Source organism: Idiomarina baltica OS145, from assembly GCF_000152885.1.
Lineage (GTDB): Bacteria > Pseudomonadota > Gammaproteobacteria > Enterobacterales > Alteromonadaceae > Idiomarina > Idiomarina baltica.
On record NZ_CH672406.1, the window covers coordinates 195,142 to 285,456 of the forward strand.

At 47.5% G+C, this 90,315-nt stretch carries 90 protein-coding genes, 1 tRNA gene and 1 pseudogene; 38 read left to right on the forward strand and 54 right to left on the reverse strand.

From position 1 onward, the window contains the following. The coding region (locus tag OS145_RS08510) for a nucleoid-associated protein (protein WP_006955961.1) at nucleotides 1–865 on the reverse strand (865 nt) is incomplete at its 3' end. Between the two features lie 70 nt (nucleotides 866–935). On the opposite strand from OS145_RS08510, the gene OS145_RS08515 reads away from it, so the two are divergent. The 3 genes from OS145_RS08515 (at nucleotide 936) to OS145_RS08525 (ending at nucleotide 3,499) form a co-directional block, all read left to right on the forward strand. Then, nucleotides 936–2,567 carry a DUF3413 domain-containing protein gene (locus OS145_RS08515; protein WP_006955962.1) on the forward strand — a complete coding sequence of 544 codons (1,632 nt, stop codon included), beginning with the start codon at nucleotides 936–938 and terminating at the stop codon, nucleotides 2,565–2,567. A gap of 82 nt (nucleotides 2,568–2,649) precedes the next feature. Beyond that, nucleotides 2,650–2,726, forward strand: a tRNA-Pro gene (locus OS145_RS08520). A gap of 296 nt (nucleotides 2,727–3,022) precedes the next feature. After that, a complete protein-coding gene (locus OS145_RS08525) occupies nucleotides 3,023–3,499 on the forward strand; it encodes a cation efflux transmembrane domain-containing protein (protein ID WP_006955963.1) in 477 nt (158 codons plus the stop codon). Nucleotides 3,500–3,511: 12 nt separating this feature from the next. Here OS145_RS08525 and OS145_RS08530 read toward each other — a convergent pair whose 3' ends face one another. From OS145_RS08530 to ctlX, 3 genes are all read right to left on the reverse strand, one after another. Further along, nucleotides 3,512–3,823, reverse strand: coding sequence for a hypothetical protein (locus tag OS145_RS08530; RefSeq protein WP_006955964.1), 312 nt, complete (start codon nucleotides 3,821–3,823; stop codon nucleotides 3,512–3,514). Nucleotides 3,824–3,945: 122 nt separating this feature from the next. Continuing rightward, entirely contained in the window at nucleotides 3,946–5,589 is a 1,644-nt protein-coding gene (locus OS145_RS08535) for a diacylglycerol kinase family protein (protein ID WP_006955965.1), read from the reverse strand. Nucleotides 5,590–5,596: 7 nt separating this feature from the next. Beyond that, complete coding sequence (gene ctlX, locus OS145_RS08540) at nucleotides 5,597–6,508, reverse strand: citrulline utilization hydrolase CtlX (RefSeq protein WP_040487967.1); 912 nt, start codon at nucleotides 6,506–6,508, stop codon at nucleotides 5,597–5,599. Nucleotides 6,509–6,676: 168 nt separating this feature from the next. On the opposite strand from ctlX, the gene OS145_RS08545 reads away from it, so the two are divergent. Next, entirely contained in the window at nucleotides 6,677–8,059 is a 1,383-nt protein-coding gene (locus OS145_RS08545) for an MBL fold/beta-CASP domain-containing RNA metallo-hydrolase (RefSeq protein ID WP_006955967.1), read from the forward strand. Here the strand turns inward: OS145_RS08545 and OS145_RS08550 are convergent. Genes OS145_RS08550 through OS145_RS08570 form a run of 5 tightly spaced genes read right to left on the reverse strand, consistent with a single transcriptional unit; the run spans nucleotide 8,016 to nucleotide 12,659 of the window. Next, nucleotides 8,016–9,005 carry a Fic family protein gene (locus OS145_RS08550; RefSeq protein WP_040487969.1) on the reverse strand — a complete coding sequence of 330 codons (990 nt, stop codon included), beginning with the start codon at nucleotides 9,003–9,005 and terminating at the stop codon, nucleotides 8,016–8,018. The genes OS145_RS08545 and OS145_RS08550 overlap by 44 nt on opposite strands. Nucleotides 9,006–9,020: 15 nt before the next feature. After that, nucleotides 9,021–11,090 (reverse strand): sensor domain-containing diguanylate cyclase, encoded by a 2,070-nt coding sequence (locus OS145_RS08555; protein ID WP_006955969.1) that lies wholly within the window; start codon nucleotides 11,088–11,090, stop codon nucleotides 9,021–9,023. A 15-nt stretch (nucleotides 11,091–11,105) separates the two neighbouring features. Next, nucleotides 11,106–11,705 (reverse strand): biliverdin-producing heme oxygenase, encoded by a 600-nt coding sequence (locus OS145_RS08560; protein WP_006955970.1) that lies wholly within the window; start codon nucleotides 11,703–11,705, stop codon nucleotides 11,106–11,108. A gap of 25 nt (nucleotides 11,706–11,730) precedes the next feature. Continuing rightward, complete coding sequence (locus OS145_RS08565; RefSeq protein WP_006955971.1) at nucleotides 11,731–12,162, reverse strand: HIT domain-containing protein; 432 nt, start codon at nucleotides 12,160–12,162, stop codon at nucleotides 11,731–11,733. Next, nucleotides 12,159–12,659, reverse strand: a complete 501-nt coding sequence (locus tag OS145_RS08570) for a YqiA/YcfP family alpha/beta fold hydrolase (protein ID WP_006955972.1) — start codon at nucleotides 12,657–12,659, stop codon at nucleotides 12,159–12,161. Before OS145_RS08570 ends, OS145_RS08565 begins: the two co-directional genes overlap by 4 nt. A gap of 93 nt (nucleotides 12,660–12,752) precedes the next feature. Between OS145_RS08570 and OS145_RS08575 the strand changes: the two genes are divergently transcribed. The 4 genes from OS145_RS08575 to OS145_RS08590 all read left to right on the forward strand — a co-directional run bounded on the left by OS145_RS08575 (nucleotide 12,753) and on the right by OS145_RS08590 (nucleotide 16,141). Then, the gene (locus OS145_RS08575) at nucleotides 12,753–13,613 is read left to right on the forward strand and encodes a hypothetical protein (RefSeq protein ID WP_006955973.1); all 861 of its coding nucleotides are present in this window, start codon (nucleotides 12,753–12,755) and stop codon (nucleotides 13,611–13,613) included. A gap of 18 nt (nucleotides 13,614–13,631) precedes the next feature. Then, complete coding sequence (locus OS145_RS08580) at nucleotides 13,632–15,251, forward strand: acyl-CoA dehydrogenase family protein (RefSeq protein ID WP_006955974.1); 1,620 nt, start codon at nucleotides 13,632–13,634, stop codon at nucleotides 15,249–15,251. Continuing rightward, nucleotides 15,244–15,666, forward strand: a complete 423-nt coding sequence (locus OS145_RS13035) for a DUF3293 domain-containing protein (RefSeq protein ID WP_006955975.1) — start codon at nucleotides 15,244–15,246, stop codon at nucleotides 15,664–15,666. Before OS145_RS08580 ends, OS145_RS13035 begins: the two co-directional genes overlap by 8 nt. 184 nt (nucleotides 15,667–15,850) lie before the next feature. After that, nucleotides 15,851–16,141 (forward strand): hypothetical protein, encoded by a 291-nt coding sequence (locus tag OS145_RS08590; RefSeq protein ID WP_006955976.1) that lies wholly within the window; start codon nucleotides 15,851–15,853, stop codon nucleotides 16,139–16,141. On the opposite strand, the gene OS145_RS08595 is transcribed toward OS145_RS08590, so the two are convergent. From OS145_RS08595 to asnA, 4 genes are all read right to left on the reverse strand, one after another. After that, nucleotides 16,138–16,473, reverse strand: coding sequence for a glutathione S-transferase N-terminal domain-containing protein (locus OS145_RS08595; protein ID WP_242603668.1), 336 nt, complete (start codon nucleotides 16,471–16,473; stop codon nucleotides 16,138–16,140). The two genes, OS145_RS08590 and OS145_RS08595, sit on opposite strands and share 4 nt — an antisense overlap. Nucleotides 16,474–16,622: 149 nt before the next feature. Next, nucleotides 16,623–17,384, reverse strand: a complete 762-nt coding sequence (locus OS145_RS08600) for a CLCA_X family protein (RefSeq protein ID WP_006955978.1) — start codon at nucleotides 17,382–17,384, stop codon at nucleotides 16,623–16,625. A gap of 22 nt (nucleotides 17,385–17,406) precedes the next feature. Then, nucleotides 17,407–17,658 (reverse strand): TIGR03643 family protein, encoded by a 252-nt coding sequence (locus OS145_RS08605; protein ID WP_006955979.1) that lies wholly within the window; start codon nucleotides 17,656–17,658, stop codon nucleotides 17,407–17,409. A 37-nt stretch (nucleotides 17,659–17,695) separates the two neighbouring features. Further along, the gene (gene asnA, locus OS145_RS08610) at nucleotides 17,696–18,676 is read right to left on the reverse strand and encodes an aspartate--ammonia ligase (protein WP_006955980.1); all 981 of its coding nucleotides are present in this window, start codon (nucleotides 18,674–18,676) and stop codon (nucleotides 17,696–17,698) included. Between the two features lie 164 nt (nucleotides 18,677–18,840). Between asnA and asnC the strand changes: the two genes are divergently transcribed. The 6 genes from asnC to OS145_RS08640 all read left to right on the forward strand — a co-directional run bounded on the left by asnC (nucleotide 18,841) and on the right by OS145_RS08640 (nucleotide 25,446). Then, entirely contained in the window at nucleotides 18,841–19,299 is a 459-nt protein-coding gene (gene asnC, locus OS145_RS08615) for a transcriptional regulator AsnC (RefSeq protein WP_006955981.1), read from the forward strand. Nucleotides 19,300–19,403: 104 nt separating this feature from the next. Beyond that, nucleotides 19,404–22,028: a M14 family metallopeptidase gene (locus OS145_RS08620; protein WP_006955982.1), complete on the forward strand. Its 2,625-nt coding sequence runs from the start codon at nucleotides 19,404–19,406 to the stop codon at nucleotides 22,026–22,028. A 133-nt stretch (nucleotides 22,029–22,161) separates the two neighbouring features. Then, nucleotides 22,162–22,332, forward strand: coding sequence for a DUF1328 family protein (locus OS145_RS13210; protein ID WP_006955983.1), 171 nt, complete (start codon nucleotides 22,162–22,164; stop codon nucleotides 22,330–22,332). Nucleotides 22,333–22,436: 104 nt separating this feature from the next. After that, entirely contained in the window at nucleotides 22,437–24,101 is a 1,665-nt protein-coding gene (locus OS145_RS08630; protein ID WP_040488027.1) for a carbon starvation CstA family protein, read from the forward strand. 33 nt (nucleotides 24,102–24,134) lie between these two features. Then, on the forward strand, nucleotides 24,135–24,407 hold the full coding sequence (locus OS145_RS08635) for a cory-CC-star protein (protein ID WP_040488029.1): 273 nt from the start codon (nucleotides 24,135–24,137) through the stop codon (nucleotides 24,405–24,407). 22 nt (nucleotides 24,408–24,429) lie between these two features. Continuing rightward, nucleotides 24,430–25,446 carry an ArsA family ATPase gene (locus OS145_RS08640; protein WP_006955986.1) on the forward strand — a complete coding sequence of 339 codons (1,017 nt, stop codon included), beginning with the start codon at nucleotides 24,430–24,432 and terminating at the stop codon, nucleotides 25,444–25,446. Here OS145_RS08640 and OS145_RS13330 read toward each other — a convergent pair. Next, the gene (locus tag OS145_RS13330) at nucleotides 25,338–26,144 is read right to left on the reverse strand and encodes a hypothetical protein (RefSeq protein ID WP_131382163.1); all 807 of its coding nucleotides are present in this window, start codon (nucleotides 26,142–26,144) and stop codon (nucleotides 25,338–25,340) included. The two genes, OS145_RS08640 and OS145_RS13330, sit on opposite strands and share 109 nt — an antisense overlap. 85 nt (nucleotides 26,145–26,229) lie before the next feature. On the opposite strand from OS145_RS13330, the gene OS145_RS08645 reads away from it, so the two are divergent. From OS145_RS08645 to OS145_RS08655, 3 genes are all read left to right on the forward strand, one after another. Continuing rightward, complete coding sequence (locus tag OS145_RS08645; protein ID WP_006955988.1) at nucleotides 26,230–27,240, forward strand: zinc-binding alcohol dehydrogenase family protein; 1,011 nt, start codon at nucleotides 26,230–26,232, stop codon at nucleotides 27,238–27,240. A gap of 71 nt (nucleotides 27,241–27,311) precedes the next feature. Further along, nucleotides 27,312–28,472: an efflux RND transporter periplasmic adaptor subunit gene (locus OS145_RS08650; protein WP_006955989.1), complete on the forward strand. Its 1,161-nt coding sequence runs from the start codon at nucleotides 27,312–27,314 to the stop codon at nucleotides 28,470–28,472. A 12-nt stretch (nucleotides 28,473–28,484) separates the two neighbouring features. Next, complete coding sequence (locus OS145_RS08655; RefSeq protein ID WP_006955990.1) at nucleotides 28,485–31,586, forward strand: efflux RND transporter permease subunit; 3,102 nt, start codon at nucleotides 28,485–28,487, stop codon at nucleotides 31,584–31,586. A 61-nt stretch (nucleotides 31,587–31,647) separates the two neighbouring features. On the opposite strand, the gene OS145_RS08660 is transcribed toward OS145_RS08655, so the two are convergent. The 4 genes from OS145_RS08660 to OS145_RS08675 form a co-directional block, all read right to left on the reverse strand. Continuing rightward, on the reverse strand, nucleotides 31,648–31,992 hold the full coding sequence (locus OS145_RS08660; protein ID WP_006955991.1) for a DUF2371 domain-containing protein: 345 nt from the start codon (nucleotides 31,990–31,992) through the stop codon (nucleotides 31,648–31,650). 66 nt (nucleotides 31,993–32,058) lie between these two features. Further along, a complete protein-coding gene (locus tag OS145_RS08665) occupies nucleotides 32,059–33,750 on the reverse strand; it encodes a M28 family metallopeptidase (protein WP_006955992.1) in 1,692 nt (563 codons plus the stop codon). A gap of 14 nt (nucleotides 33,751–33,764) precedes the next feature. After that, nucleotides 33,765–34,271 carry a DUF192 domain-containing protein gene (locus OS145_RS08670; RefSeq protein ID WP_006955993.1) on the reverse strand — a complete coding sequence of 169 codons (507 nt, stop codon included), beginning with the start codon at nucleotides 34,269–34,271 and terminating at the stop codon, nucleotides 33,765–33,767. A 63-nt stretch (nucleotides 34,272–34,334) separates the two neighbouring features. Then, nucleotides 34,335–35,732: a protein adenylyltransferase SelO family protein gene (locus tag OS145_RS08675; RefSeq protein ID WP_006955994.1), complete on the reverse strand. Its 1,398-nt coding sequence runs from the start codon at nucleotides 35,730–35,732 to the stop codon at nucleotides 34,335–34,337. A gap of 103 nt (nucleotides 35,733–35,835) precedes the next feature. On the opposite strand from OS145_RS08675, the gene OS145_RS08680 reads away from it, so the two are divergent. Next, complete coding sequence (locus tag OS145_RS08680) at nucleotides 35,836–36,729, forward strand: gluconeogenesis factor YvcK family protein (protein ID WP_006955995.1); 894 nt, start codon at nucleotides 35,836–35,838, stop codon at nucleotides 36,727–36,729. Here the strand turns inward: OS145_RS08680 and dcd are convergent. Further along, a complete protein-coding gene (dcd, locus tag OS145_RS08685) occupies nucleotides 36,726–37,313 on the reverse strand; it encodes a dCTP deaminase (protein ID WP_006955996.1) in 588 nt (195 codons plus the stop codon). The two genes, OS145_RS08680 and dcd, sit on opposite strands and share 4 nt — an antisense overlap. A 16-nt stretch (nucleotides 37,314–37,329) precedes the next feature. Beyond that, nucleotides 37,330–38,355 carry an Mrp/NBP35 family ATP-binding protein gene (locus OS145_RS08690; protein WP_006955997.1) on the reverse strand — a complete coding sequence of 342 codons (1,026 nt, stop codon included), beginning with the start codon at nucleotides 38,353–38,355 and terminating at the stop codon, nucleotides 37,330–37,332. Nucleotides 38,356–38,444: 89 nt separating this feature from the next. Here OS145_RS08690 and metG point away from each other — a divergent pair, with 89 nt between their 5' ends. After that, a complete protein-coding gene (metG, locus tag OS145_RS08695) occupies nucleotides 38,445–40,487 on the forward strand; it encodes a methionine--tRNA ligase (RefSeq protein ID WP_006955999.1) in 2,043 nt (680 codons plus the stop codon). Nucleotides 40,488–40,496: 9 nt separating this feature from the next. On the opposite strand, the gene OS145_RS08700 is transcribed toward metG, so the two are convergent. Then, on the reverse strand, nucleotides 40,497–40,781 hold the full coding sequence (locus OS145_RS08700; RefSeq protein ID WP_006956001.1) for a PilZ domain-containing protein: 285 nt from the start codon (nucleotides 40,779–40,781) through the stop codon (nucleotides 40,497–40,499). Between the two features lie 93 nt (nucleotides 40,782–40,874). Between OS145_RS08700 and hspQ the strand changes: the two genes are divergently transcribed. After that, nucleotides 40,875–41,198 (forward strand): heat shock protein HspQ, encoded by a 324-nt coding sequence (hspQ, locus tag OS145_RS08705; protein WP_006956002.1) that lies wholly within the window; start codon nucleotides 40,875–40,877, stop codon nucleotides 41,196–41,198. A 65-nt stretch (nucleotides 41,199–41,263) separates the two neighbouring features. Continuing rightward, nucleotides 41,264–41,632 (forward strand): histidine triad nucleotide-binding protein, encoded by a 369-nt coding sequence (locus OS145_RS08710; RefSeq protein WP_006956003.1) that lies wholly within the window; start codon nucleotides 41,264–41,266, stop codon nucleotides 41,630–41,632. 1 nt (nucleotide 41,633) lies between these two features. Here OS145_RS08710 and OS145_RS08715 read toward each other — a convergent pair whose 3' ends face one another. After that, nucleotides 41,634–42,116, reverse strand: a complete 483-nt coding sequence (locus tag OS145_RS08715) for a hypothetical protein (protein WP_131382165.1) — start codon at nucleotides 42,114–42,116, stop codon at nucleotides 41,634–41,636. 3 nt (nucleotides 42,117–42,119) lie between these two features. After that, a complete protein-coding gene (gene ggt / locus OS145_RS08720) occupies nucleotides 42,120–43,919 on the reverse strand; it encodes a gamma-glutamyltransferase (protein ID WP_006956005.1) in 1,800 nt (599 codons plus the stop codon). Between the two features lie 70 nt (nucleotides 43,920–43,989). On the opposite strand from ggt, the gene rrtA reads away from it, so the two are divergent. After that, complete coding sequence (gene rrtA / locus OS145_RS08725) at nucleotides 43,990–44,574, forward strand: rhombosortase (RefSeq protein ID WP_006956006.1); 585 nt, start codon at nucleotides 43,990–43,992, stop codon at nucleotides 44,572–44,574. Here rrtA and OS145_RS08730 read toward each other — a convergent pair. The 14 genes from OS145_RS08730 to pspA all read right to left on the reverse strand — a co-directional run bounded on the left by OS145_RS08730 (nucleotide 44,571) and on the right by pspA (nucleotide 59,129). Continuing rightward, nucleotides 44,571–47,066 carry a S9 family peptidase gene (locus OS145_RS08730; RefSeq protein ID WP_006956007.1) on the reverse strand — a complete coding sequence of 832 codons (2,496 nt, stop codon included), beginning with the start codon at nucleotides 47,064–47,066 and terminating at the stop codon, nucleotides 44,571–44,573. The genes rrtA and OS145_RS08730 overlap by 4 nt on opposite strands. Before the next feature lie 11 nt (nucleotides 47,067–47,077). Further along, the gene (maiA, locus tag OS145_RS08735) at nucleotides 47,078–47,716 is read right to left on the reverse strand and encodes a maleylacetoacetate isomerase (RefSeq protein ID WP_040488041.1); all 639 of its coding nucleotides are present in this window, start codon (nucleotides 47,714–47,716) and stop codon (nucleotides 47,078–47,080) included. A 2-nt stretch (nucleotides 47,717–47,718) separates the two neighbouring features. Further along, nucleotides 47,719–48,741: a fumarylacetoacetate hydrolase family protein gene (locus tag OS145_RS08740; protein ID WP_006956009.1), complete on the reverse strand. Its 1,023-nt coding sequence runs from the start codon at nucleotides 48,739–48,741 to the stop codon at nucleotides 47,719–47,721. 6 nt (nucleotides 48,742–48,747) lie between these two features. Further along, nucleotides 48,748–49,878, reverse strand: a complete 1,131-nt coding sequence (locus tag OS145_RS08745; protein WP_006956010.1) for a homogentisate 1,2-dioxygenase — start codon at nucleotides 49,876–49,878, stop codon at nucleotides 48,748–48,750. Beyond that, the gene (hppD, locus tag OS145_RS08750) at nucleotides 49,871–50,944 is read right to left on the reverse strand and encodes a 4-hydroxyphenylpyruvate dioxygenase (protein WP_006956011.1); all 1,074 of its coding nucleotides are present in this window, start codon (nucleotides 50,942–50,944) and stop codon (nucleotides 49,871–49,873) included. The genes OS145_RS08745 and hppD overlap by 8 nt, the downstream gene beginning before the upstream one ends. Before the next feature lie 252 nt (nucleotides 50,945–51,196). Continuing rightward, complete coding sequence (gene tyrR / locus OS145_RS08755) at nucleotides 51,197–52,756, reverse strand: transcriptional regulator TyrR (protein WP_006956012.1); 1,560 nt, start codon at nucleotides 52,754–52,756, stop codon at nucleotides 51,197–51,199. A gap of 128 nt (nucleotides 52,757–52,884) precedes the next feature. After that, nucleotides 52,885–53,223: a 4a-hydroxytetrahydrobiopterin dehydratase gene (locus tag OS145_RS08760; RefSeq protein ID WP_006956013.1), complete on the reverse strand. Its 339-nt coding sequence runs from the start codon at nucleotides 53,221–53,223 to the stop codon at nucleotides 52,885–52,887. 20 nt (nucleotides 53,224–53,243) lie between these two features. Next, nucleotides 53,244–54,038 carry a phenylalanine 4-monooxygenase gene (gene phhA, locus OS145_RS08765; protein WP_006956014.1) on the reverse strand — a complete coding sequence of 265 codons (795 nt, stop codon included), beginning with the start codon at nucleotides 54,036–54,038 and terminating at the stop codon, nucleotides 53,244–53,246. A gap of 60 nt (nucleotides 54,039–54,098) precedes the next feature. Beyond that, entirely contained in the window at nucleotides 54,099–55,322 is a 1,224-nt protein-coding gene (megL, locus tag OS145_RS08770; RefSeq protein WP_006956015.1) for a methionine gamma-lyase, read from the reverse strand. A 157-nt stretch (nucleotides 55,323–55,479) separates the two neighbouring features. Then, complete coding sequence (locus OS145_RS08775) at nucleotides 55,480–56,457, reverse strand: TIGR01620 family protein (protein ID WP_006956016.1); 978 nt, start codon at nucleotides 56,455–56,457, stop codon at nucleotides 55,480–55,482. Next, the gene (locus OS145_RS08780) at nucleotides 56,454–57,818 is read right to left on the reverse strand and encodes a YcjX family protein (RefSeq protein WP_006956017.1); all 1,365 of its coding nucleotides are present in this window, start codon (nucleotides 57,816–57,818) and stop codon (nucleotides 56,454–56,456) included. The genes OS145_RS08775 and OS145_RS08780 overlap by 4 nt, the downstream gene beginning before the upstream one ends. Next, the gene (gene pspC, locus OS145_RS08785; protein WP_006956018.1) at nucleotides 57,815–58,198 is read right to left on the reverse strand and encodes an envelope stress response membrane protein PspC; all 384 of its coding nucleotides are present in this window, start codon (nucleotides 58,196–58,198) and stop codon (nucleotides 57,815–57,817) included. Before pspC ends, OS145_RS08780 begins: the two co-directional genes overlap by 4 nt. After that, nucleotides 58,195–58,428 (reverse strand): envelope stress response membrane protein PspB, encoded by a 234-nt coding sequence (gene pspB, locus OS145_RS08790; RefSeq protein ID WP_006956019.1) that lies wholly within the window; start codon nucleotides 58,426–58,428, stop codon nucleotides 58,195–58,197. Before pspB ends, pspC begins: the two co-directional genes overlap by 4 nt. A gap of 23 nt (nucleotides 58,429–58,451) precedes the next feature. Beyond that, nucleotides 58,452–59,129 carry a phage shock protein PspA gene (pspA, locus tag OS145_RS08795; protein WP_006956020.1) on the reverse strand — a complete coding sequence of 226 codons (678 nt, stop codon included), beginning with the start codon at nucleotides 59,127–59,129 and terminating at the stop codon, nucleotides 58,452–58,454. A gap of 204 nt (nucleotides 59,130–59,333) precedes the next feature. Here pspA and pspF point away from each other — a divergent pair, with 204 nt between their 5' ends. From pspF to putP, 7 genes are read left to right on the forward strand one after another with little or no spacing between them, the layout of a single operon-like run. Further along, the gene (pspF, locus tag OS145_RS08800) at nucleotides 59,334–60,416 is read left to right on the forward strand and encodes a phage shock protein operon transcriptional activator (RefSeq protein WP_006956021.1); all 1,083 of its coding nucleotides are present in this window, start codon (nucleotides 59,334–59,336) and stop codon (nucleotides 60,414–60,416) included. Nucleotides 60,417–60,420: 4 nt separating this feature from the next. Continuing rightward, a complete protein-coding gene (locus OS145_RS08805; RefSeq protein WP_006956022.1) occupies nucleotides 60,421–62,043 on the forward strand; it encodes an ABC transporter substrate-binding protein in 1,623 nt (540 codons plus the stop codon). Further along, nucleotides 62,040–63,068 (forward strand): ABC transporter permease, encoded by a 1,029-nt coding sequence (locus OS145_RS08810; RefSeq protein ID WP_006956023.1) that lies wholly within the window; start codon nucleotides 62,040–62,042, stop codon nucleotides 63,066–63,068. The genes OS145_RS08805 and OS145_RS08810 overlap by 4 nt, the downstream gene beginning before the upstream one ends. After that, complete coding sequence (locus tag OS145_RS08815; RefSeq protein WP_006956024.1) at nucleotides 63,055–63,948, forward strand: ABC transporter permease subunit; 894 nt, start codon at nucleotides 63,055–63,057, stop codon at nucleotides 63,946–63,948. The genes OS145_RS08810 and OS145_RS08815 overlap by 14 nt, the downstream gene beginning before the upstream one ends. Before the next feature lies 1 nt (nucleotide 63,949). Further along, nucleotides 63,950–64,942: an oligopeptide/dipeptide ABC transporter ATP-binding protein gene (locus OS145_RS08820; RefSeq protein ID WP_006956025.1), complete on the forward strand. Its 993-nt coding sequence runs from the start codon at nucleotides 63,950–63,952 to the stop codon at nucleotides 64,940–64,942. Then, a complete protein-coding gene (locus OS145_RS08825; protein WP_006956026.1) occupies nucleotides 64,939–65,751 on the forward strand; it encodes an ATP-binding cassette domain-containing protein in 813 nt (270 codons plus the stop codon). The genes OS145_RS08820 and OS145_RS08825 overlap by 4 nt, the downstream gene beginning before the upstream one ends. A 17-nt stretch (nucleotides 65,752–65,768) precedes the next feature. Beyond that, nucleotides 65,769–67,292, forward strand: coding sequence for a sodium/proline symporter PutP (gene putP / locus OS145_RS08830; protein ID WP_006956027.1), 1,524 nt, complete (start codon nucleotides 65,769–65,771; stop codon nucleotides 67,290–67,292). An 81-nt stretch (nucleotides 67,293–67,373) separates the two neighbouring features. On the opposite strand, the gene rssA is transcribed toward putP, so the two are convergent. Then, on the reverse strand, nucleotides 67,374–68,348 hold the full coding sequence (gene rssA / locus OS145_RS08835; RefSeq protein ID WP_006956028.1) for a patatin-like phospholipase RssA: 975 nt from the start codon (nucleotides 68,346–68,348) through the stop codon (nucleotides 67,374–67,376). 87 nt (nucleotides 68,349–68,435) lie between these two features. Here rssA and OS145_RS08840 point away from each other — a divergent pair, with 87 nt between their 5' ends. Continuing rightward, nucleotides 68,436–69,650 carry an EAL and HDOD domain-containing protein gene (locus OS145_RS08840; protein ID WP_006956029.1) on the forward strand — a complete coding sequence of 405 codons (1,215 nt, stop codon included), beginning with the start codon at nucleotides 68,436–68,438 and terminating at the stop codon, nucleotides 69,648–69,650. A gap of 13 nt (nucleotides 69,651–69,663) precedes the next feature. Beyond that, nucleotides 69,664–70,983, forward strand: a complete 1,320-nt coding sequence (locus OS145_RS08845; RefSeq protein WP_006956030.1) for an anti-phage deoxyguanosine triphosphatase — start codon at nucleotides 69,664–69,666, stop codon at nucleotides 70,981–70,983. A gap of 67 nt (nucleotides 70,984–71,050) precedes the next feature. Here the strand turns inward: OS145_RS08845 and recA are convergent, their stop codons facing one another. Both recA and OS145_RS08855 read right to left on the reverse strand, forming a co-directional pair. Continuing rightward, entirely contained in the window at nucleotides 71,051–72,133 is a 1,083-nt protein-coding gene (gene recA, locus OS145_RS08850) for a recombinase RecA (RefSeq protein WP_006956031.1), read from the reverse strand. A 63-nt stretch (nucleotides 72,134–72,196) separates the two neighbouring features. After that, nucleotides 72,197–72,700, reverse strand: coding sequence for a CinA family protein (locus tag OS145_RS08855; protein WP_006956032.1), 504 nt, complete (start codon nucleotides 72,698–72,700; stop codon nucleotides 72,197–72,199). A gap of 35 nt (nucleotides 72,701–72,735) precedes the next feature. Here OS145_RS08855 and mutS point away from each other — a divergent pair, with 35 nt between their 5' ends. Next, nucleotides 72,736–75,297: a DNA mismatch repair protein MutS gene (gene mutS / locus OS145_RS08860; protein WP_006956033.1), complete on the forward strand. Its 2,562-nt coding sequence runs from the start codon at nucleotides 72,736–72,738 to the stop codon at nucleotides 75,295–75,297. Here the strand turns inward: mutS and rpoS are convergent. The 9 genes from rpoS to ftsB form a co-directional block, all read right to left on the reverse strand. Then, complete coding sequence (rpoS, locus tag OS145_RS08865) at nucleotides 75,294–76,295, reverse strand: RNA polymerase sigma factor RpoS (RefSeq protein WP_006956034.1); 1,002 nt, start codon at nucleotides 76,293–76,295, stop codon at nucleotides 75,294–75,296. The two genes, mutS and rpoS, sit on opposite strands and share 4 nt — an antisense overlap. 70 nt (nucleotides 76,296–76,365) lie before the next feature. Then, nucleotides 76,366–77,259 carry a peptidoglycan DD-metalloendopeptidase family protein gene (locus tag OS145_RS08870; RefSeq protein ID WP_006956035.1) on the reverse strand — a complete coding sequence of 298 codons (894 nt, stop codon included), beginning with the start codon at nucleotides 77,257–77,259 and terminating at the stop codon, nucleotides 76,366–76,368. A gap of 13 nt (nucleotides 77,260–77,272) precedes the next feature. Next, nucleotides 77,273–77,860 carry a YqaA family protein gene (locus OS145_RS08875; RefSeq protein WP_006956036.1) on the reverse strand — a complete coding sequence of 196 codons (588 nt, stop codon included), beginning with the start codon at nucleotides 77,858–77,860 and terminating at the stop codon, nucleotides 77,273–77,275. Next, nucleotides 77,857–78,495, reverse strand: a complete 639-nt coding sequence (locus tag OS145_RS08880) for a protein-L-isoaspartate(D-aspartate) O-methyltransferase (protein ID WP_006956037.1) — start codon at nucleotides 78,493–78,495, stop codon at nucleotides 77,857–77,859. Before OS145_RS08880 ends, OS145_RS08875 begins: the two co-directional genes overlap by 4 nt. Then, on the reverse strand, nucleotides 78,485–79,246 hold the full coding sequence (gene surE, locus OS145_RS08885; protein WP_006956038.1) for a 5'/3'-nucleotidase SurE: 762 nt from the start codon (nucleotides 79,244–79,246) through the stop codon (nucleotides 78,485–78,487). The genes OS145_RS08880 and surE overlap by 11 nt, the downstream gene beginning before the upstream one ends. Beyond that, nucleotides 79,224–80,285, reverse strand: coding sequence for a tRNA pseudouridine(13) synthase TruD (gene truD, locus OS145_RS08890; protein WP_006956039.1), 1,062 nt, complete (start codon nucleotides 80,283–80,285; stop codon nucleotides 79,224–79,226). Before truD ends, surE begins: the two co-directional genes overlap by 23 nt. After that, nucleotides 80,282–80,767 carry a 2-C-methyl-D-erythritol 2,4-cyclodiphosphate synthase gene (gene ispF, locus OS145_RS08895; protein WP_040488049.1) on the reverse strand — a complete coding sequence of 162 codons (486 nt, stop codon included), beginning with the start codon at nucleotides 80,765–80,767 and terminating at the stop codon, nucleotides 80,282–80,284. The genes truD and ispF overlap by 4 nt, the downstream gene beginning before the upstream one ends. Beyond that, complete coding sequence (ispD, locus tag OS145_RS08900; RefSeq protein ID WP_006956041.1) at nucleotides 80,767–81,471, reverse strand: 2-C-methyl-D-erythritol 4-phosphate cytidylyltransferase; 705 nt, start codon at nucleotides 81,469–81,471, stop codon at nucleotides 80,767–80,769. The genes ispF and ispD overlap by 1 nt, the downstream gene beginning before the upstream one ends. A gap of 1 nt (nucleotide 81,472) precedes the next feature. Then, nucleotides 81,473–81,760, reverse strand: coding sequence for a cell division protein FtsB (ftsB, locus tag OS145_RS08905; RefSeq protein ID WP_006956042.1), 288 nt, complete (start codon nucleotides 81,758–81,760; stop codon nucleotides 81,473–81,475). A 76-nt stretch (nucleotides 81,761–81,836) separates the two neighbouring features. Here ftsB and OS145_RS08910 point away from each other — a divergent pair, with 76 nt between their 5' ends. From OS145_RS08910 to OS145_RS08920, 3 genes are read left to right on the forward strand one after another with little or no spacing between them, the layout of a single operon-like run. Next, nucleotides 81,837–82,565: a sulfite exporter TauE/SafE family protein gene (locus OS145_RS08910; RefSeq protein ID WP_006956043.1), complete on the forward strand. Its 729-nt coding sequence runs from the start codon at nucleotides 81,837–81,839 to the stop codon at nucleotides 82,563–82,565. A 6-nt stretch (nucleotides 82,566–82,571) separates the two neighbouring features. Beyond that, on the forward strand, nucleotides 82,572–82,859 hold the full coding sequence (locus OS145_RS08915) for a hypothetical protein (protein ID WP_006956044.1): 288 nt from the start codon (nucleotides 82,572–82,574) through the stop codon (nucleotides 82,857–82,859). A gap of 58 nt (nucleotides 82,860–82,917) precedes the next feature. Beyond that, nucleotides 82,918–83,913 carry a branched-chain amino acid aminotransferase gene (locus tag OS145_RS08920; RefSeq protein WP_006956046.1) on the forward strand — a complete coding sequence of 332 codons (996 nt, stop codon included), beginning with the start codon at nucleotides 82,918–82,920 and terminating at the stop codon, nucleotides 83,911–83,913. On the opposite strand, the gene OS145_RS08925 is transcribed toward OS145_RS08920, so the two are convergent. Beyond that, on the reverse strand, nucleotides 83,910–84,446 hold the full coding sequence (locus OS145_RS08925) for a GNAT family N-acetyltransferase (RefSeq protein WP_006956048.1): 537 nt from the start codon (nucleotides 84,444–84,446) through the stop codon (nucleotides 83,910–83,912). The genes OS145_RS08920 and OS145_RS08925 overlap by 4 nt on opposite strands. A gap of 99 nt (nucleotides 84,447–84,545) precedes the next feature. Here OS145_RS08925 and OS145_RS08930 point away from each other — a divergent pair, with 99 nt between their 5' ends. After that, nucleotides 84,546–84,821, forward strand: coding sequence for an autorepressor SdpR family transcription factor (locus OS145_RS08930; RefSeq protein ID WP_006956050.1), 276 nt, complete (start codon nucleotides 84,546–84,548; stop codon nucleotides 84,819–84,821). Next, the gene (locus OS145_RS08935) at nucleotides 84,818–85,480 is read left to right on the forward strand and encodes an SdpI family protein (protein WP_006956052.1); all 663 of its coding nucleotides are present in this window, start codon (nucleotides 84,818–84,820) and stop codon (nucleotides 85,478–85,480) included. The genes OS145_RS08930 and OS145_RS08935 overlap by 4 nt, the downstream gene beginning before the upstream one ends. On the opposite strand, the gene OS145_RS08940 is transcribed toward OS145_RS08935, so the two are convergent. Together OS145_RS08940 and OS145_RS08945 are read right to left on the reverse strand one after the other, a co-directional pair. Continuing rightward, nucleotides 85,477–86,808, reverse strand: a complete 1,332-nt coding sequence (locus OS145_RS08940; RefSeq protein ID WP_006956055.1) for a sensor domain-containing diguanylate cyclase — start codon at nucleotides 86,806–86,808, stop codon at nucleotides 85,477–85,479. The two genes, OS145_RS08935 and OS145_RS08940, sit on opposite strands and share 4 nt — an antisense overlap. Before the next feature lie 67 nt (nucleotides 86,809–86,875). Continuing rightward, nucleotides 86,876–87,532, reverse strand: a complete 657-nt coding sequence (locus OS145_RS08945) for a Fe2+-dependent dioxygenase (RefSeq protein WP_006956057.1) — start codon at nucleotides 87,530–87,532, stop codon at nucleotides 86,876–86,878. An 83-nt stretch (nucleotides 87,533–87,615) separates the two neighbouring features. Between OS145_RS08945 and OS145_RS08950 the strand changes: the two genes are divergently transcribed. Further along, on the forward strand, nucleotides 87,616–88,425 hold the full coding sequence (locus OS145_RS08950) for a 4-helix bundle domain-containing protein (RefSeq protein WP_242603666.1): 810 nt from the start codon (nucleotides 87,616–87,618) through the stop codon (nucleotides 88,423–88,425). Here the strand turns inward: OS145_RS08950 and OS145_RS08955 are convergent. Further along, entirely contained in the window at nucleotides 88,422–89,096 is a 675-nt protein-coding gene (locus OS145_RS08955; RefSeq protein ID WP_006956060.1) for a hypothetical protein, read from the reverse strand. The genes OS145_RS08950 and OS145_RS08955 overlap by 4 nt on opposite strands. After that, nucleotides 89,050–90,315, reverse strand: a pseudogene (gene eno, locus OS145_RS08960) (phosphopyruvate hydratase); the annotation flags it as partial. The gene OS145_RS08955 and the pseudogene eno, both read right to left, overlap by 47 nt.

A 90,315-nucleotide genomic window follows, 5' to 3' on the forward strand; every position in this document is an offset into this window, starting at 1 on the left:
GATCCGTAGGAAAGGACTCATCCAGTGCAGGTTTATCCTCTTGTGAGAGCGCTTGCGTAAACTCTTCAAAGCTACGTTCGGTCGGCTGTGCTTGAGAGAAATGCTCTGACAAGTCTTTGACCTTGACGTCTTCACCCTGCTTCCATTGTTGGTCGCAATATTCATAAGCCACCGCATTAAGCGATTGACGTTGCTCCGGTGGCAGTTCTGCTTGCTTACCAAACTCTGTTACTGCATCCACCAAACGTTTAGTTTGCGACTTAGCATCGAGCCGTTCAGTACAGCCCAAGAAATCCAAGAAGAAGTCAGATACCTTGCGTCCAGCGCGACCCTTAATAAAAGAAATATAACGTTGGCTCTCGGGATCGGTTTGCCATTCAGTCAGATCAATCCGCGCTGCCAGTTGTACCTTACTAATGTCTAATTGTGATGACCGGTCAACAGCTAAGTTAGGGTTAATCGTCACGCCTACTTTTACTGGTAAAAACGCCACTAACAGATAATCAGTGCTCAAATGTTGATATCGCGTCACCAATAAAAAGCCCGCTTCAAGCATTTGATAGTTCTGCAGTTGCTCTAACAAGAGCTTAGCCGCCTGCTGGCTCAACTCAACAAATTCTAGCTCTTGTGCTTGCCACTGTTTAAGTAGTACCGGGAAGTCACTGACTTCTTCCGCCTCGTCCGCCTCCGTCAAAAAGCTAGCGTAGCCTTTAGCAGGTTTACTGGTATAAACCGTGGTCAGTTCCTCGAGTAACTCGTGCAGTTGCTCATCATCAGATAAAGGTTCTGGCGCGAGACGCAAACCAATTTGGTCATCATGGCTGTAAAACTGGTGAATAATGCTATTTTCAATGGCCAGTTGCATAACTAGGACTATCCTTGCAAAATCGCTGTGTTAGACTATTTGGCAGATTGTAGCACGGGATAGACACAGAATGGGAAAGAACCAACGTCGCGATAAAATTGCACGACTGATTAGTTGGGGTCATTGGTTTACCTTCGCCAACATTATTTTGTGTCTTCTTATCGGCATTATCTATATTGATTCAACGCCGTCACCGACCACGTTCATCAGTACCGTTTATCTCATTGTGAACTGGATTGGGCACTTTGCATTTCTGCCGTTCGTGTTCTTTATCATACTGATATTTCCGTTCTGCTTGCTTATTCCCTACTCCAAGGTATTACGCAGTATTGCGGCGCTCATTAGCTCCCTTGGCATCGTCGCACTTATCTTTGATGCACTGTTTTTCCGTCACTACGGCTATCATCTAAACGCCTATTCACTTGCACAAATGGCGAAAGATGCCGAGGCCGCATTTACCGGCGCAAGTTTTGTCATCATTTTAATGATCATGTTGGGCTTTCTTATTCTATTAGGCTTTGAACTGCTGCTCGCTAACTACACGTGGAAGCACCTTTCTGAACTCCAACATCGTCGCCTTGGCGCACCGGCCACCACGGTATTTGTATTGTGCTTTTTTGCTAGCCACAGTATTCACGTTTGGGCGGATGCCGAGCTCTATGACCCGATAACACAGCAAGATGATACATTCCCGCTCTCGTACCCGACGACAGCGAAAACGCTGATGTCGAAGCATGGCTTTATCGAAGTGGAAAATTATCAGGCGCAGCAACAAAAGCTGATGTCGGCAGAAAATATTCGCTTACGCTACCCGCACAATACGTTGCTGTGCTCAAAAACGTCGCAAACCCAGGGCATCACACTGGTTGTGTTTGATCGTTTGAATGCCGAACAAACACAACGTGTCGGTGAAGTAGCCAACGACAACGGCCTGACTCAAGTGGATATTCAGTTACTGGCACACCCGAGTCGTGAAGGCGGGTTGTTCCAACTGCTTTATGGTCTCCCCGACTTTTATCAAGAGACCATCGAGAATCAAAACATATCACCAGCTTACCTAAAACCATTAGCGGACTTTGGCATCGATGTGAGTTGGCATACATCGCCTAATTGGCCAAAAGAACTCGGGCTTACTCAGTTTAAAACCGACTGGAACGCAGAGCCGTTGAGTAGTTTTTATCCACGCAACGAGAATCAGGTCAACGTTGTGCTGCTGAGCCATGAGGATATCAACCGCTTACCCGCAATACTTGGAAGCTTAGGCCAACAACGTGTATTGCTCTCAAGCCTCGCACCCAGTAACACTGAGGGTCTGCTCGGACAGCAACAGTTTAAACCTGAAAATATGCGTGTCACCCTGTGGGAAAAAGATTTCGAACTACCACAACAAAGTATCGGCGGATTAATGGATCTCATGCCAACCGCCCTATCTCGTGTTATGTCATGTGCTGGTGGCACTCAGAGCTTCAGCAATGGTGAAGACCTGATGAATGGCGGGGAGCGCTGGCCTCTCGTAGAAACCTACAGTCCGTATATCGTTATTTATGACCAAGAATTGATTACCGTGCTCGATAACAACGGCCAGTATAATATCTATCGTCGCGATGACTTCAGCCGCCTCGACGGCGCCGAACCGACGGTTCCCGTGTTAATTGATGCACTCAAAGATCTCAAACGCTTCAGCGGCCGCGCTAGAGACTGATTAAAATAACAGCGAACAGACGCACTAAGTGCATTTGTGCCTTGCACTTAGCTCATAAATCAGTAACATAGCTGTCCTCGGTCGGCGTGTAGCGCAGCCTGGTAGCGCACTGTCATGGGGTGTCAGGGGTCGGAGGTTCAAATCCTCTCACGCCGACCAATTCTTCTCTTTTCCCTGCTTAATTACTCTATCAATTCCACATCAGGTAATTCAGAGCGAAACCACGCTGCTGCAACCTACTTTTTTTGATAAAATGCCGGCAAAATTTTTGCTAATGGATGTTCAAATGTCTTCATGCTGCGGTGGCGGAGTCTCTAATACACAAGCGCAAATGGATAGCGCACAGAAACGCTTACTATGGACCGTATTGGTGCTCAATGGTGTGATTTTCTCCGCTCACTCCCCGCGCGGGAGAAACCGCCGAGTCCAGCGGCTTAATTGCTGACTCATTGGATATGCTTGCCGATACGCTGGTTTATGCAGTGAGTTTGTATGCGGTGGGTAAGGCAATTAAATACAAAGCGAATGCGGCTATTTTTAATGGCATATTACAAACAGCTCTCGCGTTGTTGGTGCTCGGCGATGTCGCACAGCGGTTGATTTGGGGCAGCGAACCCAATGCCAACATGATGCTATGGATAGCCGGCTTAGCATTACTGGTGAACGTTATTTGTTTTGCCCTGCTGTACAGCTCACGTAATGGCGATATCAACATTCGCGCCAGTTGGATTTGCTCGCGTAACGATATGCTCATGAATGCAGGTGTCATTCTTTCTGCATGGATGGTAAGCGTCATTAATAAAGCGTGGCCAGACTTGTTGATAGCAACAATCATCGCGATCATTGTGCTACGTTCGGCGCTGAGGATTATCAAAGACGCTCATGCCGTCAAAGCGGGCGAAAAAACCGATATTTCGACGTGTTGTGGTTAATAGCCTACGTTGTTAATACTTAGAGGCATCCTGCACGGCTTGTGGCAATAATGGCAGAGCATAGGTGCGATAAGCTCGGATGTTAAGCCATTTCGCCAAACCAAGATAACTAATAATAATGACTGCGCTTATCACCGAGTGGTGCCAACTTGGTAAAATTAAAAGTGCCGCCACAACGGACAGCAAGGCGCACTGACGCAATAGGAAGTTGCCCCTGCGATACAGTTTGGCGCGAAACTTAGCCACGGTAATGGCGCGGTGTGCGGTGCGGGGATTTACACCGTCTAATTCGGGTTGCTTATACCAGCCTACGAAATCAATCATAACTCACTTAATATTGATTAATTTGTACACAGTATACCACAACTGACGCGCTCAGCTCTATTCGTATGATTTATGACCGTTATATCATAAGGCCTTTAGGCTCGATTGCCGCGTTCGATTATCTAGTAATCAATACGATCAGGCACCAAGATCTGCAGTGCATGCTTTTCAACCTTGATATCTAACTCATCCGCTGAGTAAGGTTCTCCATCGACGACATAGTCTAAGCGCTCACCATCACAGCGTGCTAGGTGAATACGCTTTATTCGTGTGTGATGGGTATTCATCCCCACTTGGTCTTCGGTAATGCTGGCGTACAATAGCTCGATTAGGCTTTTTACCGGTGAACTCTCACCCTGCTCTGAATCGAGCCACGTTACATCCAGTTTGCCATCGTCGATCACGGGCTCCCCATCCCCCTGCGCCAACAAGGTTGTCATTGGTGCCGCATTGGCAACAATTAAACTCGCTGTTTCCCACGTTTCGGTTTCACCGTCATCAATGGTTACATGCAACTGCAGTTGCTTATCTTCACTCAGTGCGCGCCATAAACCTTGAATATATGCTAACTGACCCAGCTTGTCTTTGGCGCTGCGATCTGCCTGCTCAATCATTTGCTGTTCGAAGCCTACGCCTGCACATAAAAGCATCAATTGCTCATTGACCCAGCCACAGTCGATTTGCCGACAGCGGCCCTCGATAATCGTTTCGCAAGCGACATCCACTGGGCTCAATTTACTACTGAGTCCCCACAGCACCTGGCTCAAGGAGTTTGCTGTGCCCATGGGTACGATCGCCATCTTACAGTCATCGCCGATGAGCGCACGTGCCACTTCAGTCAACGTACCATCACCGCCACACGCAATGACCAACTCAGCGCCCTGCTCAAGCGCCTCACGGGCACATTCGGTGCCGTTTTTATCTTCTTTCGTCTCAATGACTGTTAACTCGAAATACGGTGTGAGCGTATCCTTTAGCGGCTGCGCATATTCACTCCATTTACCGCCGCCGGATACCGGGTTCGCGACAATATACGCGCGCTTAATCATCAACTCTTGGTGTTCATCGATAAACTGTTGCAGTGCCTTCTTCTGTTGATGATTTAATCGCGCAACTTTACGCGCGCCTTGAATTTTCTTCATCACGTCATCGATGTTTTTCGTATTGCTGTGCGCCAGTAAGTAGGCGGCCGCCATAAACACCGAACGTCCACGCCCCAAGGCGCAATGAATTAATACATTGTGGCCTTGCCGTTGTTGCTCGTGGATCCACTGCAAGGCTTGATGAATTTGTTCGTGAGACGGCGCCAAATGGTCAAGGACCGGAACGTTTAAATAATTAACCTCGGCGCGTTCAGCCGACCAGTCAAGCGCATCAAATTCAGCTGTGACATCGAGTACCGCATTAATCGGCACGTCTTTAATGGCCTTCAGGTCGCCGCTGAATAAGCGTCTTCCTACATAGATTCCATCCGCGACCTTTTGAAACACGGGTAAATCATCTTGCCGACGTGCGATGGCGTTATAAACGCGTACGCCAATCAGGAACGGGATTAATGACCAACGTATGTACCAAGGAATACGTCCGTTCGCTTTCTTACGAAACAAGCGGGCGGTATTCAACCAATAAGCAGAGGCGATTAGCGCTAAGGCGATACAGGTCCAGCCGAAGGCAATTTTTAATGGCCAGGTGGGGAGTATATAGGTCAGTAATAGCGCGACGAGCGCGCCACATAAATAATAATAAGGTATCGCCTTTGAGCCCATAAGTATCCTATCTTGGTTGCCATTGTAGTTGCGCTATCATGCAGCGCGCGGAGCCTCCGCCCTGCTCTATCGTTGGCAGGTTGCATATTAGCATACGCGCTTTTTGCTCAATTTGATCCCTTTGTTGCCGGGTTAATGCCTTTGCCGCCGTTTGTGATAACACTAATATAGGACCCTCTCGCCCCATGAGCTCCAATGCATTACCAGCAAACGACTCTATTTGTGAGCCCGTGAGTTCAATCACACATCGATCGCCATACGCTAGGCGCTGTGCCAAGTCATTACGATAAGCCGGTGCGACCAGTTCCGGCGCATACATGGCGATATGCTCACCCACATTCATGAGCACATTGGTGTGGTAAATAGGTACGCCCTCGCGGTCATGCGCGTCAATCACCACAGGATTACAATCGATGTGCTTACTTAGCTCTGCTAACACGACATCGCTCATTCGCTGCGAACGCACCGCGTAAACATCCTGACTCAGAGGATCAAACACCAGCGCGCCGGTTCCTTCAAGACTTAACCCTTGCGACTCAAAGCCGGCCAGATCAACGGTACGGGTGATCACGTAGTCCTGTTCTAAGCTTTCAATAATGTCGACACGTCGCTCTAACCGGCGGTTAGCGCAGTGCATGGGGTACAAAACGAGTGTGCCATCTGCATGACTGGTAAACCAATTGTTGGGAAACACCGAGTCCGGTGTGTCGGTCGTGGTATCGTCAAAAACCTCAACACGAACCCCTTGCTGATTCAGCTGCGCCACCATGGCATCGAACTCTTCACGTGCATAGCGACTCACCGCGGCTTCGACACGCGCATCATCGAGCTGCTGAAAACGATTATCTGCCGCGGTTTGCTCATTACTGCGAAAATGATGTGGGCGCACCATGGCCACTCGACTGCATAATTGACTCACTACGTTAACTTCCTTTTCATCAAAAACAGCAAGCCGCTATTCTACGGGTGTTGGTTAAGTTTGCGCAATGCGAGTAACTCAGGCTTACACACGATGTCGGCTATATCTCCGTGTCAGTCACTTAAACTAAGCTACACTATGCAAAAAAAGTAAATAAGGCGAAACACTGTGAGTGAACTATCCATCGAGTGGCCAATCCATTTAACACATTTAGGTGGTACTTGGCAGGTAACAGGCTCCTGCCACCTATGGCATTTAAACGCTCAACAAACGGTGATGATCGACTGCGGTGCGTTTCAGGGTATCACGCAAGAGGATGACTTAACGCCGTATGTCGATGTCGATAGTTTGGCGGCTGTGTTTATTACTCATGCACACCTCGATCATGTCGGCCGGTTACCGCAGTTGCTCGCGCTGGGTTATCGTGGCCCGATTTACTGTACGGCCGCCACACTTGCATTAATGCAATTGGTACTGGGCGACTCTCTGCAACTCGCGGGCATCCGCGACGAAAGCGCTCTCACGGCATTTAACACATTGCTCGCGCGCCATGTGGTTCTTTGTGAATATGGTCAAACGGTGGATGTACTACCCTCACTTAGCGTCACGTTCGAGGAGGCAGGCCACATACTGGGGTCATCTTATCTCTGTTTTGATATTAAGTCGTTGCATAAACGTGTTGTGTTTTCCGGCGACTTAGGCTGCCGTAACTCACCGCTAATCAACGACCCAACACCGCTTAAACGCGCTGACTTACTTGTTTTAGAGAGTACTTACGGGGATCGCTCGCATGGTGACCGCAGTCAACGAACGCAACAACTCGAATCGATTATAAAACGTGCTGTTGTCGATGGCGGCGCCATCTTAATTCCTGCATTTAGCATTGGCCGCACGCAAGAGCTGCTCTATGAGTTTGAACAAATTTGGCACCAACACGCGTGTTCAAAGGACACCGATTTTCCCGAGATTGTTATCGATTCGCCAATGGCGAACAAAGTGACTGACATCTACCAACATCATGAAGCGCTATGGGATGCAACCAGCCGGTCTCGCCAAGCTCATGGACGACATCCGTTAGACTTTAGCCACGCGCATCCAGTGGATGAGCATAGCTTGCATCTCGCTTTGGTTAATCGTCTCAAATCAACGGCTGAGCCGGTCATTGTCATTGCAGGCTCAGGGATGTGTACCGGAGGACGCATTATTAACTATCTTGATGCGCTGATAGAAGATCCTCGCACGGATTTATTGTTTGTGGGTTACCAAGCGCAAGGGACGCTGGGTGAGCAGATTCAACGAGCGGCTACGGGTGATGTAGTGACGATTAACCAGCAAAAAAGAAAAGTAAATGCTCAGGTATATTCGCTAACCGGCTACTCCGCCCATGCTGATCAAGACGAATTACTCGCTTTTATTGGCAATGCTGAATTTCCCGTCCAAGCCGTTCGCTTGGTACACGGTTCTGCGCCAGCACAACATACCTTGGCTGAAAAAATACGTCAGCAGTTTAGCATTCCGGTAACGACAACTGTTGCGACGGAGAAACCATAACGCGCCAATAACCGCCTCGTGGACTGCCCACGCGTTCGAGCTTACCCTGTTGCTTGAGTCGGGCAAACTGCTTCTCGACGGCTCTCGAACTCAAGCCCAACAGTTCGGCAATACGTTGCGCGCTAATACCCCGTTCTTTATTTACTAAAAACAGTACTTTGCGGGCTGTCGGCCATTTTTCCGAACCTTTTACCGAACACACATCCGAAAACTTATCCGAACTTTTTTGCGTGTCAGGCACCTTTTGTTCACTGCAGATAGCCAGCTTTTGCGCGAGTTCATTCAAACTCGTTCGGAGTACTCCGGTTAGCCACAGGATAAACGCCTCAGAGCGCTCATTGCGCTCAACCTGTCGCGCTTCTGCCAGTTCGTCGATTGATGCTAGCCAACTTTGCTCAATATTGAGCCATTGAAAAAGTGGGTGCCAAGAACGCATCAATAAGGTGAGCCAGAATCGTGTGATGCACCCATTCGCTTCGGCAAACGGTTGCCAACTTTCAAAGACATTAAAAAACAGTGCAGCACGATACAGGGGATGACAATGATCGGCGTTGAGTTCAGTAAATAATTCGCTGAGTGTTCGTGCGATACCCGTAGCGGGTGGTGAAGCATAAATATTACGGCCGTGATGATAAATAGCGACTGAAGTACCGCGGTACTGACCTGCGCGCATGCTCAAGTTTAGCATTAATTGTCGGTGCGCCTTTTTTAATGCCTGTTCGTTTAGCGGGTCCCAGTCCTCGATATGGTCATAAAGCGCGGAGATATTAATGCGGTGGGCATTTAGATTTTCGCATTCAATACTGGCTGCCTGCTTTTCATTCAGCCACGTTTGAGCCGTTACACTATTGACCTCAACCGATTCAAATTGAGCGATAATCCCCCCTGCCTGTTCAGCAAGGTTTAACAGCTCGGAACGGGTCGACCACTCAAGTTGAGGCCACATGTTTTTGTCCTTTTATTATTTGCCTGGCGAGACCTCCACACTGTTTCGTCCAGACTCTTTGACTTGGTATAACGCGTTATCGGCCCGCTTTACCAAACTATTACGGTCTTCACTGGGTAATAATTCTGCTACGCCAAAGCTTGCCGTGACTTGACCAACTTTGTCAAATTGTAGATTTGATAATCGCCTTCTTAAACGCTCCGCCAGTTGATTCGCACTCTCAAGATCAGTTTCTGGGGCTATGATTAAAAACTCTTCTCCCCCCCAACGACCAAAAACATCACTGCTGCGAAGCCATTGATGAATCGCTTCACTTATCAGCTTAAGCACTTTGTCACCCACATCGTGACCGTAGTCATCATTAACACGCTTAAAATGATCGATGTCGAGTAAAATGACGGCCAAGTCTCGCCCATGACGTTTACATCGCTTCACTTCCTCTTCCAGTGTCTGTTCCATGTGATAGCGGTTCCAGACTTGCGTCAGGGCATCGGTATGGACCAAGTGCTCCAACCGTTGATTCGCTTCGGTGAGCTCCTGATTTAACTGTTCAATTTGATAAGCGGACGCACCAATAGCGAGGTCTTCTGCCAGCGTTTTGGCCGCTTCAATTTGGATCTCTGTCCAGATTGGTGCATATCCATCAACATCCTGTTGCCATTGCTCAAACGAGTGACGAGGCGACAACACTTGGCGACCTTTGTATTCTCGTACCTCTCCTTTTTCAAGCTTACCCGCCCACCGAAAAACTTCAGTCTCCTGCACTCTAAAGAACACTAACCAGCCCTGATTTCGCTTATCTATCGGCATCGACACTGCTAACACGCCACAATATGGCAACTCTGGAATTGCCTGCCGTATCTCAGACAGCCGACAGTCTCGTTCGCTAAATACGCCTGTCACGCTATGATTTTCATTAAGCCAGTCACGTACCTTGTGTAAGGTCGATACATCAATATGCTCGCCGATAACACGCTGTGTTTGAGCACTGATCAAGGCGACAGCTACCGCTTCAAACAGTTTTAGCCAGAAATGACCTTGGTCTTCGAGCAGTTGCTGCGGCGACTTAATTTCTCGTTTTCGGTCGAGTAGCGCTTTTCGGCTCTCTTCAACACGATCGAAAAACCGATCGGCTTCAAATTGTTTTTGTAGCATTAAACGTTGTTCGGCAAGCTTGACCAAAGAGTGGATATTAAGCCGTGTCGAATAAGATAACGGTTGCGCCGATACGCCGTGACACGAAACTAAACCCCACAGCTGATTCTGGTCAAAAATAGCCACTGACATCGAGCGCTGTAGGCCCATGTTTTTCATATATTCTGTATGAATGGGTGACTTACCTCGGATCGTACCAAGCGACAGGTCAAGTGCCATGGAGCCCAGCTCTTCGGCATACACAATCACCGCATCCTCAGTATCCACATCGGCGATATAACGGATTGGGTTAACGTGATACAACGCTCGAACCTGGCTTGGAATGTCACTGGCTGGAAAGCTGAGCCCTATATATTGCTCGATATCTTCGCGTGTTGTGTGCTCGCTGATTACGCGACCGTTCCAACTATCGTCGAACTGATAAACCAACACGCGCTCATAACCACTCAACTCACTAATTGAGCGACATAACTTTTGCAGCGTTTGCTCAGTACTATTTGTGTTCGAAATATCAAGTAACGCCCGATCAAAATAGCAGGAACGCTTTAACCCAGGATCGGTCACGTCGATCTCAGTTTCTACGACTAACCAAGCTTGGCTATAATAAATACGGGAAAAAAACGACTGTTCACCCGCTTCCCACGCAAATATTTCGTAGTCTGACCCTTGCTTTAACTTTTCGTCTGCGGCTTTGAATGATGTTAGAAAGTCACTTGGCATGCACTCTGCCAAGAACGACCCCATTAAGGCGTCACACGGACAACCTAACACGGCATCGCTATTGTCACTGACAGCAATAATCTGACCGCCGCGTTTAATATCAACTGCCAGTAACATCCCATTTTCCTGCACACATTGCGGTGCCTGCACCGGCTCTTTGGCACAGTTCTTCATCGCCTCTTCATAGGAAATCGAAGTATTATCAGCCACTCATACCACCCTAAATTAACCCACTGCTACTGTGCTATCTCGCTGCTCTATGCGTTGTGCAATCGAATTCAACGACGCGAAGGCGTTCACAGCGGCTGAAGTCATTTCGTTGAGCTGCTCATTGGTAAACGAAAAATGCTCGAACATCTCAATAAATCGTTGCCAGCTGCGATACCTGTAAAAATTAAAATAATTTAATGCATTGCCCTCAAGATTTAAAACCTTGTTAAGGCGTTGACTGAGCATTCGACCGCCTTGTGTGCTCCCTTCAATAACATAGGCATAACCAAGCGCCTGATAAATGGAGTCGGCATTAACATGATGGATATTATGTGGTGGCGTAAACCCTCCAAGTGCATGAATATCTGCTAAAATCTGACCACTGCGCGGCTGATAGTAGTATTCAAAAAGCCGTTGATTGTCCTTGGGTAACCAAGTCTGTAAGCACATCTCATACCCCTCTAGCCATGAGTAAAGACCGTTAAGCGCTTGCAGGTAGTCTTCGTTAGACACGTGCGCTCCCATCAGCGGCTTCATTAACCCTGACTGCTCTGCCTCGCGATGTGCTTTTTCGGTCATCTGCTTGAGATGTAAACGTGCTGAATGTTTTTTCATGCCCTATCAAACGTTGTTTGCAAGGTTATCGATCAGCCTCAACTGAAATAAATTTAGAGCAAGCACTTAATTCTTTTTGGATTGCTTCGATATCTCGGATTGAATACTGACGCTCCATTTTTTGTCCCCATATCGGCGCTGGCCAAAACGGGTCATCCGAATAACGAACAACATGATGGACATGCAGTTGGCTGACAACATTGCCAATAGCAGCAATATTTAACTTACACTGCGGATAACACTGCAACAACCATTCACTCAAGGCTTGGCTTTCTTTCCAAAGGTTAAACTGCTCGCTTTCCGACAACTGCGTTATTTCACTGATTTCATTAACTTCAGGCACTAACAAAAACCAAGTGCAGTCGGCGGCTTTCATTAAACGGAGTTGTGACAGCGGACCCCGCGCCAGCAAAATAGAGTCGTTAGCTAATCGGGGATCGAGTACAAAGTCAGTCATGTCATGCTCTCCAAAAACAACTCAAAGTCACGTACGACAACATCAAGTCGATTAACGAGTCGATGATCGTCGTCAATTAAGTGCAGTTCAGCGGCAATGCGCTGACAGAACTTAACACTATGTTGCCAATCGACAATATCATCTCGCCAACCGTGAACCACACTGACAGAACCGTTCGGACGTAATGTATCGAAGTCGACTTTGCCTCCCATATACAGTGCCGGTGCCATTAAAAAGCAACCCGTTGCTTTAGCATGCTCGCTATTAGCCAGCGCAACGTATCCCCCCATACTGGAACCGACTAAGATAACTCGATCTCCTTGATAATCATCTAAGTAACGAGCCAATCGATCCGCACGATCATCGGGGTCCATTTGATCTTGGTAATCGATACTATCCACAGCAAAGCTTCGACTTTTTGCAACCTTCGCAAGGGCCTCTATTTTATGCCCCCAAGGACCACTTTCTTTGCCGTGATTGAAAACGATCTTTGTCATTTTCGCTCCTATAACTTACATTTTAAAATATATTGATTTTTTGTTACCAAAAACCGACGATAGATATGACTGTAACACGTAGAGAACCCATTTATGATAGGTACTATGCTAAAAGCATCTTTATTTATACTTCTGTTGTGTGCATCGACATGGGCTATTGCTGATCAACACGATGATATTATCTGGGGCATTAATGTGTCTCCCCCTTTTCATATTTGGCAAGGTGAATACGAAAAAGCGGGTTTTTGCGATACCTTAGTGGATACCTTTGAACGCGAACTGCCGGCGCTGTCTCAAAGCAAGCGTAAATTGCCCTCGCGCCGCATCACCATGTTAATGCGAAAAAACCAACACTTGTGCTTTCCGTGCTTAATTAAAGGCAGTGATTACAACAAAGACTTTATTTTCTCAGATGCGACACATGTATACCCGCCACACGGCGTCATCACGACAGCTTCAAACGCTCAACGGTTTATTAAAGCATTCGGTGAGCCATTATCGTTTACTGCCCTAGCGCAGAGCGACTATCGTTTCGCTCAGCCGATTGAGCGACGTTATGGTGAACTACAACCTATCATCGAGGACTACTTAATACCGTCTGAGCACTTCCAAGAAGTATCTGGCGAAGGTGCTCACATGAACTTGATGGCGATGGTTGCCGCAGGGCGAATTGATTACACGCTTGATTACAAGATGCTGATGACCTACTTCCAACGTACTGAGGATCAAACGAACCCAGATTTTGAACGGCTCGTGTTTATTCCTATCAAAGAAAACAGAGACGCAGTCATAATTGGCGCTGTCGGCTGCAGTAATAATCAATGGGGGCAGCATGCGATTAGCAACATGAACCGTGTGATTGAGCAGGTCCGAAGTGACTCTGACTTCCGCCAATCTCTGGATCTTTGGCTAGGTGCTGATCGACCACGTCCGGAATTTAATAATCGAAATTAACATCGAGCAATGAATACTATGGCATTGAATCAACCACCTTACCTCATCAACTATAATGTCTATCAAAGTGATCGCTTTTTACAGCAGTGCGCTCAATATTTTGCTGAATCCAATGAACAAGATGAACGGGTTAAGCTAGGCTCATTGCTCGGTAGCGCGCAACATATTGAGCGTTGTTATGCTGCCAACCATTATCCGCCTGAATTATTTACCCATGACCGTTACGGTGAACGCATTAATCATATTGCTTACCACGCCAGTTATCATGAGCTGATGCAAATTGCGGCAGAGCAGCAGTTACACAACGGTGTCTGGCGCTCAGTGTCACCCTACTCCCATGTAGAACGAACGATTCGTTATTATTTAAATAGCCAGCTCGAGGCGGGTCATGGATGCCCGATTACCATGACGTTTGCTGCAATTCCTGTAATCCAGCAAAGCCCATTATATCCACAGTTACAAGAACAGCTTTTGCAACCGCTTTACGATGGACGCGACATTCCATTTTATGAAAAGTCAGCTTTGACTGTGGGTATGGGAATGACTGAAAAGCAAGGTGGTTCGGACGTGCGTAGCAATACGACCCACGCGACACCGCAGGGAGCCACCGGTGAAGGTGAAGTCTACTTATTGAACGGCCACAAGTGGTTTTTATCGGCACCCATGAGCGACTTGTTTTTAATGCTCGCACAAACTAAGCACGGGCTCGGCTGTTTTTCTGTGCCTCGCTGGCGTGAGGACGGCACACGCAATGGCATTCATATTCAACAGCTCAAACAAAAAATGGGCAATCAATCGAACGCTTCGTGTGAGGTTGAATTAAATGATGTTGAAGGCCGTTTACTGGGTTCCGAAGGTAAAGGTGTGCGTACCATTATTGATATGGTTGCAATGACACGGTTCGACTGCATGATTGGTTCGTCTGCCTTGTTACGGCAATCCCTTGTGCAAGCGTTGCATCATTGTCACTATCGAAGCGCATTTGGCGCACGGCTCATCGAGCAGCCATTAATGATTAATCTTCTATGTGATATGGCGATGGAAAGTGAATGTGCGCTACTTTGGACACTGACGGTGGCACAGTGGCTCGATAGCAGCGACATCGAAGCCAAGCGCTTAGCACGCTTGCTCGTTCCTGTCGGGAAATATTGGATATGTAAACGAGCACCTCAGGTAACCTACGAGGCAATGGAGGTCATTGGCGGTATGGGCGTAATGGAAAATACCCCCATGCCGAGACTTTACCGAGAGGCCCCGATAAATGCGATTTGGGAAGGCTCCGGTAACATTCAATGTTTAGACGTACTGCGCGCCTGCGAAAAAGATCCCGAGTTACTGTCGACCTGGTTTAGTTTTATTGCGCGTAGCTGCGGTCAATACAGTCGCTATGACGCAGTAGTTGAGCGGTTACAGCAAGAACTTGAAAAGTACCCGCCATCGCCGTTTAATGCACGTCGTCTAGTTGATGAAATTGCACTGTTGACGCAGGCGGCGCTCGCTATCCAACATATGCAACCAGAACGCAGTCGTCTGATTTGTGAGAACCTGTTGAACCGATCAGGACGTAATTTAGGCACATTGGTGGGTGACTTTGATACAGCACACCAGTGGGTTAAGGACAGTTTCACCATTGGTTAACAGAAGCTCGCTGAACGCCGTCTATGATGAGGCCCTTTATCGACTCGATATCATGGGACGCCGTTATACGCTCTCGACCCTATCAAAGCAGGCGTTTGTTGAGCGTATATTAGACATGACGCGCTGTCATTCACTGACGATCATTACGGTTGATCATCCAGGCAGTCAACGCTGTGATCGCGCCACATTTAGTCGACGACATGATCAACTGACGCAACAGTTACATCATCTTGGCGTTCGCTTTTTCCACAGTTCCGCACTCGCCCCTCAATGCGACTGGCCCGTAGAACACGGCGTTGCGATTGCAGATTTACCGCTCGCTTCGGCCTATCCGCTTAATCAGCGATTTCATCAAAATGCTTTTGTGCATATTAATAAAGAACAAGGTGTGGCGCTGCATTGGACCAATCCCTAAAAAATATTCAATCCTAAATACGATCTTGCTCGTAGTAATTGTTAATAAAAATTTTACTCAAAACAGGATACCCACTATTCCAATTTGGTATAGCGTATCTAACGAATGTCACAAGTGACTTCGGATGAGTCGAACTATAATTTTGATATACGTAATCGAAAAGCGGCGTTCTGCTGGAGGCCTTATGAAATCATCAGACTGGAATACTATGAGTGCGGCGCACAACACACGCATTCGAGGCCGTAAACTATGGGCTGCGGGCATTTACAGTGCTGTCAGTATTGCACTCATTAGTGCCATTATTGTTGTCGCTGATTGGCTTAACACCCTATTCAGCGAATCACAGACATTCCTGAGTCAACACCCGAAACTCTACACTGTCAGTCTTATCGTGATGTTGACCGCAGGAACGATGCTAGTCGTCGAGCGTAGTCTAGCTAAAAAGCAACGTTACAACGAGTGGCGAGACGATTAAGCGTGTTCAAAACGCGCTCGCAAATAGTGGATAATATCATCGGATTCGTACATCCACTGTGCGTTACCACTCTCTTGGGTAATGCGTAAGCATGGCACTTTGACTCGTCCACCCTGCTCGCTAAGCTCGGCGCGATGAGTTTCATTGTGCTGTGCATCGCGTAATTCAATGGGTAAGTTTAACCGCGCTATCTCCTTCCGAACCTTAATACAGAATGGGCACGTTTTAAATTGATACAAACTTAACTGCTTACACTCTTGTTCGACACGCGCTTGAGCATCTGTGCTGCGCTCAATGCCTTTCGGCGTTGTTAGTTTTTCCATAATCAACATAAAAGGTGTGAGGATTAAACGCACCAATCTAAAAAAATAACGAATTAAAATACGCACCGTACTGCCTCGCTTTTGATAGCATCTCAATGGGCCGCTCAGGTTAGCATAATTTGCTTATCGTCGATAGCGATGGGATTGTGTTCAAGTGACTATTTTAGCGCCTGCCCCAGTGACTGAAAATAGTCTAACCAACACTCAGCGACAGCATTGGCCTCATCTTGTTTTGGATAAAGTCCGAGCTCAGCGGTTTTACTTTTTAACGTACCGGCCACGAGAAAATGGTTTTTCAATGTCTGCTGTTGAACAACCCGTTCAAAACACCGTGCCGCGACCTCTTCCGGCATCGAAAAGTAGTAACTTCCTTCAGCCTTATCAAAAGCCATGCAGCGTTTCATTAGAGCACTTGCTGACTGTCCATCTGATGATAGGAACAATCGCTGAAACCCCAACACAAGCCGTTCATTTAGAGTGTGCGGGCGCACGGGCTCATTCAGCAGCCAAGCTTTGCTTGCGAACCGGCCTGGTTGCGTGGCTGAGCTGAATAGATGTGAGGCAATATAGTGATCAAAGGCGTGAAACCACTCGTGCGCTAAACTGCCACCTCCTGCATTTTTCGCTAGCGCCAATAGCCGCCGTGACGGGATATAATGGGCGCTGGCACCGAGCCGACCACCAATTCCATAATTGATCGACAAACTACCGCGTAGTGATATCACTGACTCAGTGACGCCCAAGATTACCTGTAAGTCACATAAAGCATCGAAAAATAAATTGGCTGCCACCTGCTGCTCATGCGCGGTGACCCAACGGCCGATACGTACCGAGTTAAATCCAAACAGTTTAACGATGTCTGCAAAGCTGACATCCGCGCCACCGCGATGAGGTGGACCATTTCTAAAATATTCGCGCATGCTCGCTATTCTATCACGGTCATCACTGCTTGTACTGAGTGGGACAATAGCCTCGGCCGTAATCAAAACCTCGAATTTTACGGTGCTTGGTCGCTCGACCCGATACCCGCGCACGCCAGTTGTTAAACGCGGTTCTTTTAAGCTGTTTGCGCATTAACTTAATCACTTGGTCTTCACTCAGACCGTAGGTCTCGTTGATCGCCTCAAACGGCGTGCGATCTTCCCACGCCATTTCAATAATGCGTGAAATATCAGCTTCATTAAGTGCCTTCATCCTAATGCTCCACTTGAATCCAGCACTCACATACGTATTAAAGTGCTTCTTGGATGCCGGGTTGCCATACACCGCATTGCACTTGTGCAATATGGTCCGCTTGTAAAAGTAGCATCACCACTCGAGACTGTCCGATGCCACCGCCGATGGTCAATGGCAGTTCACCCGCAGCTAAACGTTGATGCCAAGCCAGTTTTAAACGATCTGTCTGTTCGGTCAGTTCGAGTTGCTTTTTAAGCGCCGCTGCATCAACACGTATGCCCATTGAGCTAAGCTCAATCGCTTTTTGTAGCTTAGGGCTCCATACCAACAAATCACCGTTCAAGCCTGTACCGAAGTGTTCAGTTTGCGTGCTCCAATCATCATAATCAGGCGCGCGTTCATCATGCTTTTTACCATCGCTAAGTGGTGCGCCAATACCGTAAACAAACACAGCACCGTGCGCTTCAGTAATTTTGTTTTCTCGTTGCTTAGCTGTTAGCTCGGGGTATTCCGCGCGCAGCGTCTCACTACTAATAAAGGTCAATTGCCGCGGCAGGATAGACAGCCCCCCGTAAATTGCTCGCAATTTACCCTCTGTTGCCGTAAGCGCTGCATAGATAAGTTGTACCTGCTGTTTAAGGTACTGAATGCTGCGCTGCTCTTCAGCAATCACTTTTTCCCAGTCCCATTGGTCAACAAATACTGAATGCGTTTCATCGAGCGTTTCTTCATCCGGTCTTAGCGCCGACATAGTTACTACAATACCTTGACCCACCGGTGCTTGATAATCAGCGAGTAGCTGACGTTTCCACTTAGCGAGCGAGTGTACCACTTGATATTGTTTGTCTGGCAGTGCCGAAACCTTGACCTCAACGGGGCGTTCGATACCCGATAGATCGTCTTGTAACCCCGTTCCCTGCTCTGTCAGTAATGGTCCTTCACATTTAACTAACTGCATCTGCCGACATAGCCGAGAGAGAAACTCGCGTTTTATGAAGTCAATTTTTTGTTGTTTTGCCAAATACCCTTCCCACATAAAGTACTCCTGAATCGATTAATTGCGTGATGACTGTAGAAACAGAAAACCATGGAAGAGAGCAAAAACTCAATAGTATTTATTCATTTATGCTAAACTAAAAAATAATTTCTACTTAAATGAAGATATATTTAAATTAAATCCAATAAATAAGCCTGATTAACATGAAAAATTATAAATTAGATAATCTCGATAAATTTATCCTAGAAACATTACTCAATGATGCGCGGGTGTCGTATGCAACCATGGCGACAACTCAAAAAGTAAGTACCGCGACCGTTCATGTCCGCGTTGAGAAAATGCGTAAGCTGGGCATAATCAAAGGCACGCGGCTCGCCATTGATCCCAAAAAATTGGGGTACGACGTCTGTTGCTTCATTGGAATAACACTAACAACAGCTGGCGATTATCCGTTAGCAATCGAGAAACTTGCTCATGTCGACGCTATCACCGAAGCGCATTACACGACGGGTCACTACAATATCTTTGCAAAGCTGATGACGCGCTCAATTGAGGATTTACAAGATATTCTGATCAATCGAATTCAGGTCATCAAAGAGGTACAAGCAACCGACACCTGGATTTCGTTGCAACAACCGATAGCGAGGCAAGTTAAGCCGTGATTTACGATGTTAATGGCATCTTTTATACGGTTAAACGAAAGCCGTGCCGCAAAAGTAGGATTTCTGTTAGTCTAGTTGTATTAAAACAACTAGGAGTATAACAAATGCTGAAAAACGCGCTAAGGACTTGCTTGGCGGGCGTCGCATTACTCAGTTCTACCGTGAGTGTGGCGCAAGCCGACCCCGTTAAATTGGATTACTACCTTCCTCAAGATGTGCAGTATGATCCTGCGGTTCCGACCCCTGAAGAAGCCCTCGGCTATCAAGTCGGTGAATGGCATGTGCGCCATGATCAAATCGTACAATATATGTATCAGTTGGCAGAGTCATCTGATCGCATCACGATTGAAGAAACTGGACGTACTCATGAACAGCGTCCCTTGTTGCTATTAACCATCACATCGCCCGACAATCAAAAAAACATCGATGCGGTGCGCGAACAGCATTTGGCGGCCGCAGATCCTAATCGTGATGCGGACGACAATACGCCGTTAGTTCTGTATATGGGTTACAGCATTCACGGTGATGAATCGAGTGGCTCAAATGCGGCCCTGCTGTTTGCTTATTACCTGGCTGCGGCTCAAAACCCGGCGCTCGATAAAGCATTACAAGACACCGTTGTACTGCTTGATCCATCACTTAACCCTGACGGACTGGCACGTTTTGCACAGTGGGCAAACCAACACCGCAGCAAAAACCTCGTTGCCGATCCGCAGTCTCGTGAACACGTCCAACCGTTTGTCCGTGGTCGTGTAAACCACTATTGGTTCGATCTCAATCGCGACTGGTTATTGCTACAACACCCAGAGTCACAGGCTCGTATCGCCAACTTCCAGAAATGGAAACCCAACGTTCTAACTGACTTTCACGAAATGGGCACGAACAGCACGTTTTTCTTTCAACCCGGTATCCCTTCGCGCAAGAACCCGTTAACACCGGATGAAAACGTGCGTCTTACTGAAATTTTGGCGGCGGCCCATGCCGACTCGTTAGATAACCTGGGCAACCTCTATTACACGGAAGAGTCGTTTGACGACTTTTACTACGGCAAAGGATCGACTTATCCCGATATTCAAGGCGCTGTGGGCGTGTTATTCGAACAAGCATCGAGCCGCGGCCACCTGCAAGACTCAGTTAATGGTGAAGTCAGCTTCCCGTTTACCATTCGCAACCAGTTCATCACATCGCTGAGCACGCTCTATGGCGCTCATGCGAATAAAAAACGTTTTATTGACTTCCAAGAACGTGTTTATGACGACGCTATGGAAGCGGGTGACGATGCGAATTTTGATGGCTACCTGATTGGTGCGAATGATGTAAACCGTCTTAGCGGACTCGTTGAGTTGCTTAAACAACATGGTATCGACGGTTATCGTGTAGAACGTGATGTTGAAACTAACAACAAGCGGTTTAAAGCAGGCTTGAGTTACTTCATCCCTGCCGAGCAAGCGCAGTACGGTCTGATTCATGCCATCTTCAGCACGCGAAAAGATTTCCCAGACAATACGTTTTATGACGTATCTGGCTGGACTTTGCCAATGGCATTTAACACGCAGTTCACGACTTACCGTGGCCGTATCAGCCTTGATGATACGGCGTGGAATGCACCACAGCGTGATGCCGTATCTATCAACGCCAACGCGTACGCATTAGCGTTTGATTGGTATGATTACAAGGCCCCTGCGATGCTGCAAGCATTGTTAGAACAAGGTGTCCACGCACGTCAGAGTTTTAAACCTTTGCACCTACCGACACTAAATGGTAAGACGGCTAACTTATCCGCTGGTTCGGTGGTTGTAACGCGCGCTTACCAAAATCAAGACTGGTCGAATGTAGTCGCGGCGGTTAAAAATATCGCTGAGCAACAAAATGTTACCGTTTACTCGGTAAAAACCGGTCTCACGCCCAAAGGTATCGATTTAGGTAGTCGCAATATTCAGCCGGTAAAAGAACCCAGCGTAATGATGCTGACGGGCGATGGTGTGAACCTTTATGAAGCGGGTGAAGCATGGTATTACCTCGATCGCCACGTAGGTCTTCCACTATCGATGGTCGATACCGACCGTATCAGTCGCGTTGACTTAAACCGCTACAGCCACATCATTTTGGTGGATGGTAGCTATTACACGCTTTCTGACGGCGAAATAGCGCGGTTAACTGATTGGGTGCGTCGAGGCGGTGTATTAATTGGCCAACAAGGTGGCGCTGAATGGATGAGTCGCCATGGCTTACTCTACACTCAGTTTGTTGAAGACAAAACGTTTAGTGATGCGTTTTCAACCGCAGGCCTGACTTATAAAGACCGCGATAGTTACTATGCACAACGCCGTATCGCAGGCGCTATTTTCCAAATGGACATTGATCCGCAAAACCCATTAATGTTTGGCTTCCCTCATCGCAGCATGCCCGTGTTTAAAGACGAGTTGAATGCGATGGAGGCTCCACAAAGCCCCTTTGTCAGTGTCGCTCAATACAGTGACCAGCCGCTACTCAGTGGTTATGCAGACAAGCGCAACCAAGCGGTGTTAGCCGGTAAAACTAACATTGCCGCACACCGCTTAGGTGAAGGCCGTGTCATTGGGTTTGCCGACAACGTTAATTTCCGTGCGTTTTTCTGGGGCACGGCAAAGCTATTGAGTAACGCGATTTATTTAGCACCGGCTATTGAAGCCTATGCGGATCCTATCAAGGATAAAGCAGCCGCCGACGAGGCAGCCGCTGCACATTAATCAGTCAGCTTTTATAGCGTTACCGATGAGCCGTCATATGAAAAATATGACGGCTTTTTTTCTAAAATTTTGATCCAACCGTTCAATTTACGACTAACGTAATAGTGAACCTTTAAAAAAATAAGGAGACATTATGTTACGTTGGGTTCTGATTTTTCTGGTCATTGCCGTCGTGGCAGCGGTGTTTGGATTTGGTGGTATTGCCGGTGCGGCCGCTGAAATCGCGAAGATTATCTTTTACATCTTCATTATTCTTTTCGCTATTTCTATTATCATGGGACTGCTTGGAAAACGACGTCGATAACTGATATGACGTCTATTAGACGTTAGTCGCATGCCTGTTGGGGTTGAATTTGCGCTACAATGGGTAGCGAATCTCAAAATCAACCACAACAAGAGGCTTCATCCATGAATGCAATATTCGTGATGCTATTGGGTCTAGCTGCGATGTTCTTGGGCTACGTATTTTATTCAAAATTCGTCGCTGAGAAGATCTACAAGCTAGACCCAAATTTCAAAACACCCGCTCATGAATTTGAAGACGGTGTGGACTTTGTCCCAACTAATAAGTATGTACTTTGGGGTCACCACTTTACTTCCGTAGCCGGCGCAGCACCGATTATTGGTCCTGCTATCGCGGTGATTTGGGGCTGGGTGCCTGCATTCCTGTGGGTCATCTTTGGCACCATCTTCTTTGCCGGTGTTCACGACGCAGGTGCGATTTGGGCAAGTAACCGAAATAAAGCCAAATCAATGGGTAGCTTAACAGGTGACGTGGTCAGCAAGCGCGCACAGACGCTGTTCATGATCGTTATCTTCCTTGTGCTGCTCATGGTCAACGCGGTATTTGCCACGGCTATCTCTGGCCTCTTGGTGAAATTTCCAAGCTCTGTTATTCCTGTTTGGGGCGCAATTTTCGTTGCGTTAATCATCGGTCAGATTATTTTCCGTAAATGGATGGGGCTCGGTACTGTCTCAATCTTAGGCGTTGTTGCACTCTATTTACTGATTTGGGCGGGTCCTTCCGCGCCATTATCTCTGCCAGAAACAATGGGCGGTCTGACAGACAACGCAAGTTGGGTTCTTATTTTATTTGGTTATGCTGCCATTGCGTCGTTGCTTCCCGTTTGGATGCTGTTACAGCCGCGCGATTATATCAACGGTCTGCAACTGTTTATCGGTCTGATCCTGCTGTATGCTGCGGTTCTATTGCTAGGTCCAGACATGACCGCTCCAGCATTCAATACCAATTTGCCAGAAAATACGCCGTCAATGTTGCCTCTGTTGTTTGTTACCATTGCTTGTGGTGCGATTTCCGGCTTCCACGGTTTGGTCGCTTCAGGCACGACATCTAAGCAACTGGATAAAGAAACTGACCTGCGTTTTGTGGGTTACTTCGGTGCAATTGGTGAAGGCTCGCTCTCACTTGCGACCATTATCGCAGCATGTGCTGGCTTTGCGACATTAGCCGACTGGGAAGCTGTTTACAGCTCCTTCGGGCAAGGTGGTGTAGCGGCCTTCGTAGAGGGTGGCGCGAATATTATCAGCCAAGGTGTCGGTCTTGATAATGAAATTGCTGAAACTTTGCTTACAGTGATGGCGGTTTTGTTTGCGGGTACCACTATGGATACCGGTTTGCGTCTACAGCGTTATATCTTCCAAGAATGGGGTAACATCTATAATATTTCTTGGATGCAGAAAGCGTTGCCTGCGACATTGTTGGCGGTCATTTCATGTGTAGCACTCGCCTTTGGTGCGGGATCAGACGGTTCAGGTGGCTTAGCGATTTGGCCGCTGTTTGGTACCACTAACCAATTACTTGCAGGCTTGACCTTGATGGTTATCACAGTCATGTTGGTACGGTTAGGTCGTCCAATGTACGTGACATTACTGCCGTTGATTTTCTTGCTGATTATGACAGTGTTCGCGCTGTTCATTCAGTTAAAAGGTTTCTACATGGAAGAGAACTGGTTCTTATTCGGTTTAGATATTGTGGTACTGATTGCCGCTGTATGGATCGCTCTAGAGGCCACGTCGGCACTATCGAACCTTAAGAAAGAGCAGAAGTCTTAGTGAGAGACTTTAAGGAGTAAGACCATGCGCAACATGAACATTAAATCGATTCAACAGTGGTTGAGCCGTGCGGGTGAACTGGTAAACGAGTTTTACAACGCCCCCTATCGGTCAGCGATCGCTCGCGCCAAGCGTGACGAAGATGATTTGTTCATGATGCTGGTCTTCTCCGAAATGATGGGGGTTCCTAACCCCGCATCCTATTACACTTTAGAGCTCCAGCCATTAATGCTGGAGCGTTTTCATGATTGGCATCAACGCATGGGAATGGAACACTCACCTCTGGATCATTTCCGCTGCTGTTAGCCCACGACTTTAAGGTGTCTTTATGAAGTCGATTCTCGACCGTAAAGTAGTATTGGTCGGCGGTAAAGGTGGGGTCGGAAAAACCACAGTCTCGGCATCTCTTGCCCTGCTCGCCGCTCAGCAAGGTAAACACGTTCTTGTTGTTTCAACGGATCCAGCACACAGTCTCGCGGACGCTTTTGATGTAAAAATTGGTGATAAGTTCACGCCAATTAGCGAGCGTGTCACCGCACTCGAAATCGACCCTGATCGTGAAGTCAACGCGCACATTGACCGTGTCACGCAGCAAATGAAACGCTTTACCAACCCTGATTTATTTCCTGAAGTTGAACGCCAGATGCGCTTATCGAAGCAATCCCCTGGGGCTCAGGAAGCTGCCCTCCTCGAGCGTATTGCGAAACTGATTGATGAATCGGAGCGTGACTACGATCTATTGATTTTTGATACGGCACCAACAGGCCACACCTTACGTTTACTGACGCTACCGGAAGCCATGGCAGCTTGGACACAGGGTATGTTGCGTTCGCAGAACCGCTCAGAGGAGTTTGAGGGGGTGCTTAAGCATCTATCGCCGAAGTCCGGCAAAGATGTCCATAACCCAATGGCCAACCCTGACCAACATGCCAGTGATGGTTTATCTGAACGCAGCAAGGCAGTAAGCGAACAATTGCTGAATCGGCAACGCTTATTTCAACGTACTCGCCGTGTATTACAAGATGCTGAGCATACCGCTATTGTATTTGTCATGACGCCAGAACGCTTGCCGATACAAGAAACTGAGCGTGCTATGAAAGCGTTGCGCGCTGAGCACTTACCTGTCGGTGGTATTTTTGTCAATCGCGTGCTCCCTGAAGACGCCGATGGTGCTTTTCTTGCCAAACGACGTGTCCAAGAAGCTGCCTATCTTGAGGAAATTGATAAGACCTTTGCTCAACACGAACTGGTACGACTGCCTTTACTATCTGAAGATCCACAAGGTTTAGCCGCGCTCAGCTCGTTTTCATCATTACTTTCGTCCGCACTCGGTACCAAGGAGTAATCTGAATACGTGCGCGAGGTTTGGTCATGGAAGTCTTTAAAAAACAAATAGGACCCTTGGGCATTTTGTTTCATGCTTACTGGCACGGTATAGGCATCAGCAAAACGCTGAAATTCAATTTCCATTGAGAAATCTTCGACGGTTACGGAAGTCGCAGGCGAAAATTCATTTTTATTTTTTAATGCAATGCGCTGCAGTAAATCAGTTTTGGGTAAATAGGTGATGCGCGCTTCAATTTCATCGGCAAATTCAGAAAAGTCATCAAGCTTGGGTTTAAACGAGAATTGCCAAACGGACTGACCATTTTCAACCGATTCGCCAATAAATTCGAGCGAATCAATAATAATTAAGTCGGCGAGTGATTGGCTAGGTCCCTCTTCTTGTGCACGCGCCTTCGCTTCTGTGACACGCATTTGACGATATTCTTCAAGTCGCTCTTTGCTCGGCGCTTGTTGATTTTCACTGACGAGCTGCCAGCGATAGCCGTCTTCGTTGGCACCTAGATACTCTTCGACTCGTGTCGTATCACCAACTTTTGATTCACGATGATAATTAAACTCGACACCACGCTGTGCGCGTAAGTCCTCAATGGTTTTGATAATTTGTGCTTCTTTAGCATCTTGGTTGGCGTCTGACGTTTGGGCTGTCGCCAACAAAGGGACTAAAGTTAGTAATAAAACGAATAGCTTATGATTCATTGTTCTCTCGTTAATAATCAAAAATGAAAAATCCACGTAGTATAGTCATATTGTGTACCACACTTACTCGAAAAGGAGAAACCAGATGAAAGCCGTTGGCGTGAAAAAATCACTCCCCATCACCGAACAAGAGGCGCTTGTTGATATCGAAATCCCAAAGCCAAGTGTGGGTGACAACGAACTTTTAATAAAAGTAACCGCCGTCGCTGTTAATCCTGTAGATACCAAAATCCGCATGCGTATCGGACAAGCGGATGATTATAAAGTTCTTGGGTGGGATGCTGTAGGTATTGTCGAAAATAAAGGGAAACACGTAAGTGGCTTCGAAATCGGTGATCGTGTGTACTATGCTGGCGACATTAGCAAGCCAGGCTGTAATGCGGAATATCACTGCGTTGATTACCGTATTGTCGGTCACGCTCCACAATCACTCGATGATCTCGCGGCAGCAGCGCTCCCTTTAACCTCACTGACCGCGTGGGAACTTAGTTTTGACCGTCTGCAATTAAATCACCCATCAGTACATGAGCAGCGCTGTGTACTTATATTTGGCGGCGCCGGCGGAGTCGGTTCGATCATGATCCAGTTACTCAAACAATTGACCGATGTCACCGTGATTGCTACTGCGTCGCGAGACGAAACACAAGCATGGGTAAAACAACTCGGCGCCGATTATGTGATTAATCATCATGGCGATATCAAACAGCAGCTCGAAGGCTTACCACAACCTACGGATATTGCCCTGCTGACCCACAGTGGCGACTACTTTGAAACGGCAACCGAAGTAATAGCCCCGCAAGGCCGTATCGGCATCATTGATGATCCAGAGGATGCTTTAGATATCCGCTTACTCAAGCAAAAGAGTATCAGCTTACACTGGGAGTTTATGTACACACGTTCACTTTTTGAAACCGCTGATATCAGCGCTCAACGAGATATTTTGAATCAAGTATCAGAGCTTATAAACAACGGTCAAATCCGCTCAACCGAGGGCACACGCTTAAACGCAATGTCGGCAAGCACACTGAAACAAGCACATCAACTGCTTGAATCGGGAAAAGCTATCGGCAAGATCGTGCTACCCGTCGCATATTAAATTTACAAACATACAAGCATGTATGTATAATAAAAACGTTAAATGATAATAGTTATGACTAGAGGTCGTTCATGAAAAAGCGGAATACTCCTATTGCAGCGGTGCTCGCTGTTGCCCTCACCTCCGCTACCCTTTACGGGTGTAGTGATGAGCAGCAAGCCGCTGCTCAAGGTGGACAACAACAAGCGGTGCCAGTTGAAGCGTTAACCATCAAAACGCAGTCTGTCGAAATTCAAAACGAATTGCCCGGCCGTACCTCTGCCTATCGCGTGGCGGAAGTGCGTCCGCAGGTGAGCGGCGTGCTGCTTGAACGTAAGTTTGTGGAAGGCACAAAAGTCGAAAAAGGTCAGCAGTTATACCAAATCGACCCAGCCATTTATCAGGCTGAGGTCGCCAGTGCTCAAGCCGATTTTGAAAGCGCTAAAGCCGCACTTAAAGTGTCAGAATTACGTCAGAAGCGTTTAAAAGAACTGCTTGCAGATAAGGCTGTGAGTCAAGATGAATTTGATTCGGCTGAAGCGACGTATTTACAAAACAAAGCCGCTCTTGCGCTAGCAGAAGCTCAGCTCAAACGCGCCAAAATCAACTTGGAATACACCAAGGTTAAAGCGCCTATAACCGGGATTGTTGGACGTTCTAATGTTACCGAAGGCGCTTTGGTGACAGCTTCGCAAAGCACGCCCTTGGTGACCATCAATCAGCTTGACCCGATATACGTCGACATCAATCAGTCAAGCCGCGAGTTCCTCGAGCTCAAGGCAGAAATTGAATCGGGCCGTATTGAGGCAAATAAAAATGGTAACGCCCCCGTGTCACTGAGTTTGAACGGTTTAGACTACCAAACTCAAGGTGAACTGCTGTTCTCTGAGGTTAGCGTTGACCAAGACACAGGCGCGATTTTGCTCCGCGCTGAATTCCCTAACCCGGAGAATAACTTATACCCAGGCATGTTCGTACGTGCGAAGGTCAGCGAAGGTACCTTGAATAACGCTATTTTGGTTCCACAAGAGGCAGTTACACGCGACGTCCGCGGCCGTCCTTATGTCATGCTGATTAATGATGAAAATAAAGTCGAGCAACGTATGGTGACCACCGCACGTGCTATCGACAACGAGTGGTTAATTAGCGACGGGCTCAACGCCGGTGACCGTATTGTCACCGCCGGCCTTCAGAAAATTAGACCCGGTGCACAAGTGACTGTGTCACAAGGTCAACAGCCAGCTTCCAAATAAGGGAACGACAGAATGGCCAAGTTTTTTATAAATCGACCCATATTTGCGTGGGTGATTGCAATATTGGTGATGCTCGCGGGGACGATCTCTTTGATTCAGCTCCCTATTGCGCAGTACCCAACCATTGCACCACCTGCGGTAGAAATCCAAGTTAACTATCCAGGCGCTAACGCCGAGACCGTGTCCAATACGGTAACTAAGGTGATTGAGCAAAATATGACAGGCGTTGATAACCTGCTGTATTTCTCGTCACAGAGTAACGCCGGTAGTGCTACAGTAAGCTTAACCTTTGCCTCGGGTACTGACCCGGATATTGCACAGGTTCAAGTGCAGAATAAGCTATCTCAAGCGACGCCTCAGTTACCGCAAGAAGTGCAGCAGCAAGGTATTACTGTTAGTAAATCCAGCAGTTCTTTCTTGATGGTTTTAGCCATGGTGGCTGAAGATGACCGTTATGAACAAACAGACTTGAGCGATTACCTCGCCTCCAATGTCCAAGATGCCGTGTCTCGGACCGAGGGTGTGGGTAACGTGCAAATCTTTGGTGCGCCTTATGCGATGCGTATTTGGGTGAAACCCGATGCGTTAGTCAATTACAATATGACTATTGCTGAACTGCAGTCCGCTATTCGCGCTCAGAACGCTCAGGTAGCCGCAGGTCAATTAGGTGGCGCCCCCGCAGTTGAGGGACAACGCTTAAACGCAACGATCATTGCTCAGACGCGAATGTCAGAACCGGATCAATTCGAGAATATTCTTCTTAAAGTGCTTCCCGATGGTTCGCAGGTCCGTTTGAAAGATGTCGCGCGTGTTGAACTCGGTGCAGAAAACTATGCCATTCAAGCAAACTATAATGGTAAGCCTGCCACTGGCTTGGCGATTCAGTTACAAACCGGCGCCAATGCGTTGGCAACAGCTGAAGCCGTTAAGCAAACCGTTGCTGAGCTAGAACCCTACTTCCCTGATGGGATGAAAATGGTGACGGCGTATGACACCACACCATTTATTAAGATCTCGATAAGCGAAGTGGCTCGGGTACTGATTGAAGCCATCATTCTCGTATTTGTGTTGATGTTTGTCTTCTTACAGAACTTACGAGCAACCCTCATCCCTACCCTTGCGATTCCGGTGGTTATTCTGGGTACCATGGGCGTCATGGCGCTTGCTGGCTTCTCAATCAATACCCTGACTATGTTTGGTATGGTGTTATCGATTGGCTTGCTGGTAGACGATGCCATCGTTGTGGTGGAAAACGTTGAACGACTCATGTCTGAAGAAGGTTTGTCACCCAAACAAGCCACCATTAAGTCGATGGGACAAATCACCGGCGCGTTAGTGGCAATTGGTGTGGTCATGGCCGCTGTATTTGCACCGATGGCATTTTTCCCGGGTGCAACAGGGGCGGTTTATCGTCAATTCTCATTGACCATCATCACGTCGATGAGTCTCTCGGTAATGGTCGCAATTATCTTCTCTCCTGCGCTATGTGCTACGTTGCTCAAGCCAGTGAAAAAGAAAGAGAATGGCGGCTGGGGACCACTAGGCTGGTTTAACCGCACATTGCAAAAAGCCACCATCAAATATCGCGACAGTGTGCATGGCATTCTGCGCCGCAGTATCCGTGTTGGTGTTCTCTATCTTGGCTTAGTTGCCGTATTAGCGTTCTTATTTACTCGCTTACCATCGGCTTTCTTACCGGATGAAGATCGCGGCGTATTCCTCACTCAAATGCAATTACCCGTCGGCTCTACAATGGAGCAGTCGGTTGCCGTGATGGATCGTATCGAAAACTATTACCTCAACGAAGAAGACGCCGTCCAGTCGGTATTCTCAGTGGTTGGTTTTAGCTTCTCCGGTCGTAGTCAAAACAACGGTATTGCTTTCGTGCGTTTGAAAGATTGGAGTGAACGAAACGAAAGCCAAGACGTGACAGATGTGATTGGTCGTGCATTTGGTTTCTTTGCCAGTGTTAAAGAAGCCATGATCTTTGCCTTCAACCTCCCTCCTATTCCAGAGTTAGGTACCGCCACTGGCTTTAACTTGTACTTGCAAGACCGCGGTAACTTAGGCCACCAAGCGTTGCTTGATGCGCGTAACCAGTTGCTCGGTATGGCATCACAGAACCCGATGCTGCAACAAGTTCGTCCTAACGGTTTGGAAGATGCGCCGCAACTTAAAGTTGATGTGGACTATGAGAAAGCCACTGCGCTAGGTCTCACCATTGAAAACATCAACAACACGCTCAGTGCGGCTTGGGGTTCATCTTACATCAATGACTTTATTGACCGTGGTCGCGTTAAGCGCGTTTACTTGCAAGGTGAAGCCGATGCGCGCATGTTGCCAGAAGACGTGAGCGAATGGTATGTCCGCAATAACCAAGGCGACATGGTACCGTTCAGCTCTTTTGCTAGCTGGGAATGGACCTATGGTCCACAGCGTATTGAGAGCTACAACGGGGTCTCGGCGATGGAGATCCAAGGCCAAGCAGCGCCTGGCTACTCATCAGGCGAGGCTATGATGGCGATGGAGCAATTGATCAGTAAACTACCTAACGGCATTGGCTATGAATGGACGGGTACGTCGTTGCAGGAACAGCAGTCGGGTGACTTTGCCCCTATTCTGTATACGATTTCGATCTTTGTCGTATTCCTGTGCTTAGCCGCACTATATGAGAGTTGGTCGATTCCATTCTCAGTCATGTTGGTCGTACCTTTGGGTATTTTAGGTGCCGTCATCGCAACGATGCTGCGCGGTATTCAAAACGATGTTTACTTCCAAGTTGGCTTGTTGACAACCGTTGGTGTGTCGGCGCGTAACGCTATCTTGATTGTTGAGTTTGCCAAGGACTTACAAGAGCAAGGTAAAGACCTGTTGGAAGCGACACTCGAAGCCGTTCGCTTACGTCTGCGTCCGATACTTATGACATCACTCGCGTTTATCTTTGGTGTCATGCCATTAGCGCTGAGCTCGGGTGCAGGTGCTGCAAGTCGTAACGCCATCGGTACGAGTGTCATCGGGGGGATGCTAGGTGGTACGATACTGGCCATCTTCTTCGTGCCGTTATTCTTCTACACTGTTCGCAAGGTGTTCCCACCTAAGCAGCAGGAAGAGTAATAATTCCCAAGACACAAAAAAGCCCAGCTACAGTAGCTGGGCTTTTTTTATACACGAAGAATTAAGATTTATCGTTTTTATCAGATAAATCTTTATATTCACCGTCAATAACTGAGCCTTCACTATTTCGTTCAGAGTAATGACGCTCTGCTTCTTGCTGTGCTTGCCGTTGTTGCTCAAACTGCTGTTTGGCTTGCTTTCGCATTTGCCACATTTGCTTAATCGCATGGCGTTGCTTCCACATCACCGGTATCAACAAGACAAAGCCCACAGCAAGAACGATTAAGCCAAAAGCAATCGAGAAACCGACGATGGCAAGTAGCATAATGATGCCGAGTATTCGGCCCACTACACTACCGCCCGAGTTAGCTTGGCGGACATAGATTCGGTTTTTGTACTGATTCATAGGTACTCCTCAATCCTCTAGTAATTAGGACAACACCGTTAACAATCCGTTCCGCCTGTAAACAGATTACTTACGCTGCTCTTCGGTTTCTTTACGTATCGCTTCAAACTCATTACCCTCAGCCCATTGCGGCCAGTCGCGTGAGTTTGCCAACGAACGCCCTAACTGATAGAACGCTGATAAATCCTGTTGCGTTCCTCGTAAGTCCCAGTCCGGGTTATATTCATCGGCTGGCTTGTGATACGCCTCAGCGACATACTTAGCACGTTGCTCTTCAGTCCACTCTTTACCTTTCGTGATATGGTCATTACCACCTTCGGCGTACAGCATCGGTACACCTTTTTTCGCCAAATTGAAATGATCTGAGCGATAAAAGAAGCCTGCTTCCGGTGTCGGATTAGGGGTTAAATAACGACCTTGCTCCTCAAGAAACGGTTGTACATATTCATCCATTTCTGAGTTCCCGTACCCAATGACCACGAGGTCTTTCATAGGACCATAAACGTTCATAACATCCATATTGATGCCACCGACCGCTTTTGCAAGGGGGAACAATGGATGATCGGCGTACCACGCTGAACCTAACAAGCCGCTCTCTTCGGCGCCAACCGCTGCAAATACGATAGAACGCTCCGGCGCAGGTTGTTGTGCGAATTTTTCAGCAATGGCGAGTAAGCCCGCTGTGCCAGACGCATTGTCCTGCGCACCATTATAAATGGGATCATCTTCTCGCACTGGATCCGTGCCTAGGTGATCATGGTGCGCCATATAAATGACATGTTCTTCCGGATATTTGGTTCCTTCGATATAACCCACAACATTATTGGTATCTAAGAACTCAAACTTATTTTTAACCGATACCGATGCTTGCGCGTTTAACGGCATCGCTTCGAAGTCATCACTTAAGGCTTTTTGCCGCGCATCTTCAAGCGTCATACCTTGTTTTGCGAACAGCTTTTCGGCACTGTCTTTGGTAATCCAACCTTCGATTTTAGCGCGATCCATATTGTTGTTCTCGCGTTTTAAGTCGAAACGCACGGGCGAACCACCTGCAACAACGCCCCAACCGTAACCGGCTGGACCCGTTTCATGAATAATCAAAGCACCCGCCGCGCCTTGACGTGCAGCTTCTTCATATTTATAGGTCCAACGACCATAATAGGTCATCGCATTACCGTTAAAGAGCTCAGGATCTTGTGTCGCGTAGCCGGGATCGTTGACAAACATCACCACGGTCTTACCTTCAACGTCGAGACCCTCATAATCATTCCAGTCATATTCGGGTGCCACGATACCGTAGCCGACAAACACCATGTCGCTGTCACTCAGATCTACTTCATCTGTGACCTGCATAGTCCAAGCCATCATCTCAGTACGATACTTCATGGCTTCAGGCGCGTTGTCACCGCTAAAGGTCATATCACTGACTTTGTACGGCATGATCTTGACCAGTGGAAACGGTTGACGATAACTATTGTTTTCCTTGTCAATTGGCTTTAAGCCCCACTCACGGAAGTGGTTTTCAATAAATGATACGACCTTTTCTTCCCCCGCAGATGCAGGTTCGCGTCCTTCAAATTCGTCTGACGAAATCGTTTTTAGGTAATCCCGAAAATTAGGATTAAATGCTGACCCTTTCAAATCAGCGGGTTGCTTATCAACCTTGGTTTGTTCCGCTGCTGACGTATCTTGCGACTGCTGCGGACCACACGCTGTGAGCACGGCTAATGCCACCGCGCTTATGATCAGTGGTTTCATCGCTTCTCCCCTTTTTAGTTATTTTGACACTGCTCATTTTCGTTGAGCGGTGGATTGATATGCACACGATCGCCCATTCGGATATCATGTTTAGCTAAGAAACCGGCGTTCAGCTCAAGCACGTTGTAATAAGGCTCTCCGGGTGCATAACTGCGACACAGACGTGGGTCATCACTACCACACGGCATCATCGTAAACGTTTTTACGATACTGCCATCCTTTGCTAAATAGGCAATATCAAGTGGAATAAGGGTTTGGTACATCCAAAAACCCGATCCGCCCGGGCGTTGATTCGGATAGCGAAACAACATCCCCGAGTACTCACCCAGTTCCGTACGCTGCATTAAGCCGCGTGCCTGCTGAGCCATTGAGTCCGCAAATTCTACCGTAATGGGCTGTTCAACGCCTTCGAGACACACGTGCCCTTGTTCAAAATTTTGTGGTTCGGGTACCGACCACTGTTGCGCTACTGCACTTACGCTCAGCGCACTTAACCAGCCTATCAATGCTACTTTAATCATGATTCATCGTCCTTAGATGTAACCCCTTGATTGTGTCCTATCCCGCTGCAAAGCGCAATGCTGCTAGCTCGAACACGACAGTGAATTGACCTGTTCGCCTTCCATCGGTGGTTGCTGCCAATGACCGAGTTCTTCAGCGCTTAAAGGCTCTCCGGTAAGTGCCGCCAAATAGCTTTCCGCAGGCGCCCAATTGCCCTGCTCTGCCTGTGTAATGACCTCAACAAGATGATGATTACGTAACGAAACATGAGGATTAGACTGAGCCATAGTACTCAACTCGGGTTGTCGTTCGTTATAGCCCATGTAATTGTCATACCACGCTTTGAAAAGTGTATCATTCGGCATAGCTTGCTCGCCCCTTAAGATGTTTTGCAACATGATAAAGCTGCCTTGGAAGTCCCACTCAAAGCGTTGCATGAGACCCATCCATTCCCCGACCAGTTTAAAGGCATCAGCATCGTCGCCGGGCGCAAGACCTAAGCGCTTTCTCATTCGCTTCAGATAGTACTGTTGCAAGAAATCCTCGTAGTCATTTAAAACAGGCGCCAACGCATCAACAGGAAATATCAGCGAAAGTGCTTGGCTCAGTCGTTGTAAATTCCATAGACCAACGCTCGGTTGGCGCAGAAAACTATAACGACCGCGTTGGTCGGTGTGATTAAAAATTTGTTGAGGAATAAAGGTATCGAATACCGTATACGGGCCAAAATCAAAGGTCTCGCCACAGATACTCATATTATCCGTATTCATCACGCCATGAATAAAACCGAACGCCTGCCAGTCCGCAATCATCTCAGCGGTCGCTTTAACCACTGCACGAAACTGCTCAACCGGCTCAGCGTCAACAAGTGCTGGCCAACAGCGCTGCATGACATGTTGCCAAAGTTGCTTTTGCTCAGAGACCAAACGTTCGCTATAGCAGTATTCGAAATGGCCAAATCTCACATGAGTTTTAGCAACGCGTGCTAACATTGCCCCGGGCTCTATGCGTTCGCGTTGTATCCCCTGGTGCGAGCTGACTAAGGCAAGTGCACGGGTCGTCGCAATGTTCCAATGGTGTAATGTTTCGCTAGCAAAATACTCGCGCAGACTGGAGCGCAAAACTGCACGACCATCACCGCCTCGGCTGTAAGCCGTCGGTCCCGCGCCTTTAAGATGCAAATCGCTTAACTCACCGGCTTTATTTGACAGTTCGCCGAGCAATACACCACGCCCGTCACCCAAATCTGGATTAAACACACCGAATTGATGCCCAACATATTTCTGCGCATGACCCACTTGCGCTACATTACCTAAACACCACTCACGAAGCGCGTTGACCGTTCTATCAGCTAAGCCGAACTCAGTCGCAAGTGATTGATTGAACAGCCTAATTCGCGCGCTATCAAGGGGCTTCACTCGATGCTGACTGACCAAGTTGGGGAATGTTTCGGCGTACTGTTGGCTTAGCACTAAACTCATAAAACTCCCTGCGAATGCTATCAGACTTGCGCATTTGAGATTAAATGCGCTATCGTTTTACATATTCTTTTATCATGCATCATACCACTGCTGGGTTAATTCAATGCAACTTTCAACGCTGAAACGCGTTACTGCCATTGGCGGCGGCCATGGTTTGGGCCGTGTACTTTCGTCATTAAGGTTTTTAAAACATCGCCTAGTCGGGGTAGTGACCACAACAGACAACGGCGGTGCGACCGGTCTTTTGCGTCAATCTCATGATTGTATCGCGTGGGGCGATATTCGTAATTGCTTGTCGCAATTAGTTGAACAACCCTTAGCCGCTCAGGTACTTAATTACCGCTTTACTGGCGAAGACCCGCTCGCAGGTCATAACTTTGGTAATTTGCTTCTACACACACTCGATCAAGTCAGTGCCCGGCCCTCCGATGGAATTCGCTTGCTTAGCCGATTGTTAAACGTTGACACCCGGTTACTTCCCATGTCGGAATGCCCAACGGATCTTATGGCACTGACGCACGATAACATGGAATGCCACGGTGAAATTCTAATCGATAGCTTGCCGCAATTACCACGTTCTTTGAAACTGACGAATAATGCGGTAGCAACACCTGAGGTCGTTCGTCATATAAGCAAAAGTGAGTTGGTGATTCTGGGACCGGGGAGCTTTCTAACCTCGGTATTACCACCGCTATTGGTGCCGCAAATTGCTCACGCACTCGCCAACACACAGGCTTACGTCGTATTTATTGATAACCTCGCACATGAGAAAGGTCCTGCAGGGTCGTTGTGCGTGAGTGAAAAATTACGATTTTTGGAACATCATGTGGGTGCGCCAGTAGTCGATGCCGTATTAACTAACTTCCATGATGCTTCACTCACGATTCCGCAACTCGGTGAGTTGACACCGGATAAAGACGTCTACTATCGGCACGATACTGGCGTTTTATTAGCTCAACTTGAACAATTACTCGGTCATCTCAGAACGGCGGCTTAGCCGCCATCAGCTGAAATCCTCGAGGCGACAGCCCCTTGTTGATCTTTATATTTAGCATCTGCGCGCTTGTTATAAGGGCGTTCGCAAGGGCCGCTCAATTGTTCAAAGCTGATCGCGCCAATCTTCATTCCCGGACGCAGCGCTAACGGCAACTTCCCACCATTATAGAACTCCAATACAATTTGCCCTTTCCAACCGGGATCAATGCGATGCGCGGTAACATGTACCATCAACCCCAAACGCGCGAGCGAAGAGCGTCCATCAAGCCAACCTACCATGTCATCCGGCAAATGAATCGATTCGTAGGTAACCGCCAAAGCAAACTCACCGGGATGGATAAAAAACGCTTGATCGGGCTTTAGTTTAATCTCATCACTCATGACTTCATGGATAGCCGCCTCAATATCTGCACGCGAGCCACTGATATCAATATATGCTGCAGCGTGATCCTGCAACACACGAAATTCACTACCGAGGTGAATATCGAGCGTGACCCCCGAGATGTTCTGCTTGCTTGGAGCAGGCTCGATACCGATTCGACCCTCGGCTAAGGCATTTTCTATTTCACGATCCGTTAAGCGCATAACATCCCCTTTTTACTTAATTTTTCGCCGAATGCGACTTCAGATAATAAAGCTCTGCTACTACTCGTTGAGCGGTATGCCGCTGAATTTCTGTCAATTCTAATTGATGTTGCTTTTGTAATGCGTCCAGTTGCGCGCCAAATTCCGGCGTCAATGGCCATTGACCTAGTTCGGCGACAGCATGGCGATGAGCCAGCTTTAATCCGCCGCCTTGTCCAAACAAATGCGACTGCGTACCACAATGACCGCACTCAAAATAACTCATGTTTTCTAGGACACCAATCAAGGGTATCTCAAGGCGCTCAAACATGCCGACACCTTTTTCGGCATCTTTAAGTGCGACATTCTGTGGCGTTGTAACAACCACCGCTCCTGTAACGGGTAATTGTTGCGCCATCGTCAGTTGAATATCGCCTGTACCGGGTGGCATATCAACGATCAAATAGTCCAATAAGCCCCAATCAGTGTCGTTAAACAACTGTTGTAACGCCCGACTGGCCATCGGTCCACGCCAAATAGTGGCGTCGTTATCATCGACTAGATAGCCAATCGAATTGGCGACTAGGTCTTCATACTGAATAGGCTGAAACTTATCGTTTTTTACTTCTAGCTTATGATCCGGCTGACCCAACATCGTGGGTATTGAGGGTCCATAAATATCAGCATCGAGCAGCCCAACACGCGCACCCATCCGACTGAGCGCAATGCCTAAGGATGCGCTCACGGATGACTTCCCAACACCACCTTTGCCAGACGATACCACAATAACATTGCCGGTTTTCATGGGTTGGTCAGGTTTGCTGTTGGCGAGCCGTTGCACCTGGAATTTAATAGTCCATGTCCACGTTCTTAATTCAGCGTCATCATTGATAGCGTTCAATAACGATGACTTTTCAATCGCGAAAGGAAACGTTAACTCGACTGCCTGCGCGTCATGATCGATGCATAACCAATCGGTTGGAATACCGTGTTCGCAGGCAGGATGGGCTAAATCAGACAGTAAGGCTGCCAGTTGTTCATTTTTTGCTGAAAACGACTTCATCAGCCACCTCTTGGCTCTGTGTATCATGCGTATCCTATGATAATATTTAGCATTATCTAATCATAACACTGATGGAAGCTAATTCTCGCATGAGCCACACTGATCGTAAAATTTTGGTGACAAACGCGTTGCCCTACGCGAACGGTCCAATTCATATTGGTCATCTTTTAGGCTATATCCAAGCGGACATTTGGGTTCGTTTTCAAAAACTCCGGGGTCATGAATGCCACTATATGTGCGCTGATGACGCACACGGCACGCCGATTATGCTCAAAGCGCAACAGCTAGGTATCACGCCAGAGCAGATGATAGGCGATATGCAACGTTCGCATGAAGCAGATTTTGCGGGTTTTAATATCGGCTTTGACGACTATTACACAACCCACAGTGAAGAGAACAAAGCGTTAGCAGAAACTATTTACCAACGTCTTGATGACGCCGGTCATATCAAGACTGAAGTAATTGAGCAGCTGTACGACCCTGAGAAGAAAATGTTCTTACCCGATCGCTTCGTAAAGGGTGACTGTCCAGAATGCGGTGCTGAAGATCAGTATGGCGATAATTGTGACGTTTGCGGTGCGACATATGCCCCAACAGACCTCAAGAATCCGCGTTCTGTGGTGTCCGGTGCGACACCCGAGTTACGCCAATCAGAACATTACTTTTTCGACTTGCCTGCATTTGGCGACATGCTGAAAAGCTGGACGCGTTCTGGTTCACTACAGGGTGAAATGGCGAATAAGTTAAATGAATGGTTTGAACAAGGTCTACAGCGTTGGGATATATCGCGCGATGCGCCTTACTTTGGTTTCAAAATTCCAGGCACCGAAGATAAATACTTTTATGTCTGGCTAGATGCGCCCATTGGCTATATGAGTAGTTTTAAGCACTACTGTGATACAACCGGCAACGCCAACTGGGACGACTACTGGCAAGCTGATAGCACTGCAGAAGTGTATCACTTTATTGGCAAGGACATTATTTACTTCCATAGCTTATTCTGGCCAGCGATGCTAAAAGGTGCTCAGTTCCGTCAACCGACTAACGTTTGGGCGCACGGCTTTATCACCGTCAACGGCACTAAAATGTCCAAATCTAAGGGGACCTTCATCAAAGCAAGAACCTACTTAGACCATTTAAACCCAGAATACTTGCGTTATTACTTTGCAGCCAAACTGACAAGTCGCATTGACGACTTAGATCTTAACTTGACTGATTTCGCCCAGCGAGTGAACTCCGACTTAGTCGGCAAAGTGATTAATATCGCCAGTCGCTGTGCCGGCTTTATTACCAAAAAATTCGATGGGAAGCTTTCGGCATCGGTTGCTGACTCCGCTCTATTGGAAGATTTCCAAAATGCGGGTACTGAGATTGCTGAACTCTATGAACAGCGCGAATTCTCTAAAGCAATGCGTGAGATCATGACGCTGGCTGATCGCGCAAATCAGTACATTGCCGATAAGGAACCATGGCAGCTGATCAAAAATCCTGATGCGGCCAGTGAAGTGCATGATACTTGTTCACTTGGTATCAATTTATTCCGCATCTTGATGGTTTATTTAACGCCGGTAGTACCTGAACTATCCAAGTCGGTTCAGCATTTCTTAAATGACCAATTTTCGTGGGATAGCCACAAACAAGTGTTAACCAACCATCCTATTGATAAATTTAAGGCGTTAATGCAGCGCGTAGAAATGAAGGATATTGAGCAGATGTTAGAAGACTCAAAAGAGCAACAAGCGGCGAACGAATCACCAGCAGTTCACGCCGAGCCGAATGACGAACTCACCAAAGAACCTATTGCAGAAACCATTAACTTTGATGAGTTCGCGAAAGTTGATTTGCGCGTGGCACTGATTGTTAATGCTGAGCACGTTGAAGGCGCAGACAAACTGCTGAAATTGACATTGGACTTGGGCGGTGAGCAACGCCAAGTGTTTGCGGGAATAAAATCGGCGTACGCACCTGAGAAATTGATTGGCCAACACACCGTTATGGTTGCCAACCTGGCTCCACGTAAAATGCGTTTTGGTTTATCGGAGGGGATGGTGCTGGCCGCCGGTCCCGGTAAAGATGAAATTTATATCTTAAATCCACACGAAGGCGCTAAACCCGGCATGCGCGTCATGTAGATCGTCAGGTTATGACACATCGATGAGCTTACATCCGTGTTCGTAACTTTCGTCACCGGCATCGTCAACGCGAACGACCATGCCGGTGGCTCGTAAATCTGCAATTCCGCCGCCTGCGGCTTTTACCACTACATCAAAATGTGTTCCCACATTCAGTCGCTCAGGTAAAATTAACAGAACACCGTGTGCACTCAAATCACTACAGGCGCCTGATACTCGCCGCCCATCCAACTCGATTGTCGCCGATGTTCTGACCGGTACTCGTCGGTCGCTTCGTTTATCGTCATCATGCATGAACGCACCTCGATCATGTTTTATTAATTACATTCAGGAATAGCACAGACTTGCCGATAAGAAAATATAATTACACGAGTAGGGTGAGAAAAAGTGGCCTGTAACAAACAAAGCTCGGTTGTTCGAGCGTCCTTTAATTTAGGGCAACCCATAAAGCACTGCCTATACGGCTATGAGGGTGTTATTGTCGATGTTGACGCAGTATTTAGTTTGAGCGATGAATGGTACCAACAGCGGGTTCTATCCGGCGCCGATAAGCAACAGCCTTGGTATCTTATTTTAGTTAAAAACTCATCGATTCAAACGTATGTTGCTGAAAGTTGTTTAATCGCATTAGCTGATCGCACAACCGTAAACCAGTCGTTATTGCGTCAAATTAGTGCGCCCGCATTGGCCGGCTTACAAAAACACAGTTGATCCATTGCCCTACCAACGACCTAAATGTACCATGAGGGTAACAAACTTATAAGGGATATAAGGTTATGGTAGAAGAAACGATTTTCACCAAAATTATCAATCGCGAGATTCCTGCGGATATTGTTTATGAAGATGATCACGCGCTCGCTTTCAAAGATATCAACCCGCAAGCCCCCGTACACTTATTAATTATTCCAAAGAAAGCCATTGCCACCATCAATGATATTGAAGAGGAAGATGCGGGACTTGTAGGGCATCTATACTTGGTCGCGAGTAAGCTTGCGGTTCAATTTGGCTTTGCAAAAGACGGCTACCGCTGTGTGATGAACTGCAACGAACATGGCGGCCAATCAGTTTATCATATCCACTTGCACCTACTTGCAGGTAAACCACTTGGATGGCCGCCGTACACAGACACACCCAAGCAAGTCTAGATTATGGTCGGTAACGTGGGTCAAGTATTTGATCCACTAACCAGCCCTCTTTGTCTCTGACAAGGACAATATCACGCCGATCTTTAACCTGCTCTCCGTTATAAGTTCCTTGGAAGACTAATGTCACTCGTTGTTCATTTTCGCGGTTCAAATATTGCGTAAACGATGTTGGGTCAATCGTTATTTCTACGCTATCAAAATAACGATTGAGGACATAGCGCTGTATCGCGCTCGCGGAGCCATAATGGGTTAACAACTTAGCCAGCCTATCAGTTGTAAAACTCTTGGCTTTGTTAATATCCCCTTCGCGATAAATCGCATAATAGAAACTCAATGCCGCGTGCATTTTACTCTGATTTTCTTGACTCGTTTTGTGCCCCATTCTATCGGTATAAGTCTCTTGGTTGGCAGGCTCGCACCCTACCAACCCAAGTAATATTACGATAGCAGCAACATTAGACGATATTTTTAATAGATAACTCACGAATTATTGACCCATTACGATCCCTTCGCGACGAGGATCTGCCCCGCCTTGCAGTTGGCCATTGGGCAAGCGGGTAATGCCGTGAATACCGCTATTCAAGTCGATAACTTTTATTTCATGGCCTCGTTTTTCTAATACCGCTTTCAAGGTTGCAATATCGCGCCCTTTTTCCAAGGCTGTGTAATCATTCCGGTTAGTCACATGACCCAAATCAATGGCTTGTTGCATGTTAAGATTCCAGTCAATCAAGCCAACCAAGGTTTGCGTAACATAATTAATAATTCGACTACCACCCGGAGATCCCAACGCATGAACGACCTGATCGCCCGATTGATTTAACACAATCGTTGGTGACATTGAACTGCGCGGTCGTTTACCAGGCTGCACACGATTCGCAATTTTACGTCCAGCTTCATCCATCGGCGTCAATGAAAAGTCAGTCAACTGATTATTTAAAATAAAGCCTTCAACCATTACCGTTGAGCCGAACGCCATTTCGATACTCGTGGTCATGGAAATCACATTGCCTTCGCTATCGACGATTGACATGTGGCTCGTATTAGGTCGTTCGTAAGCAATATCTTGTTGGTACTCAGGTTTGAGATATAAGCCCGGTTTCGCCTTAACCATATCTTCACGCCCGATCTGTTTCGCGCGTTTGCTTAAGTATTCATCATTGAGCATTCCTTCCACTGGCACCGACACGAAATCTGGGTCGGCGATCCATTGGTTACGATCAGCAAATGCTAAGCGCGACGCCTGCGTAAAATAATGAGCAAATTCTTCGCCATTCACCTGCCACGATGAAACATCATAGTTTTGCAAAATACCCAATGTCTGTAGCGTCGTTAGACCGCCAGAGCTAGGCGGACCCATACCACAGACCTGATACTGGCGATAAGCATCACACACAGGTTCGCGAATGATAGCCTGATACTCAGCTAAGTCCTTGGTGCTCAAGACGCCTGGCGCAATAGCACTATGGCGTACGGCATCAACAATTTTTTCAGCCAAGGGACCTTGGTAAAAGGCATCGGCTCCTTGTTCGGCTATCAAGCTCAGGCTTTCAGCATAATCCTTGTTGACCAATGTGGAACCCGCTTTAACAGGCTCTCCATTGGGAAATAAATAGTTGGCAATGATTGGCAGTTTCTTAACACCAGGATTAATCTCACTCTTAACGAGTTTGGCAAGTCGGGGGGAGACTTCGAAGCCTGTCTCCGCCAAATCGATGGCGTCTTTAAACAGCGGCTGCCAATCCAACTTCCCCCATTTATCGTGCGCCAACTCTAACCCACGCAGTACACCTGGGGTGCCCACTGAACGCCCGCCGACCACAGCCTCAATCCAAGGTGGTGCGTTACCGTCTTGGTCAAGAAACAAAGCTTCCGTCGCCTCTTTAGGAGCCGTTTCGCGAGCATCAATGGTATACAGTTTTTGTTGCTCGTTATCCCAGTAAAGAATAAACGCGCCGCCACCGATCCCAGAGGATTGTGGCTCGGTTAAACCTAACATGGCTTGTACTGCGATAGCGGCATCAACAGCGCTACCACCTTCTTTTAACACCTTATAACCTGCCTCGACTGCATGAGGGTTAGCAGCGGTGACCATAAACTGATCCGTTACGACCGCTTTTTTATCCGCAAACCCCGTAGCCATCTCAGGCTCACGCGCTTCTTGTTTCGGTTCTGAATCTTGTGGTGCAGCTGTTGCGCTGGCACCGGATTGAGCGGGTGAGCAAGCCGCGAGTAAAGCAGCCGCGATAGACGATAAAATCCAATGCGAGGTATTAATTGACTTCATGATAGCCCTAACATCTGGTACAAGTAGTGACTTCTATCATACGGAGCTACAGGGTAACAGGCAAACGCTTATGAATAAAAATCAGTCACTCACTAGTGGTGCGATGGCCGCCGCACTCATCATTTGTATTTCGGCGATTATCCAATGGCTGCCCGGTCATGACGTGCTCGCATTTAATAGTGCTGAATTGAGTGACAGGATTTGGAGTTTAGTAACAGCGCCCTTGCTCCACCTAGGTTGGAATCACTGGCTATTTAATATGGCTGGACTCGCATTGGTCGTCGGCATTTTTAATGACCAATTCGATATGCGTCAGTTATTCAATAACTACCTGCTGATCAGTGTAATAAGCGGTGGTCTGCTATGGCTGTGGCCAGAGACGATAGAATATGTCGGATTATCGGGAGTACTGCATGGTTTGCTTTTAGTGTGCCTCATCAATGCGACACTCAAGCAGCCTTGGTACCTCGCAGTCATTGTGGTTTTACTGGGTAAAGTAATTGCAGAGCTAGCAGGCTTTAGACCTGACCATTTTGTCGGCCCGGATGTCGCCTTGATTCATGCAGCCGGCATGATTGCTGGCGGAGTGACTTGGTTCCTGCAACGGCGTCGGTTAGCTGACGCCGTAAACAGGCAGAAAACACAGCAGGATTAATCCTGCTGTAAGTTTTCCTCAAACAGCTTGTAGATACGACGGTATTCGTTTAACCAACTCTCCGGCTGACGGAATCCGTGCGGCTCCACTGGATAAATCGCGGTTTCCCAGTCGGTCTTTTTCAACTCAATCAAACGTTGCACAAGGCGTACGCTGTCTTGGAAGAATACGTTGTCATCCACCATCGGTGAGTTAATTAACAAGGCGTCCTCTAAACCGTCCGCATAGTAAATGGGTGAGCTACGGCGATAAGCAATCGCATCATCCTGCGGTAGGTTTAAAATATTGGACGTATAACCCGTGTTGTAATGTGCCCAGTCGGTCACTGGACGCAGCGCCGAACCCGCTTGGAATAAACCAGGTTCTTTAAATAGCGCCATAAAGGTTAAGAAGCCACCATACGAGCCACCATAAGTACCCATGCGCTCGCCATCAACGTTCACATTGGTTTGTAGCCAATCCGTTACGTCGACCAAATCTTCAACCTCAGGCGTGCCCATTTGGCGATAGATCGCGGTGCGCCAATCACGTCCGTAACCTTTAGAACCCCGGTAGTCGAGATCAGCCACGACATAACCTTGCTTGTTAAGGAAGCTATGGAACATAAACTCACGGAAATAGCCGGACCAGCCCATATGCGCGTTTTGCAGGTAACCCGCGCCGTGAATAAAGACGACTGCCGGATACTCTTCAGCACGTTCGGCATCAAAACCTTCCGGCTTGTATACTCGCGTATAAATCGGTTCATCTACGTGGGATGAAGCAATGGGCACGATTTCCGGCGCGGTCCAGTCGATACTTAAGAATTTCTCAGATACGGTGTGAGTGAGGCGCTGCGCTTCATCTGTCGCATCAGCATTCTTGACGTAAAGCTCAGGCGGCATCAAAGGAGTCGAATACGTGAGTAATAACCGTTCACTCGTTGGACTTAATTCGTAGCCCGTCATTCCACCTAAGTCAGTGAGCTGTTCAGGCTCACTTGAGCCATCCACCGCAACTCGGTAAATCTCATAAATACCCGGGTGGGGTTGATTGGCTTGAAAGTACAACTGACTGCTATCAGCCGATAGTGTCGGTGTTTCAACCACGTATTGGCCTTCAGTTAACTGCGTGGTTTGTTGATCAAGATCACGCGCATACAGATGTGAGTAGCCATCCGCTTCGGACATGAACCAAAGCGTATCTTCATCGACCCAACCAAACTCATTGTGTGTGTAATTAATCCATGCATCATCGTGTAAGCGATCTTGCTGCTCTAACTGTTTGGCGCCGAAGTCGACGGTCGCAATCCAACGCTCCTTGTTGTCCCAAGCTTCGAGCATGACAGCCACTTCCGAACCTTCTTCGTTCCACTGAATCGCACCGTTTTCCCAGCCCCAGTCAGCCATCAACTGAATAGCACGAGGCTCGTTTTTGCTTTCGTATGACTGCCCTTCCGCCTTGGCATTTTCAGCTTTTACCGCGGCCAATACGTCTTCGTTCCAGCCGTCGAGTGTGTTGTAGGTCAAACTCGTTTGAGTATGCTTCTGCAGATCCAGCAACACTAACTGATGTTGCTGAGGTTTTGCATCGGCGACACGGCGACGCACTTTCTCCGGCTCAATGCGACCATCTTCTGTGATGTAGTTCGGCATGATATCGCCGTCATCGCGCCAACTCTGTGGCTCGGACATAGCAACCAACAGGTAGCGTCCGTTCGGCGACAACCGTCCATCGACCCATTGCATACGTTTATCAAGATAAAACGCCTGCGGCGCTAATGTGTCATTTTGTTGCTGTAACTGCTGCTGATATTCAAACTGTTCGGCACGATTTTTACGCTCTTTCTGTACAAACTGAATCAGGTTCTGTTCTTCCTTAGCGATATAGTCAGCCGGCGCTTCATTGGCTTGTGGTTCATCAGCGAACTGGATATCAGCCATTTGCTGTGACAAACCTGAACGTACGTCGATACGGAAGAACTGCTGACCTTGTTGATAGCTTAGCGAACCATCCGCCATTGCTTGAAGGTTGTGCTGACGTTCGCTATCACGTGTGAGTTGCTTCACCTCACCATTACCAAAACGAACAAACACATTACCTTTATAGGTGTATGCTAACCAGTCACCCGCTACCGACGATTCTTTTTCGTCAGCGATATAAAGGTGTTGCTCCGAGAGTGGCACAGCCTGCGGCTCACTTTGTCCACCCTTAATTATCATTAAGTCGCGAACTTCACTACCTTCGCGTTTTTGGTAGAACAGGATATCTTGCCCGTCTAAGCTCCAAAATGCGTTTTCAGGAAAACGACCCATCCAATCGGGATCAGCCATGATTTGCTCAAGGGTAAGTTCAGCCACGCCTTCAGCCGAAGCCAGTGGATCGGCTTTTAAAGTCGCGGGTGTGGGCGCTTTATGAGTGGTTGTAGATTGCGCAACCGTGCTTTGAGTGGATGCGCAAGACGCAGTAACGAGCGCCGCGCTCAGTGCGATCACCAAACGGGATTTTTGCATACTGATTTCCTTTATTGTGCGTCGGGTTGATTTTCCGGTAAGGCTTGTTGAACCGCATCCAGTTTTAACAAATTGCTGTGCACACGCACTAGATTTGGATAGTCGTCTAGCGGCACGTTAAATCGGAGCGCATTGTATACCTGCGGCAACAAACAAATATCCGCTAATGTTACCGAATTTCCAAAGCAATAATCACCTGCATAATCGGCAAGACGCTGTTCAAATGCGGTAAAGCTCTTCGTAACCCAGTGGTGGATCCATTCAACTTTCTGTTCATCACTGCATTTAAGCGTGCCCGTCAAATATTGCAATACACGCAAGTTGGTTACGGGTTGCAGCTCACACGCTAGATCATAGGCGAGCGCACGCACTTGCGCTTTGGCAACATGTTCCGTGGGTAACAAAGGATTATCGGGGTAACAATCATCGAGATATTCGAGAATGGCTAGCGACTGGTTGAGTTTTACGTCACCGTCAATCAATGTCGGGACGAGTTCAGAAGGGTTTAGTTTCCGGTACGCTTCACTATGTTGCTCACCGCCATCTTTGACTAGGTGAACCGGATGATAAGTATAGTCGCACTGTTTAAATGCGAGTCCTAAGCGCACACGAAAACTGGCGCTTGAGCGCCAGTATCCGTAAAGTTCCATCATTATTGCGGTCCTTTGTATTGCACCACTTTTTGGTCGATAGCGCCGAAGATCGACTCGCCATCGGCGTTTTTCATTTCAAAATGAATGGTATCACCAAAGTCCATAAACTGGGTTGTGGGCTGTCCGTCACGAATAGTTTCGATCATACGCACTTCTGCAATACAGCTATACCCTACGCCACCTTCGGCGATCGCTGTCCCATGATCGGTGCCCTGCTTATTGGATACTGTACCTGAACCAATGATTGCACCGGCACCCAAATGGCGAGTTTTTGCTGCGTGAGCAACCAACTGCGCGAAGTTAAATGTCATGTCTTCGCCCGCGTTAGGTTTACCGAAAGGCTTTCCGTTGTATTGTGATAACAGCGGTAAATGCACTTTGCTGTCTTGCCATGCGTCACCCAACTCGTCCGGGGTGACGGCAACCGGCGAAAATGCAGATGAGGGTTTACTTTGGAAAAAGCCGAAGCCTTTACCCAGTTCACCCGGAATCAGGCCACGTAAAGATACATCATTGACCAACATCAATAATTTAATGTGTTGGCTGGCATCTTTGGCTTCAATCCCCATCGGGACGTCGTCAGTGATGACTGCGATTTCGCCTTCGAAATCGATGCCCCACTCATTGCTTGCCATCTCGATATCATCGTGAGGCGCGAGAAAATCATCTGAGCCCCCTTGATACATCAAAGGATCTTCCCAAAAGCTCGGTGGCATTTCAGCGCCGCGTGCTTTACGTACCAACTCAACGTGATTCACGTAAGCGCTGCCATCAGCCCACTGATAAGCCCGTGGTAGCGGTGACTCACACAAATGCTGCTCAAATGTCACAGCCCCTTCAACATCACCTTGATTCAGTGATTGATAAACCGCGTCAGCTTTTGGCGCAAGCTCGTCCCAGTTATCAACGAGCTCTTGCATACAACTCGCGATGGCTGGAATGGCTACTGCTTTGGTTAAGTCACGGCTGACGACCATCAGTTGGCCGTCGCGCGTACCATTTCGATAGGTTGCTAGTTTCATATTGTTTTACTTCTCCTTCCAACTGAACACGTAGTCGGGATTCTCAACACTCATTGCCGCGTCGGATGCTTCTAATGCATCGCGCGTGTCGAGCATGACTGCGACTTCATCGGTGAATTTCTTTTTATGTTCTAGACCCGCTTTAAAGGCTTTTGGATGCGGTCCGTGGGTAAAGCCTGCCGGATGAAAGGTCACCATACCACGATCGATGTTGTCACGACTAAAGAAGTCGCCTTCGTGATAGAACAACACTTCGTCATAATCATCATTATTATGATAAAACGGAACTTTAAGTGCGCCTGGGTCACTCTCGATTGGACGCGGAACAAAAGTACACACGACAAACCGCTCAGCAACAAACGTAGTGTGCGCTGAGGGTGGCAGGTGATAACGGTGACTCATCAGTGGGCGAATATCACGCCAATTAAGTCGAACCGGTGCCAAATCGCCATGCCAACCCACGGCATCCAGCGGATTAAACGGATAGGTAATCACCGAAACCTGCTGGTGACGTTTGACGAAAGTTTGCGTCTGCTCTTCGCTATATTGTGCCTTAAAGGCATCATCAATCGCCGGTGTATCCAGTACCGCCGGATCGAAAATCGCGTGGTTACCGACCAATCCTTTTTCAGGTAACTGATACGCACCGTTCGTCGCTTCGATCATCAACAGCTGCATAGGCTCTTCGGGCTCAATGCGCCAGCTCGTTGAGCGTGGAACGAGAAAGTAGTCGCCTTTAACCAGCTTGATATGCCCGTAATCGCAAAATACATGACCACTGCCCTCATGAACAAACAGCAAGTCATCACCATCGGCATTGCGCACCAGGTAGTTCATCTTGCTTTGGCAGTGCCATAAACGAAACTTACAGTTAGCGTTCTCAAGCAGATTATTTACCAACCACGGGTTTTCTTGGTCTAAGTCTTCCAATTGATTAAAGTCGAAGGCGCGCGGACGCAACGGTCCTTGCCAATCCGACCAACCTGTCGGTGCGTGCTGATGATGGAAATGAGTAGCAGGGCCGAAGAATCCACTTCGACCCGCTTCACGTTCATACATCGCCTGCTCAGGAAAGTCAGCATGAGCCTGTCGTGAATGCGCGCCTTCCTGTTTGGGAAAGCTGATCCACTTACGCATCGCTCAACACTCCTCGACGAATTTGGTCTTCTTCGATACTTTCGAATAAGGCTTTGAAGTTACCTTCACCAAAACCTTCGTTACCTTTACGCTGAATAATTTCAAAGAACACTGGGCCAATCACGGTTTGGGTAAAGATTTGTAGCAAGATGCCATCTTTCATCGGCGCGCCGTCGATCAAAATGCGCTGGTCGCGAAGTGCCTCAACATCTTCTTCATGACCTTCTACACGTTCATTGATTTTCTCGTAGTAAGTATCTGGCGTATCCATGAACTCCATACCGATACTGCGTAAATCTTTTACTGTTTTATAGATATTGTCACTGGTCAATGCAATGTGTTGAATGCCTTCACCGTTATACTCGCGCAGGTATTCCTCGATTTGTGATTTGTCGTCGTGCGATTCGTTAATAGGGATACGAATTTTGCCGCACGGCGCAGTCATTGCACGGCTTAACAAGCCCGTGAGTTTACCTTCGATATCGAAATAGCGGATCTCACGGAAGTTACCGATACGCTCGTAGAAGCCAGCCCAAGTATCCATGTTGCCGCGGAATACGTTGTGGGTAAGGTGGTCAATTTCATATAGACCTGCGGCATGTGACGACATTTTCTCTTGCCAGTCAGGATAGAATTCAAAGTGGTCAGTATAAACGGCCATATCCTGATAGTTATCGATAAAGTACAGAGCGCTCTCGCCAATACCGTATACCGCGGGGATGTCTTCAATCACTCCTTGGTCAGCTGGGAATGCTTTCGCACCATTATCTAACGCATGCTCGAGTGCCTTTTTGGCATCCGCAACACGCCATGCCATACCGCATACACTTGGGCCGTGCTTTTTAGCGAATTCCTCGGCTTGCCCACCCACTTGTGAGTTGATCACGAACTGGATATCGTTTTGCTTATACAGCCACGCTTCTTTGCTTTTATGCTTAGCCACTTCGGTGAAGCCCAACTTATCAAACAAGTCTTTAAGAGCTGCGATACCTTTGGCATCAGGGGCAGTGTACTCAACAAACTCAAAACCGTCGGTGTTGAGTGGGTTATAATTCATATCGCTCATAACTACTTCCTTCTGTATTCGATTACATGGGTGTTTTTTTGTTTTGTGTAATCGTTACTTTAGGGGGGTTAGTTAAAATGAGCGAGTAAAGCGTAAAAACTACCCATCGTTGCGCCACGTCAAACTTTGTAACCTTTTATTTACAAAAAAGGAGAGCGCGTTAAGACGCGCTCTCCTCATGGACTTTGATAAATAAGTCGTAAACTTAATTGTACACACTGTTGTAGCGTGTCGTAAAAAGTTTACAGCTATTTAAGACTGGCTTTTCTTGCGCTGCTTACCGATTCCGTAGTCACGCAGTTTATTAGCGACTGCCGTATGCGATAAACCCAAACGACGTGCCAGTTGTCGCGTACTTGGGAAACTTGGATACAATCGTTTAAGTACAGTACTCTCGAAACGGCGCACCGCCTCATCCAAACTGATATCTTCAATTTCGATGGCTAACGGGTCATCATCTATTTGCACTTCAGGCAACTTAACATCATTCGCCTCGAGCACGTCGCCATCGAGCATGGACACCGAACGAAACATCGTATTCTCAAGCTGACGTACGTTACCCGGCCATTGATAGGTCTTAATACGGTCCTTAGCTGAGCGGCTCAGTTTAACCAAGCTGCGCCCGAGCGATTTACAAGCTTGCGAAATAAAATGCTCAGCCAATAACACGGCATCCGCTTTACGTTCACGGAGTGGTGGTACATTCAGCGCCAGCACATTGAGTCGATAATACAAATCCTCGCGGAAAGTCCCCGCCTCAACTAGCTCATAGAGGTGGTTTTGTGCCGTACAAATAACACGTACATCGACGCTAACCTCTTGTTCTTCGCCGATACGACGGAATACGCCGTGCTCTAAAAAGCGCAATAACTTGGCCTGTAAATTAATTGACATCTCGCCGACTGAATCGAGTAACACGGTACCGCCAGCGGCTTGTTCTAGCACCCCTGTCTTTTTAGCACTGTGCTCTGATAAGCTGCCTGCGCCATGCCCAAATAACTCACTCTCGGCAACGTTGTCCGGTAACGCGGCGCAGTTAATCGCTAAAAACGGTTTATCGGCGCGCGCTGATGCTTGATGACACGCCTTTGCCAACAACTCCTTACCGACGCCCGTCTCACCCTCTATCAACAGAGGCGCATCCAACTCAGCCATACGCTGCGCTTCTTTAATCACCTTCTTAAATGCGGCGTTTTCAGTGAGTAAACGATCAAAGGCAGAGTCGTTTTTATTATTCTGCCACTGAGCGACATTAGGCTCGGTCTTGCACGTTAAGACAGCCCCCGCGAAAGAGCGACTACCGTCCTCGCCAGCGACCCAAATAGGTAATATCTGTGCGTAATACTCTGCATTGTTGATCACAACCGCTTCAAATACGGGTTCTTTAGGTTGTTTATCAAGCCAGCGCGCCAATCCAAATCCAGTGATGAATTGCGACAAATAGTCGCCACTTAGGGTGTCCTTCGGGGCACCTAATAACTGTGCTGCGGCATCATTAATGATATCAATACGTCCTTTGATATCGATGGAAATCACCGGATCCGGCAAAGTACTTAAGAGTAAATCAAATTCAAAATGCTCACGCTCAAAAGGCATGTATGGGATGGTTTTCACATCGATAACATTTGGAATTCGACGTATTTGTGGCATTAAGTGGCTGAAGTCTTCAAACGCGAGTTCAGGAAAGTTTAGGTAAATCTTTCCGCGCGGATCAATTTCAATACCTCTTAAATCGATTTCTTGATCGCGAAGTATCTGCAATACATCAAGGCAAATGCCTAAACGGTCATCGCAGGTTATCTCTAGTCTCATGTCATTCGTTCAGGTTGAGAGATCTGTAAAGTATATCGTACAGGATATTCAAGCACGGATACAGAAAAACCCTAGCGTTTGAGCTAGGGTTTTTGACGTTCTATCGAACTATTTGCCGAATCTTAAGCTTAATTTAAGATTTCGTCCGTTTTCGCAGCCATAACAAAATCGTTTTTGTGTAGGCCATTAATTGCATGGGTCCACCAGGTCACCGTCGCCTTACCCCACTCAGTGATAATTTCTGGATGGTGCTTCTCGGCCTCAGCAATTTCACCGACTTTGTTGGTGAATTCCAATGCTTGGCGGAAGTTTTTGAATTTAAACTCGCGACGTAACATCATCACACCGTCGTCACTCACCGGCGTCCACTCGGGGATCTCGCGCATCAACGATGCCAACTCATCATCACTGACCTTCGGTGCGTCTGCGTTACACGCTTCACAGTGTTCTTGATTTAATGCAGCCATATAAATACTCCTGTTAATTATTATGCCGCGTCTTTAGGCGGGAATTTTGGTTCAAAGAGTCCCAGTTCCATAGCCTCGCGTACCAACGCCATGATATCCATGTCTGAAATCTCAAATAATTCATCGACACTATTGATGGTGTAGTACACAGGCTGAATAATATCGATCCGATAAGGGGTTCGCAGTGCATCCAACGCTTTCAGTGGATGGCGTTCAGGCTTATCACTGTTCACCGCATATTCTGTTTCCGCTGGTGAGGATAAAATACCACCACCATAAATGCGGATGCCTTCGTCCGTTTGTAACAGGCCAAATTCAACAGTAAACCAGTATAAGCGTGCTAAGTAAACGCGTTCTTTCGGTGTCGCCGCATAACCCAGTTTGCCATATTGATGTGTAAAGTGGGCAAATGCAGGATTGGTCAACAATGGACAATGGCCGAAAATTTCATGAAAGATGTCGGGTTCTTGCAAGTAGTCGAACTCTTCCCGAGTGCGAATAAACGTGGCGACTGGGAATTGCTTATTTGCTAACAATCGAAAGAATTCGTCAAACGGAATCAGTGCCGGCACCGCAGCAACCTGCCAACCTGTTTCACGCTCAAGTACTTCATTAAGCTCGTGCAGCTGCGGTATACGGTCTTTTGGCAAGTCGAGTAAATCAAGTCCTTTCATGTACTCATCACAGGCTTTACCTGGAATGCACTTAAGTTGACGATCGACTAAATCGTGCCAAACCTGATTCTCCTCATCAGTCCAATGAATGATTCCCTCGGCATCGGGCTGTTTGGATACGTAATTACTCTCTTTACCCATAGTTATGCCTCTTCTTGCTGTTCTAATTTAAGTGTAGATCAATAATTAAAGTCTGTATGGCTATGCCGAATCACGCCAGCGGCTGGCAACACTATCAAGCGCTTGTTTGAGATCGGCAATGATATCGTTAGCATCCTCTAAACCCACGGCAATACGCAGTAACGTATCACTAATGCCCGCAGCTTGGCGTGCCTCCGGGGTATACGGTGAGTGCGTCATGGACGCTGGATGTTGAATCAAAGTCTCGGCATCACCTAAACTCACTGCGAGTGCAATCATATCCAGCGCATCAAGAAATGCCCGCGCGCCCTGCTCGTCGCTATGTAGCTCAAACGCGATAACAGCGCCTGCACGTTGCATTTGCGACCCCACCAAATCGTGTTTGGGATGACTTGCTAATCCTGGATAATAAATTTTCTTAATAAGTTCGTGTTGTTGTAAGAAACTCACGACCTTCTCGGCATTATCGCAATGTCGTTGCATGCGAACGTCGAGTGTTTTAAGCCCTCGTAAAATGAGCCACGCATCATGCGGGCTCATCGTCGCGCCCATATCTTTTAGCGTTGTCATTTTGATATCGGCGATGGTTTCCTCGTCACCACATACGATACCTGCAACCACATCACCGTGGCCGTTTAGAAATTTCGTGGCGCTATGAATCACAATATCGGCCCCCAATGACTTCGGGTGTTGCAACAGGGGGGTCATAAAGGTGTTGTCGACAATAAGTTTGGCTGCACTAGCACCCATCGCCGTCTTAATTGCTGCGATATCGAGTAGTTTCAAATGTGGATTAGCGGGCGTTTCAAGAAACACGAAGCGCGTATTATCGCGCAGATGCTTTGTGACCTGACTTGCGTCAGCCATATCGATAAACTCGGCTTCTACACCAAAACGCTCAAATAAATCGCTGAACAATGCGAAGCTACAGCCATAAATTGCGTCCGAGACCAACACATGATCCCCCGAGCGTACGAGTGCCATGGTCGTCGCTGCAATCGCTCCCATGCCGGTAGCACTTGCGGCGGCTGCTGAAAAGCCTTCAAGCGCGGCTACACGAGTTTCTAGTTGCGTAACAGTTGGATTACCGAGGCGACTGTAAATATAGCCTGGCTCTTCACCCGCAAATCGGGCACTACCCTGGTCAGAATGACTAAACTTAAATGTCGATGTCTGATACAACGGAGCAACCAATGCACCCTCGGGATCCTGCGGTGCTTTACCGCCATGGATGACTTGCGTGGCTAGCTGATGATGTTCCGTTGACTGCTTATCTGCGCTCATTATTCCGTCCCAAAGTCACGACTAAAAAATATTCATTTGTCATATTTTTGTTATGGAATAAGAGTGCAGTGAGTCACTATCAAAAGGCAATGCTTCGACCACCGACATTTATTTAGGCAGCTGTAACGCTATTTTTCCACTTAACTGGTCTAACCAGCTACAATGATTGACTGGTATCGCTTGGAGCGTGTTCAGATTTATTTTTAAACATTGTTGGAAACTGTTTTGCTAAATCCTTCACCAACAGCTTTTGCATGGATAGTAAGCTCGGTTTTTGCGTGTGTACGTAAGGTAAAGGTCTAACGAGTCGTATAGTTTGTAACCCTAAACGGGCTGTCAGTAACCCTGCACCGACGCCTTGTGCCGCTCGTGCTGAGAAACGTGCAACCAACTCGGTGCTTAACCATTGGCTACCCATATCAACGATAAGCTCACTCACGCCCGCATAAGCTAAGTTTGTCAGTATATGACGCCATAATTTAATGCGGCTCCAATAACCGAGCTTCACTCCGTAAAGGCGCGACAGTTCACTGATCATGCGTTGATTACGCCAAAGCAGCAGTAGCATATCGGCGAGGCTACTTGGACTGATAGCGACCAATGCGGCAGCTTCCAAGGACCATTTGCGAATTCGTCGCATCGCTGTCTGATCGACATTCGCTAAAATATCCTGCTCAAAGCGTGTCGCGATTTCTTGTTCGTTCCAGTGCGACTGACGCTGTTGCTGCCATTGTTGTTCTAAATCGGGCCGGTGTAATGCTTGGATGTGTGATTGCTCATCAAAGTGCGCCTGCATCTGCCAACGTTGCTTCAGCTTTCTTAACAACCACCATTCACGGATAAAAAATCCAAATAGCGTTAGGCATAGCAGTACACTCACGACAAGCCAGAGACTGCCAAGCCAGAATGACGATTGAAAGGCCCCATAGATGCCAAGTATCGTCTCGGTGAGCACCCCGATGAAAACAGCAACAACGGTCACCAGTGCCAATTTTCGTAGTTTAGTTTGACCTTTTCGCCGCGTTGATATCGCGATAGTTTCAGCAGCTTCGGCATTCATATCGGCAGTCGTATCTTCGACCTTATCAATCGGCTCATCAATGGCATAGAACTTTAATTGGGTATCCTGCTTCACTTCAACTTATCTCCTAACAGAAACTCGAGTAGCTGATCGAGCCGAATGTGCGGTAAGGGGGAATCAGCGGCGCTAAAGTGCGGAACGAATTGTGGAAATTCAAAGCCCTGCTGCCACTGATCGGCATTGGGTAACTGCGTAGGAACCGCAGGTGCGCCAATACGCACTTTTTGATTGCCTTTTAAGTAACCGTCTAACACCACGGTACCATCGCTTAAACGCCCTGCTTTACTGGTTGCAATACCGGCCACGGCGAATAGTTCATGTTCGATCCGTTCAAACTGAAAGTGCTGACGTGAACGACGTAACATCTCAGCTAACAATTGATTCAGTGCCTGTTGCCCATCCGGTCCCACATGGTCGACTTTGGACGCTACCAACGCTACTTTATCGATAGCGGGTGAAATTATCCGCCTCAACAGCGCGTTCTCGCCATATTCAAAACTATTTAACAGACCTGTGAGCGTTTCTATCAGCTCATCAAACCGCGCCTTTCCCTGTTCGAGCGCGGTGAGCACATCGACCAAAATCACTTGTCGATTAAATCCCTGAAAGTGATTCTTATAAAACGGTTTGATGACCTGTTCCTTATAACGCTCAAATACGCGCTTTAAATGTTCAAATTGCGTAGCGTTTTGATCGCTGAATGGCCAAGGGAAAAATGCCAATACAGGCGCTCCTTCGAGTTGTCCCGGAAGCAAATGACGACCTGGTTGCAGGTTGTAAAAGCCCGCTGCTTGAGCTGATTTTAAAGCCTGCTGGTAACCCTGTGCCAGCTCTCGCAGGGTCGTATCAGATACAGGTCCATTTTCAAGTTGCGATTGAGCCTGCTGATACCATGACGCAAAATGGTTGGCGCGCTCGCCGTGTTGATTCAATTGGTTCTGCTGAGCGGACCACGCACCGTAATGGCTTTGCAGTAGTGGTAAGTCTAATAACCATTCACCGGGATAGTCGACCAACTCAACCACGAGTCGACGCTCATCCATTAGATGTTTAGCAAGACCAGAACGTGGCTGATATTTGATTTCAAAGCGAATTTCACTCACGTCACGCGTAGACGAGGGCCAACTTGGATGTGCTGAAGTAAGCACTTTCACCGCCTCTTCATACGCGAACCGTGGCGTCGACCAATCACGATTCTCTATCAGACGACTGCCTAGCAAACGGCCAGAATGTTTAACTTGCCAGAACGCTAACTGCTTCGCATCGTAACCGTTCAGCACTTGCTCAAGCATACCGGTAATGAGTGCCGTTTTGCCCGCACCGCTGAGGCCTGTAACCGCCAGTCTAATATGACGATCAAACCCACGATTGATGAGATCGCGGGTTTGTTGTTGAGTCTTTTTCAGTGAAATCACAGCTGTTTTAATTCACGGTTCAAATTGTATTGTGTTGAAGTGACGTATTTTTCCATCCGTTGCACTTGTTCATCCAACGATTTCAACTCTTGTTCCATTTCTACAACAGCTTGGCTTGCGGGTTTACCACCACCATACACACGCGTCTTGATGTGCATATCAAGATGCCCTTCCGAGCGCGGCTTTTTATCTAAAATTAACCAACCCGCGATATACAGTATGAGAAAGAAACCTTGAGAGAAAATAAGGCCGGTGAAAAAAATCAGCCGCACCACCCAGGTTTCGATGTTTAAGTAGTCGGCAAGACCGGCGCATACGCCGGCAATCTTGCCTGTTTCAGTGTTGCGTTGGAGCTGACGTTTGCGTTCAGTAGCACTCATTTGTGTTCCCTCCAGCTAGGTGAGTCAGCATCTAAGATGCGCTCAAGCGTTTGTACGCGTTCACGCATTTTTTCTACTCGCTCACTCATTTGATTCAATTGGCTGCGTTCTTCTTCACTAATACCTTGGCTCGCATTTCGCTTGCTTTTGTAGTGAAGAATCAACCAAATGGGGGCGACAATCACCAAAAATATGATAATGGGCGCCATCAAAAACTCTAGAAAGTCCATGTTGCTTTGTCCTAAAGGCTAAGTTATTGACTGTTCTCGTTCTTTTTTGCGTTCATGCGCGCTTTTAAAGCCTCGAGTTCATCAGTCACTTTACTCTCATTTTCGAGCTCTGCAAATTCATCACGTAAAGTTCGCTTGCCCATATCGTAAGCATCAACCTGTGCTTCAATATCATCAATTTTGGCCTCGTAACGATCGAACTTCATCATCGCTTCATCTACTTTGCCGCTATCCACCTGTTTACGCACTTGCAAACGGCTTGATGCAGTTTTTTCTCGCATCATAATTGTTTTCTGACGTGCCTTGGCATCCGCGAGTTTTTCCTGCAACTGCGAAATTTCATCGTTGAGTTTCGACAAGCTTTCATCAACTCGCTCTAACTCTTGCTGTAATGAGTCGACCGCTTGCTGCGCTTTTTGCTTCTCGATCAAAGCCTGCTTCGCGAGGTCCTCGCGCTCTTTAGATAGCGCCAACTCCGCTTTATTTTCCCAGTCCAACACTTCGTGCTCGACGCGTTGCTGCTGACGTTGCACATCTTTCTTTTCAGCAATCAAACGTGCTGATGTCGAACGTACCTCAACAAGTGTGTCTTCCATTTCTTGAATGATTAGACGCACCATTTTTTGTGGATCTTCTGCCTTATCAAGCAGTGAGTTGATATTTGAGTTAACAATATCGCTAAAGCGTGAAAAGATACCCATAATTAATACCCCTTGGTGTTAAATACAAATTGGGTCTTACGACCGTGCCAAGATCCATTCAATATTTGCGCCAATTTATATTTTTTATGTAATGGTTTGATTTTATTAATGTTTTTCAATGCGTTCAATTTTTAATACTTGCCTTTTTATGTGAATTTGACTAATAATTAGCAAAAATAACTATAAAGCTGGAAAAATAATCAAATGAGCCGAAGCCGCCCCTCCGATAATCTGATAGGCCAATCCAATAGCTTCATTGAAGTGCTTGAGCATGTCTCTCAAGTCGCACCTTTAAATAAACCCATCCTTATTATCGGCGAGCGAGGAACGGGTAAAGAACTCATTGCCGCGCGTTGTCATTATCTATCCCAACGCTGGGACCAGAAATACGTTACGCTGAATTGTGCCTCGCTAAACGATAATTTGCTAGAGAGTGAGTTGTTCGGTCATGAGTCTGGTGCATTTACCGGCGCATCAAAAAAACACGAAGGCCGCTTTGAACGTGCCGACGGTGGCAGTTTGTTTTTAGATGAGCTCGCTAATACGTCGATGTTGGTTCAGGAAAAACTACTGCGTGTCATCGAGTACGGTGAATTCGAGCGCGTCGGTGGCACGCGCCCTATTAAAGTGGATACGCGTTTGATTGCCGCCACTAACGAGGATTTGCCCAGCCTCGCTGACGCAGGTCAGTTTCGTCATGACTTACTCGATCGTTTGGCTTTCGACGTTATCACTCTGCCACCACTGCGGCATCGTCGTGAAGACATTATGATACTGGCAGAACACTTTGCTATTAATATGGCGCGTGAACTTGAATATGAGTTGTTTAGTGGATTCAGTGAGCGCGCTAAGCGGGCGCTGATGGATTATCATTGGCCAGGCAATGTACGTGAGCTAAAGAATGTGATCGAACGCAGCGTCTATCGAACAGGTAATGGTCACATACCGGTCAGCGATATCATCTTCGACGCCTTTGATAGTCCCTACCGTCCAGCGCGTAGTCAATCGACCGAGGCAACTCGACCGGTACCGGAGACACAAAGCGTCGAGCAGGATGAGAGTCCAGCCGCGACGCAGTCGGCTAACGAATCAATCCTATCACCGGTCTCCATCGAGCAGCCCATCGATTTAAAGGAGCAATCGCAACAATTCGAGATTCAATTGCTGACCGAGGCACTCAAACTGTGTCAATATAACCAAAAACGCACGGCTAAACACTTAGGTCTTACTTATCATCAGTTGCGCGGTTACTTGAAAAAGTATCAACTGCTTGAGGGAACGCAATAAAATAATGTCTAAACAGTCGATTATAGTTACCGCACTGACTAGTTTTTTGCTGCTGAGTTGTAGTGAACAAACACAAGTGCCTGAACCGTTACAGGATGGTCTTATTTATTGCTCCGAGGGAAATCCTGAGAGTTTCAACCCTCAACGCGTCACCTCGGGCACCACGGTTGATGCCACAGCATCCCAATTGTATGACCGTCTAATCGACTATGATGCGGTACAGCAGAGCTTTGTCAGTGCACTTGCCACCGACTGGCAAGCGCTTGATAACGGTCAGCGCTATCGTTTTCATTTACGCCGTAATGTGACGTTTCACGATACCGATTACTTCACCCCATCGCGTTACTTCAACGCGGATGATGTCGTCTTCAGTTTCCGACGCTGGCTCGATAGCGATGCGCCTTATCATTCTGTTGGAGGCGGTTTCTATCCGTTCTTTGCGGCAACCGGCTTAGATCAGTTAATTTCCCAAGTTCAGAAAGTTGATCCATACACGGTTGATATCATTCTCACGCATCCAGATAGCTCTTTTCTTGCAAATTTAGCGACTGACTTTGCCATTATTTTATCCAAAGAGTATGCGGATCAATTGGCGAGCAATCGCCAACGTGAACTTATCGATAAGCGGCCCATCGGCACGGGCCCTTTTAAATTCGTTGCTTTTAAAAAGGATTATTACATTCGCTATCAACGCCACGAAAGCTATTGGCGTCAAGGACCGAGTATCGAGCGTCTAGTGTTCTCCATAACGCCTAACGCTAACAAGCGCATGCTGAAGTTGGTGACCGGCGAGTGTGATGTCATTCCTTATCCACTCGTCAGTGAGTTGAAGTCATTGAACCGGAAAGAAATTGAGGTTCGATCGGAGGTAAGTCCTAATGTGTCGTTCTGGGCTTTTAATACTCAACGACCTCCTTTCGACGACCCTAGAGTTCGACAAGCATTGAGCTATGCGATCAATCGCGAAGCCATCATTGATACAATTTACTACGGTAATGCCGAGTTAGCAGAATCCATATTACCGCCCACTTCTTGGGCGTCTTCAGATGCAGAACTTAAGTATCACTATAATCCAGAAAAGGCGCGCAAGATGCTCAGAGAAGCGGGAATCCCGCGTGGATTTAAAATGGATATATGGGCTATACCGGTACAGCGCGTGTACAATCCAAACGCGCGCCGTATGGCGGAGTTAATGCAGTCAGACTTGGCAGAGGTGGGTGTTGATGCACGCATTATAAGCTACGAATGGAATACATTCAGACGTCGGCTAAGCCGCTCGGAGCACGATACCGTATTGATAGGTTGGTATGCCGATAATGCCGATCCTGATAATTTTTTCCGACCCTTGCTAAGTTGTGCAGCGGTTGCAAGTGGCAGCAACCGCGCTAATTGGTGTCATAACGGCTTCGATCAGATTCTTTACCAAGCGATTTCAACTACGGATAATGCTCAAAGAAAGCAGCTTTATCACTCCGCACAGCAGTTGCTGATGCAGCAACAACCCTTGTTGCCGATTGCCCACTCAATGCGTTATCAGGCGCAACGAGAGTACGTCAAGGGCGTGGAGCTGCCACCTTATGGCGGTATCAGCTTTAGACTTGCAGGGAAGGAGCTACCTGCCCAATGACCCGTTATTTAATGACTCGCTTATTTTATTTCTTCTTAGCGCTTCTGGTGTTAAGTGTCGTCACGTTTTCACTTAATTGGCTGTTCCCGGGGGATCCGCTTACCAATATGAGCGGAATACGAGATGGACAGGCCGCTTACAATGCAACATTAGAGAGTCGCGCTTTTGACAGTACCGTTATTCAACAATATGTAAATTATTTGGCGCATATCACCCAATTTGACTGGGGGCTCTCACTGTCGACAGGTAACGACGTTTGGCAAGATGCGGCGACTTACTTAGTGGTGAGTGCCGAGCTGGTGTTGTTAAGTTTTGCGCTGGCGGTACTGATCGGCTTGCCACTCGGCATGCTGGCTGCTAATTATTTTCGTCACAATTTAGACAAGTTTATTTTGACTAGTGCCATGACAGGCTATTCGATACCCGTGTTTTGGCTCGCTCAGCTCTTAATTCTCTTGTTCGCTGTACAAATCGAATGGCTCCCCATCACCGGGCAAATCAATCCACTGTATGCGATCGATTCAATCACAGGTTCAGTCATTATCGATATTTTGCTCAGTGATAGCCAATACAAGCTGGCTGCACTCCAAGATGCGCTTTTACACCTTGTGCTGCCCGTGCTGACCCTCTCAAGTTTGCCGTCCATGCTGTTGCTGCGCATTACTCGAAACCAAACCATTGAGGTGTTGCAGAAACCTTATGTGAAAGCAGCCCGAGCACGTGGACTGAGTCAGAAACGGCTCTTATTCAAACATGCGCTACCCAATGTGCTGCAAGATGTTTTACCACAAATGACATTTATTTTTGGCTTGATGATGGCCAACTTAGTAATCGTAGAGCATATTTTTAATTGGCCAGGTGCAGGGGCTTGGTTGTTAAAGGCGATTATCGAGCGAGATTATCCCATTATTCAGATGGTCTTGTTTACTCTCATGGGGTTAATTTTAGTGCTGAATTTATTAGTTGAAATTTACCGCGGCTGGCGTTTTCCTATGACTCGAGAAGAACGATATGGCGGATATTGAATTATATTACCAAGATCGCAATCCATCGCCCTTACAGCTCGTTTGGTTTGCGTTCAAACGGCGCTTAGCGCCGATGATCTCGCTCTGGTTACTTGGCGCCTTATTAGTGCTGGTGATTCTTGCACCTGTGATAACGCCCTATTCTGCCAATGTTCAATTTGTTGATGCCGTTGCCTTACCACCAAGTTGGACACATGACGGCAATATGCAATTCCTGTTTGGTACAGACGACTTGGGACGCGATATGTTATCACGCCTGCTAATTGGTGGGCGCTTCAGTTTTGGACTACCTATCATCATGGTGATTCTAGCTTCGACTATCGGAATTTTCATTGGTGCTATGGTCGGTGCAGATACAAAATCAAAGTTGCGTGTTTTGGGCCGGACGCTGGATCGATTACTAACAATTCCCTCTTTTTTACTCGCTCTAGTGCTTATTGCGATTTTAGGAGCGGGGCTTGGTAACGCGATTATTGCCATTACGCTGTCGCTTGTTCCGCAATTTATTTACGTTACTCGGAACGCGGTCTATCAAGAATGGCAAAAGGACTACGTCACTGCATCACGCTTAAATGGATGTAGTAACACGTATCTCATGTATCGGGTGATTTTACCCAATATTACGCCTATTTTGGTGATGCAGCTGACCGTCGCGCTATCGGTCGCGATTATGGATATTGCCGCACTCAGCTTTTTGGGGTTAGGTGTACAAAGTCCAACCCCCGAATGGGGGAGCATGCTTGCTCGTAGCCTAGATGAGGTATACCTATCGCCGTGGAGTATGGTGCTCCCTGGATTATCACTCTTTGCCACCATAATGGCCATCAACGTTGTAGGTGATAGCTTACGTCGCGCCATTAAACAACGCATGGACACCTAGTATGGACCTATTGGATATTCGTAATCTCACGATTGAAATGGATGGCCCTCACGGACGTGTGCGTGTGCTCGACAAAGTCAGCTTGCAGTTAAAAGAAGGTGAGGTTCACTCATTAGTGGGTGAATCGGGCTCCGGTAAGAGTCTTCTCGCTAAAGCCGTAATTGGAGTATTGAATCCGCTTTGGGACGTTACTGCTGACAGGCTTTGGTGGAATGGCAAAGATTTGCTGGCGATGACGCCCAAACAGCGTCGCGCGATAACCGGTCGCGATATGGCTATGATTTTTCAAGATCCATTAGCCTATCTCGATCCTAACTCAACCGTCGCAGAACAAATTACTGAAGCTATCCCTGCCGGAGACGTAACGGGCACTTTTATGCATCGCAGAATCGACCGCAAAACACGCGTTGCTCAATTGCTTCACCGGGTCGGTATTCGCGATCATGATGCCATTATGAAAAGTTACCCTTATGAGCTTTCGGAGGGTATTGCTCAAAAAGTGAGTATTGCCATTGCAATCGCCCACCGCCCCAAGTTGCTGATCGCCGATGAACCGACAACAGCAATGGAGCCTTCGACGAAGGATCAAATCCAACGGTTATTGGGAAAGCTTGCGGTAAGTCAGAGCATGTCGGTACTTTTAATTACTCAAGATGTCGCCTCAATCTTACCCGCAACCCAACGTGTGTCACTGTTATACTGCGGCCAAATGATGGAGCACGGTGATACGGAAACTGTATTAAACCGCCCTGCTCATCCTTACACCGATGCGATGATAAAAATGAGTCTCCAAGCACACGCGGAACTTGAGCCTAAATCCAAGTTACCGAGTTTGCCCGGTGCCGTGCCTACATTGCGCCATATGCCCATTGGCTGCCGATTGGGACCTCGTTGTCCATACGCGCAAAAACAGTGTGTCAAAGCGCCGTTGGTCCGCCATCGCGATGAGCAGAGCTATTATTGTCACTTCCCTTTAAATGAGCCTGAAGCATGAGTCACTTACTCGAAGCGGTCGATTTATTTAAGACCTTCAGACCACGCCGTTCTTGGCCGTGGAGTAAGAAGTCAGTCGCTTTAGAACCGACTTCCTTCACACTTGAAGCGGGCGAAACGCTCGCTATTATGGGCGAAACAGGCTCAGGTAAATCCACGCTCTCTAAAATTATTGCCGGTGTCGAAGCGCCATCTGGCGGTGAACTGTATTTAAATGGTCAAAAGCTGAATTACGCACAATCCAAGCGTCGTTGCCAAAATATTCGTATGGTCTTTCAAGACAGCGATAAATCTTTGAACCAGCAATTAACAGTAGGTCAACAGCTTGAAGAGCCTCTCTTATTTAATCGCGAAATGTCCAATAGTGAACGAAAACAGCTGATTCACAGTACTTTACGTAAGGTGGGCTTGCTGGCAGAGCATGCGGCGTTTTATCCGCACATGCTCTCGACCGGACAAAAGCAACGTGTCGCGATTGCGCGAGCCATTATTTTGGATCCGCAAATCGTCGTAGCTGATGAGGCTTTGGTCGCACTCGACCCATCCGTTAGAGCACAAATTATTAATCTAATGCTCGATCTTCAAAAAGATATGGGTATTTCTTATATTATCGTGACACATTCGCCACAGATCGTGAAACATATTGCTGACAAGATCTTAATTTTATATCGTGGTAAAATGATCGCGTTTAATGAAACAGAACGTTTATTAACAGAGAAGCAACAACCTTACGTACAAGCCTTGTTGCATGAACACTTAATTAATCATTCTCAAATAACCGGTAACTCGAGCGCTAAGGTTACCGAATAACAAGACAGGAGTTTAATGTGGAAACAGGTACTCTGATATCGCTAGCGCTGTACTTCATTGTCATGCTGGGCATTGGCTTATATGCCTATAAGAAGTCAACCGACTCGGTTTCTGGCTATATGCTAGGTGGCCGTGGGTTAGGGCCCGCTGTGACAGCGTTGTCTGCAGGTGCGTCTGACATGAGTGGTTGGATGTTGATGGGTCTACCCGGAGCGATTTATGTTGCCGGCGTATCGCAACTATGGATTGCTGTGGGTTTGGTCATTGGCGCCTATCTTAACTACGTGATTGTCGCACCCAGATTGCGCACATACACTGAAGTAGCCGATGACGCGATTACCATTCCGGATTATTTTGCTAACCGCTTTAATGATAAAGGCCGTGCGCTACGTATTTTCTCGTCCGTCGTTATCATTATCTTCTTTACGTTATACACATCAGCGAGCTTAGTCGCAGGGGGTAAGCTATTTGATAGCTCCTTCGGCATGGACTACACGACAGGCTTATGGGTAACCGCTGGTGTTGTCTGCGCGTACACCCTGTTCGGTGGTTTCCTAGCCGTCAGTATGACGGACTTTGTGCAAGGCTGTATCATGTTTGTCGCACTGGTATTGGTGCCGATCGTCGCTTTTGCAGAGCTCGGTGGTTACAGCGACGTGGTTGGTCAAGTCAAAGACATCAACCCCCAATTCCTCGACTTCTTTATGGACGGCTCCACCGGGGAAAGTCTCGCCGCACTCGGTATCATATCCTTGCTCGCTTGGGGTCTGGGGTATTTTGGTCAACCCCACATTATCGTGCGCTTTATGGCGATCCGCTCAGTGAGTGATATCAAAAACGCACGTCGCATTGGTATTAGCTGGATGTTTGTGTCAATCATCGGTGCCATGGCGACAGGCTTTGTTGGTATTGCTTATGTGGCGGAAACTCAAATGACGCTGAACGATGCGGAAACGATTTTCATCATTTTCTCGCAGTTCCTATTCCATCCGCTGATTGGTGGCTTCCTGCTAGCAGCGATTCTTGCGGCTATCATGAGTACCATTTCTTCGCAGCTGTTAGTGAGCTCAAGTTCACTCACCGAGGACTTCTATAAAGCGTTCTTACGCAAAGATGCGTCTGATAAAGAGCTTGTAGCCGTCGGGCGAATTTCTGTATTACTCGTCTCTTTAGTCGCTATTTGGTTAGCGTGGAACCCCGAAAACACGATTCTCTCACTCGTATCTAACGCGTGGGCCGGTTTCGGTGCAGCCTTTGGTCCAGTCGTTATTTTAAGCTTATTCTGGCGTCGTATGAACCGTCACGGTGCACTTGCCGGTATGCTGTTAGGTGCTATTACTGTCCTTATCTGGATCTACGGTCCAACCGTTGGCGGCGAGCATCTAAGCGCGTACGTATATGAGATCGTTCCAGGTTTCATTATCTCGACTATCGCTATCATCGTCGGTAGCTTGGTAACGGCAGAACCCGACCAAAACCTCCGTGATAAGTTCGACGAAATGGAACAGATCATGGATGACCATTATCACACTGCCAAGTAAAGCTAAGTAGTTAGACGCTGCAGTTAGATACTAAAAAGCCACCTTAACGGTGGCTTTTTTTATGTTTTCGGAAGTGAGGTTTCAGCCGCGACGCTCAGCATACAGTTGGATTTCGTCCATAATTAAGCCTTCCATCCGCTTAGTCGTTTCGTAGCCAATCTCGATACCCTCTTTACCGCGATCAAATTCCATGATGCCTATATGTCCGAGTTTGGGCTGAATTAAAATATCGGGCGGATCACCCGCCATTCGAGCCTTTGTAATACGCTCTTGCATAATATCAATTGCTCCTGACATGACGCTAAACATACCGGGTGGTTTATGAGGATTCGCCTTGAACCTATCTTTTAAATTATCAATGTAGTGACTGCTGCTCGACCAAAAGTTCTCAAAGAAGCTATGCTCGGCGTTGCCCTCGTTTTCATCTATTTTTTCCTTTTGTACTTGCTCAGCTTCAGTTTGGGGTGGAATACTACGCCCTCGCTGCTCGGCGACACGCGCATTGAGTTGCGAATTGAGGTGTACAGCAATTACGAAATCCGCACCGAGTGCTCGGCATAACGAAACGGGGACTGGATTCACTAGCCCACCATCAATCAACCATCGCCCATCAAATGCTGTGGGAGCAAGAACCCCCGGCATAGCGCTGGAAGCACGTGAAGCATCGTATAAGTCACCTTTTCGCAACCAAATTTCACGACCGCTGTAAAGATCGGTCGCCACAGCGCCATAGGTAATGGGTAAGTCTTCGATTTTTTTAGCCCCGAATTGCTCACGAGCGACATTGAATACCTTTTCTCCACCGATAAGTCCGCCTTGGTTGAAGCCAAAATCGAGAAGATTCCAAACTTCCCAACGACCCATATTCAAAACCCAGTCTTCTATTTCCTCTATGCGGCCCGAGGCGTAGCCCGCGCCTACCAACGATCCAATAGAGGTACCTGCAACCATATTGATATGCACGCCCATTTCTTCTAGCGCTTTAATCACACCAATATGAGACCAGCCTCTTGCGGCTCCCGAACCCAGCGCAAGAGCAACTTTAACTTCTGACATGTCGCGACTTCCCAATTGTTAACAATATGCGTAAACTGTTCACACTAACGTCAAGGATAGATTAATTACAAGCGTGGAGTCTACTCGGTGTTTTTTTACGTTGCTCGTCAGCCCATACTCAACGAATCAAAAGCTATATACGGATATGAGCTACTTTTTCGAGATGGACCAAATAATTCGTTTCCTAATATCGCATCCGATGAGGCTACTATACGGTTAGTTGAAGGAAGTGAGTTCAACGCCGGGGTAAAATTATTAACCGATAATAATTTTGCTTTTGTAAATTTTTCTGAAAGCGCTTTACTCGATGGCTTACCCAGCCTGCTGCCGACAGATAAAACCGTGATCGAGCTTTTAGAGGATATCCCACCCACACCGGCCATTCTTGAAGCCGTCCAACGTTATAAAGGTGAAGGCTACCAAATAGCATTAGATGACTTTGAGTATCATCCAGACTGGCATGAATTCCTGCCCTACGTCGACATTATAAAAGTCGATTTTCGTGCAATGAATACCGCTCATATTAATCAGCTGCTTAAGGATTTGCGTTTTTTTACAGGTCGTTTATTGGCTGAAAAAATAGAAACCTATGATGAGTATCAACAAGCCAAGTCGCTCGGATTCACACTGTTTCAAGGGTATTTCTTTGCGCGCCCAGAACTTATTCAAAAACGTGTGTTGAGCTCTTCACAGGCCGTTTGCATGCGCCTACTCGAACTCACCAGTGAACCTAATTATCATATCGACTCGGTCGCCGAGCTGATCGAGCAAGATATTGGCTTGACCTATAAACTGCTCAAGTTTGTTAATTCAGCCTTTTTCCGTCGGCAGTCAGAAATTAATTCGATTCAACAAGCGATTGTGCGACTAGGTCAAGTCGAAATTCGTAAGTTTAGCGCTCTGATTGCGGCCGCATCACTCGCTGACGGAAAGCCCGATGAACTAATAAAACTTTCGTTTATTCGCGCCCGATTTATGGAGCTTTTAGCACAACATAATGAGCAGTATAAAGTAGAACCTGCCAGTGCCTTTTTGACGGGTGTTCTATCGAAGCTCGATGCAATGATGGATAACGAATTAACGGTGATCCTGTCAGGCGTCGCAATTGCTAAGGAAATAAAACGTCCACTCATCGAAGGCACGGGTCCAATGGCTTTCTTCTTGCGTACCTGTGAGGTTTTAGAACAGGGAAACTGGACGCAGCTTGAACGATTAGCCCAGCGGTTACGTATAAAACCCGCACAACTGATTGAATATTACCAACAAGCACAACAATGGGGTCAATCCTTCGCAAAAACTTAAATAGGACGTCAGTATGCATTCATCAACGTGGTTAGCGCGTCAAGCAGAAGCGCCTTCTCGACAAGGCGATACCCGCTCACCATTTCAGCGTGATAAAGCACGTATATTGCATTCGGCGGCATTTCGTCGGTTGCAGGCAAAAACACAGGTTATGTATATTGGTATGCATGACTTCCCTCGTACACGACTCACTCACTCATTAGAAGCCAGTCAAATCGGTTCAAGCCTAGTCGCGCATCTTCATCAGCAACAACCCGATATAAGTCGCTCACTGGGTCTTTCGAAGTCATTAATCGAATCACTTTGTCTCGCTCACGATATTGGCCATCCACCGTTTGGTCATGGTGGTGAGATAGCACTCAATTATATGATGCGACGTCACGGTGGGTTTGAAGGTAATGGCCAAACCTTTCGTATTGTGACGCAAATTGAAGCCTACACACCCGATGCCGGCATGAACCTGTGTCGACGTACCTTGCTGGGCTTGCTTAAATACCCTGTGTTGATGTCGGCGGCACGAAGAGCAATTTTGCCCGATGATGTCACTCATTTTCGCCACTTACCCACCCGCCAGTGGTTACCGGCTAAAGCCCTATACGATGATGATAGTGCTGCACTCGATTGGTTACTTGAGCCACTTTCTGCATCCGACCGTGAACACTTGGGTCAGTTTAGCGAAATGCCCACCACGGATCGTCATGGTCGCAGCGCATTTAAAAGTGTCGACGCCTCCATCATGGAGATCGCAGATGATATCGCTTATGGTGTGCATGACCTTGAGGATGCAATCGTAGTTGGCTTAATCAATCGTGAACTTTGGCTCGAGCAAATGTTTCCTAAACTTCAAGAACTAGCCTCTGCTCTCGTCGATTTTGACGCCGTAGAACTCACCGATAACTTATTTTCGAGTCATCATTATCAGCGCAAAGCGGCAATTGGTAGTTTAGTCAATCGTATACTAACCTCTACTCAACTCGTCTGTCAGAGTGAACAGTTTGAATCCGATTTACTATCTTACAAGGCGCAATTGGCCAAGACAGAACAACAGCTGTTAAACGCCTTGAAGCATTTCATTTTTACCTTTGTGATTCGTAAACCAGAAATGCAAGTGCAGGAGTTTAAGGGGCAACAAATTGTCATGGAGCTGTTCGATGCGTTATCAGTAGAGCCAGACCGATTATTGCCTGAAAATACTGCGACACGCTACAAAGCGGCGAAGCAGCAAGGTTGGAACTCTGCACGCGTCATTTCCGACTATCTTTCTGGCATGACCGATGCTTATGCTGCAAGACTGCACCAAGAGCTATTTTCTGTTCAACCACCCCGAATATAAGCCCCTCGAGCCAGATGATTTGATAAAAAAAGCGCCCTGAGGCGCTTTTTTTATCGATTGCTAAAGGTTAGCTCAACGACAAGTCATCATCGGTATTCGCTTTCGACTTACCCTTGTCTTTGCCATCGTCAGCAGCGGCCTCATTCTTATCTTTCTTTGCAGGTTTAACCAAAAGAAGCTCACGCAGTTTACTTTCGATCTCTTCAGCAATTGAAGAATTCTCTTGCAAGAACTTCATTGCATTCGCTTTACCTTGACCAATTTTGTCGCCGTTGTAGCTATACCAAGCACCCGCCTTATCAACAAGCTTATGCTTAACGCCTAAATCAACCAATTCACCCTCTTTCGAGATACCACGACCATACATGATCTGGAAATTGGCTTCTTTAAACGGTGGAGCCACTTTGTTTTTAACGACTTTAACGCGCGTTTCGTTACCGACCACTTCGTCGCCTTCCTTCAACGCCCCGGTACGACGGATATCTAAACGCACAGACGAATAGAACTTCAATGCGTTACCACCGGTTGTGGTTTCAGGGTTACCAAACATAACACCAATCTTCATACGTATTTGGTTGATGAAGATACATAAGCTGTTCGACTTTTTGATATTAGAGGTCAGCTTACGCAGTGCTTGTGACATCAAACGAGCTTGCAAGCCAACGTGGCTGTCGCCCATTTCGCCCTCGATCTCTGCTTTCGGTGTCAGCGCAGCAACTGAGTCGACAATCACCACATCGACGGCACCTGAACGGACGAGCATATCGCAAATTTCTAGCGCTTGTTCACCCGTATCGGGCTGCGAGACTAGCAAGTCATCAACACGCACGCCTAGTGCTTCTGCGTAAATCGGATCTAATGCATGCTCTGCATCGACGAACGCACACGTTTTACCTGCTTTTTGCGCTTCAGCGATGACTTGTAAAGTTAGTGTTGTTTTACCACTTGATTCTGGACCGTAGATTTCAACTACTCGTCCAAACGGCAAACCACCGATACCTAAGGCGACATCTAGACCTAGCGAACCGGTTGATACCGATGCGATATCCATCGTTTGGTTGTCACCCAAACGCATAATAGAGCCTTTGCCAAACTGACGTTCGATTTGGCTTAAGGCGGCGTCCAGTGCTTTTGAACGATCGTTGCTCATGCTATGCTCCAATTTGTTTCGTTAACACCTGTGAGTATACTGTATAAATTCACAGTATCAAGTTTATTTGTTTAAATTTTCCAGTAATCGACTTAACACATAGTCGATGGTCGCTAATCTGACTTCGCTGCGATCACCCTCAAATACCTGTTCATAAGTATCACAGCGCTTCTCGTCACAAATCGCCATCCACACCAAACCCACTGGCTTTTCGACACTCCCCCCACCGGGACCTGCAATGCCACTCACAGCAATTGCCCAGTCGCTTTGGCACTGCTTCATGGCTCCGCGCGCCATTTGCTCAACACAGGCTTTAGACACCGCGCCTTGCTGTTCAAGTACCTCACTCGATACACCCAGCAACTTTTGTTTTAGTGCATTAGTGTAGGTGATGAGACCGCCATTGAACCAGCCAGAACTGCCTGCAATCTCTGTCAGAAGATAGCCTATTCCACCGCCGGTACACGACTCTGCCGTGGCTACAGTTTGACGCCGTTGCTTTAGTTGCTCTGCTAACGCATTTGCGTGTTTAATCAGTTGCGCCCAGTTTCCGCTGCTTGTTACCATAGACGCAGTCCTCGTTGAATAAAGATAATCATAGTATGCCAGTCTCACCGACCTCTGAACAGAGCATTCAGGCGCACACGCCGATGATGCAACAGTATCTAAGAATCAAAGCAGAACACCCCGATATGTTGCTGTTCTATCGGATGGGTGACTTTTACGAATTATTTTATGATGACGCTAAACGTGCGGCGCAATTGCTCGACATTTCGTTGACTAAACGAGGGGCAAGCAATGGCGAACCTATCCCTATGGCAGGTGTGCCTTACCATGCGGTTGAAAACTACTTGGCGCGTTTAGTCACCCGCGGTGAATCAGTCGCGATTTGCGAACAAGTGGGAGACCCTGCAACCAGTAAAGGTCCTGTCGAACGAAAAGTCGTGCGTATCCTCACGCCAGGAACCATTACTGATGAATCGCTACTTAATGATAAACAACAGAATCTATTGTCAGCTATTTGCGAGCTTAAATCGAGCTTTTCACTCGCGACGCTAGAGCTGAGCAGCGGTCGTTTTTGGCTTAGTGAGCCACAATCTCGGGAGCAGTTAGCCGCCGAGTTACAAAGACTACAGCCCGCAGAATTACTCTACCCCGAGGGAATGAGCTTAGCGCAGCTACCTTTGGCACATTGTCGCTGCAGAAAGCGTTCGCCTTGGGAATTTGACGCCGATACTGCATTTAAACTTTTAACACAGCAGTTTGCGACCCGCCATTTAGCCGGCTTTGGGTTTAATCAACAGGAACCGATACTCGGTAGTGCCGGCGCTGTCATGCATTATGTGCAAGACACCCAACGTGCAGCCTTACCACACATTCGCTCAATTACACGTGAACCCACTGATGATGCCGTTATTCTCGACGCTGCAACACGTCGAAACTTAGAACTGAATCAAAGTGCTCACGGCGAATCGACTCACCTTACGGCGGTTTTAGATGAAACCGTCTGTGCAATGGGCAGCCGTAATTTTCAACGCTGGCTCCAGCGTCCTTTGCGTGACCATGAGATACTCAATCAGCGTTATGACGCAGTCGAGGCATTAATGACAGACGACCGATATCTCGAGCTGCGTGAACACCTTAAAGCAATCACTGATATAGAACGAATCGTCGCACGAATTGGCTTACGCAGCGCACGTCCAAGGGATTTTGCGAGACTGCGTGATAGCTTAGCGAGATTGCCAGAACTCAAGGCTGACTGTGGTGCTCCCGCACTGAGCTACTTAACTCAACGTATTGCGTCATTTGATGAGTTACTTGACGTACTCAATCGCGCTATTATCGAACAGCCTCCCGTGCTGATTCGAGATGGTGGTGTCATTGCGTCTGGCTATGATACGGAGCTTGATGAATTACGTGATCTTGCTACCGGGGCAACTGATTATCTGAATGCACTAGAGCAACGCGAACGCGAGAGAACAGGCATAAGTTCACTGAAAGTGGGCTATAACAAAGTGCATGGTTACTTCATAGAAACTTCAAAAGCCGACGGAGATCAAGTTCCCGTCGAATATCAGCGTCGACAAACTTTAAAAAATGCCGAACGTTATATCATCCCTGAATTAAAGGCGCATGAAGATAAAGTACTTACCGCCCAAGCCAAGTCATTAGCGCGTGAAAAAGCGCTATATGATGGTCTATACGACCACTGTCTACCGTTTGTTGACGGATTACAGCAAAGCGCATCGGCGATTGCCGAGCTAGACACGCTATGTGCATTTGCAACACTGGCAGTCGAGCAAAACTACTGTCGACCTGCACTCGTAGAGCAAAGTGGTTTATTAAAACTCTCACAAGCGCGCCATCCCGTCATCGAACGATTAAGTGATGAGCCATTCATCCCCAATGACTTAGCAATGACTGATAAGCGGCGCTTGCTGATGATCACGGGCCCAAACATGGGGGGCAAGTCGACGTATATGCGTCAAGCAGCGCTCATTGTCATCCTTGCGCACATGGGATGTTTTGTTCCCGCACGAGAAGCTGAAATTGGATTTGTGGATCGAATATTTACTCGTATTGGTGCATCAGACGACATCGCATCGGGTCGCTCCACTTTTATGGTAGAGATGACAGAGACCGCCAATATTTTGCATAACGCGACATCGGAAAGCTTGGTGTTGATGGATGAAATAGGCCGCGGTACGTCCACCTACGATGGGCTGTCGTTGGCTTGGTCGGTGGCTGAACAATTGGCGTCAAAACTCGACTGCCTTACATTATTTGCCACACATTATTTTGAGTTGACTGAGCTTGCTGAACGTTTGGAGAACAGCTGTAACGTGCACGTCGAAGCGCAAGAGCATAACGATCACATCGTGTTTTTACACACCGTAGCGGAAGGTTCGGCCAACCGTAGTTTCGGCTTGCAGGTGGCTAAGTTAGCCGGCGTACCCAATAATGTAATCGAGCGGGCTAAGCGAAAACTCACGGAATTAGAGCAGCAGCCTAATAGCCCACAGATGGAAATACCTCTATCCGAGACGACGACACCGGAGCCGACTATAGACCCCCTACGTGAGGCGTTAGAAGCGCTTGACTTAGATCAGATGACACCAATGCAAGCGCTGATGTGGCTCAATGAACAACGAAAAAAGCATTAATGCCCAGTAAATAGCGCTTCAAGCGTGAGCCCCTGTTGACGCAAGAAGTCGCGTAGTTTGCGTAACGCCTCAACCTGGATCTGTCGCACACGTTCGCGGGTTAAGCCTATTTCATGACCGACATCTTCAAGCGTCGACGGTTCATAACCCAATAGGCCGAAGCGACGCGCTAACACTTCCTTTTGTTTTGGATTGAGTGCATCCAACCATTCAGTGATGCGCTCTTTTAAATCACCGTCTTGTAGAACGCCTTCAGGCCCGTCATCAGCCTCATCAGTCAGAATATCAAGCAGTGCTTTATCATTGTCGCCACCGATGGGTGTATCAACCGATGTCACACGTTCATTGAGTCTCAACATTTTAGTGATGTCTTCGACCGGCTTATTTAAACTGGCTGCGATATCTTCAGCGGTCGGCTCATGGTCGAGCTTGTGAGCGAGCTCGCGCGCCGCGCGCAAATACACATTCAGTTCTTTAACCACATGTATGGGTAAACGAATGGTCCGTGTTTGATTCATAATCGCGCGTTCGATCGTTTGCCGGATCCACCACGTCGCATAGGTTGAAAAGCGAAATCCCCGCTCAGGATCAAATTTCTCGACTGCTCGAATAAGCCCCAAATTGCCCTCCTCGACGAGATCTAATAACGCTAAACCTCGATTACAGTAGCGTCGAGCAATTTTAACCACCAAGCGTAAATTACTTTCGATCATACGCTTACGTGCAGCAATATCGCCTTTAAGGGCTCTTCGAGAATAAAAAATTTCTTCTTCTGCAGTTAATAGAGGGGAAAAACCTATCTCGCTGAGATATATTTGCGTAGCGTCCATTTTACGCTGATATTGACCCGAGCTAACCAACGCTTCTTCGAGCGCCTGTTCCTCTTCTGAATTATCACGCACATCATCAGATAATGTTGAAGGATCGACTTCCCCTTCCTCCAACACATCGACTTCTTTCATGTCATCTTCAATTTCGCTTTTACGCTTACTACTCATGACGTTCCCCTTGCACTACTCTGCATACAGACCTCAACGTGTATCAGTCAAGGCCGAGCAGCCTACTTACCTAGTTGGGTAGGTAGTGTCTCGGGTTGACTGATTTGCCGCGATAACGCACTTCAAAGTGCAACATAACACGCGTGGTTCCTGAATCGCCCATTTCTGCAATTGGCTGTCCGACATCGACCCACTGTTGCTCAGTAACTAAAATTTTTTCGTTGTGTGCGTAGGCAGTAATAAAATCATCGTTATGTTTCAGAATGATTAAATTACCATAGCCTCTCAGGCCACTTCCTACGTACACGACTTTTCCCGCAGCGGCGGCATGAACTGCATCACCTTTTTGGCCTGCAAAATCCAACCCTTTGTTACCTCGCTCGGCTAGCGAAAAATCACGTATAATTTTTTGCGTAACGGGCCAACGCCATTGGATGTCTTTGTTCTTAACTGACATCGTGTCTGGGCGTGAGACAACCGACTGACGTTCTTCTCGCCTCGGTTTAGCAACTACACGCTCCTTAACATTTGTTTTAGGATTTTGTTTTTCAATCGTTTTTTTACTGTATGTATTTTGAACATACTCTTTCGTATCAGGCTTGGCAACGGTTTGCGTTATATCTTTTTGATTCTCTGATGACGGTTTCTTAGAACTCGTAGTTTTGGGGCTGGGCACATCTAAACGCAGCATTTGTCCCGGAAATATGGTGTAAGGTTCGGCGATGTCATTAATACGCGCCAGCTGGTTAACATCCATGCTGGCGCGAAAAGCAATTGAATACAGCGTTTCCCCGCTCTGAACCTGGTACTGCTTAGCTTGCGCGAGGCTATCGGCTTCATAATCCTGATACGTTTTACCCGTATAGAGTGTCTCCACGGGCGCGGGTGCAGAACGTGACGAACAGCCAGCGACAATTAACTGTGCGCCAACTAGACTCAAAGTCAACACCTTATACAGGGTCATGAATAGCCGATCCTTAAGACATGAGTTTAACAATCAAGATTACAAGAATAGCGATAATAACGGTAGCCCAACCGATGCGATCAACATACGTCCTCAATTTGATCGCCATTTCAGGGCCTCCCCAGCGTAGCAGCCAAGCAACTAGGTAAAACCGTAATCCCCGACTCACTGCTGAGGCGAGTAAAAACGGTAAAAAAGCCATACTCAGCATACCGGCGCTCACCGTAAATAGCTTGTAGGGGATAGGTGAGAAGCCAGCGAGAAAAACAACCCAAATACCATAATGTTCGAACCAATTAACGATGGTTGCTAATTTATCCTCATAGCCCATCAATTCGACAAACGGTAAAACCGCAGCGTCATAGGCCCACATACCAAGCACAAACCCAACACAGCCACCCAACACTGAAGTCAGTGTTGTTATTCCCGCAAATCTGAATGCCCGCTTAGGCTGTGTCATTGCCATAGGCGCTAACATCACATCCGGGGGGATCGGAAAAAAAATAGCTTCGGAAAAACTCAACGCCGCCAGGATCCATTGCGCATGAGTATGCTGAGACCAGCGCAGCACAGCGTCGTACATCTTGGTAAATAGCTTCACTGAGTTGCTCCTTTAACTAAAGGCACAAACCGCACATCACCAATACGCTGCTGTTCGAATTCGTCGCCAAAACGCCTTACAACCGTTAGAGTTTGCTTAGTTTCACCCACAGGAATGATCAACACCCCTCCATCAGCGAGTTGCTCGAGCAATGCACTCGGCAATTCACTCGCTGCGGCGGTGACGATGATGCCATCAAATGGTGCCTTACTTGTCCAACCTTCCCATCCGTCACCGTGGCGCATCGAGACATTGTGGATATCGAGACTACGTAACCGGCGCTTAGCCTGATACTGCAGCTGGCCGATACGCTCTACGCTAAAAACCTGATCGACTAATTGCGCCAGTATCGCAGTTTGATAGCCTGAACCCGTGCCGATCTCTAACACGTGTTGGCAATGATGTTGAATCAGCAACTGTGTCATTGTTGCCACCATCAATGGTTGCGATATCGTTTGTCCATTCCCGATGGGCAACGCGGTGTTTTCATACGCTTTATGGGCAAGCGACTCCGGCATAAATCGCTCTCGCGGTGTCGCCTGAATGACATCCAGCACACGTTGATTAGTAATGCCTGCTTGCAACAATGTTTGTACTAATCGCTTCGCCATCCCTGAGTGATTTCTATTGAGCATCTTCCCGTTCCGCTAACCATTGATCTAATGTGTCTTGATGACGTTTTGCGGTCATATCCAGACTTAATGGTGTAATCGATACATAGCCCTCATGAATGGCTGCAAAATCAGTGTCTGGCGCATCATCTAAATGATGACCGATGGGCCCATACCAGAAGATCTCACGACCAAAGGGATCGCGATCACGCACCATAGTTTCAGCGCGGTGTCGACGGCCTAACCGAGTTACTCGTGTGCCTTTAATATCATTATAAGGCCCGTAAGGAACATTAACATTGAGCACGGTATCTAACTGAAGAGGCTTCGATTCCATACTTTCAACCAACTCGGCAACGACTTGCGCCGCCGTATCATAGTAGTCATGTCCGCGTCCCCCCATCGACACGGCAATGGCAGGCAGACCTTTAAACCGCCCTTCCATTGCAGCAGCCACTGTACCTGAATAAAACACATCGTCGCCCATGTTAGGTCCGTCATTAATGCCTGAAACCACTAAATCAACCTCTTCGGCAAACGGCGAGTTAGTGCCAATATGAACACAATCAGTCGGCGTGCCATTGAGCGAGTAAAAGCCATTATCGAGCTGTTGCAGACGCAGTGGATTATGCAGGGTCAGTGAATTACTCGCACCACTACAATTTCTATCTGGTGCTATCACGCGGACCTCAGCAATAGATTTTAAGGCTTGATACAGCGCGTGAATACCGGGCGCATGAACGCCGTCATCATTACTCAACAGAATCTTCATCATTTTCAGTCACCGACAAATCAATTAGTTCACTAATACACGCAGTTGCAAAACTGCCTTTAGGTAATTCAAAATAAATAACCGCATCGCTACCATCCCAACATAACTCAGGGTCAGTCGGTTTAAGACGCATAGCACGGCGGCTGGCTTTAACCTTTTTTGACGCTAAACAGTCAATAATGTCAGCCCACGGACTTACACAGTCGGTTTCAAACTGCTCAGCTTCCCCAGAAATGAGCGGCTTAGAAACCCAGCCGGGTTGACCAGCCGTCAACTGAATATCGCCAGTGGTAAGACGCTGTTTCAGCTCATCATCCCACTGCTCAACATGAAAAACTGATTGTGACCCGGATAGCATCACACAGTCACCTGCAAGCGTTTCAAAACCGTACTGCTGATAGCGTGAAGACGCTATTTGGTTGAATAGGAATGAGCGTACAGACGACAACAACCGGCTTTGCTCTGGCTTTTTCACACGTTTGTTGCTGCCACCCGCTCGCAGCCATTCGAATCCACGAGTTAAGTTATTCTGGTCATGACCGAATCGTTGCGGGCCAAAATAGTTAAGCGTGCCGTCGGTCACAAGCGAATTCCAGTTTTGCTCAAACAGTCCCTTATCGGCAACATCACGCAAGCGGATCTTAAACTGATTCGCTTCATGTAAGCCGAGCTTAAGTTTCTTTTGTCGACGAATCACCTTCAGGACTTGGAATTCTTCATTGTTGAGCTGTTGCCAATCTAAAGTCTCTTGCCCGGGTAATTGCACAGAAAACCATTGCTCAGTAACTGCATTACGGTCTTTTAAACCCGCATAACTGACGTTTTTAGGTGAGGTATCGGCAAATCGGGCAAGCTGGCGCGCAACAAACTGTGTATTGGCACCGCGCTTACGAATCCACAACCACTGATGTTCACCCTCTCCGTCGTCCGCGACATCAAGTCGTTCGGTCACGACAAAGTCTTCGGGGTGAAGTTTAAATTGTGCTTGCGTGCGCTTTGAATTGAGCCTAGCTGGGTTAATTGCCGCGTCTAACTGACTCATGACTGACCCGCCATTAATACCACTGCATGGCACGCTATACCTTCATTCCGGCCAACAAAACCTAGCTTTTCCGTCGTTGTCGCTTTCACGTTCACCGCATCACTCACCACATCCAGTAAATCCGCGATACGTTGTCTCATCGCGTCAATGTGAGGTGCCATTTTAGGCTGCTGAGCCACGATAGTAACGTCGATGTTGCCGACAGCAAATTTGCGCGAGGCAGCCAATTGCATGATATGAGTCAGTAGCTCACCGCTGTCTGCGCCCGCAAATTGATCATCGGTGTCGGGAAAGTGACGACCAATATCACCTAAACCCAATGCGCCTAACACTGCATCACTAATAGCGTGCAGCACAACATCACCGTCTGAGTGAGCCAAAAGACCATCAGCGTGCGGCACTTCAACACCACCTAGCATTAAGGGCTTATTCTCTGCGCCCCAGCGGTGCACGTCATAGCCATGACCAACACGAATATTCATCATGAGTGATTAATCTCTTCGTTTAAATAGTAACTGACCAACTCGATATCTTCCGGGAAGGTCACTTTGATATTTTTATATGAGCCCATGACCAATCGCGGTTGATAGCCAGCGAACTCCATCGCTGACGCTTCATCGGTTAGGCCTGGATGAGCGACGCCCATCTTGTTAATAGCCGCTATCAAAGGCTTAATCGCAAACACCTGAGGCGTTTGCGCTTGCCACAATCGCTCACGGGAAACCGTGCTGCTTATCGTCAAACTATCGGCTTGCGCTCGCTTTAAGGTATCGCGTACCGGCAACGCCACGATAGCGCCTTGATCTTGTAATGTGCCTTGTTCAATTACGTCCAGTAAGACGCTTAATGGCAAACAAGGTCGTGCTGCATCATGTACTAACGCATGACTAAAACCTTGTCGTGCTGCCTCTTTTAGCCCCATCAGCACAGATTCAGCGCGCGACTCGCCGCCGGAAACCGTTTCAACCGCCTCAGGCCAGCGCGGATATAGGTTGATAGCCGTTGGGTTAACAGCAACGAAAACGCGTTGCACTTGAGGGGCACGCTGAATCGCAGCGAGCGTGTGAGAGAGTATTGGTTGAGATTGGATCTCAATAAATTGCTTAGGTTGCTCGCTTTGCATCCGGCTCCCGGTACCTGCTGCGGGAACGACGGCCGCGAGCTTAATCCCCGACGAAGATGACATATTACTGCTCAAGCCTCCTCGGGTGCACAAGACGGAAAAACACTTCTTCTTTTTTTATCATACCGAGTTCGTTGCGCGCGCGCTCTTCCAGCGCGTCTTCGCCCTCACGTAAGTCTTTAATATCCGCATAAAGCACTTCGTTACGCCGCGCCAAGTTGTCATTCGCTTTGCGTTGATGTTGCACTTCTTGTTGCAAGCGCCAATAGTCTGGCAAGCTGTTCTTACCAAACCAAAGACGGTATTGTAGCGCTGCTAATACGCCAACCAGCAAAATAATGACAATTCGCATAAAGTGCTCTGGAAAACCTGTATTAGTGCCATTATGAAGTCTAAAACTGAGTATGCAAAGCCATTGAGGTGTTTTTTTGGAATATATCTATGCTGCAGTGATTATTTTCTTTGCCACCACCTTACAGGGGATCAGCGGCTTTGGCTCTGGCCTTGTGAGTGTGCCTTTGTTAGTGCTGTTTTTGCCCATGACGACCATTACACCCACGTTGTCGATCGTGAACGTATTTTTAAGCGCAATTATCTATTACAAGAACCGACACGCCGCGCATCCCCGTCAGTGGCTTTGGTTACTCGGGGCGGGATTTGCGTTTTCCATTGTTGGCAGCCTGCTCTTGGTCGAGGTCAACGAACGAGCAATCCAATGGCTGTTGGGGTTGCTCATCTTAACAGTCGTAGCTGTGTTGGTGAGTGGCCGCAATTTACCGACTTTTAATCATCGCCCCGGTCATGTCGGAGTCGGCGCTACATCGGGAATACTAAACGGACTCATGACGCTAGGTGGCCCACCCATCATCTTATTTCTTGCTAATGCAAAGGTTGATAAAACAACCTTTCGGGCCACTTTGGCATTGTTCTTTTTAGTCATTGCTATTGCTAACGTGCTGACCTTTAGTACGCAAGGTGTCTACCAGCGCTCCCACCTCACGCTCCTTCTGGCAATGGTACCTTGCGCAATGTTAGGCGCCCTATTTGGGCATTATCTTCAACGATTTGTCGTTGAGCAGCAGTTTAAACGACTGACGTTAGGATTAATGTTATTATCCGGCGTATCCGTTTTATTTCAGGCGATATGGAGTACTTAAGTCGAAATGTTACCCGCTGAACTTTTAGTTGTGTTGTTGAATCTTGCGATTCTATTGGTGTGTTATCTGCACGTTTTTCCAAGAGTTGCGGGTAAATCGATGGGCAAGTTGGCACTCGCAAGCGCCAGTGCTATTGCCTTCGCGCTTGTAATTGTAGGCTGGAAATACATGGGGCTGGGCTATCCATTTTTATTATTTGGAGGCTCATTAAATTGGTTTTGGTATACCCTGATTACTTACGCACTGATGGAAATTCCCATCGCCATTTGGTACTTGAAAAGAAACCCTTCTTAGCTAAATTACGTAGCTTTCGTGTTAAACTAGCCGGGATTTTAATGTAAAGGAGTCTGATATGGCCGCTTTTGGCACCGTTTTCATGCCTGAAATGAGTATTGCAGAATACCAAGATGGGCAATGGCATTCCCCTCAAATAAGTACCGCGAATAGCTTGTCTTTGCATCCTGGTGCACATGCTTTGCATTACGCTAGTACCTGCTTTGAGGGATTAAAAGCATTCAAGCATGCTGATGGTTCGGTTCATATTTTCAGGCTTGATCAAAATATCAAACGCATGCGTCAGAGCAGTAAATTGCTGGCTTTACCCGAGATCGATACGACGCTCCTTGAGCATATGATCGTTGATATCGTAAAACATTTTAAAAACGAAGTACCTAACCCGCCAGGCTCCATGTATATACGTCCAACGCATATCGGCACCGAGCCCGCGATTGGTAAAGCAGCCAGCCCAGCAACTCAGTCGTTGCTGTATGTGTTGTTATCGCCGGTGGGCGACTATTTTGCCGGCGGCACGCGTCCGCTAAAACTGTTGATTGAAACTGACGGCATGCGTTGCGCACCACATATGGGTATGATTAAAAGTGGTGGTAACTACGCCAGTGCATTAAATCCAATTATGCAAGCACGCGCCCAATACGATGCTGACCAAGTACTGTTTTGCCCAAATGGGGATGTGCAGGAAACAGGCGCTGCCAACTTCTTACTCATCGACGGTGATGAGATTATTACCAAAGATTTGGATAGCAGTTTCTTACACGGTATTACCCGTGACTCAATTCTGACACTCGCTAAAGACATGGGCATGAAGGTGAGTGAGCGTGCCTTGTCAGTTGATGAACTCCTCGACCGTGCACAAAAGCCGGCTACCGAAGCGGCGCTGTCTGGCACAGCGGCAGTGCTGACCCCCGTTGGTTCGCTGATTCACAATGAGCAAACTATCACCATCGGCAGCGGCGAAGAAGGCCCCAAAACGCAATTATTGCGTCGCGCGTTAAATGAGATTCAATGGGGTGAGCGAGCAGATTCATTTGGCTGGTTAACTGCCGTTTAACCTCCTCCATCGCGTACAACAAAGGTTTCCAAGAGCACCACGGGTTGCCCATCGTCGGGCAGCTCAATGATGCCTTGTTCAATAAAGCCGAGTTTATCTAACAATGTTAGCGAAGCGGCGTTGCTTGGGTTGCAAATGGCACTCAGACGCGTGAGGCGTGTACACTGAGCTACGCGCTCCATCAGCGAGCGTGCTGCTTCAATGGCGTAGCCCTGTCCTGTATACACGTTTGATAACGCATATCCGATGTCTGGGTGATCGAGAAAGTCACGCTTTAACAACCCCATTAATCCTATCGATTTACCATCCTGCTTACGCACCATCAACATCAGGCCTAAATCATAGTGCCGGTACTGCATTTGCGGCCCTGTTTCGATATAGTTGATAGCATTATCAATGGTTCTAACCTGCTTATCAGCAATTTGTTTAATGAATTCAGGTTCATTGAGTAATGTTAATATAAACTCCGCATCCGTCCCTTTAAGCGGTCTAATCACAAGCCTTTCTGTTTGCCAAGTCGAAATCAGTTTCATAGCACGTCCTTAATCATGGGCTATTAGCATAACTCAAACTTGCAACTTTAGATATTTAGACTATTATCTAAATATCTAACTAACGGTAATATCTTCATAATGAAACAACAACTGGTATTCAAAGCGCTTGCCGACGGCACTCGCAGAGATATTCTTCGTGTATTGCGCTCTGGCTCCAAAAGTGCGGGTGAGCTGAGTGAGGAGTTTTCAATTACTAAAGCTTCTCTCTCACATCATCTAGCGTTATTGCTGAGTGCCGAGTTAGTGCGCCGCGAGCGCCGCGGACAGCAGCTCATATATTCGCTTAATAGTTCAGTCGCCGAAGAGGTAATGGCGATCTTATTTGGTCTATTTTCTCACAAGGAGGACTCATGACCTTTACGCTCCCTTGGAAGCATCGTTGGATTAGCTGGTTGCTGATTGTATTAAGTGCCGTTTTTGTGGGCGCGCTCTACAACCAGCTACCGCAAGAAATCCCCAGTCACTGGAACTTTGAAGGTGAAATCGATGCCTATCAGTCAAAACCTCTTGGCGCCTGGCTGATGACACTGATTATGGTCGGACTTTGGGCGCTCATGGAATGCCTGCATGTGCTCTCTCCCAAAGGCTACAAAATAAATAGTTTCCGCACGACTGTCGGCTTAATTACCAACTTGATGCTAGGCTTTATTTTGCTGATTCAAGTAGTCCAGCTGAGTGTTGCGCTCGGAGCTGAACTTGAGTTACCAACAATCATCGTTGCCGGTGTCGGCGTCTTATTTATCTGTTTGGGTAATTACTTAGGTAAGCTGCGGAAGAACTTCTTTATTGGTATTCGCACGCCTTGGACCTTAGCCAGCGATGAAGTCTGGTATAAAACCCACCGTTTGGGAAGTTACTGTTTTGTCATTATTGGCGCGATACTAGTGTCGAAAGCCTGGTGGCCTATGCCACCGACTATGCTCATCGCGCTCATTGTTGTGCTTGCACTTGTGCCCACAGTTTACTCGTTCGTTATATACCGACGACTACACTCGGGTGATAACGAAGACTAAGCATTTTTATTTTTATCTTCATACATGCGTTCATCAGCTACGTGCAGGAGTTCTTCAAGCGAGCGTCCCTCAGCCGGGAACTCCGCACGGCCAACACTGGCGTGAATGGTTAACTCGCCCTTCTCAAACACAAAAGGGTGCTCACGCAAGTGTTCAACGATGTCTTTAACACTATCGCTGTTACCAAGCTCACTCGTTTTTAGAGGACGTAACACGACAAATTCATCACCACCGATACGCCCGGCTTCCTTGGCATTCACGTAGGTGTTCAATATTGACGCAACATGCATGAGAAACTTATCGCCGACCGCATGCCCGTACCGATCATTAATAGGTTTAAACTTATTCAAATCAATATAAATGACTTCTAATGGCTTATCATTGCGCGATGCTAACGACTTAAAACGTTGCGTTAGCGCTCTTCGATTGAGTAATCCTGTCAAAACATCCGTTTGTGCTTGTTGATGCAACGCACGATAACTGCGGCTTAGTAGTGCGATGACGGCGGCAAGTACAATGACCCCGGCGTAACCGAAGAAGCGCAGCCAACCCATGCCACTGACTTTTGTATTCGTGTGTTTTGCGCGCGCATGGATCTGCCAAGTTTCATTAAACACATCAAGTTCAGTCGTCGCATCCGCCGTGTTTAAAATATCAGGATTGCCGAGAAAAACCTCCTCACCCAGCTTTTCGACCGAAGCGCGACTTAACGCAAGCTCGTAGTCCGCAGCGCTCCCTTCACGAACGCGTCGCATGATTTCTGATATATCGACCAATAACCGTACCGAACCCCAGTAAAATCCTGAGAAAGTGAAGTGTCGGGTATAGATTGGTAATGTCACATCTAACGCCAGTGCACCATTTTCTAATAAACGTGGGGAGGAAACTTGATAGTTTTCAAATAACTGTGCAACTGGGGATGTGAGATCGTATTGCTTGGGTGCTTGGCTTGTCCATAACGTCATAGCCGGCGTTATTGGATAGGCAAACAATAAGTCTTGGTTACGCCAAACGGATACTCGTTTGACCACAGGACTTTCTTTAAGAATAGACACCGCGAGTAAGCGCGTGTTAACCGGTTCAGTGACAGGCTGCACAGAGAAATAGGAAGAAAATGCAAAGGCTGCACGAGACGCTTCACCAAACAATTGCTCCATTTGAGAGCGAATACCAACTAATTCAGTCGTTGCTCGGTTACTTTTAAGCTGCTGATACTGCGATGAGGTTAAATTAATGACCCACTCAACACAGGCGATGCCGACCAAAAATACAACGACTAACAAACCATGAAGAAAATTAAGTTGTAATCCTTTAAACCTATCTAGCAACAGCAAATATCCTTAATCACAATCAGTTAGGCTACCTAATAAAGCGCATTGTATCGTGAATTCATAATTAATCCATCCACATTCGCAACAGGTTTTGATAGCTTTTAGAGAGCAGAAGGTATTGTTCACTGCGTCCCTTGGCCTCAAACTCCTGCATGACGGCTTGCTGCATATCAAACAGTAAGGCGCGTTGCTGAGCATCTCTCACCCAACTCTGACACCAACCAACTAACGCAGTGCGTTGACCTGCTGTCACAGGCTCTACCTGATGCAAAAAGTGACTTGGATAGATCAGCACATCCCCCGCATCTAAGCGCCAGCTTCGCTCACCACTATGTTCGTCTATCGTTAATGCACCACCTTGATACTCGTCAAGCGCAGATAACGAGAGTGTAAAAGAGATATCGGTGCGCGCTTGATTCATGAGTGCGTCATCCACATGAACACCGTAACTTTGCTCATTTTGATAGCGATTGATCATGCTTCGTGCAATTGTTTTCGGACGTAAAGCAGCCTCCACCCAGGGGTTTCTCAGCATGCGCTGAAGCGTAAAATCAACCAGTCCTTGCGCTTTTTGGTCAACACTCAATTGCTGATTGTTTTTAACAGATTTAGCCCCTGCCCCCGCGGATAATTTGCCATCAGTGAAGGTATGCTGAGCAAGTTTCTCGTTAATAACATCAATGGTGGGTTTATCGATGACTTGCTGTAAGTGGATAATCATATTGAGAACATACCTTTTATTTGCGAATAGTTATCATTTTTGAGATTATAACTGAAATAACATTGAGCAAAAACAAGGATTCCATGATGAGAGAAAAACGCAAGAGTTGGATTGCGGTCAGTTCGGCGATTGGTGCCTCGGTGGTCATCAGTCAAGGTGCCGTTGCGACAACCAGCCCTCATACCAGCCTAGCCCCCGCTACATTACTCACTGCGCCGGGTCCAATGATGGAAGGCGAAGGTGAAGGCGCTGTAAGCGTGGATTTAACCACCAATGATTCAGCGTTTTTAGCGCAACTTGGTTTAATACGTGGTCATTTATGGGTCGGCATGAAGCTTTATGAGCAAGGTCATCTAGAAATGGCGAAGACCCATATGAAACACCCCGGTGATGAGCTCTACGCGGGCTTAGTGAGTGCCTTCGAAGCGCGCGACCTACCGGGCTTCGCAAAACCATTGAGCGATTTAGCCGATAGCGTCAATAATGATGCCGATAAGGCCGTCGTAATGGAAAACTACGCCGCATTGAAAGACGCTATTGCGGCTAACGAACCTTTGGCATCAATGACCGCAGCGGAAGTACTAAAAAGTATCGCCAGCATGTTACTCACCTCAGCCGATGAGTACGCCATTGGTATCAAACAAAACCAAGTGGTTAATGTGCATGAGTTTCAAGACGCGTATGGATTTCAACAAATCGCGTTGAGCCGTCTCGACGCGTTGTCTGAAGCACAACGAGCAGGTGCAGAAGAGGCTATCTCAGAAACGCGTAAGGTTATTCAGGGACTTGACGAGCTTTGGCCAACCACCACACCTGAGGGTGAGCTCGAAGGTGATGCAAGCCTGATTTACGGTGCGGCGTCACGCATCGAAATGGAAGCTAATGGCATTTAACGCGCGATTTTGAGTGCCACTTTAAACTGACGCCAGTCTAGAGTGGCTACCAGCAATAGTTCGCGTAAGGTGAGCGTTCGGGGGTTAACGCGCCCCCGATGATTCCATTGATGACCGCAACAGGCTGCGGTCATAATACGTTTGGTCGGCTTCAGCAAGGTTAAATCAGATGACTCACCCTCACCGCTAAAGCTAAACCACCCCTGATAGTTTAAATGCACACGATGGTGCTTACTATCGACGCGGTCAATACTATCAAGCACTATCGTCTTAAACTCACTCGTTTCGTAACGCACGGGAACCACGAGCCCGAGTGCCGCATGCTGTTTAAACCACGCGTGTTGCTTTTGCGCTGTGCCTGTTCCTGCTGGGCAGGTTGATGCCTGAGGCGCTTGCCAACTGGCGTTCTGTGCATCGAGTTGTAACGGACTGTGCTGTGCCGCTTGCAATGAACCGTGTGCGGCATGGCGCACGTAAAATGGAAGGCTCGCTAAACGTCGGCGCAATAAGCCGGCATCTAGCTCTTCTTGTGAGAGTTGTATTAATGTTCTTTCATACAAAGCTGAGCAGAGCTCAGCGATATCGCTGTGCTCTGCTATCGGCTGAAAAATGTCGGCCTGCGAATTATCCAGCTTTGACTTCTTGTCGACCGCGGTATGGCGCTTTGCCATCCAACTCACCTTCAATGCGTAGCAATTGATTGTATTTGGCTACACGATCCGAACGGCAAAGCGAGCCGGTTTTAATTTGACCGGCGGCTGTGCCAACTGCTAAATCTGCAATGGTTGCGTCTTCAGTCTCACCCGAACGGTGACTGATAACCGCAGTGTAACCTGCTTTACGCGCCATCTCGATCGCTGCCAAAGTTTCTGTCAGACTACCAATCTGATTAAATTTAATCAAAATTGAATTTGCGATACCCTTGTCGATACCTTCTTGCAAGATACGCGTGTTAGTCACGAACAGGTCATCACCCACCAACTGTACACGGTCACCTAGCTTTTCAGTCAACACTTTCCAACCATCCCAGTCGGACTCGTCTAAACCGTCTTCAATGGAAATAATCGGATAACGATCACATAACTCAGCAAGATAGCTGGCGAATCCTTCGGCATCAAAGGACTTGCCTTCTCCGCTTAGATTGTACTGACCGTCTTTGTAGAACTCAGATGCAGCACAGTCCAATGCAAGCGTTACGTCATCACCCATGCGGTAGCCTGCTTTTTCAACGGCTTCGACGATCACTTGTAGAGCTTCTTCGTTAGAGCCTAAGTTCGGCGCGAAACCACCTTCGTCGCCCACTGCAGTGCTCAAACCACGCTGCTGAAGCACTTTTTTCAGCGCATGGAAGATTTCAGCTCCCATACGCAAGCCTTCTTTAAAGCTTGACGCGCCAACCGGCTGAATCATGAACTCTTGAATATCGACGTTATTGTCCGCGTGTTCACCACCGTTAAGGATGTTCATCATCGGTAGTGGCATGCTGTATGTCTCAGGCGTATTGTTGAGTTCAGCAATATGCTGGTACAACGGCATGTTTTTATAGGCCGCTGCTGCTTTGGCGACGGCCAAAGAAACGGCCAAAATAGCGTTAGCACCAAGCTTTTCTTTATTATCGGTGCCATCTAAGCGCAACATAATTTCGTCAATCGCGTTTTGGTTAACCGCTTCAGCGCCACGCAAAGCTTCAGCAATCGCGCCATTAATATTGGCAACCGCTTGCTCAACACCCTTACCTAAGTAACGGTTTTTATCACCGTCGCGCAACTCAAGCGCCTCTCGTGAACCTGTTGAAGCACCGCTGGGTGCGGCAGCGCGACCCATGTGGCCTGACTCTAAATAAACGTCTGCTTCTACCGTCGGTTACCACGCGAATCCATAATCTCACGC

What these genes read in the sequence shown, in the direction of transcription:
- truD (WP_006956039.1), bottom strand. Translation starts at nt 80,285, where the DNA reads ATGAGTCAGTTAGACGCGGCAATTAACCCAGCTAGGCTCAATTCAAAG.
- OS145_RS08575 (WP_006955973.1), top strand. Translation starts at nt 12,753, where the DNA reads ATGATAGGTACTATGCTAAAAGCATCTTTATTTATACTTCTGTTGTGT.
- OS145_RS08595 (WP_242603668.1), bottom strand. Translation starts at nt 16,473, where the DNA reads ATGTTGATTATGGAAAAACTAACAACGCCGAAAGGCATTGAGCGCAGC.
- OS145_RS08655 (WP_006955990.1), top strand. Translation starts at nt 28,485, where the DNA reads ATGGCCAAGTTTTTTATAAATCGACCCATATTTGCGTGGGTGATTGCA.
- OS145_RS08955 (WP_006956060.1), bottom strand. Translation starts at nt 89,096, where the DNA reads ATGGCAAAGCGCCATACCGCGGTCGACAAGAAGTCAAAGCTGGATAAT.
- OS145_RS08630 (WP_040488027.1), top strand. Translation starts at nt 22,437, where the DNA reads ATGAATGCAATATTCGTGATGCTATTGGGTCTAGCTGCGATGTTCTTG.
- OS145_RS08870 (WP_006956035.1), bottom strand. Translation starts at nt 77,259, where the DNA reads ATGACCCTGTATAAGGTGTTGACTTTGAGTCTAGTTGGCGCACAGTTA.
- asnA (WP_006955980.1), bottom strand. Translation starts at nt 18,676, where the DNA reads ATGTGGGAAGGGTATTTGGCAAAACAACAAAAAATTGACTTCATAAAA.
- OS145_RS08760 (WP_006956013.1), bottom strand. Translation starts at nt 53,223, where the DNA reads ATGGCTGCATTAAATCAAGAACACTGTGAAGCGTGTAACGCAGACGCA.
- OS145_RS08650 (WP_006955989.1), top strand. Translation starts at nt 27,312, where the DNA reads ATGAAAAAGCGGAATACTCCTATTGCAGCGGTGCTCGCTGTTGCCCTC.
- OS145_RS08515 (WP_006955962.1), top strand. Translation starts at nt 936, where the DNA reads ATGGGAAAGAACCAACGTCGCGATAAAATTGCACGACTGATTAGTTGG.
- OS145_RS08880 (WP_006956037.1), bottom strand. Translation starts at nt 78,495, where the DNA reads ATGCTCAATAGAAATCACTCAGGGATGGCGAAGCGATTAGTACAAACA.
- OS145_RS08805 (WP_006956022.1), top strand. Translation starts at nt 60,421, where the DNA reads ATGTCTAAACAGTCGATTATAGTTACCGCACTGACTAGTTTTTTGCTG.
- ftsB (WP_006956042.1), bottom strand. Translation starts at nt 81,760, where the DNA reads ATGCGAATTGTCATTATTTTGCTGGTTGGCGTATTAGCAGCGCTACAA.
- phhA (WP_006956014.1), bottom strand. Translation starts at nt 54,038, where the DNA reads ATGGGTAAAGAGAGTAATTACGTATCCAAACAGCCCGATGCCGAGGGA.
- OS145_RS08810 (WP_006956023.1), top strand. Translation starts at nt 62,040, where the DNA reads ATGACCCGTTATTTAATGACTCGCTTATTTTATTTCTTCTTAGCGCTT.
- OS145_RS08565 (WP_006955971.1), bottom strand. Translation starts at nt 12,162, where the DNA reads ATGACTGACTTTGTACTCGATCCCCGATTAGCTAACGACTCTATTTTG.
- OS145_RS08665 (WP_006955992.1), bottom strand. Translation starts at nt 33,750, where the DNA reads ATGAAACCACTGATCATAAGCGCGGTGGCATTAGCCGTGCTCACAGCG.
- asnC (WP_006955981.1), top strand. Translation starts at nt 18,841, where the DNA reads ATGAAAAATTATAAATTAGATAATCTCGATAAATTTATCCTAGAAACA.
- OS145_RS08845 (WP_006956030.1), top strand. Translation starts at nt 69,664, where the DNA reads ATGCATTCATCAACGTGGTTAGCGCGTCAAGCAGAAGCGCCTTCTCGA.
- OS145_RS08740 (WP_006956009.1), bottom strand. Translation starts at nt 48,741, where the DNA reads ATGAAACTAGCAACCTATCGAAATGGTACGCGCGACGGCCAACTGATG.
- OS145_RS08640 (WP_006955986.1), top strand. Translation starts at nt 24,430, where the DNA reads ATGAAGTCGATTCTCGACCGTAAAGTAGTATTGGTCGGCGGTAAAGGT.
- mutS (WP_006956033.1), top strand. Translation starts at nt 72,736, where the DNA reads ATGCCAGTCTCACCGACCTCTGAACAGAGCATTCAGGCGCACACGCCG.
- OS145_RS13330 (WP_131382163.1), bottom strand. Translation starts at nt 26,144, where the DNA reads ATGAATCATAAGCTATTCGTTTTATTACTAACTTTAGTCCCTTTGTTG.
- OS145_RS08825 (WP_006956026.1), top strand. Translation starts at nt 64,939, where the DNA reads ATGAGTCACTTACTCGAAGCGGTCGATTTATTTAAGACCTTCAGACCA.
- OS145_RS08935 (WP_006956052.1), top strand. Translation starts at nt 84,818, where the DNA reads ATGACCTTTACGCTCCCTTGGAAGCATCGTTGGATTAGCTGGTTGCTG.
- OS145_RS08690 (WP_006955997.1), bottom strand. Translation starts at nt 38,355, where the DNA reads ATGAAGTCGTTTTCAGCAAAAAATGAACAACTGGCAGCCTTACTGTCT.
- pspC (WP_006956018.1), bottom strand. Translation starts at nt 58,198, where the DNA reads ATGAGTGCTACTGAACGCAAACGTCAGCTCCAACGCAACACTGAAACA.
- OS145_RS08645 (WP_006955988.1), top strand. Translation starts at nt 26,230, where the DNA reads ATGAAAGCCGTTGGCGTGAAAAAATCACTCCCCATCACCGAACAAGAG.
- OS145_RS08620 (WP_006955982.1), top strand. Translation starts at nt 19,404, where the DNA reads ATGCTGAAAAACGCGCTAAGGACTTGCTTGGCGGGCGTCGCATTACTC.
- OS145_RS08745 (WP_006956010.1), bottom strand. Translation starts at nt 49,878, where the DNA reads ATGCGTAAGTGGATCAGCTTTCCCAAACAGGAAGGCGCGCATTCACGA.
- OS145_RS08820 (WP_006956025.1), top strand. Translation starts at nt 63,950, where the DNA reads ATGGACCTATTGGATATTCGTAATCTCACGATTGAAATGGATGGCCCT.
- OS145_RS08730 (WP_006956007.1), bottom strand. Translation starts at nt 47,066, where the DNA reads ATGCAAAAATCCCGTTTGGTGATCGCACTGAGCGCGGCGCTCGTTACT.
- OS145_RS08920 (WP_006956046.1), top strand. Translation starts at nt 82,918, where the DNA reads ATGGCCGCTTTTGGCACCGTTTTCATGCCTGAAATGAGTATTGCAGAA.
- ispD (WP_006956041.1), bottom strand. Translation starts at nt 81,471, where the DNA reads ATGTCATCTTCGTCGGGGATTAAGCTCGCGGCCGTCGTTCCCGCAGCA.
- OS145_RS08550 (WP_040487969.1), bottom strand. Translation starts at nt 9,005, where the DNA reads ATGTGGCCTCAACTTGAGTGGTCGACCCGTTCCGAGCTGTTAAACCTT.
- OS145_RS13210 (WP_006955983.1), top strand. Translation starts at nt 22,162, where the DNA reads ATGTTACGTTGGGTTCTGATTTTTCTGGTCATTGCCGTCGTGGCAGCG.
- ispF (WP_040488049.1), bottom strand. Translation starts at nt 80,767, where the DNA reads ATGAATATTCGTGTTGGTCATGGCTATGACGTGCACCGCTGGGGCGCA.
- ggt (WP_006956005.1), bottom strand. Translation starts at nt 43,919, where the DNA reads ATGAAGTCAATTAATACCTCGCATTGGATTTTATCGTCTATCGCGGCT.
- dcd (WP_006955996.1), bottom strand. Translation starts at nt 37,313, where the DNA reads ATGCGCTTAACGGATCGTGAAATAGAAAATGCCTTAGCCGAGGGTCGA.
- rpoS (WP_006956034.1), bottom strand. Translation starts at nt 76,295, where the DNA reads ATGAGTAGTAAGCGTAAAAGCGAAATTGAAGATGACATGAAAGAAGTC.
- OS145_RS08590 (WP_006955976.1), top strand. Translation starts at nt 15,851, where the DNA reads ATGAAATCATCAGACTGGAATACTATGAGTGCGGCGCACAACACACGC.
- metG (WP_006955999.1), top strand. Translation starts at nt 38,445, where the DNA reads ATGAGCCACACTGATCGTAAAATTTTGGTGACAAACGCGTTGCCCTAC.
- OS145_RS08915 (WP_006956044.1), top strand. Translation starts at nt 82,572, where the DNA reads ATGTTACCCGCTGAACTTTTAGTTGTGTTGTTGAATCTTGCGATTCTA.
- OS145_RS08945 (WP_006956057.1), bottom strand. Translation starts at nt 87,532, where the DNA reads ATGATTATCCACTTACAGCAAGTCATCGATAAACCCACCATTGATGTT.
- OS145_RS08580 (WP_006955974.1), top strand. Translation starts at nt 13,632, where the DNA reads ATGGCATTGAATCAACCACCTTACCTCATCAACTATAATGTCTATCAA.
- OS145_RS08560 (WP_006955970.1), bottom strand. Translation starts at nt 11,705, where the DNA reads ATGAAAAAACATTCAGCACGTTTACATCTCAAGCAGATGACCGAAAAA.
- OS145_RS08815 (WP_006956024.1), top strand. Translation starts at nt 63,055, where the DNA reads ATGGCGGATATTGAATTATATTACCAAGATCGCAATCCATCGCCCTTA.
- OS145_RS08925 (WP_006956048.1), bottom strand. Translation starts at nt 84,446, where the DNA reads ATGAAACTGATTTCGACTTGGCAAACAGAAAGGCTTGTGATTAGACCG.
- megL (WP_006956015.1), bottom strand. Translation starts at nt 55,322, where the DNA reads ATGAGCGCAGATAAGCAGTCAACGGAACATCATCAGCTAGCCACGCAA.
- OS145_RS08710 (WP_006956003.1), top strand. Translation starts at nt 41,264, where the DNA reads ATGGTAGAAGAAACGATTTTCACCAAAATTATCAATCGCGAGATTCCT.
- OS145_RS08525 (WP_006955963.1), top strand. Translation starts at nt 3,023, where the DNA reads ATGCTTGCCGATACGCTGGTTTATGCAGTGAGTTTGTATGCGGTGGGT.
- OS145_RS08675 (WP_006955994.1), bottom strand. Translation starts at nt 35,732, where the DNA reads ATGAGTTTAGTGCTAAGCCAACAGTACGCCGAAACATTCCCCAACTTG.
- OS145_RS08950 (WP_242603666.1), top strand. Translation starts at nt 87,616, where the DNA reads ATGATGAGAGAAAAACGCAAGAGTTGGATTGCGGTCAGTTCGGCGATT.
- tyrR (WP_006956012.1), bottom strand. Translation starts at nt 52,756, where the DNA reads ATGAGACTAGAGATAACCTGCGATGACCGTTTAGGCATTTGCCTTGAT.
- OS145_RS08670 (WP_006955993.1), bottom strand. Translation starts at nt 34,271, where the DNA reads ATGATTAAAGTAGCATTGATAGGCTGGTTAAGTGCGCTGAGCGTAAGT.
- OS145_RS08855 (WP_006956032.1), bottom strand. Translation starts at nt 72,700, where the DNA reads ATGGTAACAAGCAGCGGAAACTGGGCGCAACTGATTAAACACGCAAAT.
- pspA (WP_006956020.1), bottom strand. Translation starts at nt 59,129, where the DNA reads ATGGGTATCTTTTCACGCTTTAGCGATATTGTTAACTCAAATATCAAC.
- pspB (WP_006956019.1), bottom strand. Translation starts at nt 58,428, where the DNA reads ATGGACTTTCTAGAGTTTTTGATGGCGCCCATTATCATATTTTTGGTG.
- OS145_RS08660 (WP_006955991.1), bottom strand. Translation starts at nt 31,992, where the DNA reads ATGAATCAGTACAAAAACCGAATCTATGTCCGCCAAGCTAACTCGGGC.
- OS145_RS08680 (WP_006955995.1), top strand. Translation starts at nt 35,836, where the DNA reads ATGCAACTTTCAACGCTGAAACGCGTTACTGCCATTGGCGGCGGCCAT.
- surE (WP_006956038.1), bottom strand. Translation starts at nt 79,246, where the DNA reads ATGATGAAGATTCTGTTGAGTAATGATGACGGCGTTCATGCGCCCGGT.
- OS145_RS08530 (WP_006955964.1), bottom strand. Translation starts at nt 3,823, where the DNA reads ATGATTGATTTCGTAGGCTGGTATAAGCAACCCGAATTAGACGGTGTA.
- hppD (WP_006956011.1), bottom strand. Translation starts at nt 50,944, where the DNA reads ATGAGCGATATGAATTATAACCCACTCAACACCGACGGTTTTGAGTTT.
- OS145_RS08535 (WP_006955965.1), bottom strand. Translation starts at nt 5,589, where the DNA reads ATGGGCTCAAAGGCGATACCTTATTATTATTTATGTGGCGCGCTCGTC.
- recA (WP_006956031.1), bottom strand. Translation starts at nt 72,133, where the DNA reads ATGAGCAACGATCGTTCAAAAGCACTGGACGCCGCCTTAAGCCAAATC.
- OS145_RS08600 (WP_006955978.1), bottom strand. Translation starts at nt 17,384, where the DNA reads ATGCGCGAATATTTTAGAAATGGTCCACCTCATCGCGGTGGCGCGGAT.
- OS145_RS08700 (WP_006956001.1), bottom strand. Translation starts at nt 40,781, where the DNA reads ATGCATGATGACGATAAACGAAGCGACCGACGAGTACCGGTCAGAACA.
- rrtA (WP_006956006.1), top strand. Translation starts at nt 43,990, where the DNA reads ATGAATAAAAATCAGTCACTCACTAGTGGTGCGATGGCCGCCGCACTC.
- rssA (WP_006956028.1), bottom strand. Translation starts at nt 68,348, where the DNA reads ATGTCAGAAGTTAAAGTTGCTCTTGCGCTGGGTTCGGGAGCCGCAAGA.
- pspF (WP_006956021.1), top strand. Translation starts at nt 59,334, where the DNA reads ATGAGCCGAAGCCGCCCCTCCGATAATCTGATAGGCCAATCCAATAGC.
- maiA (WP_040488041.1), bottom strand. Translation starts at nt 47,716, where the DNA reads ATGGAACTTTACGGATACTGGCGCTCAAGCGCCAGTTTTCGTGTGCGC.
- OS145_RS08570 (WP_006955972.1), bottom strand. Translation starts at nt 12,659, where the DNA reads ATGACAAAGATCGTTTTCAATCACGGCAAAGAAAGTGGTCCTTGGGGG.
- OS145_RS08930 (WP_006956050.1), top strand. Translation starts at nt 84,546, where the DNA reads ATGAAACAACAACTGGTATTCAAAGCGCTTGCCGACGGCACTCGCAGA.
- OS145_RS08635 (WP_040488029.1), top strand. Translation starts at nt 24,135, where the DNA reads ATGAACATTAAATCGATTCAACAGTGGTTGAGCCGTGCGGGTGAACTG.
- OS145_RS08605 (WP_006955979.1), bottom strand. Translation starts at nt 17,658, where the DNA reads ATGAAGGCACTTAATGAAGCTGATATTTCACGCATTATTGAAATGGCG.